General features: G+C 37.7%; 73 protein-coding genes, 1 tRNA gene and 2 rRNA genes. 44 read left to right on the top strand and 32 right to left on the bottom strand.

The window, feature by feature from the left end:
- The 4 genes from HC728_RS15800 to HC728_RS15785 all read left to right on the top strand — a co-directional run.
- Positions 1–108 (top strand): 23S ribosomal RNA (locus HC728_RS15800); the annotation flags it as partial.
- Between the two features lie 131 nt (positions 109–239).
- Positions 240–355: ribosomal RNA gene (gene rrf / locus HC728_RS15795) — 5S ribosomal RNA — on the top strand.
- Positions 356–418: 63 nt separating this feature from the next.
- Positions 419–495, top strand: a tRNA-Trp gene (locus tag HC728_RS15790).
- 556 nt (positions 496–1051) lie between these two features.
- Positions 1052–1972: a manganese-dependent inorganic pyrophosphatase gene (locus HC728_RS15785; protein WP_012534659.1), complete on the top strand. Its 921-nt coding sequence runs from the start codon at positions 1052–1054 to the stop codon at positions 1970–1972.
- 62 nt (positions 1973–2034) lie between these two features.
- Here HC728_RS15785 and HC728_RS15780 read toward each other — a convergent pair whose 3' ends face one another.
- Both HC728_RS15780 and HC728_RS15775 read right to left on the bottom strand, forming a co-directional pair.
- Complete coding sequence (locus tag HC728_RS15780; protein ID WP_005422523.1) at positions 2035–2187, bottom strand: hypothetical protein; 153 nt, start codon at positions 2185–2187, stop codon at positions 2035–2037.
- Positions 2188–2442: 255 nt separating this feature from the next.
- Positions 2443–2967: a DUF2062 domain-containing protein gene (locus HC728_RS15775; protein WP_005422525.1), complete on the bottom strand. Its 525-nt coding sequence runs from the start codon at positions 2965–2967 to the stop codon at positions 2443–2445.
- Positions 2968–2973: 6 nt separating this feature from the next.
- Here HC728_RS15775 and HC728_RS15770 point away from each other — a divergent pair, with 6 nt between their 5' ends.
- The 5 genes from HC728_RS15770 to kdsB are packed head-to-tail and all read left to right on the top strand — an operon-like array spanning position 2974 to position 8976.
- Positions 2974–5277, top strand: coding sequence for a DNA internalization-related competence protein ComEC/Rec2 (locus HC728_RS15770; protein ID WP_238933818.1), 2304 nt, complete (start codon positions 2974–2976; stop codon positions 5275–5277).
- A 34-nt stretch (positions 5278–5311) separates the two neighbouring features.
- Positions 5312–7060, top strand: a complete 1749-nt coding sequence (gene msbA, locus HC728_RS15765; protein ID WP_005422535.1) for a lipid A ABC transporter ATP-binding protein/permease MsbA — start codon at positions 5312–5314, stop codon at positions 7058–7060.
- Positions 7060–8046, top strand: a complete 987-nt coding sequence (gene lpxK, locus HC728_RS15760; protein ID WP_065604567.1) for a tetraacyldisaccharide 4'-kinase — start codon at positions 7060–7062, stop codon at positions 8044–8046. The genes msbA and lpxK overlap by 1 nt, the downstream gene beginning before the upstream one ends.
- Position 8047: 1 nt before the next feature.
- Positions 8048–8245 carry a Trm112 family protein gene (locus HC728_RS15755; RefSeq protein ID WP_005422539.1) on the top strand — a complete coding sequence of 66 codons (198 nt, stop codon included), beginning with the start codon at positions 8048–8050 and terminating at the stop codon, positions 8243–8245.
- Entirely contained in the window at positions 8227–8976 is a 750-nt protein-coding gene (gene kdsB, locus HC728_RS15750; RefSeq protein WP_065604568.1) for a 3-deoxy-manno-octulosonate cytidylyltransferase, read from the top strand. Before HC728_RS15755 ends, kdsB begins: the two co-directional genes overlap by 19 nt.
- Positions 8977–9044: 68 nt before the next feature.
- On the opposite strand, the gene elyC is transcribed toward kdsB, so the two are convergent.
- Positions 9045–9908 carry an envelope biogenesis factor ElyC gene (elyC, locus tag HC728_RS15745; RefSeq protein ID WP_017018700.1) on the bottom strand — a complete coding sequence of 288 codons (864 nt, stop codon included), beginning with the start codon at positions 9906–9908 and terminating at the stop codon, positions 9045–9047.
- A gap of 135 nt (positions 9909–10043) precedes the next feature.
- Here elyC and cmoM point away from each other — a divergent pair, with 135 nt between their 5' ends.
- From cmoM to HC728_RS15720, 5 genes are all read left to right on the top strand, one after another.
- Complete coding sequence (gene cmoM, locus HC728_RS15740; protein ID WP_026029261.1) at positions 10044–10823, top strand: tRNA uridine 5-oxyacetic acid(34) methyltransferase CmoM; 780 nt, start codon at positions 10044–10046, stop codon at positions 10821–10823.
- A 25-nt stretch (positions 10824–10848) separates the two neighbouring features.
- Positions 10849–12186 (top strand): chromosome partition protein MukF, encoded by a 1338-nt coding sequence (gene mukF / locus HC728_RS15735; protein WP_005422547.1) that lies wholly within the window; start codon positions 10849–10851, stop codon positions 12184–12186.
- Positions 12167–12904 carry a chromosome partition protein MukE gene (mukE, locus tag HC728_RS15730; RefSeq protein ID WP_005422550.1) on the top strand — a complete coding sequence of 246 codons (738 nt, stop codon included), beginning with the start codon at positions 12167–12169 and terminating at the stop codon, positions 12902–12904. Before mukF ends, mukE begins: the two co-directional genes overlap by 20 nt.
- A complete protein-coding gene (gene mukB, locus HC728_RS15725) occupies positions 12901–17373 on the top strand; it encodes a chromosome partition protein MukB (protein ID WP_065621650.1) in 4473 nt (1490 codons plus the stop codon). Before mukE ends, mukB begins: the two co-directional genes overlap by 4 nt.
- Positions 17374–17484: 111 nt before the next feature.
- On the top strand, positions 17485–18102 hold the full coding sequence (locus HC728_RS15720; protein WP_017018697.1) for a DNA-J related domain-containing protein: 618 nt from the start codon (positions 17485–17487) through the stop codon (positions 18100–18102).
- Positions 18103–18106: 4 nt separating this feature from the next.
- Here the strand turns inward: HC728_RS15720 and HC728_RS15715 are convergent, their stop codons facing one another.
- The gene (locus HC728_RS15715) at positions 18107–19456 is read right to left on the bottom strand and encodes a HAMP domain-containing sensor histidine kinase (protein WP_017018696.1); all 1350 of its coding nucleotides are present in this window, start codon (positions 19454–19456) and stop codon (positions 18107–18109) included.
- Positions 19437–20114 carry a response regulator transcription factor gene (locus HC728_RS15710; protein ID WP_065597548.1) on the bottom strand — a complete coding sequence of 226 codons (678 nt, stop codon included), beginning with the start codon at positions 20112–20114 and terminating at the stop codon, positions 19437–19439. Before HC728_RS15710 ends, HC728_RS15715 begins: the two co-directional genes overlap by 20 nt.
- 245 nt (positions 20115–20359) lie before the next feature.
- On the opposite strand from HC728_RS15710, the gene HC728_RS15705 reads away from it, so the two are divergent.
- Complete coding sequence (locus HC728_RS15705) at positions 20360–20761, top strand: hypothetical protein (protein WP_065597547.1); 402 nt, start codon at positions 20360–20362, stop codon at positions 20759–20761.
- Between the two features lie 74 nt (positions 20762–20835).
- Here HC728_RS15705 and nagE read toward each other — a convergent pair whose 3' ends face one another.
- The gene (nagE, locus tag HC728_RS15700; RefSeq protein ID WP_190395735.1) at positions 20836–22293 is read right to left on the bottom strand and encodes an N-acetylglucosamine-specific PTS transporter subunit IIBC; all 1458 of its coding nucleotides are present in this window, start codon (positions 22291–22293) and stop codon (positions 20836–20838) included.
- A 155-nt stretch (positions 22294–22448) separates the two neighbouring features.
- Entirely contained in the window at positions 22449–23633 is a 1185-nt protein-coding gene (locus HC728_RS15695; protein ID WP_065597546.1) for an NnrS family protein, read from the bottom strand.
- 210 nt (positions 23634–23843) lie between these two features.
- Here HC728_RS15695 and HC728_RS15690 point away from each other — a divergent pair, with 210 nt between their 5' ends.
- Complete coding sequence (locus HC728_RS15690; RefSeq protein ID WP_190395734.1) at positions 23844–24689, top strand: alpha/beta hydrolase; 846 nt, start codon at positions 23844–23846, stop codon at positions 24687–24689.
- Between the two features lie 56 nt (positions 24690–24745).
- Here the strand turns inward: HC728_RS15690 and HC728_RS15685 are convergent, their stop codons facing one another.
- Positions 24746–25771, bottom strand: coding sequence for an acyltransferase (locus HC728_RS15685; protein WP_190395733.1), 1026 nt, complete (start codon positions 25769–25771; stop codon positions 24746–24748).
- A gap of 223 nt (positions 25772–25994) precedes the next feature.
- Here HC728_RS15685 and HC728_RS15680 point away from each other — a divergent pair, with 223 nt between their 5' ends.
- The 5 genes from HC728_RS15680 to HC728_RS15660 all read left to right on the top strand — a co-directional run bounded on the left by HC728_RS15680 (position 25995) and on the right by HC728_RS15660 (position 33031).
- Positions 25995–26384, top strand: a complete 390-nt coding sequence (locus HC728_RS15680) for a hypothetical protein (protein ID WP_017018689.1) — start codon at positions 25995–25997, stop codon at positions 26382–26384.
- Between the two features lie 112 nt (positions 26385–26496).
- Positions 26497–27831 (top strand): TolC family protein, encoded by a 1335-nt coding sequence (locus HC728_RS15675; protein WP_190395732.1) that lies wholly within the window; start codon positions 26497–26499, stop codon positions 27829–27831.
- A gap of 10 nt (positions 27832–27841) precedes the next feature.
- Positions 27842–29311: an efflux RND transporter periplasmic adaptor subunit gene (locus HC728_RS15670; protein ID WP_065604571.1), complete on the top strand. Its 1470-nt coding sequence runs from the start codon at positions 27842–27844 to the stop codon at positions 29309–29311.
- On the top strand, positions 29308–32427 hold the full coding sequence (locus HC728_RS15665) for an efflux RND transporter permease subunit (RefSeq protein WP_065604572.1): 3120 nt from the start codon (positions 29308–29310) through the stop codon (positions 32425–32427). The genes HC728_RS15670 and HC728_RS15665 overlap by 4 nt, the downstream gene beginning before the upstream one ends.
- A gap of 97 nt (positions 32428–32524) precedes the next feature.
- Positions 32525–33031 (top strand): cupredoxin family protein, encoded by a 507-nt coding sequence (locus HC728_RS15660; protein ID WP_190395731.1) that lies wholly within the window; start codon positions 32525–32527, stop codon positions 33029–33031.
- Between the two features lie 78 nt (positions 33032–33109).
- Here the strand turns inward: HC728_RS15660 and HC728_RS15655 are convergent, their stop codons facing one another.
- The 8 genes from HC728_RS15655 to hutC all read right to left on the bottom strand — a co-directional run bounded on the left by HC728_RS15655 (position 33110) and on the right by hutC (position 43543).
- Positions 33110–34738: a methyl-accepting chemotaxis protein gene (locus HC728_RS15655; protein ID WP_190395730.1), complete on the bottom strand. Its 1629-nt coding sequence runs from the start codon at positions 34736–34738 to the stop codon at positions 33110–33112.
- Positions 34739–34956: 218 nt separating this feature from the next.
- Complete coding sequence (locus HC728_RS15650) at positions 34957–36585, bottom strand: methyl-accepting chemotaxis protein (RefSeq protein WP_065604575.1); 1629 nt, start codon at positions 36583–36585, stop codon at positions 34957–34959.
- A 182-nt stretch (positions 36586–36767) separates the two neighbouring features.
- On the bottom strand, positions 36768–37013 hold the full coding sequence (locus HC728_RS15645) for a DUF2164 domain-containing protein (RefSeq protein WP_017018681.1): 246 nt from the start codon (positions 37011–37013) through the stop codon (positions 36768–36770).
- Between the two features lie 110 nt (positions 37014–37123).
- Positions 37124–38656, bottom strand: a complete 1533-nt coding sequence (gene hutH, locus HC728_RS15640) for a histidine ammonia-lyase (protein ID WP_017018680.1) — start codon at positions 38654–38656, stop codon at positions 37124–37126.
- A gap of 35 nt (positions 38657–38691) precedes the next feature.
- Complete coding sequence (gene hutU / locus HC728_RS15635; RefSeq protein ID WP_155680316.1) at positions 38692–40386, bottom strand: urocanate hydratase; 1695 nt, start codon at positions 40384–40386, stop codon at positions 38692–38694.
- Positions 40387–40404: 18 nt separating this feature from the next.
- Positions 40405–41442 carry a formimidoylglutamase gene (hutG, locus tag HC728_RS15630; protein ID WP_065604577.1) on the bottom strand — a complete coding sequence of 346 codons (1038 nt, stop codon included), beginning with the start codon at positions 41440–41442 and terminating at the stop codon, positions 40405–40407.
- On the bottom strand, positions 41432–42658 hold the full coding sequence (hutI, locus tag HC728_RS15625) for an imidazolonepropionase (protein WP_190395729.1): 1227 nt from the start codon (positions 42656–42658) through the stop codon (positions 41432–41434). The genes hutG and hutI overlap by 11 nt, the downstream gene beginning before the upstream one ends.
- A gap of 183 nt (positions 42659–42841) precedes the next feature.
- Complete coding sequence (hutC, locus tag HC728_RS15620) at positions 42842–43543, bottom strand: histidine utilization repressor (RefSeq protein ID WP_012535523.1); 702 nt, start codon at positions 43541–43543, stop codon at positions 42842–42844.
- Positions 43544–43703: 160 nt separating this feature from the next.
- Here hutC and HC728_RS15615 point away from each other — a divergent pair, with 160 nt between their 5' ends.
- The gene (locus tag HC728_RS15615) at positions 43704–44324 is read left to right on the top strand and encodes a class I SAM-dependent methyltransferase (RefSeq protein ID WP_017018676.1); all 621 of its coding nucleotides are present in this window, start codon (positions 43704–43706) and stop codon (positions 44322–44324) included.
- Positions 44325–44391: 67 nt separating this feature from the next.
- On the opposite strand, the gene HC728_RS15610 is transcribed toward HC728_RS15615, so the two are convergent.
- From HC728_RS15610 to HC728_RS15590, 5 genes are all read right to left on the bottom strand, one after another.
- On the bottom strand, positions 44392–44865 hold the full coding sequence (locus HC728_RS15610; RefSeq protein ID WP_012535474.1) for an FKBP-type peptidyl-prolyl cis-trans isomerase: 474 nt from the start codon (positions 44863–44865) through the stop codon (positions 44392–44394).
- Positions 44866–44889: 24 nt separating this feature from the next.
- A complete protein-coding gene (locus tag HC728_RS15605) occupies positions 44890–45513 on the bottom strand; it encodes a thiol:disulfide interchange protein DsbA/DsbL (protein ID WP_065641215.1) in 624 nt (207 codons plus the stop codon).
- A gap of 118 nt (positions 45514–45631) precedes the next feature.
- Positions 45632–46522: a peptidoglycan binding protein CsiV gene (locus tag HC728_RS15600; RefSeq protein ID WP_190395728.1), complete on the bottom strand. Its 891-nt coding sequence runs from the start codon at positions 46520–46522 to the stop codon at positions 45632–45634.
- Between the two features lie 89 nt (positions 46523–46611).
- Positions 46612–50067, bottom strand: a complete 3456-nt coding sequence (mfd, locus tag HC728_RS15595; protein WP_190395727.1) for a transcription-repair coupling factor — start codon at positions 50065–50067, stop codon at positions 46612–46614.
- A 15-nt stretch (positions 50068–50082) separates the two neighbouring features.
- Positions 50083–50652, bottom strand: a complete 570-nt coding sequence (locus tag HC728_RS15590; protein WP_012535462.1) for a hypothetical protein — start codon at positions 50650–50652, stop codon at positions 50083–50085.
- Positions 50653–50819: 167 nt separating this feature from the next.
- On the opposite strand from HC728_RS15590, the gene lolC reads away from it, so the two are divergent.
- The 9 genes from lolC (at position 50820) to gnd (ending at position 61705) form a co-directional block, all read left to right on the top strand.
- Positions 50820–52028: a lipoprotein-releasing ABC transporter permease subunit LolC gene (lolC, locus tag HC728_RS15585; RefSeq protein ID WP_012534995.1), complete on the top strand. Its 1209-nt coding sequence runs from the start codon at positions 50820–50822 to the stop codon at positions 52026–52028.
- Complete coding sequence (gene lolD / locus HC728_RS15580; RefSeq protein WP_190395726.1) at positions 52021–52737, top strand: lipoprotein-releasing ABC transporter ATP-binding protein LolD; 717 nt, start codon at positions 52021–52023, stop codon at positions 52735–52737. The genes lolC and lolD overlap by 8 nt, the downstream gene beginning before the upstream one ends.
- The gene (gene lolE / locus HC728_RS15575) at positions 52737–53981 is read left to right on the top strand and encodes a lipoprotein-releasing ABC transporter permease subunit LolE (RefSeq protein WP_065604583.1); all 1245 of its coding nucleotides are present in this window, start codon (positions 52737–52739) and stop codon (positions 53979–53981) included. The genes lolD and lolE overlap by 1 nt, the downstream gene beginning before the upstream one ends.
- A 165-nt stretch (positions 53982–54146) precedes the next feature.
- Positions 54147–55496, top strand: a complete 1350-nt coding sequence (locus HC728_RS15570; RefSeq protein ID WP_065604584.1) for a hypothetical protein — start codon at positions 54147–54149, stop codon at positions 55494–55496.
- Positions 55496–56809, top strand: a complete 1314-nt coding sequence (locus tag HC728_RS15565) for a glycosyltransferase (RefSeq protein WP_190395725.1) — start codon at positions 55496–55498, stop codon at positions 56807–56809. Before HC728_RS15570 ends, HC728_RS15565 begins: the two co-directional genes overlap by 1 nt.
- 5 nt (positions 56810–56814) lie before the next feature.
- Positions 56815–57861 (top strand): HlyD family secretion protein, encoded by a 1047-nt coding sequence (locus HC728_RS15560; protein WP_190395724.1) that lies wholly within the window; start codon positions 56815–56817, stop codon positions 57859–57861.
- Between the two features lie 137 nt (positions 57862–57998).
- The gene (gene zwf, locus HC728_RS15555) at positions 57999–59501 is read left to right on the top strand and encodes a glucose-6-phosphate dehydrogenase (RefSeq protein ID WP_065604587.1); all 1503 of its coding nucleotides are present in this window, start codon (positions 57999–58001) and stop codon (positions 59499–59501) included.
- The gene (gene pgl, locus HC728_RS15550; protein WP_005422610.1) at positions 59498–60220 is read left to right on the top strand and encodes a 6-phosphogluconolactonase; all 723 of its coding nucleotides are present in this window, start codon (positions 59498–59500) and stop codon (positions 60218–60220) included. Before zwf ends, pgl begins: the two co-directional genes overlap by 4 nt.
- A 36-nt stretch (positions 60221–60256) precedes the next feature.
- On the top strand, positions 60257–61705 hold the full coding sequence (gene gnd / locus HC728_RS15545) for a decarboxylating NADP(+)-dependent phosphogluconate dehydrogenase (RefSeq protein ID WP_065597529.1): 1449 nt from the start codon (positions 60257–60259) through the stop codon (positions 61703–61705).
- A gap of 73 nt (positions 61706–61778) precedes the next feature.
- Here the strand turns inward: gnd and HC728_RS15540 are convergent, their stop codons facing one another.
- Positions 61779–62444, bottom strand: a complete 666-nt coding sequence (locus tag HC728_RS15540) for a DedA family protein (protein ID WP_011263333.1) — start codon at positions 62442–62444, stop codon at positions 61779–61781.
- Positions 62445–63067: 623 nt separating this feature from the next.
- On the opposite strand from HC728_RS15540, the gene HC728_RS15535 reads away from it, so the two are divergent.
- From HC728_RS15535 to HC728_RS15490, 10 genes are all read left to right on the top strand, one after another.
- The gene (locus HC728_RS15535; protein ID WP_005422614.1) at positions 63068–63691 is read left to right on the top strand and encodes an outer membrane protein; all 624 of its coding nucleotides are present in this window, start codon (positions 63068–63070) and stop codon (positions 63689–63691) included.
- A gap of 311 nt (positions 63692–64002) precedes the next feature.
- Positions 64003–64614 carry a toxin-coregulated pilus transcriptional regulator TcpP gene (gene tcpP, locus HC728_RS15530; RefSeq protein ID WP_155654987.1) on the top strand — a complete coding sequence of 204 codons (612 nt, stop codon included), beginning with the start codon at positions 64003–64005 and terminating at the stop codon, positions 64612–64614.
- Positions 64611–65000 (top strand): toxin-coregulated pilus protein TcpH, encoded by a 390-nt coding sequence (tcpH, locus tag HC728_RS15525; RefSeq protein WP_012535119.1) that lies wholly within the window; start codon positions 64611–64613, stop codon positions 64998–65000. Before tcpP ends, tcpH begins: the two co-directional genes overlap by 4 nt.
- Positions 65001–65051: 51 nt before the next feature.
- Positions 65052–66743, top strand: coding sequence for a GGDEF domain-containing protein (locus HC728_RS15520; RefSeq protein ID WP_065639845.1), 1692 nt, complete (start codon positions 65052–65054; stop codon positions 66741–66743).
- Positions 66744–66793: 50 nt separating this feature from the next.
- Positions 66794–68086 (top strand): sensor domain-containing diguanylate cyclase, encoded by a 1293-nt coding sequence (locus tag HC728_RS15515; RefSeq protein WP_065639849.1) that lies wholly within the window; start codon positions 66794–66796, stop codon positions 68084–68086.
- Between the two features lie 120 nt (positions 68087–68206).
- Positions 68207–69559 carry a diguanylate cyclase gene (locus HC728_RS15510; RefSeq protein WP_190395723.1) on the top strand — a complete coding sequence of 451 codons (1353 nt, stop codon included), beginning with the start codon at positions 68207–68209 and terminating at the stop codon, positions 69557–69559.
- Entirely contained in the window at positions 69559–70872 is a 1314-nt protein-coding gene (locus HC728_RS15505) for a glycosyltransferase (RefSeq protein ID WP_017018663.1), read from the top strand. The genes HC728_RS15510 and HC728_RS15505 overlap by 1 nt, the downstream gene beginning before the upstream one ends.
- A gap of 5 nt (positions 70873–70877) precedes the next feature.
- Positions 70878–71921, top strand: coding sequence for an HlyD family secretion protein (locus HC728_RS15500; RefSeq protein WP_190395722.1), 1044 nt, complete (start codon positions 70878–70880; stop codon positions 71919–71921).
- A 23-nt stretch (positions 71922–71944) separates the two neighbouring features.
- On the top strand, positions 71945–72184 hold the full coding sequence (locus HC728_RS15495; RefSeq protein ID WP_012535537.1) for a hypothetical protein: 240 nt from the start codon (positions 71945–71947) through the stop codon (positions 72182–72184).
- Between the two features lie 75 nt (positions 72185–72259).
- Positions 72260–73888 (top strand): methyl-accepting chemotaxis protein, encoded by a 1629-nt coding sequence (locus HC728_RS15490; RefSeq protein WP_190395721.1) that lies wholly within the window; start codon positions 72260–72262, stop codon positions 73886–73888.
- Between the two features lie 58 nt (positions 73889–73946).
- Here HC728_RS15490 and gltS read toward each other — a convergent pair whose 3' ends face one another.
- The 8 genes from gltS to HC728_RS15450 all read right to left on the bottom strand — a co-directional run bounded on the left by gltS (position 73947) and on the right by HC728_RS15450 (position 83642).
- Positions 73947–75170 (bottom strand): sodium/glutamate symporter, encoded by a 1224-nt coding sequence (gltS, locus tag HC728_RS15485; protein ID WP_005422625.1) that lies wholly within the window; start codon positions 75168–75170, stop codon positions 73947–73949.
- 157 nt (positions 75171–75327) lie between these two features.
- Positions 75328–76425: a rod shape-determining protein RodA gene (rodA, locus tag HC728_RS15480; RefSeq protein WP_065604593.1), complete on the bottom strand. Its 1098-nt coding sequence runs from the start codon at positions 76423–76425 to the stop codon at positions 75328–75330.
- 186 nt (positions 76426–76611) lie between these two features.
- Positions 76612–78318 carry an RluA family pseudouridine synthase gene (locus HC728_RS15475; protein ID WP_190395736.1) on the bottom strand — a complete coding sequence of 569 codons (1707 nt, stop codon included), beginning with the start codon at positions 78316–78318 and terminating at the stop codon, positions 76612–76614.
- A gap of 4 nt (positions 78319–78322) precedes the next feature.
- Positions 78323–80023 (bottom strand): RluA family pseudouridine synthase, encoded by a 1701-nt coding sequence (locus tag HC728_RS15470; protein ID WP_190395720.1) that lies wholly within the window; start codon positions 80021–80023, stop codon positions 78323–78325.
- 135 nt (positions 80024–80158) lie between these two features.
- A complete protein-coding gene (locus HC728_RS15465; protein ID WP_005422642.1) occupies positions 80159–80395 on the bottom strand; it encodes an RNA-binding protein in 237 nt (78 codons plus the stop codon).
- Positions 80396–80540: 145 nt separating this feature from the next.
- Positions 80541–81464 carry a porin gene (locus tag HC728_RS15460; protein ID WP_190395719.1) on the bottom strand — a complete coding sequence of 308 codons (924 nt, stop codon included), beginning with the start codon at positions 81462–81464 and terminating at the stop codon, positions 80541–80543.
- Between the two features lie 173 nt (positions 81465–81637).
- Positions 81638–82504, bottom strand: a complete 867-nt coding sequence (locus tag HC728_RS15455; protein ID WP_065604596.1) for a (2Fe-2S)-binding protein — start codon at positions 82502–82504, stop codon at positions 81638–81640.
- A gap of 34 nt (positions 82505–82538) precedes the next feature.
- Positions 82539–83642 (bottom strand): anhydro-N-acetylmuramic acid kinase, encoded by a 1104-nt coding sequence (locus HC728_RS15450; protein WP_017018655.1) that lies wholly within the window; start codon positions 83640–83642, stop codon positions 82539–82541.
- Positions 83643–83814: 172 nt separating this feature from the next.
- Between HC728_RS15450 and nagZ the strand changes: the two genes are divergently transcribed.
- Positions 83815–84810 carry a beta-N-acetylhexosaminidase gene (nagZ, locus tag HC728_RS15445; RefSeq protein ID WP_065597524.1) on the top strand — a complete coding sequence of 332 codons (996 nt, stop codon included), beginning with the start codon at positions 83815–83817 and terminating at the stop codon, positions 84808–84810.
- 79 nt (positions 84811–84889) lie between these two features.
- Here the strand turns inward: nagZ and pyk are convergent, their stop codons facing one another.
- Together pyk and queE are read right to left on the bottom strand one after the other, a co-directional pair.
- The gene (gene pyk, locus HC728_RS15440; RefSeq protein WP_005422658.1) at positions 84890–86335 is read right to left on the bottom strand and encodes a pyruvate kinase; all 1446 of its coding nucleotides are present in this window, start codon (positions 86333–86335) and stop codon (positions 84890–84892) included.
- Between the two features lie 101 nt (positions 86336–86436).
- Positions 86437–87117, bottom strand: coding sequence for a 7-carboxy-7-deazaguanine synthase QueE (gene queE / locus HC728_RS15435; RefSeq protein ID WP_054775749.1), 681 nt, complete (start codon positions 87115–87117; stop codon positions 86437–86439).
- A 183-nt stretch (positions 87118–87300) separates the two neighbouring features.
- Between queE and HC728_RS15430 the strand changes: the two genes are divergently transcribed.
- The gene (locus tag HC728_RS15430; protein WP_011263354.1) at positions 87301–88515 is read left to right on the top strand and encodes an ROK family protein; all 1215 of its coding nucleotides are present in this window, start codon (positions 87301–87303) and stop codon (positions 88513–88515) included.
- A 137-nt stretch (positions 88516–88652) separates the two neighbouring features.
- On the top strand, positions 88653–88863 hold a 211-nt coding region (locus tag HC728_RS15425), incomplete at its 3' end, for a transposase domain-containing protein (protein WP_190395718.1).

Raw genomic sequence — 88863 nt, 5'->3', positions numbered from 1 at the left:
TTAAGTATCCTAAAGGGTTGTTGGAGACTACGACGTAGATAGGTCAGGTGTGTAAGTGCTGCGAGGCATTGAGCTAACTGATACTAATTGCCCGTGAGGCTTAACCATACAACACCCAAGGGGTTTTAACGGATTCGTTAACCAAGACACAATATTGAATGTGATTAAGAATTAGTTTTAAATTAGAACAGTTTTCCAGATTATTATTAATCATTACCATGATTAATAAACAAATTTTGCTTGGCGACCATAGCGTTATGGACCCACCTGATCCCATGCCGAACTCAGAAGTGAAACGTAATAGCGCCGATGGTAGTGTGGGGTTTCCCCATGTGAGAGTAGGACATCGCCAGGCTTTAATTCTTCTTATTTTTAATTAAATAAGAGTTAGACAAAGTTAAGTCTTTAAAAAAACTACAGGGGTGTAGCTCCAATTGGCAGAGCAGCGGATTCCAAATCCGCGTGTTGGGAGTTCGAATCTCTCCACCCCTGCCATATTTAGAAAAGGCTTATATCGAAAGATATGAGCCTTTTTGCTATCTGAGATTTAAGAAAAGAGCCGCGGATTCCCCCACCATAAGAACGCGCGTGTAGGGAGTTCGAATCTCTCCACCCCTGCCATATTTAGAAAAGGCTTATATCGAAAGGTATAAGCCTTTTTGCTATCTGCGATTTAAGAAAAGAGCCACGGATTCCCCCACCATAAGAACGCGCGTGTAGGAAGTTCGGATCTCTCCACCCCTGCCATATTTAGAAAAGGCTTATATCGAAAGGTATAAGCCTTTTTGCTATCTGCGATTTAAGAAAAGAGCCACGGATTCCTCCCACCATAAGAACGCGCGTGTTGGGAGTTCGGATCTCTCCATCCCTGCCATATTTAGGAAAGGCTTATATCGAAAGGTACAAGCCTTTTTGTTTTCTATCACCTAAGAAAAGGGGAGTGAGTTTGCTTGAATAGGAAAGCAGATGTACATCGAAAGTTATTAGCTTTTTCTTTTAAAATGCCTCCAATTTGTTAGAATATCGCGCATATTTAAAGGAGAGTAATACAATGTCAATGTATGTAGTGGGCCATAAGGTTCCAGATTCAGATTCAATTTGTGGTGCGATTGCACTAGCTTACTTAAAAAATCAGATTGGTGAAGCAGCGATTCCTACTCGTTTAGGTGAAGTATCTCCTGAGACTGCATTTATCCTAGAAAAATTTGGCCTTGAAACGCCAGAATTAAAAACAAGTTACGCTGGTGAAGAAGTGTACATTGTTGACCATTCAGAGCTAACTCAAGCACCTGACGATATTGCTGAAGCAACTATCGTAGGTATTGTTGATCACCATAAACTAGGTGATTTAACAACTTCAACTCCTCTTGAGTGCTGGATTCGTCCTGTTGGCTGTAGTAACACAGTTATTAAGATGATGTATGATTTTTACAATGTAGAAATTCCACAAAACATTGCTGGTATCATGTTATGCGCAATTTTAAGTGACACTGTAATTTTCAAATCACCAACATGTACAACGGCTGATATCAAGTGTGTTGAAGCACTAGCTGAAATTGCTGGCGTTGAAGATTTTAAAGCACTAGGCATGGAAATGTTTAAAGTTAAATCAGCAGTGGAAGGCACACCTGTACGTGACCTTGTTATGCGTGACTTTAAAGACTTTAACATGAATGGCGAGCTTGTTGGTATTGGTCAATTAGAAGTGATTGATCTTTCTGTATTTGATGAAATCAAAGAAGAATTAGAAGCTGATATCGCAGCAATGAAAGCTGAAGGTAACCGCCACACTATGATTCTTCTATTAACAGATATCATGAAAGAAGGCTCAGAAATGTTAGTTATCAGTGATAATGAAGAACTAACAGAAAAAGCATATGGTAAAGCGTCTGTAAATGGCCGTGTATGGCTTGATGGCGTTCTAAGCCGTAAGAAACAAGTTGTTCCTCAACTACAAGAAGTATTTGCTTAATCTTTAAATATTAAGTAATAGATAAAAGCCCATGCAGTGATGTATGGGCTTTTTTATTGTCTTTAAACCGCTTCTTCTAATTCTAGTTTTCGTTTATCTAGAAAGATCCCATCTTTCTTTATCACACCGCATTCAGAACAGATAATTGTCTTTTGGTTATCAGAAATAAGTAGTTCATCTGATAGACATACTGGGCATTCTTGTACTTCATTCATAAATGTTCCCCTTAGCAAGTGTTGTTGTTGAGCATTAATAGATCTTATTTAGTTTGTATAGTTAGTTTCTCTTAATGGAAGATGAGATTAAATACCAAAAATGAGATTGTTCGATTATTGAGATGCGAATCAATGAAATCATTATAAATTAAAGATGGCTAAGTATTGATTTTATGAAAAGGAATTTTTGTGAACTGACAGCAAAGATTTACTGTCAGTATATGGAGATATTAAAAAAGGGTATTAATTAAATGCCTATCGAGATAGTTTGATTCGTAGAGTTCGCTTTTGCCAACTTCTTACTACTGAGTAGCGCCAAAGCCCACGAATACCAAAATAACCAATAAGAGCAGACGAAATACCACAAATAGCACATCCTAATAAGAATGGAGGACCAATTGTCGACATTTGTGAACCAATAAATTCCCACGAAAGCTCAAAATGAAAATGCTGAGCAGGAGTAGATAAAACCCACGCACCAATTTTATATGCACCATAAAAAAGCACTGGCATAGTTACAGGATTACTAACCCAAACTAGGGCAATAGAGAGGGGAAGGTTAACACTACATAAAATAGCTAAACCAGCAGCCATGATCATTTGACTAGGAAGAGGAACGAAAGCCATAAATAACCCGACAGCAAACGCGCCTGCTGCTGAGCGACGATTTAAGCACCATAAGTTTGGATTGTATAAAACATTACCAAATATTTTTAAGGCTTTTTGGCGCTTAATGGTTTCGTGGTTTGGTAAAAAACGTTTAATGAGTTTTCTTGGCATTAGTTTATGCTTCTGTTAAATGACATACGTATAAAGATCGTTGTCGTAATTCTTATTCTTTTTTCATCGACTTTTTGGCCGACAAACCTGCCGTCGTCTGTATTTTTTTTGTGTATTATTAGCTATTTAGCAGCTTTAAAATATTCCCAATTAAAAGTGATACAAGGTATCTTTTTGGGATTAATCATCACATCCTTACACATAACTTACTATCAAAACTTAAATAAAAGTCTTTATAGTCAAGGACATGATATTACCATCAAAGGTGAAATTCAAAGTCTAATTGCATTTAAAGAAACGACATCTTCAATTTTAGTACAAGTTACTGAGTTTAATAGTAATAAGTTTTTACCTAATTTTTCCCCTCTAGTAAGACTGTCGATTCGAGATTTTAAAAAGCAATTGACTGATGATACATCTATTCTTTTTAAGCAAGGTGAGGTATGGCAGTTTGATGTTTCGTTGAGACCACCGATAGGACGCCATAATGAAGTTGGATATAAACTGGAAGGGTATGCATTATCAAAAGGCATACATGCCTATGGGAAAATAAAGGCAGCAACACGCTTAATGCCTTCAACATCTTATCGAAGTAATTTGTTTATAGAGTCTTATAACAAGACAATTAGTTATGATTATCAATCATTGTTATTGGCACTAACATTTGGATATAAAGGAGATATTGCTGCGAGTGAGTGGCAAATCTTACGTAACTCAGGGTTAGCTCATCTTATTGCGATATCCGGTTTACATATTGGTTTTGTTTACGGAATCGGATGGTTTGTAGGAAGAGGTTTTAGATCATTAAATCCTAAGTATTATCATGTTTGGCTGCCTGTTATATTTGGAGGTATTTTTGCGACAGCTTATGCGTGGTTAGCTGATTTTTCATTACCTACCATTCGAGCATTAATTGCTTGTTTTTTAGTTTCAATATTATTGATATTACGTATTAAATGGCCAAAGCATCTCTTTTTCCTATGGTGTTTACTACTTTGCTTAGTTATAAACCCATTTTCATCATTATCGATGAGTTTTTGGCTTTCTTTTTGTGCGGTCAGTGTTGTTCTATTTTCTTTGTATATCTATCAAAAAATAGGAACAGATAATTTAAATGGAAGAGCAAAAAAAGTAACCCAAGTTGTTTTTATTCAATTTGGTTTATTTACGTTGTTGATTCCAATTCAAGGGTATTTTTTCTCTGGAATAAGTTATCTATCTCCATTCATCAACTTGATAGCCGTTCCGTGGGTGAGTTTATTTACGGTTCCTCTTAGTCTTGTGGGTGTTGCATCTGATATGCTGAGTTTACCTATTAGCTCGTGGTTCTGGAACGGGGCTAATGGTTCATTAAAACCGATTTGGTGGTTAGCTAAACAAGCAGAAGATTCTTGGCTTTTGCTTCCTACCGTATTTAATCAAGTCATTATTTTTATTCTTATAGTGTTAATGCTTAAACTTTTTATGCCACTTAAAGCATTAGTTAATCCATTATTTATACTGCTCATCTGTGCGGCTTTTATAAGGCCAGATAAGAAATGGCAAGTTGATTTTTTAGATGTTGGTCATGGCTTGGCTGTGCTCATTGAAGCTAGCGATAAAACGATAATTTACGATACTGGGATGAAGTGGAGTAACGGGAGTATTGCTGAGAGTGTTATAGAGCCAATTTTGCACCGTCGAGGGATACAATCGATCACTGGTTTAATTTTAAGTCACCTAGATAATGATCATGCTGGTGGTAAGGATTATTTAATAGAGCGATTTACGCCTGATTGGGTTCGTACTAGTGAGATAAGCGACATAACAATGCCTTGCATTCAAGGTGAAAAATGGCGAGAAGGGATTATAGAATTTGAGGTTTTATGGCCACCAAAATTGGTGAAGAGAGCTTATAATCCACATTCTTGTGTGATTAAACTTGAGATTGATAAATGGACATTCTTATTTACTGGGGACATTGATGCTATTTCAGAAATGTTGATATTAAATCAAAATGATTTTAGCTCTGTGGATGTTCTCTTAGTTCCACACCATGGTTCCACAACATCATCAACAGATCGCTGGGTTAATGAAATGAAGAATAAAACAGCAATTGTATCAACAGGGCGGTTTAGTCCATGGAATTTACCTAACAAACAAATAAAACAAAAATACAACGAAAATAATATAACTTGGTTAGATACTGCTCAATCTGGTCAAGTAAGCCTTTATTCAATTAATGATAAATTACATATTAATAGGTATTCAGAAGTGAATCAGAACGTTTGGTACAGAAAGCTATTTGGCGATAACTTAAATTCAGAGTAGAATACAGGTAATTGTATATGAAGAATAAGTACTTATGACTATTGAAAAAGACGAATCTACATGGGCAACATTTAAACGTTTATGGCCGCATATTTCTCTGTATAAAGCGGGATTAGGCGTTGCTGTTGTCGCTCTTGTGATTAATGCCTTAAGTGATACCTACATGATCTCTTTACTAAAACCACTTTTAGATGAAGGTTTTGGTAGTGCAGATTCTGACTTCTTGAAGAAAATGCCATTTATTATTTTAGCTATGATGTTTATTCGTGGTCTAAGTGGTTTTGTTTCTGGTTATTGTATGAGTTGGGTTGCGAGTAACGTTGTTATGCGTATTCGTCGCCAGATTTTTAACCATTTTATGCATATGCCTGTCAGTTATTTTGATCAAGAATCAACAGGACGTTTGTTGTCTCGAATTACCTATGATTCAGAACAAGTAGCAGCGGCAACGAGTAAAGCGTTAGTTAATATTGTACGTGAATCTGCGAGCATTATTGGTTTATTAGGTCTGATGTTTTGGAACAGTTGGCAGCTTTCATTGGTATTAGTGGTTATTGCTCCGGTTGTTGCGTTCGCCATTAGCAATGTTTCTAAACGCTTTAGAAAGATCAGTAAAAACATGCAAACGGCGATGGGCTCTTTAACAGCAACGTCTGAGCAAATGCTAAAGGGACACAAAGTAGTACTTAGCTACGGTGGTCAAAAAGTTGAATCTGAACGTTTTGATAACATCAGTAACCACATGCGTCAGCAAAATATGAAAATGGTGGTTGCTCAAGGTTTAGCTAACCCGATTATTCAAATGATTGCTTCGTTTGCTTTAGTTACCGTGCTTTATTTAGCAAGTGTTGATTCAATTAAAGAGACATTGACTCCAGGTACTTTCACTGTTGTTTTCTCTGCAATGTTTGGTTTATTGCGTCCATTAAAAGGATTAACTAGTGTTACTTCTGATTTCCAACGTGGTATGGCAGCATGTCAGACTTTGTTTGAATTGATGGATATGGATAAAGAAAAAGACGACGGTACGATTGAAAGAGATACGGTAAAAGGTGACATCAAAGTTGATAATGTGACTTTTACTTACCCAACAGCAGACGGCCCAGCATTACGTAATGTTAGCTTTGATTTACCTGCGGGTAAGACAATTGCTTTAGTTGGTCGCTCTGGTTCAGGTAAAAGTACTATCGCGAACTTATTTACTCGTTTCTATGATGTTGATTCTGGTGAGATAAGTCTTGATGGCGATAAGATTGAAGATTACCGCTTACCAAACTTACGTAAGCACTTTGCTTTAGTATCTCAAAATGTTCATTTATTTAATGATACGGTTGCAAATAATATTGCTTATGCATCTGAAGGTAAGTTTACCCGTTTAGAAATAGAGAAAGCAGCAGAGCTTGCTTACGCTTCTGACTTTATTAATAAGATGGATGACGGTTTTGACACCATGATTGGTGAAAATGGCGCAAGTTTATCTGGTGGCCAACGTCAGCGTATTGCGATTGCTCGAGCATTATTACAAAACGCACCAGTATTAATTCTTGATGAGGCGACATCTGCACTTGATACCGAATCTGAAAAAGCGATTCAATCAGCATTAGATGAGCTTCAAAAAGACAAAACAGTATTGGTTATTGCTCACCGTTTATCAACCATTGAAGATGCTGATCAGATCTTAGTTGTTGATGAGGGTGAAGTGGTTGAACGTGGTAATCATGCTGAACTTATTGCCCATGATGGAGCTTATGCTCAATTACATCGTATTCAGTTTGGTGATTAATGATTGAAAAAATTTGGTTTGATAACCATTTTTTAGGAAAACTCTTGTGGCCATTATTGTGGCTACTTAGTTGCCTATTCAAATGGATAGCCACAAAACGAAAATCAGATTACCAAAATGGTAAAAAACAAAGTTACCGTTCTTCGGTTCCTGTTGTCGTTGTTGGTAATATTACCGCTGGTGGTAATGGTAAAACGCCGGTTGTTGTATGGCTTGTTGAGCAGCTGCAATCGAAAGGATACAAAGTGGGTGTTGCCTCTCGTGGTTACGGTGGTAAAGCCCCGCATTATCCTTATTTATTAACAGAAACGACAACGCCAGATATTTCAGGTGATGAACCCGTTTTAATTAAACAACGTACTAAAGCAGAAGTTGCTGTTGCTCCAGTTCGCAGTGAAGCAGTTAAAGTGCTTGAACAGCAAGGCGTTGATTTTATTATTACTGATGATGGCCTACAGCACTATGCACTTCAACGAGACATAGAGTTTATTGTTATTGATGGAAAGCGTCGTTTTGGTAATCAGCATTATATTCCTCTAGGCCCACTAAGAGAGGGAGTAGAGCGTTTATCTAGTGTTGATTTCTTAATTTGTAATGGTGGCGAGCCTCAAGAAAATGAGGTATCAATGCGACTTCAACCAAGTGAAGCGATTAATTTAGTTACCGGTGAAAAACGCAGTGTTGCATCCTTATCAAATTTAGTTGCTTTTGCTGGAATAGGGCATCCTCCACGATTTTTTGAGACTCTTAATCAGCTGAAAGCGAATGTGGTTCATACCCAAGGTTTTGAAGATCATAAAGCGTTTGAACCAACAGAAATTGAACAACTAATGCAGTATGGCGAGCAGTTAATCATGACAGAAAAAGATGCAGTTAAATGCCAGTCTTTTGCTCAATCGTCATGGTGGTACTTGCCTGTTGATGCGACCTTCCCAGAAGAAAAAGCACAACAAATATTAAATAAAATTATTGAGGTAAAAGAATAATATGGATTATCGTCTTCTTGAAATCGTAGCTTGCCCGGTATGTAAAGGAAAACTGAACTACGATAAAGATAAGCAAGAGCTTATTTGTAAAATTGATCGTCTTGCTTACCCAATTAAAGATGGCATTCCTGTAATGCTTGAGCCTGAAGCTCGTCGTATGACAATGGAAGAGGTTGAATCATGTCGTTCACAGTCATAATTCCTGCACGTTACCAATCAACTCGTTTACCAGGTAAACCGTTAGCTGATATTTGTGGTAAACCAATGATTCAATGGGTTTACGAACAAGCATCAAAGGCTGGGGCAGACCGTGTGATCATCGCAACGGATGACAGCCGTATTGAAGCGGTAGTGAAAGGTTTTGGTGGTGATGTATGCATGACGTCACCAAATCACGAATCAGGTACAGAACGTCTTGCTGAAGTGATCGAAAAATGTGGGATTTCAGCAGATGAGATCGTTGTAAATGTGCAAGGTGACGAGCCGTTAATTCCACCTAGTATCATTCAGCAAGTAGCCCAAAACTTGTCAGATTCAGTAGCACCAATGGCAACATTGGCTGTAACTATTGATGAAGAAGAGGATGTGTTTAATCCTAATGCGGTTAAAGTCGTTACGGATGCTGAAGGTTATGCGTTGTATTTTAGTCGCGCTTCTATCCCATGGGATCGCGATGCTTTCGCTCAAGGTGAGACGCTTACTGCTAACCCTTTACTTCGTCATATCGGTATTTATGCGTATCGTGCTGGCTTTATTAATACGTACATTAATTGGCAGCCAAGTGTTCTTGAAAAAATTGAATGCTTAGAGCAACTTCGTGTTCTTTGGTATGGTGAAAAAATTCACGTTGCAGTAGCAAAAGAAGCGCCTGCGGCAGGAGTTGATACACCAGAAGATTTAGAAAAAGTGCGCGCGATTCTATCTAAGTAATATCAATTTTATATAAAAAAAGCACATACCGTTTTAAACAGTATGTGCTTTTTTATTTGTATACGTTTTTATTTTTCGTCAGATAAAGGTAGGGAATCTTTTAATTCGTCTACTTTTTCCATGACATCTTCAATTTCAAGTTTAGGTGTCTCTTGAGCTTGTTGCTCTTTCTTCATCACTAAATCTTTTAACTGCATAAACCAACGACCCATTTGCTCATACCAGAAACGTTCACTTTGTTCTAAATATTTTGCTTTAGGTGCGTACTTATCCCAAGGTTGTTTAACCTCTGAATGGGCAAGATAGTTGGTGGGTGCAGGAACTGGATCCATTCCTAACTGATGGAACTCAGACATTGCTCTTGGCATATGACTCGCCGAAGTAACAAGAACCAGTGTACTTTTGCCCACCGAATTAAAAGTTTGAACGGCTTCTTCATGAGTGTCTCTAGCGCTTTCTAACAATAAGATATCCGATTTATGGACACCTAAGGACAGAGCAACACGAGCCATCATACGCGCGTGACTTACCGTTGTTCCACCGTTATAGCCTGAAAGAATCATTTTAGAACCAGGATACATACGATATATACGGATCCCTTCGGTTAATCTCATTACTGCTGCTCTTGAGAGCTCTGAAATAGGAGATATTTCGTCATCAACAACGTGACCATTACCAAGAACAAGTACGTATTCAACTGGCGTCTCGGGTGCAATAAACGATGGATAGATCCGTTCAGTTGATTTTAATAATGGTGTTGTGATTGGTTGAAAAGAGAGCAGAAAAATACCCAAAAGAGATAAAGTTAATAAAAAAGAGGCAAATCCTTTCCTTTTTGAAAACCATAAAATCAATAATCCAATGAACCCAATTAGGAGAAAACCTGGTAGGGGCATTAACATGGATGATAAAAACTTCTTTAACTCAAACATATTTTTTAACTATTACCGCTGATATAGAATGAAAAATCACCACTTGAGAACAAAAAACAGCGTCATGCTGTTACTTCCTTGAGCTCTTATGCGACAATGCATGTTTCCAATAGATAATATCATAACTTAACCACTGTGAATAAAGACCGTAATTTCGACGACATCGCCCACAAATTTGCGAAGAACATCTATGGTTCCGACAAGGGCGGGATCCGTCAAACAATTGTATGGCAAGATATGGAAACTATCTTAGCTGAAAATAATGCAAAATCTGAGCCACTTACAGTGTTAGATGCCGGTGGTGGGATTGGACAAGTTTCTCAGCAAATTGCAAAACGTGGTCATTCAGTAACGTTATGTGATATTTCTTCAGAAATGCTGAAATTAGCGAAAGAAGCAGTCGAAGACAACGGTTTATTACCGCAATATCAATTTATTCATACTGCTGTACAACAAATTGAACAGTATAATGTCGGGGAGGTTGATATTCTTCTATTCCATGCGGTTATGGAATGGTTAGATAATCCAAAAGAAGCATTAGACATTCTTTTAAGACAAGTGAAACCGGGTGGGTATGCGTCCATCATGTTTTATAACCATCACGGCCTTGTGCTCAAAAATGTGATTTGTGGCAATATTCCTCATGTTTTAGATGGTATGCCCCATCGAAAAAGGTTTAAGTTACAACCTCAAAAAGGTCTAATGCCTAATGACGTGTATCAGTGGATTGAAGATGCAGGTTATGAAATTAAAGGAAAATCAGGCATTCGTTCATTTCATGATTACATTGGTAATATGGAATACATGGGCGATTATCAAATAGAAGACGTATTAAAGCTCGAAGAGCAATTATGCCGTCAAGAACCTTATCTCTCTCTTGGCCGTTATATTCACGTATGGGCGAAGAGAAAATAATAATGATGTACACAAAGGATACACAATGAGTGAGTTTTCTAATGCTGTTACAGACCAAACTGTTGATGAACTGGTTGGTTGGGTAAAACAGCACGATTTCTCATTGAATTTGCCAACTGAGCGTTTGGCATTTTTGTTGGCCATTGCTGTTCTCAGTAATGAAAGATTTGATGATGAGCTAGGTGAAGGCGAACTTCACGATGCGTTTGGAATCATCAGTGGGTTATTTGGACAATCCAGTGACACCATTGCTTTTCGTGCGAACAATGCAATCAATGAATTAGTAAAACAACGTTTAATTAGCCGCTTTAGTGGTGAAAGTACTGATGGAATGAATATCTATCGTCTTACACCATTAGCTATCGGGATCACTGATTATTATGTGCGTCACCGTCAATTCTCTAAATTGAAGCTTTCTATTCAATTGGCGATGGTTGCAGAAGAGATTCAAAAAGCATCAGAAGCGGCTGAAAAGGGCGGTGAAGCAAAACACTGGCGTAAAAACGTGTATGGTGTTCTGAAATACTCTGTTGGTGAGATCTTCGATCGTATCGATTTAAACCAACGTGTGATGGATGAACAACAACAATCAGTAAAAGAAGAAATTGCGGAGCTGTTAAACCAAAATTGGCGTGAAGCGATTTCTAGCTGTGAAAAATTACTTGATGAAACATCTGGTAATTTACGTGAGTTGCAAGATTCATTGCAGGCTGCGGGTGATCAGCTGCAAACAGAGTTGTTGAATATTCAAGAAATTGTTTACGGTAATGAAGAGCTCGAGTTTATTGACGCTCTGTTGTATTCATTACAAATGAAGCTAGACCGTATTGTAAGTTGGGGTCAGCAAGCCATTGATCTTTGGATCGGTTATGACCGACATGTTCATAAGTTTATCCGTACCGCAATTGATATGGATAAGAACCGAGCATTTAGTCAACGCTTACGTGATTCTGTTAAAGGTTACTTTGATGCACCTTGGTTATTGACTTACGCCGATGCTGCTCGTCTTCGTGACATGCGTGATGAAGCATTGATACTGCGTGATGATGAAGTAACCGGTATTGTTCCAGATGAAATGGAATACGAAGAATTGAGTGTGATCACTGATATTCTTGCAGAGCGTGTAGCAGAGATGCTTCAACATCACAAAGATACGGGTGAAGCGATTGAATTAGGTACGATCCTTAAGAATTACCTATCAACATACCCACATTCTCAGCACTTTGATCTTGCCCGTTTAGTGGTGGATCAAGCGGTGCGCCTCGGTTATTCAGAAGCCGATTTCCAAGCCGTTCAACCTGATTGGCAGTCTATTAACGAATTCGGTGCGAAGGTACAAGCAAATGTCATTGACAAATATTGAAGAATTTATGCCTGAGAAGTTAGCAAAAGCCATTGCTAATCCATTATTCCCAGAGCTAGACAGTTTATTACGTTCTGGTCGTCATGTTGCCAGCGAAGATTTAGATAATCACGCATTGTTATGTGAGTTTGAACATGAGTTAGGTCTGTTTTACCAACGTTATAACGCTGAATTGGTAAAAGCACCTGAAGGCTTTTTCTACTTACGTCCACGTTCAACGTCTTTCATTGCACGTAGCGTTTTAGCTGAAATTGATATGCTTGTTGGTAAAGTATTGTGTTTCTTATACCTAAGTCCTGAGCGTTTGGCTCACGAAGGTATCTTTACTAATCAAGAATTATTCGATGAGTTATTGGTATTAGCTGATGAACAAAAGCTAATGAAGCTAGTAACAAACCGTGCTTCTGGCTCTGATTTAGATAAAGAAAAGCTGTTTGATAAAGTAAGAACGTCGCTTCGTCGTTTAAAGCGTCTAGGAATGATTATCCCTGTTGGTGAACAAGGTAAATTCCGTATCAGCGAAGCGGTTTTCCGTTTCGGTGCAGATGTACGCACAAGCGATGATATGAAAGAAGCACAATTACGTTTAATCCGTGATGGTGAAGCGGTGGTTGTTCATCAAGAAGAAGCGAGTCAATCTAGCTTAGATCTTGATGCAGATAGCAATGAAAAACCGGCTGAAGAGCAACATGAATTAGAATTGGAAGGTGATCTATGAGTATGATTGAACGTGGTAAATATCAATCACTCACCATGGTTAACTGGAACGGCTTTTTTGCCCGTACTTTTGACATTGATAATCTAGTAACCACACTTTCTGGTGGTAACGGTGCAGGTAAGTCGACCACAATGGCGGCGTTTATTACCACGCTTATTCCTGACCAGTCACTACTGCATTTCCGTAACACAACAGAAGCGGGCAGCTCTCAAGCTTCTCGTGACAAAGGTCTACACGGTAAATTAAAACCGGGTGCATGTTATGCTGCGCTAGATATTGTTAACTCTCGTAAGCAACGTGTACTTTTTGCGGTTAAATTGCAGCAAGTAGCTGGTCGTGATAAGAAAGTTGATATCAAACCATTCATCGTTGTTGGTTTACCAAGTCATGTAAAACCAACCGATTTAATGATTGAATCGGTTTCTGAAAATCAAGCTCGTGTTCGTCAAATCAATGACGTAAAAGAGATGGTTTCACAGTACGAAGGTGTTCAATTTAAAGCGTTTAATTCTGTAACGGATTATCACGCTCAAATGTTTGATTACGGTGTATTACCGAAGAAACTTCGTAACACAAGCGATCGTTCTAAGTTCTATCGTTTAATTGAAGCCTCTTTATACGGTGGTATCTCAAGTGCGATCACGCGTTCACTACGTGATTACTTATTGCCACAAAATGGTGGTGTTAAGAAAGCCTTCCAAGATATGGAAGCAGCACTACGTGAAAACCGTATGACATTAGAAGCGATTAAGACGACTCAGTCTGATCGTGATCTATTCAAACATTTAATCACAGAATCAACGAATTACGTTGCTTCAGATTACATGCGTCATGCGAATGACCGTCGTAAAAAAGTTGAGCAAACATTAACGCATCGTGTTGAGTTAATGAATGCACAACGTAGCTTAGTGGATCTATCATCTGTATTAAATAATATGCAGAGTGAATTAGAACTTCTTACTGAATCAGAATCAGGCCTTGAGCAAGATTATCAAGCGGCATCAGATCATCTTCAATTAGTACAAACTGCGGTTCGTCAACAAGAAAAGATTGAACGTTACTCTGAAGATCTAGAAGAGCTAACAGAGCGTCTAGAAGAGCAAGTGATGGTGGTGGAAGAAGCCGCAGAACAACTTGCTATGGCTGAAGAGCAAGCGTTATTAACAGAAGAAGAAGTTGATAGTCTTAAAACACAGCTTGCTGATTACCAACAAGCGTTGGATATGCAGCAAACTCGTGCGCTTCAATACCAACAAGCGGTTAAAGCACTTGAAAAAGCGCAGCAATTAACAGCAAATGAGTCGTTAACTCAAGATAATGCAATTGATCTTCAAAGCGAACTAAAAGCAAAAGAAGAACTTCAAACTACCGCATTACTTGCGATTAAACATAAATTGGATCTTTCTTCTGCGGCAGTTCAACAGTTTGAACGCGGCTTAGCATTAGTAACTTCAATTGCAGGTCATGTTGAGCGTAATGAAGCATCAGATAAGGCAAAAGCTTTAATTGAACAAGCTCGCCAGTTCAACAATATTGCAGAGCGTGCAGAGCAACTTAAAGCACAATACAAAGATCTTGAGCGTGCAGTTCGACTACAACGTCAAGCTCAAGAACTGGCTGAAGAATACGCAAAACGTTTTAATATCACGATTGATTCTGAAATGGTTCTTGAAGAAGAGCAAGCACGTCATGAAGAGATGCTTGAAACGGTTCAAGAACAGCAAGAAAATATCGTTGATAAACGTTCAGAGCTAAAACGCCAAGAACAACAACATCGTTCAGAAGCACACCGTTTAGAGTCTATTGCACCTAAATGGATTGCTGCGAATGACGCACTGCACAAACTGAATGATCAATGTGGTGTTGAACTGGAAGATAGCCAAATGGTTATCAACCAAATGCAAGAAACGCTAGAGAATGAGCGTGTATTGTCGACAAACAAAGATCGTCTAGCTGCTCGTAAAGAAGAGTTAGAATCTGAAATTGAGCGTCTAGCAGCCCCTGGTGGTAGTGGTGATGCACGTCTTAAAGGTCTTGCTGATACACTAGGTGGTGTACTGCTTTCTGAGATTTACGATGACATTACATTAAGTGATGCGCCGTATTTCAGCTCATTATACGGTCCAGCTCGTCACGCTATCGTTGTTTCTGATTTATCAGGCATTAAAGATAAACTGGTTGATCTTGAAGATTGTCCAGATGATCTTTATATCATCGAAGGTGATATTGACGCATTTGATGACAGTGTATTTGATGCTGAAGAGATGGAAAATGCAGTTTGCGTTCACTTAAATGATCGTCAAATGCGTTACTCTCGCTTCCCTGAATTGCCATTGTTTGGTCGTGCAGCACGTGAACAGCGCTTAGAAACACTACGTGAAGAGCGTGAAATTGCCGTTGAAGAACACGCAAAAGCAGCGTTTGATTCACAAAAATTACAGCGTCTGTACCAAAGCTTCAATGGCTTTGTATCAACACACCTTGCTGTGGCGTTTGATGCAGATCCAGAAGTAGAATTGAAACAAGCTCGTGAACAACTAGCACAAGTTAGCCGTCAGTTAACAGAATTAGTGGCGACAGAACAGCAGCATAAATCACAAATTTCAGCATCTAAAGAAGCATTATCTCAACTTGCTAAGATCGCACCTCACATCAATGTGCTTGAAGATGAAACCATCATAGAGCGTTTTGAAGAGATCAGTGCTCAAGTTGAACAAGTATCAGAAGCAGAAAGTTTCTTACGTCAAAATGGTAAAGCGATTGCAGAACTAGAAACGCTGCAACGAGCGTTAGAAGTAGACCCTGAACAATTTGATGCCTTAAAAGCAGAGCATGAGCAAATTGATGCGCAGCTACAAAGCCTGAAAGCACAGTTGTTTGCTATTTCTGATTTGGTTGAGCGTCGCCATCATTTTGGCTACGAAGATGCAGTGGCACTACTTGATAAGAGTAGTGAACTAAACGAGCAGCTTAAAGCTAAATTAGTACAAGCAGAACAAGCACGTACTAAGGCGAAAGAGCAGCAGAAACAAGCTCAATCTCAAGCAAACCAATACAATCAAGTAATGGCGTCGCTTAAGAGTTCGCATCAAGCAAAACAAGAAACGGTTCAAGAGTTTAAACGTGAACTTCAAGAACTGGGTGTTCATGCAGATCATAGTGCACTAGAGCGTGCCGAAGTTCGTAAGAGTGAGCTAAATGAGCGTCTACACAGCTCTCGTGGTCGTAAGAGTGAGCTAGAAAAAGGCATCACGTCAAATGAACTTGAGATTAAAGGCCTAGTTAAGCAATCACGTAAAGTTGAAAAACTGTACAAAGACTTACGTACTTTTGTTGTTAATGCCAAAGCGGGCTGGTGTTCAGTTCTACGCTTAGCTCGTGAGAACGATGTAGAACGTCGTCTACATAAACGTGAACTTGCGTACTTAAGTGCTGAAGAATTACGTTCAATGTCGGATAAATCGTTAGGTGCGCTTCGTCTTGCAGTTGCCGATAACGAAGACCTACGTGATTCGTTGCGTGCTTCTGAAGACACAAGTAAACCAGAGCGTAAGGTTCTATTCTACATTGCTGTATACCAACACCTTCGTGAGCGTATTCGCCAAGATATCATCCATACTGATGATCCAGTTGAAGCAATTGAAGAGATGGAAACTGAGCTTGGTCGTTTGACTGAAGAGCTGACATCTCGTGAAAACCGTTTAGCACTAAGCTCTGAAAGTGTTGCGAACATTATTCGTAAGACCATTCAGCGTGAGCAAAACCGTATTCGTATGTTGAACCAAGGTTTATCACAAATTGGTTTTGGTCAAGTAACGGGCGTTCGTCTAAACGTAGGTATTCGTGAAACTCACGCAACGCTACTAGCCGGTCTGTCTGAGCATCAAGCGCAACATCAAGATTTATTTGGTAATGCACGTTTAACTTTCTCTGAAGCGATTGCGAAATTGTTCCAACGCATTAACCCGCATATCGATGTTGGTCAACGTTCACCACAAACATTAGGTGAAGAGTTACTGGATTACCGTAACTACCTTGAACTAAACATTGAAGTAAACCGTGGTGCAGATGGTTGGTTACAAGCAGAATCGGGCGCTCTATCAACAGGTGAAGCGATTGGTACAGGTCAAGCGATCCTACTAATGGTTATTCAAAGTTGGGAAGAAGAGTCTCGTCGTCTTCGTAGTAAAGATATCATGCCTTGTCGTCTATTATTCTTGGATGAAGCGGCACGTCTGGATGGTAAATCTATCGCTACGTTATTTGAACTGTGTGACCGTTTGGACATGCAACTTCTTATCGCGGCACCAGAAAACATCAGTCCAGAGAAGGGGACAACCTACAAATTGGTTCGTAAGATCTTTAAGGATCGCGAGCACGTTCATGTGGTCGGCCTTAAAGGTTTTGGACAAGAGTCGGCAGCAAGTCGTACTCAACAAACGCTAGAAGAAGCAGAGATAGCGGAATAAGCGTTAAATAACGTTGATAAGTGAATGGCAGTCAGAAATGGCTGCCATTTTTTTTGGAAAGATAATTGCATAGCTTCTACAGTTAAATTTAAATAATAAAAGGATGAAAAATTGACAGAAAACACAAACATAGATAATGCTAATGGTGAATTTGAAAACCCATTAGTGTGGTCATTATTTGAGGTGTTGCAAGAGTCAAAACAAGTATGGAAAGTGCATACGTTATCAACTCATCTGATGGAGAAGGGATTACTTAATCATTTAGATGAAAATCCTGAGAAAGACTTATTTAAACGCAATTTTTTGATCATGAATGCACTTTATCAATTGCAAAGCGAGCTGTATCCAGAGCAATGGTTACAAGTAGAATCCATGAATATTTTGTTGTTTCCAGTGTCAAAAACAACAGAAGCGGAATGCGTTATAGATAAAACACATCCTTTGCGTGAATACTATTTAGATTGGTCAAATTACCAAGCGAATGAAGATGAAGTAAAACGATTATTAAATGAGTTTTGGACTAGTTATCGACGTTATCTTGGTGGAAATAGTATTAAAACAATGGATCGTATCCAAGCGTTAAAGTTATTTGGTTTATCAGAAAGCGCAACGGCAAAAGAGATCCGTAGACAGTGGCGAAAATTGGGAATGAAGCACCACCCAGACAGAGAAACGGGTGATGCTAATACTTTCAGAATAATGTGTGAGGCGTGGAATATATTAAAGTAACGGGTTATAGCTCAGAAGCTAATTTCTCTTGAAACAACAATCGTGCTCTTAGTCCTGGATAATTATCACTTAAGCTGATCTGCCCATCATGTAGCTTCATTACCGTATTAACTAAGGCAAGCCCTAAACCAAAACCGTGTTGAGTGCGACTCGGGTCTAATCTAACTAGTTGACCTAATGCGCGCTCCCTATCTTCTGGTTTAATACCTCTACCGTTATCAGCAACAACCACACCAAAACAATCGACAATCACTTCGATAACGCCACCTTCATGAGTGTACTTAATGGCATTATCAATAATATTGAATACGGCACGGAAAATAAGGCTAGGGTTAGCGTAAAGTAAACAGGGCATCTCTTCTGTGAAATGAAGTGTTTGTTTTTTATCTGCTACTGTAGGTTCGGCAAATTCAATGGCATCACGTACAATTTTACTTAAATCGCACATCTCTTTATTGATAGGAGTGCCTCCATTCTCAAGATGATATAGCTCCATCATGCCATTAAAGGTTTCAAGTAATAAAGAAAAGTCAGACTGTATATTATCTAGTTGTTCGGTGTGTTGTTGAGAAAGAGATTCGTCATAGAGCAAATCTTCTATTCTTAATTTAATTCGCCCCATAGGCGTTCTGAGGTCATGAGCAATATCGACAGTTAGTGATTTTAATTTAGACTCACTTTGCTCCATCTGTTCAAGCATAGAATTCAAATGAAGGGCTAACAAATCGAATTCGTTCATGTCTGGGCCGACTTTTAATCGTACATTACGTTCACCAAGCATGACTCGATTCATCGTCGCATTAACAAGATTAAGACGCTTTAGAATGTAGAGAGCAATGAGAATTGCGATCAAACACAATGCAATGAAAGGAAAAAATGTCCCCCAAATCACCGATGAATCCAATTGTTTTTTAAAGCTCTGATAGCGATTTTGATCAATCCCTACCATCAGTTCAGAACCATCTGGAAGGGTTATTTTAGTGGCTCGCATATCAGGTAACCCAGTGTTATTTGAAGATTGTTTTATTTGTGCAATAACTGGGTAGGCTGTGGTTGCAGTATTGGTTGGTGTCGGTGATGCATGATGAACAAGTTGATAAATATATCGGTTATCACCTTGGGTACTATTGATGTTTTGTTGAATACCATCAACGCCTTCCGTATCTACAATCGCTTGTAGTTGCGCGGTTTCAGCTCTAAGCCATTCATCCAAATTGTGGTTATATAATTGAACAGAAGTTGAATAGAGTTGGTAAATAATCAACCCCATCACTAAGAATAATCCGATAGCAAACCATATTAATAATTTTAAAATGGAGGAACGATAAAGCTCATCACGTTGTTCTAAGAACATAACCAGCTCCACGTACCGTTTCTATTAGGTTTACTGCTCCTGAATTATCCAATTTTTTGCGTAATTTAGCAATATGAACATCAATAACATTGGTTTTTGGATCAAAATGATAATCCCATGCGGCCTCAAATAATCGCATTCGAGAAACCACTTCATCCGCATTTTCAGCAAGATAACGTAATAAAATAAACTCTTTATTTTGTAATGGAACAATAGTGTCGTTGATGGTCACTTTTTGTGAACGTAAATTAATGTTTAGATTCTTAATTTTTAACTCGTTTGATGCACTTTCGACGGGTCTATTTCGACGTAATATAATATTAATACGAGCTAATAATTCAGCTAAAGCGAAAGGTTTAGTTAAGTAATCGTCACTGCCGGCGGTAAGGCCTTCAACTCTCTGATCTACGCTATCTAAAGCACTTAGAATAAGTACAGGTGTATTGTTACCAGTGGCACGAATTGCCGATAAGATTTTTAATCCATCAAGATTCGGGAGCATACGGTCAAGAATAATCAGCTGGTATTCGCAGCTAATTGCCATCATTAAGCCTTCTTTTCCATCTTCGGTGCTATCAGTAATAAACCCTTCTTGCTCTAGTGCTTTTGTTACAAAATCTCGGGTTGTTTGGTCGTCTTCAATAACCAATATTTTCATACATAACTCTCTCATTAAGAAATTTTATTATAACAAGAAAAAGTCATTGAATCATGAATATGGGGGGATCTATGGAATAACTCTCAATTCTTTTTGATGAATAAAAATATCAATCTTTATTTTTGCGTAAATTTAAGCAAAATTGAAGATTTAACTCTGGTGCAATAATAATCGATTGTTTATAAATTCTACGGCTATTGAGTAAGTTGAAAATAAAAATCTTATAATAGTGGTGGAGAAGTAATATGAGTAATTATTTTGACGATTTTCCTGAAGAGAATCCGAGAAATGGGGTTGGAAAGCAATTTAATTTTGAATTAGCTCAATATTTTCGTGAGCAACAAGAATCTAGTGATGAAGTGGTAACAGAAATAGTCACGCTAGAAGAAGCGAGTCAGGCATTAATCGAACAAGAAGAACGAGAGCAAAGAGAATTGAAGCTTGAGTTTTTATCGAGAATAGAAGTATGCCCACACTGTAATGAGACAGAATTAAATATCTACCATTTTACGAGTGAACTATTTAGATACGAATGTCAAAACTGTGGAATTTACGGTAATGGAGTAAATGAAGCTGAAGCCTATCAAGCCATGTTACTTGCTATTGAAGAGGGCTTTGACTGGCGGAAACATCAGATTGCATTGTAAAGATAAAGAGCCTTAACGGGGGAACATTAAGGCTCTGAGTTTACAACATAATATCTGGTACGAATATTATGAAGTTAAGCGTTCAAAATTGATTTCATTTCTGCAGCAACTTTGTCTACTTTTCCTAAGCCAATAATGACTTGTAAACCACCTTTACCCATTGGTACAACACCAGCTGCGCCAAGAGCTTTTAATTTTGCACTATCAGCAAGAGCTGAATCTTTAACTGTTAAGCGTAAGCGAGTAATACAGTTATCTACTTCAACGATGTTATCTGCACCACCAATCGCTTCGATATACGCTTTTGTTACTTCAGTGATGTTTTCTTCTTGCTCATCTTTGTTCATGTCTTCGCCACGACCCGGAGTTAGGAAGTTAAACTTCTTAATCGCAAATCTAAAGATAGTGTAGTAAAGAACAAAGAATACAAGACCTTGTGGGATCAACATGTACCATTTCACAGCTAGTGGGTTTTGACTTGAAAGAACAAAGTCAACAAGACCAGCAGAGAAACCAAAGCCTGCCATCCATTCCATGCTTGCTGCAATGAATAGAGAGATACCTGTTAAAATAGCATGAATTAAGTATAACCATGGAGCAAGGAACATGAAGCTGAATTCTAGTGGTTCAGTGATACCAGTAAAGAATGAAGCCATTGCAGCTGCAAGCATAATAGAGAATACAGCGGCTTTGTTACGTTTCTCTGCACAGTGATAAATAGCAAGTGCAGCGCCTGGAAGACCAAACATCATGATAGGGAAGAAGCCTGCTTGGTACATACCTGTTTGACCAGGAATACCAGTGCCATTAGCAATAGACTGTGCGCCACCTAAGAAGTTTGGAATATCGTTAATACCAACAACATCAAACCAGAATACAGGGTAAAGTGCATGGTGCATACCAACCGTTAGCATTAAACGGTTAAAGAAACCAAATAGACCAGCGCCAACAGCTCCCATAGATTGAAGTTGTGTACCAAAAGCAATTAATGCATCAAAAATAGCAGGCCATACGTACAAAAGAATGAATGAAAGAGCCATACCTGCAATTGAAGTAAGGATCGGAACCAGACGTTTACCACTGAAGAAAGCTAATGCTTTAGGTAATTCAACCGTTGAGTATTTATTGTAAATTTCAGCGGAAATAATACCAACGATAATACCAACGAATTGGTTATTGATTTTACCAAATGCAGCAGGGACTTGATCTAATGGAATGTTTTCAAGTTGAGCTACTACAGCAGGAGATAGAAGGGTTGTTACTACGGTGAAACAAATGAAACCAGCTAATGCTGCAGAACCGTTTTTATCTTTACTTAAACCAAATGCTACACCAATAGCAAAAAGCATTGGCATTACATCAATAATGGCACCACCTGATTTGATTAAGAAAGCAGCAAAAACACTGTTTGCACCCCAACCAGTTGGATCCATCCAGTAACCAACACCCATTAATATTGCAGCAGCAGGAAGCGTAGCGACGGGAACCATCAACGCTTTACCGACTTTTTGCATGTAACCTAATACACTCATATCGTATTCCTCAAAAATTAATCTGTTATTTTTTAAATTAAGAGAAGAATACAAAAGGGTGGATTAACAAAAGATTGTGCCAACATTAACTATAGTTAATGTTGGCACTTTAAGAACCAAATTGTGAGTGAGATCTAATTAATTCGAGATGGAAATTAACCTGGATGACCATCTACACGTTTTGACCATAGCATAGGTGCAAAATGCCAAATGAATAAACCAAATGCAATCGTCCAAAGCACAGCAGTAACATTGATCATATCCAGCATAAATTCAGGAAATAAAATGACCCCAAATGAACGGATAAATGCCGCTAGGATAATGGCACTATATGCGATCCACATTGATGGGCCTTTGTAGATCTCACGACCCGTGTGCCCCATAGTAACTCGAGCAATCATAGCAAGAATGACACCACCTAGTGCGCCGATAGCAAATAAGTGTATTCCTGTATGAGAAATAAAGTAATCAGTACTTAAACCGCGTAACAATAAACTTAATGGGATACATAAATAACCGGCATGAAGAGACCAAACTAACGGTTCACTTAGCGTTTTATATCCTTTCCAACGGAACATTCTGATTAACTGAGCAACGCCAGTAATAACCATCAAATATGGGCTTACTTGTTCTGAGGTTAGAGGGAAAAAGCTCAAAATAAACAGCATAGCTAATGGGATATTACATAACGCATCTAACCAAATAATTGGTTGTGCCTTTTCAAACTGAAAGCGACGAGCTGTAAAAAAAGGAATGACACGAGCACCCATCACGGAAAGTAATAGAGTAAACCACCAAAGCATAGATTCCCAAACTGCAGCAGAGGTAAAAGGAGGCATCCCTTTAATCGTTGCGTAGCTTGCGAAATTGGCAGCGATAGCAACTAAAAATAATGGAATAAAAAAGAAGTTTCTCACTCCCTTAGTTTTGATTACGCGAAAACCTACTTCATAAGCAATAGCGAGTATAAATAGTGCCTCTATGCTTGATGTTAGCCAGAGTGGAGTGGGTGTCCAAAATAAAATTCTTGGCAATAACCATAATAAAACAATGAATCCAAGACGTTTATCTGATGTACCTTTAACTCCTGTCCAGTTTTGAACCGCACTTAAAACAAAGCCAGCAACGATAGCCATTGAAAACCCAAACAGCATTTCGTGAACATGCCACCATAGTGCAGGAACTTGTAGGTAAGCCGGTTGACCCGTTTGGAAAGCCCAAACCCAAATTACAACGGCGATAATGGCATAAATGCTACCGAGCAAAAAGAAAGGACGAAAGCCTAAGCGTAAGATTGGTGGGATCTTCTCTTCAACGGCTTTATCAGTAATATTTATCATAATTTTTTCTCAATTTTTAGTGACAAAACAAGTATAACGCAAAGGTAAAATAATAACATGTATTTTTTATGCATGTTTAAGGTTGAGGTAGATGCGTCTATTGAGTGCTTTTATGATTGTTGTTTTATTGTTAATAAATTAGAACAATAACTCGACATTAATGAGTCATAAGTTAAGATGAATTCATAAAAACGGTAAATGGATTAATGTATGAGCCAAAAGATTTATTTTGATACAGAGAACAAGTTTAGCTTCAAGCGTAGTACTTTAAATGCAGTAACGCGTTTGCATCATTTATTGATCCCAAGTCACGCGAAGAAAATGGGTCGTAAATTACTATTAACCCCAGTAAGAACCAAACCAAAAAACTCAGAGCCTAAAGGGTTAATAAAGAGTAAGTTGAGTTCATCCGAAGGTGAGCTTAGTCTTTATCAATTTGGTTCTGGTTCTACTTGGGTATTGGCCCACGGTTGGTCGGGAAATTCGAGTCAATTCTATCCATTAATGGAACACATCGCTTCTCAAGGTTTTACCGCCGTTGCTTTTGATCATCCAGCACATGGTGAGAGTGAGGGAAAGCATGCTCACTTACCTGCATTCATTGAAGGTTTAAATACTGTTTTGGATTTTTGTGATGAGGTTGTTGGTGTGGTGGCTCATAGTATGGGAACGGCAGCAGTGCTAGAGTGTCACCATCATAAATTAGACAAAACGCCTTTGCTTTTGATTGCCCCCGTTTTGAACTATACAGAGAATTTGTTTAATAGCATTGAGCGTTCAGGTTACTCAATGAAATTGTTTACAGCCATTGTTGGAGATATTGAGGCTCAATATCAGAGAACCATCGATAGTTTTAACCCATATCAACGGTTACAACAAAGAAAAACTCAGACGATAATCGTACATGATAAAGAAGACCGCTTTACCAGCTTTGAGCTTTCAAAAGCGGCATCGGATCAAATTGAACAAGTCACTTTATATCCAACAACAGGTTTGGGTCATGGGCGTGTAATGGCAAGTGATGAGGCTAAAAAAGCCTTTGATGCGTTAAGGTGATAATAAAGAGATGTGAAGCCGATGCATAGAATTAAAGTTATGCATCGGCTTTTTTATTATCTGAATAAAACTCGTTTAAACGGTGTTTTATCCATGATTAAAACAAATAATGTAGATACGGTTGCTGTACCAAATACAATAACAAAATCTCGCATTGCCAATGTTATTCCCATCATTGCGGTAATATTTAAGAACACAACCACAAATAGCAAATGGCAGACGTAAATGCCAAGAACATGTTTACTTAACGTGAAAGTGATAGGGTGATGGCCAAGTCGTGGTTTAGATAACAAAAGAAAAAACACGCCAATTCCCATTAATGGAGTGCCAATTAAAAAGTCATGCAAGTTAAAAGGTACATCAAACTGAGTTAACCAATACGCCTCACTAAAATGAATAGCAAAACCAACCAATAATAAAATCAAAGCGTTAGTTGATGAAAGCGTAATCTCTCTTCTTCGTAATTCAAATCCGATGACCACCATTAAGGTACTAAAGAAAGGGCCATTTCGAGTAAAAAATGGAGTCCAAACTTCAGTGAGTGTTTGATAGCTACCGCCTGCGAGGCCGTATACATATAAGATCACAGCGACAGGAACAAGCCATGTCGTTTTTTTAAAGTGAATTAATAATCCAATAATTGAAACGGCGATAATGAGTGCAGGGATAAACCATAAATGCACCATGCCACCTTCAAATAAAGCGTTTAATGGGTTCTGTGTTAACCAATTCCAGTACCCCGTGCGCTCTGCTAGATACCCATTTTCAGCGACTTTTCTCCAATGAAAAGGCAAAGCTAAACTTAACACGCTCCATACTATCCATATTTTAAATAAAGGAGCACAGTAAGATTGGATCGTTTTTAAAGGAGTATGCGTTAATTTAGGTTGAATAAAATAACCAGATAAAATGAAAAAGAAAGGAACCGCAAAACGGGTTAGCTGGTTAAATATATTGCCGAAAACTGGGAAATCATCCATTAGCAGATAAGTCATGAAAGCTTGTGAGTGTAAAGCGATGATCGCGAACATAGCAAGAAGGCGTCCTAACTCTAAGCTAGCGATTTTATTTGTATTTTCCATTATGAATACCATTAAATTTTTCGACAATCTACCAATCTGTTTTTTAATAAAATATGAGATAGATTAATTTTGTAGAGGTTGAGCGGAAGATGTTTACGAAATTGAGATTGCTTTCACATATAACCTTTACTTTTAAAAATGAATTTATTTGATAAACGCATTGACCTTGCCCTAAGTGGAAGCTTTAGTATTAACTTAAATCTGTAATATTGAGTGTTTATTTGTGATTACTTCTTTTTCTAAATGGTTAGTGACGAGCGTTACGCTGATGGCATTAGTGCTATCAAGTGTTGCTTATAGCTACCCGATGAAAATGGAAGTGATGAAGATGAATATGGCACAACATCAAGAGATGATGGCGTCAGATTGTCATTCAACACAAAGTGACACTACAGAGTGTAATATGAACACGATGACAATGAATTCTGATCATCATTGTTCAGATAAAGGGGAAACTTGTTGTAAGACGGTTTGTATTGCTTCCGTTTTCGCTTTACCTTCAAATTTATATGCTTATATAAACTCAACATCATCAGCAGTTCACTATCCTCAATACAATGAGCAACCTCGTTCATTTATTTCTTCTTCTTTATTTCGACCTCCAATTCTTTAATTCCAGTAAAAACTTATTAAATCAATTAGCTAAATAGTTTTTTATCTCTATTTATCGGTTTAATTATGGCGATGATCTGTTTATTAGATCGCGTCATTATTGGAATAAACTCATGAAAAAATTACGACTTATACGTTTTAAAAAAGCGTGGTTGGTTTCTGCTATTTCAGTGGTGTTATCTCATCAAGTGATGGCGGAAAACCAGTTAACACAACTAATTGAGCAAGCGTTATCCTCTGATGCGAGAAGAGAGCAAATATATGAACAATCTCAAGCGATGCGAGCGACAGGTATTGCGAGCTCAACATTGGCTGATCCAACATTAAAAGTAGGATTTGGCGGTTTACCTGTTGATAGCTTTAAGTTTGATGAAGATCCAATGACGAATATATCTGTAGGATTAATGCAGAAATTTGGTCGTGGCTCGAGTTTGGATTTACAGCAAAAACAAATGGGGCAACAAGCGGATGTATTAGCGATGCAAGTGCAAGTTCGTGAACTAGAAGTTGCCAATGCGATTAGTCAGTTATGGATTGAACTTAGTTTTTTACAAAAAGCAGAAGTGATCTTGCATGAAAATCGTCGTTTGCTGAGTGAGATGGAATCTTATATTAGTACCAATTACTCCATTGGTAAAAGTGAGAGCCAAGATTTATTGCAAGCGCAATTGCAACTCACTCGCTTAGATGAAAAAGTGCAAACCAACAAGCAATCTCAAGAGCGAATTTATGCACAGTTAACGGAATGGTTACCGAATTTATCACAACAACAGTTAGATAAAATTAAACCACTTAAATGGGATTATTTAGAGCAAATTCTAGCGACAAATACACATAATGCTACTGATTTTTATGAATTATTAAAAATCAATCCAACCATAAAAATGAGCGAATTGGCCATTGTTGCAACGAAAACTAAAGTGGATATTGCTGATGAATCTTATTCGCCTCAGTTCGGTGTAGAAGTGATGTATGCCTATCGTCAAGCTAATGGTATGGGAGGTCAACCTGCATCAGATTTAGTTAGCGCTTATGTCACCATGGACATTCCCTTATTTACAGACAAACGACAAGATCAAAATTATGCAGCTGCTCAGTATCAAGTGGGATCTGCGAAATCACAGCGTGATGTGTTATTGCGTCAAATGAATGCGAAAGTGAATGCATTATTAGTGGATAAAAGCAATCTAGAGCAGCGTCTTACTCGCTATGACGAAACGTTACTGCCTCAATCAAAGGAGAGAACAAAAGCGGTTGAGCGTGGCTATGAAAATAATACCGCACAATTTAACGATGTCATTTTAGCCTCTAATGATGAGCTGAGCTTAGAGTTAGAAAAACAACGGTTAATGAGTGATTTAGATAAAACAAAAAGTAAGTTAGCTTTTTATCTAAACGGTTTTAATTATCACGTATCTGCCCCGCAATTGTCGCCGTCTAAGTATTAAGGAATAAAACATGAAGTCATTAAAAATTGCCGTACTATCAGTGGTTATTGGCGGTGCTATTGGTGCTGGAAGTATGAACTTATATTCAGCACATTCAATGAATATGGTATCGATGAATGCTGATAGTGCCTCAGTCAGTTCGAATAACGAACCTTTATATTGGGTTGCTCCAATGGATGCAAACTATCGTCGTGATCAACCGGGTAAATCACCAATGGGCATGGATTTAGTTCCAGTGTATGCGGATGATACTCAAGGTGAGAAAGCAGCGGTAGGGGCCGTTACGATTGACCCAAGCGTAGTTAATAATCTCGGAGTGAAAAGCGCATTCGTAGAAAAAACTATTCTTTCACCAAATATCGATACCGTTGGTTACATTGCTTTCGATGAAAGTAAATTATGGCAAGTCAACGTACGAGCGGCGGGTTGGGTTGAGAAACTGAATATCAACGCGATTGGCGAGCGGGTAAATAAAGGTGATGTACTATTTACACTTTATTCACCGGAGTTAGTTAAAGCACAAGAAGAGTTGTTGAATGCCTATCGAACAGGTCGTAAAGGTTTGGTAAAAGGTGCGCGAGAACGTTTGTATTCATTAGGTGTTGATAAAGTCCAAATTAACTCTATTGTTAGAACAGGTAAAGCCAATAAAAACATAGAGATAAAAGCAACTTCAAATGGTGTAATCGCGAGTCTTAATATTCGTGAAGGAGGGTATCTATCACCTTCACAAATCGTAATAACCGCTGGCCCATTAGAGGACGTATGGGTTGATGCCGAAGTATTTGAACGTCAAGCTCATTGGTTATCTTCAGGTAATAAAGCAGTAATGACACTGGATGCGGTTCCTGGAAAAACATGGGAAGGTGAAGTGGACTATGTTTATCCCATTCTAGATCCAAAAACTCGTACTATGCGTATGCGCTTGAAGTTTGATAATCAAAATGGTGCATTAAAGCCAAATATGTTCGCTAATATAACTATACAGCCTAAAACCAAAGAGGAAGTGTTAACTATTCCACGTCAGTCTGTTATTCGTGCGGGTGGTATGACACGCGTTGTATTAGATGAGGGAAATGGTAAATATCGCTCTGCTCGAATCGTGGTCGGGCGAGAAGCTGGCAGTAAGACAGAAGTCGTTAAAGGTTTGAAAGAAAACGATAAAGTAGTTACATCAGCTCAATTTTTATTGGATTCTGAGTCAAGCAAAACCGCCGAATTAAGCCGTATTAATGGCCCTGAAAACAGTATTTGGATATCGGGTGATATCACTATGTTAATGGCTGATTTTGGAATGGTGACTTTTGAACATAAAGCCGTTTCACAATGGGATTGGAAAGCTGGGGAAATGAATTTTTCGGTTGATAAGGAGATTGATTTAACTTCTTTTCGTGAAGGTGAAGCGGTTCAGTTTCTAGTTCAAAAGATAAATGATGAATATCAACTACTTGAGATAGAAAAAGAAGGGGAAGCATTATGATCCCCGCAATTATACGTTGGTCTATTAAAAATCGATTTTTAGTTTTAGTTGCTACTTTTGCTCTTGTTGTTGCAGGAATTTACAGTGTAAAGAATACGCCTGTTGATGCTTTGCCGGATCTTTCAGATGTTCAAGTGATCATCAAAACAAGTTACCCAGGACAAGCACCACAAGTGGTGGAAGATCAGGTTACTTATCCTTTAACGACTGCCATGTTAGCCGTCCCAGGAGCTGAGACCGTTCGAGGTTATTCATTCTTTGGCGATTCTTATGTATATATCATTTTTAATGATGATACTGATATGTACTGGGCACGTTCGCGTGTTTTAGAGTATTTAAGTCAAGTTGCGCCTAAGTTACCAGCAGAAGCAAAACCCACATTAGGTCCAGATGCAACCGGTGTTGGTTGGGTGTACAGCTATGTATTACAAGACAAAACCGGTCAGCATGATCTTGCTGAACTGCGCAGTTTGCAAGATTGGTTTTTAAAATATGAATTGCAAACGGTTGATGGTGTATCGGAAGTCGCTACGGTAGGCGGAATGGTAAAGCAATATCAGGTTGAAATTGATCCTGATAAGTTGAGAGCCTATAACTTAACCTTACAGCAGGTTAATAAAGCCATCAAAGAGGGAAATCAAGAAGCTGGCGCGTCTGTTGTTGAGATTGCAGAAGCTGAACATATGGTACGTACATCAGGTTACTTAAGCAGTATTGAAGATATTCAATCCTTACCACTAAAAGTAACAGATAAAGGTACGCCACTGTTATTAGGTGATATTGCTGATATTAATTTGGGCCCACAAATGCGCCGAGGGATCTCTGAGTTTAATGGAGAGGGGGAAGCCGTTGGTGGTGTGATTGTGATGCGATTTGGTGAGAACGCCAGCGAAGTTATTGCTAACGTGAAAGAAAAGTTAACTCAACTTCAAAAGGGTTTACCAGATGGCGTTGAAATAAAAGCCACTTATGATCGCTCAACATTAATCGATCACGCCGTGAAGAACCTGTGGGAGAAATTAGCTGAAGAGTTCATTGTTGTTGCTATTGTTTGTGCTCTGTTTCTATTTCATATACGTTCTTCATTGGTCATCGCATTAAGTTTACCCGTTGGAATCTTGAGTGCTTTTATCGTAATGCATTGGCAAGGTATTAACGCCAATATCATGTCTTTAGGTGGTATTGCGATAGCCATAGGCGCAATGGTGGACGGCGCGATCGTAATGATCGAAAACGTTCATAAGCATATAGAGAAAACCCCATTAACGGATAAAAACCGTTGGCAAGTGATTGGTAAAGCGGCAGAAGAAGTCGGGCCTCCATTATTTTTCTCATTACTTATCATAACGTTAAGCTTTGTACCTGTATTTGCTCTTGAAGGGCAAGAAGGGAAAATGTTTTCTCCGTTAGCCTTTACTAAAACCTTTGCGATGGCGGCATCTGCTGGCTTAGCTATTACGTTGGTACCCGTATTAATGGGTTATTTTGTACGAGGAAAGATCTTACCTGAGCATAAGAACCCAATTAATAAAACATTGGTTTCATTATATCGACCGTTACTTAATGTGAGCTTGCGTTTCCCTAAAACGATGTTACTTGTTGCTATGGTATTGATGGGCTCCGCTTATTACCCAATAACTAAGATGGGAAGTGAATTTATTCCTCCGTTAGATGAAGGGGATTTAATGTATATGCCAACGACGTATCCTGGCATCTCTATTGGTAAAGCGCGTGAATTATTACAGCAAACCAATAAGTTAATTAAAACTGTACCAGAGGTAGACACGGTCTGGGGAAAAATAGGTCGAGCAGAGACGGCAACGGATCCAGCACCTTTAACGATGATTGAAACGGTGATTCAGTTCAAACCTAAAAATGAATGGCGTGACGGCGTCACAACTGAATCAATTAAAAACGAGCTAGACCAACTGATTCAATTTCCCGGAATTACAAACGCATGGGTAATGCCGATTAAAACTCGTATCGATATGTTGGCGACAGGGATTAAAACACCAATTGGAATAAAAGTAGCAGGACCAGATCTTAACGTTATTGAAAAGATAGGTGCTGAGTTAGAACCGATTTTAAACAATATCCAAGGAACGACTTCTGTTTATGCTGAACGGGTTGCTGGTGGTCGCTATGTCACGATTGATATTAAACGCCGTCAAGCTGCCCGATATGGACTAAATATTAAGGATATTCAGCAGGTTATATCAACAGCCGTTGGTGGAATGAATGTTGGTGAAACCATTGAGGGTCTAGAGCGTTATCCAATTAACGTTCGGTACCCGCAATCGTATCGAGACTCAGTCGTTAAATTACAAAACTTGCCTCTTATCACATCGAGTGGTGCTCGAATTGCTCTGGGTGATGTAGCGGAGATCCGTTATGAAGATGGGCCACCTATGATCAAAACTGAAAATGCACGTCCAAATGGCTGGGTATTTGTTGATATTGATGGAAGGGATCTTGGTTCATATGTTCATGAAGCACAGCAAGCAGTACATGACCAACTGAATCTTCCTGCTGGTTATTCGTTGGGGTGGTCAGGGCAATATGAGTATATGGAACGTGCTAAAGACCGTCTAACCACAGTTGTCCCAATTACGATTGGTATCATTATGTTGCTTTTATATTTGAGCTTTAGACGATTTGGTGAAGTGTTAATTATCATGGGGACATTACCGTTAGCTATGGTTGGTGGTCTCTGGTTAATGCACTTACTTAATTTTAACTTTTCGATAGCAGTGGGTGTTGGCTTTATTGCATTAGCGGGTGTTGCTGTCGAAATAGGTGTGATCATGTTGGTTTATTTGAATCAGGCATGGCATGAAAAACAGCTTACAGCACAAGAGCAAAACAATGTATTAACTCAACAAGATTTAACTCATGCGATTGAAGATGGCGCTGGTTTACGTGTTCGTCCTGTGATGATGACGGTACTAACCGTGATTATAGGTTTAATCCCAATTATGTATGGCTCAGGCACAGGTTCTGAAGTGATGCAACGAATAGCCGCTCCTATGATTGGTGGAATGGCGTCAGCTTTATTATTAACGCTACTTGTATTGCCCGCGGTATTTAAATTATGGAAACAATCGCAGTGTAAATAAGGTTTATACCATTTTTATTGGTGTTCAAACCCATTATTAATGGCTTACGAAATAGGTAGTAAGCCATATATCAATTAAGAAATGAAAGGAAAATCAAATGAAAAAAACAGTATTAGCAATAGCATTAACACTTGTTGCAAGTTCAGCAATGGCAGAGATGGACCACAGTAAAATGGATCATGGTTCAATGGATATGAGTAAGATGGACGGTATGTCGATGAAAGATATGAACGCGGTAGGTATGCCAGCAACAGGTATGAAACCAGATAAAGTCGTGCATGTGATTTTGTCTGATGATATGAAAATTACCTTTAAGAAAGAAGTGAATATTGAACCAAATGATATTGTACAATTTGTGATTATGAATACAGGTAAAATTGATCATGAATTTGCTATTGGTAATGAAGCTGAACAATTAGAACATCGTGAGATGATGAAGAAGATGGCTTCAGGTCATGCGCATGATAGCGGCAGTGCAGTAACTGTAAAACCGGGTAAAGCAAAACAAATTATTTGGCATTTTCATGGTGATAAGAATGTGGAGTTTGCCTGTAATATTCCGGGACACGCAGAAGCGGGCATGGTAAAGAAAATTACATTGTAATACCAACGTAACTAATTAGATGATATGAAAAAGCGGTAAGGAGGGTGGCCTTACCGCTTTCTTTCATTAAGAGCGCAACTATAACTTAAAGAACGACAGTTGTTGTTTCTGCTCTTCAGCTAGTCGAGACAGTTCTGAACTTGCAATGGCGCTTTGGCTGATACCTGTAACGTTTTGGTTCACTAATTCTGACATATTAACGACGTTACGGTTAATGTCTTGAGTTACTTGCGATTGCTCTTCAGCAGCTGTAGCAACTTGAGTGTTCATGTCGTTAATGGCATTGATTGATTCAGTGATACCAATTAACGCATCGCCAGCTTTTGCCGTTAGCTCTTTATTTAACTCAAGCATATCAAGGCTGGTTTGCATACTTTCATTAGCTAAACCAGATTGCTCTTGAAGGGCTTCAATAATGGTTTGGATCTCTTGAGTTGAAGATTGCGTACGTGCAGCAAGTAAACGAACTTCATCCGCTACCACAGCAAAACCACGACCAGATTCACCAGCACGTGCCGCTTCGATGGCTGCGTTTAGAGCAAGTAGGTTAGTTTGCTCTGAGACGCTACGGATCACTTCAATAACGTTATTAATTTGTTCAGATTGCTCTTTTAGACGATTAACAACTACCGCAGCATCCGTTAATGCAACGGCCATTTTTTCACTTGCATCCGTACTTTGAGTAAATACATCTAAACCAGCTTTAGCTAAATCACTGGTGTTTTGAGCAGTTTTATCTGCAGCTAATGCATTATCACTTACGTTGTTAGCGGTACTAGATAGCTCGTTTACCGCAGAAGCAACTTGTTCAATTTCACACAACTCTTTTTGAGAGTTAAGCTCAGCTTCATTCATTACGGCTGCAAGTTCAGTCGATGCTGAAGCCACGCTTTGGTTGATGTTGTGAAGCTCTTCAATGGTTGCTTGAAGTTGAATAGCGGTGGTGTTGATGTCTTGGCTTAATTGAGCAATTTCGTTTTCGCCATCAATATCAGTACGAACCGTTAAGTTACCTTCTGCTAATTTACGGATAACCAATTGAAGTTTTTGGATAGGGTGAACGATCAACCCTGATAACCACCAAGATGTTACTAATGAAATAACAAAAACAATAAGAACAGTGATAATTGCATTATGTTGAACTTGCGTGTTTCTTTCTGTGCTTTTGTTTATTTCATTGGTAGAGGTATCATTAATTTTTGCAGATAGCGTATTAATTGATTCCGCCATAATATTCCCTAACTTGCTGTATTGAGCAATTAGTGAACGGTAATCTTCGCCAGTTGTTATTCCTTGCTCTTTTTGTTCTTGAAAGTTAAGAATCTTTTTAGAGAAATCTAAATAGTCATGAACCGTTTTTTTAACTATTTCAGCATCAGAGTTGAATGTTTTATGGGCAGAAATTTCAACAAGAAGTTCATTTAGGATCTTCTCATTTTGGCTTAAATTCTTTAAGAAATCGATTCTACGTTCATGATCATAGATAGCATAGACTGCGCTGATACGCATTGGGTACATATGATCATCAATTTTTGCCAATTGATCTTTGTAGAAAATAAATGAAGTCGTATTACTATTTAGAATATCTTGCTCTTTATCAAGGCTTACTGACGTATACCAAAGAGAAAAGAACAAAGCCAATGCTGTAAATAATACTGGCAGTAAAACTTGAACGCGAATAGACGTATTTTTAAGTGAAAATTGCATTTTCAGCCTCTGTAATTCGAAAAAATATCGTTAGATATGTCTCATTGTTAGAATTTTCTCGAAATATAGACCTTTGTCACATTCTTGTCGATTGAAATTGTAACTAAATGTGTATTTTTAATTGATCTAGATTAATTGAACGTAAATTCATTTTTTATAGATACAAAAAAGCAGCAAGAGATTAACCTTGCTGCTTTAATTCGCTATGGATACTTACATTACAACTTAAAGAATGATAACTGTTCTTTTTGTTGTTCAGCCAGCTTTGATAGTTCATTACTTGCACTTGCGCTTTGGCTGATGCCCGTAACATTTTGATTGACTAATTCAGACATGTTTACCACGTTGCGGTTAATATCTTGAGTTACTTGAGATTGCTCTTCAGCAGCCGTTGCCACTTGCGTATTCATATCATTGATCGATGCTATCGAATTGGTAATTTGAAGTAGGGCATCACTAGCTTTTGCTGTCAGCTCTTTATTTAATTCTAGCTTGTCTAAGCTCGATTCCATGCTTGCATTCGCAAGGGTAGATTGCTCTTGAAGTGATTCAATAATCGTTTGAATCTCTTGAGTTGAATCTTGCGTGCGAGCTGCAAGCATACGAACTTCATCAGCAACAACCGCAAAACCACGACCAGATTCACCTGCACGTGCAGCTTCAATTGCCGCATTCAAAGCGAGTAGGTTCGTTTGATCAGATACGCCACGAATAACTTCAACGACATTGTTGATCTGCTCAGATTGTTCTTTTAATCGATTAACAACCACTGCCGCGTCTGTTAGTGCTGAACCCATTTCTTCACTTGCTTTGTTACTTTGAGTAAAGATATCTAATCCATTATGAGCTAATTCATTTGTATCACGTGCTGTTTTATCTGCCGCTAATGCATTGTCACTCACGTTATTTGCTGTGCTTGATAGCTCATTAACAGCAGAAGCGACTTGTTCGATTTCACTTAGCTCTTTCTGTGAGTTGTTTTCCGCTTCAGTCATCACAGCCGCTAGTTCTGTTGATGCTGCCGCAACGTCTTCACTGATGCGTGATAATGCTTCTACTGTGGTTTGCAATTGAGATGCTGTGGTATTGATGTCTTTGCTTAATGTTGCAATCTCATTATCACCATCGGCATTAGCTCGTACCGTTAAATCACCTTCAGCTAAGCGACGGATAATTAATTGAATTTGTTGAATTGGGTTAACAATTAAGCCTGAAAGCCACCATGCAGTGATCATCGAAATAATAAACACAGCTAAAATAGTTAGACCTGCTGTGGTTTTCACTTGAGTGTTTTTCTCATAGCTTTCTTTCATTGCGATATCAGAAAACTCATTTACACGTTGAGAAAGGGCATTGATAGACGAAACCATGCTATTACCAATATTACGGTATTGCGAGATAAGCGCATCGTAATTTTGAGAAACGGCCTGCCCACTTTCTTTTTTATTTAGGTATTCAATAACCTTATGAGAAAACTGAACGTAGTTATTGATATTTGTGCGAACGAGGTTAACTTCTTTAGCGAATGTTTTTCTTGCTTCTAGTTCATCCAGTAATACATTGATGTCATCTACTTTATTTCGTAATTCAGCCGTGAAGTTTGCACGACGATCCGTATCGTAAATGGCATAAACGGCACTGATACGTAGCGGATAAACTTCATCGTCAACTTTTGCAAGTTGGTCTTTATAGAAGACGAAAGAATCAGTATTGCTAGCAATAATATCTTGTTCTTCCTCAAGTGTAGAGGCGGTGAAACCTAAAGAAATGAACAGAGCTAGTGCGGTGAGTACAACGGGTAGTAAAACTTGAATACGTATAGACGTATTTTTTAATGAAAATTGCATTAAGGCCTCTTAAATTTGAGAAAATGATTGTAAATTTATATTTATTTTGCATTTTCTCGAATTTTAGACTTTTGTCACACTTTTGTCGATGGGAGATGTAACAAAAAATGGCAATTTTAAATTTTTATTAGATAATCTTGGTTAAATTGCTGTTTAAATCATCATTCTTTATTTATGTTTATTTAGTTTTCTGACATTTCAATTTCGTAAATCTCATCAGCAATATCTTGAGTTTTACGTTCAATAATGGCTTGAGCATCAGCTAATCCCTGATTATAAAAGACAGGCCCTGTTTGCTTAATGATGAAATCTAATAAGAACTCTCCATCAAATTGCCCCAACTCATGGTCCAACTCTTGTTCGAAATAACGTTGAAATTGTTGGATTAATTCGTCACGTTTGTTCTTTGGAATATTAATCGTTGGCATTGTACTTCCTTGATTTATTGAAGATATTGTTATTGTACTGATAAAAAATGAAGACTCAAATTGGGAAAGAACACCCTTAGAGATGGAATTTTCTCCAAGGGTATGAGTTTTTAGAGACTAGGAAGTAAGGTTTCGGGCATTAAATGATTATAGGTGGCTTCTTCTAATAATGAGTTGGCTTTTGCAATGTCTGGTGCAAAGTAACGATCCTTATCATAAAAATCGACACGTTCACGTAATAGTGATTTTGCTATTTCTATTCTATCTGAGCTTTTATTTGGCGCTCTAAAATCGAGCCCTTGAGCTGCCGCTAATAGTTCAACAGCCAAAATACCACGTGTGTTTTCTGCCATATCACCTAACCGACGTCCTGCAAACGTCGCCATAGAGACATGATCTTCTTGGTTTGCTGAAGTTGGTAAACTGTCAACTGAAGCGGGATGCGCTAGTGTTTTATTTTCGCTAGCTAATGCGGCAGCGGTTACTTGAGCTATCATAAAACCTGAATTTACACCGCCATTGTCGACTAGAAATGGAGGTAACTTGCTTAATCCACTGTCAATTAAAAGCGCCATTCGACGTTCCGATAAGCTACCAATTTCTGAAATGGCTAAAGCAAGGTTGTCTGCTGCCATTGCGACGGGCTCTGCATGGAAGTTACCACCAGAAATAATGTCACCATCATCTGCAAAAACAAGCGGATTATCAGAGACTGAATTGGCTTCAATCTCTAAAATATCAGCGGAGTTTCGAATTTGCTGTAAACAAGCACCCATCACCTGTGGTTGACACCGAAGTGAATAGGGATCTTGTACTCGCTCACAGCATTGATGAGAAAGACCGATTTCACTGCTTTGAGCTAAAAGGTGTCGATAAGCAAGTGCGGCATCCATTTGGCTGCGATGACCACGTACACGATGAATTCGCGGGTCAAATGGTTTACGACTACCAAGAGCAGCTTCCACAGACATGGCACCACAAACAGTGGCTGAAGCGTAAAGATCTTCAGCCGCAAATAAACCTTCAAGTGCAAATGCTGTAGAGGCTTGAGTACCATTAAGTAGGGCTAGTCCCTCTTTGGGTGCCAGCGTTATTGGAGTTAATCCTGCTATGTCTAATGCTTCTTTACCTGAAATTATTTTATCTTGATAGCGAGCTTCACCTTCTCCTAATAGGACTGTACTCATGTGAGCTAATGGAGCAAGATCCCCAGAAGCGCCAACAGACCCTTTTTTAGGAATACACGGATAGACTTCTGAATTGACTAATTGTATTAAAGCGTCAATAACTAAAGGGCGAATTCCTGAGTAACCTCTAGAAAGACTATTTATTTTGAGAACAATCATCAATCGAACGGTCGCATCATCCATAAATTCACCAATACCAGCGGCATGGGAAAGAACGATACTGCGCTGTAGTGTTTCTAAATCTTTTTCAGCAATACGTGTATTAGCGAGTAAACCAAACCCTGTATTAATACCGTAAACGGTTTTATCTTCTTTAATTACTTGAGCAACAACATCTGCACTGATGAGCATATCTGGCAGAGCGTTAGGATCTAACGATAATTTTGTAGGGTGACGGCTAACTTCACGTAACTGTTTCAGGGATAACTTACCTGGAGTAATGTCTAATGAATACATAATTTTCTTCTCATTATAATTTTATTAGTATTAATTTATTTGTTAGGTACAGATAACATAGGTAGATCTAGATTTTGCTCTTTTGCACAATTGATCGCTATATCATAACCTGCATCAGCATGTCGCATTACACCCGTTGCCGGGTCATTATGTAATACTCGACTGACACGTTCAGTTGCCTTATCAGTGCCATCACATACGATGACCATACCTGAATGTTGTGAGAAACCCATGCCTACGCCTCCACCATGGTGTAAGGATACCCACGTTGCTCCAGAGGCAGTATTGAGCAGGGCGTTTAATAGCGGCCAGTCAGACACGGCATCTGAACCATCCATCATGTCTTCGGTTTCACGGTTTGGACTGGCGACAGAGCCGGAGTCAAGATGATCACGACCAATGACGATAGGGGCTTTTAACTCTCCATTTTTTACCATCTCATTGAATGCTTTACCGAGACGAGCACGATCTTTTAGTCCAACCCAGCAGATACGTGCAGGTAACCCTTGAAATTGAATGCGTTCACGTGCCATGTCTAACCAATTGTGAAGGTGTGGATTATCAGGGATCAGTTCTTTTACTTTTTGGTCGGTTTTGTAAATATCTTCAGGATCACCAGATAGAGCAGCCCAACGAAATGGTCCTATACCTTCACAAAATAGAGGACGAATATAAGCAGGGACGAATCCAGGGAAATCAAAGGCATTAGTGATGCCTTCTTCAAAAGCCATTTGTCGAATATTGTTGCCATAATCTACCGTTGCTGAGCCTGATTTTTGAAGAGATAGCATTGCTTCTACTTGAACTGCCATTGATTTTTTGGCTGCATTCACAACATTGATTTCATCTTTTAAGCGCATTTTTGCTGCGTGATCCATTGACCACCCTTGAGGTAAATAGCCATTAAGAGGGTCATGAGCAGATGTTTGGTCAGTGGTAATGTCAGGAACAATTCCACGCTTTACAATTTCAGCATAGATATCAGCAGCATTACCTAATAAACCAACAGAAATAGGAGAGCCCGAGTGTTTTGCTTCTTCAATGATAGAGAGAGCTTCACTTAGTGTTGTCGCTTTACGGTCTACATAGCCAGTACGGAGACGGTAATCGATACGAGATTCATCACACTCAACCGCTAGCATTGAGAAGCCAGCCATGGTTGCAGCAAGAGGTTGAGCGCCTCCCATACCGCCAAGCCCACCAGTTAGGATCCAGCGACCTTGTGTATCACCATTAAAATGCTGCTTTGCCATTGCAACAAAGGTTTCGTAAGTTCCTTGAACAATACCTTGTGAACCAATGTAGATCCAACTGCCAGCCGTCATTTGACCGTACATCATTAAACCTTGTTTATCGAGTTCATTAAAATGCGCCCAGTTAGCCCAATGTGGAACTAAATTTGAGTTCGCAATTAATACTCGTGGTGCATTAGCATGAGTTTTAAAAACTCCGACGGGTTTTCCTGATTGCACCATTAAGGTTTCATCATCTTCTAGACGAGTTAATACTTCGATGATTTTATCGTAGCATTGCCAGTTTCGTGCAGCACGGCCAATCCCCCCATATACCACCAAAGCGTGGGGGTGCTCTGCAACGTCAGGGTGTAAATTATTCATTAGCATTCGAAGTGGGGCTTCTGTTAACCATGATTTAGCCGTTAACTCGACTCCTGTCGGTGCAATGATAGTACGAGATTCATCCAGTCTAGGGTTAGATGATGTTTGTGTCATTATTGCTTCTCCTTGCTATTACATATTTGATTTCATGCCGTGAGCGATGGTCCAAACGAGCCGAGCAACTAAACGTGCCGTTTGATTATCAATATCAAAGGTAGGATTAAACTCAGCGAGATCCGCCAGTAGTAATTTGGATTCGCCGTGTTGGTTTTTAGCTTTTAAAATATCAGGTAACAGTGATTCTATAATCTCTAATGAAACACCACGCACTGCAGGAGCGCTAACCCCCGGTGCGCATGACGCTGGAAATACGTCGATATCGATAGTGAGATAAAGAAAATCGTTTTGTTCAATGAATTCGGAAAGAGCTTGTTTAATTTGAGGTAAATTTAATAGGTTCATTTCAATATCATCAAAATGAAGCACACCTAACTGTTTTGCTTTGTGATAAAGAGCTTGAGTATTACTGCCTTTATTTAGACCTAAACATGCATAGTTGAAAGGCCAATGTTGAACATGACAAAATTCTGATATTTGGTGGAATGGCGTTCCAGAGTTGCCGTATTGTTTACTTGATTGAGAGGTGGAACTTGATGGTAATTGAGGTAAGTTCCTCAAATCAAAATGCGCATCGAAATTAATGATTCCAATACGTGGTGGAGCTGTAGGTGATGTTAAAAGAGCTTTGTTTTGTAAATAACGAGCAATGCCTTGAAATGATCCCCATGCCACTTCATGACCACCGCCGAAAACAATAAGTTGATGCCTATTGGCTAAGGCTGATTTTATTTTGATCGCGAGTTGCTTTTGAGCTAATTCAAGGTCGCCATCATTACACTGGATATCACCTCCATCGTAAACATCGCTTTGATGGTGCCAAGCTAAATTAGCTAATGCACGGCGAATAACCTGAGGAGCGGCATAAGCTCCCTTGCGTCCTTTATTACGAATAACGCCTTCATCGCAGGCAAAGCCTAATAGCATTATGCCATCTTGATTTGTACTTTTTGCCTCTTTTACTTTTTGATGCCATCGTAAACCAAGTTCCCCATCTTCATGATCCACTCTTCCGATCCAGTTTGTCATGTTGCTCGATGTATTATTTTTCATGAAAAATCTCTCCATCGACAACTCTAGCTATTAGGTCAGGTACCCCTAATCGATAGGAAAGTTCAGCCGGTGACTCCAACTGCCAAATGGCAAAATCCGCCTCCATACCAACCGCTATTTTTCCTCTGAAATGTTGCAACCCAAGCGCTTGTGCTGCATGACAAGTGACGCCACGTAGTGACTCTTCTGGCGTTAATTTAAATAAGGTACAGGCCATGTTCATTATTGTTCGCAATGAAGCAATAGGAGAGGTTCCGGGGTTAAAATCTGTCGCAATAGCCATTGGTACCTTATATTGCCTTAATAAAGGAATTGGCGGGAGTTTGGTTTCTTTTAGATAATAGAAGGCTCCGGGAAGTAGAGTTGCTACGGTATTATTTTTTGCTAATGCTTTAACACCATTTTCATCAAGGTATTCGATATGATCGACAGAGTCTGCTCCCATGGCGGCGGCTAAAGCACTCCCTCCAAGGTTGGAGAGTTGTTCTGTATGCCCCTTAATTCTTAATCCATGCTTGAGTGCCGTACGAAAAACGCGTTCACATTGTTTGGTTGAAAATCCAATACCTTCGCAAAATACATCGACATGATTAGCAAGATTCAATTTAACCACTTGAGGAATGATCGTATCGCAAATTAAATCAATATATTCATCGGAGCGGTTTTTGTATTCAGGAGGGACTGCATGTGCAGCAAGAAGTGTAGAGGATACTTTCATGTCAGGTAGTTCAGATATACGTTTCACTACCTTAAGCATTTTGATTTCATCATCAAGAGTTAGACCATAGCCAGATTTAATCTCAATTGTAGTTACGCCGTCACGTTTGAGACCTTCTAAGCGATGAACCGCTAGGTGATAAAGTTTGTCTTCACTTGCTTCACGTGTTGCTTGTACGGTAGATAAAATGCCGCCACCTTGTTTTGCTATCTCTTCATAAGGTATGCCTTGCAAACGTTGTTCGAATTCGTTTGCACGATTTCCTGCAAAAATAAGATGTGTATGGCAGTCAATAAAACCGGGAGTGACTAATGCGTGCGCACAATCAATAATATCAGGATGGCCATGTAAAATAGAGGGACAGGGCTCACCAACGTATTCAACTTTCCCGTTTCTTACTCCAATCATGACATCTTTCACCACTTGGTAGCCATCAGAACCCGTCTGCTGTTTATTCACCATAGAAACAAGATGTAAATTAATAAAAACTCTGTCCATACGTCATGTCCATTTTTATCTGGTTATCGTGATAAAAAACTATATGTATATACAAATAAATAGTCTGTTTTTGATGAAAAGACAAGATGGGATGTAACGAAGTTGTGATCAAAAGTACAATTATTAATCATTGCACTTTTATAATTGTGAAGAGGGGAAGCGATGAAGTACGAGCTGGGAAAATTAAACTTTACTGCGAGACGTTAACTTATATCTATCACCGGGATGATACAAAAGTGCAATGCTAACTAATTTGTCTTCACTCCAAGTTCGACGGTTCAGTAATAAGCAGGGCGTTTTATTATCCATATGCAAAAGTTCGGAGACGTGTTCATTTGGAATGATTGCTTCCACAGAATGTTCTATATCACTTAAAGGGCAAATCTGAACCAAATATTCATTCGGTGTTTGCAATGTAAAATCTTGTTTTAGATAATCTTTTACAAATGAAGGATTAACCCATCGGTCTTCTAACTGAATGGGAATATCATTTTCGTAATGAACAATTTGAGTAAAATAAATCGAAGTATCATTACGAACCCCAATCTTTAAAGCAATATCATCTTTAGCTATTACTTCTTCTTTTTTAATTACTTTGCTACTGTAATGGTGGCCACGTTGGTGTACTTCTGTTGCTATATTACGAATTTCCATCAGAGGTGATTCAGCTTTTTTATGACAAACAAAGGTGCCTAAGCGTGGTGTTCGCTCTAATAAGCCTTCATTTACAAGCTCTTTAATGGCTTTGTTTGCTGTCATACGACTGACAGAAAATTCATTAGCAAGATCTATCTCCGTTGGTATTTTATAGCCAATAGGCCAAGTTCTTGTTTGAATTTTTTCATTAAGATATTGCTTTATCAGTAAGTAACGAGGTTGGCTCATAGTGTTCTACTTTTAAATTGACTATACAAATAAAAGCAATTTTTTGAATAACTTTCAAGTTAAATTGTTATTTATTAGATCAGAGTAAGTTAGATGAAATCATTTCATACTCAGAGTAAACTGTGCCTGAAACCAATTCAAAATGATTAGAGCATTATCAATGCATTTATTAGATAGATTAACCATTCGTCTTTTTCATGATGAAAGACAGAAGCAGTTTTCAGGTGATCATGCGAGAAGTTTGGGATGGAGCTCTACTGAATCTCAATTTTTGCGTTTTAAAACGATGACGCAAGCAATCAACTTTGAGCAAAAAACGGTGTTGGATTTGGGCTGTGGTTACGGTGATTTTAAAACATTTTTAGATATGAGTTGTTGTATTAAGAGCTATACCGGTGTTGATCAACAGAGCAGTTTTATCAAGCAGGCGAAATCACTATTTAAACACCATACAAATTGTGAGTTTATTAAAGCCGATTTTTCTGCAACGACATTACCAAAAGCCGATATCGTTATTGCAAGTGGGTCTTTAAATTATCGAGCTAGAAATAAAACCTATCATGCAAAAGTGATTAAAGACATGTATGAGAGAGCGGAAGAGGCCGTTATTTTTAACTTATTGAATAGTGAACATTTTACATCGTCGAGTCTATTAGAAGCGCATGACCCACAGCAGGTGTTGAAATACTGTTTAAGCTTTTGTCCAGACAGTGAATTAATAACTGGTTATGCAGATGAAGATTTCACAATCGTAATGCGTCATACCAATAGCAGTAAATAACCAATACAAAAATGGCTAATCGAAGTGATTAGCCATTTTATTTTTATCTTATTGAGATGAGTTTGGATTATTTAAAATCAAGTAACTCAACATCGAAAATAAGTACTGAACCCGGTTGGATAGAGCCAGCTGAACGGTTACCGTAAGCTAAGTCGCTAGGGATAAAGAAACGCATCTTTTGGCCTACAACCATTAATTGAACACCTTCAGTCCAACCTTTGATCACTTGATTTAAACCGAATTCAATTGGCTCGCCACGCTCAACAGAGCTATCAAACACTTTTCCGTTGATGGTTGTACCATGGTAATGCACTTTCACTTTGCTTTTTGCTGTAGGGTGCTCAGTACCTGTCCCTTCTTCAAGAACAAGATATTGAAGGCCAGAAGCCGTAGTTTGAACACCTTCTTTTGTTGCGTTTTCAGCAAGAAAAGCATTACCAAGCTCAATATTTGCTTTCGCTGCTTTTGGATTATTCACAAAGTGTTGAAATAGCATATAACCCAATACGATTACTGCTAGTGTGATAATGATTTTAGACACATTATTTCCTTATATTTAAATCAATTATTTTTCTAATAGGTAACGGATTGTATCAGCGATTTTCTTAGGATCATCATGACCACCGATTAATACGTTGTATTTTCCGTTAACAACAAACGTTGGTACAGAGCTGATGCCTGATTTTTCAGATAACATTTTCGCGTTATCTACTTTTTTGATCAGAATATCGCGTTGCTCTTCATTGAAATCGTATGGACTTACTAAGCCACGTGAAGTGAAGGCTTTAGAGTAAGCTTCTTGTTGTTCTGTTAATGTTGTACCTTCGCCCATTTGGGTTGCTGCGAATAAATCTTCCATGAATGCGTGATCTGGTGCGCCATCTACTTGCATTTCAGCAGCATAGTAAAACATTGATGCGATGTGTGCTGATTGGTTAAAAGTAATGTGCATTTTACCAATGTCGGTTCCAGCTTCTTGGCTGATTACTGGTAAAAAGTTTTCCATATTACGGCAATGACCACAAGAAAGGGCGAATACTTCAGTAACCGGAGCTATGCCATCATTTTCTAATGATGTTGATAAAACTTCGTATTGTACGCCTTCTTTTGGATCGTTATTGTCGCTACACGCTGTTAAGAAAAGAGCAGAAGAAAGGATCAGTAACAGTGGTTTGATAAAGGATTTCATAAGAATTCTCATAGTTTATGATTTCGAATGAAAATAGCATGAAATGAAGAAAGTAGAAATGAAATAGGACAACAAATGTTGTCCTATTTTGGTAAATATGTGTAAAGATTTTATATAATTAGACTTTACGCACTTGGATAATCATGCCCATGAGAGGGTGGTCGATATAGTGAGTTTCTCCACTACGCATCTGACGCTTCTCTTTCATACGGTAAGATTTAAGAAATTCTTTAATCTCTGTATCTGGGGTTACATCTTCAAGATGACCAAGTTGAATGTTCTCATTCATTGGTTGAGCTGGTTCTAATTCTGCTGCAGTAACTTCAACGGCTTCTTCGTTGTTTTCTTCATTTGCAACAACATCAGTCGATTCTTCAACTAGTGCTTCTTTTTCTTCAGGCGTATTTACAATAAATTCATGCTTACCTGGAACTTTAAGATCTAGCTCTGTTTTTACGTATAAATAATGTTGTACGTAAACTTGCATTGTTCCATCAAGCTCTAGAATTGGACCAGATTGAACTGTTGGTGTTTCTGGTGCTAGATTTTCATCACCCTCAACAAGCGCTGGTGTCGGTGCAGGAGCATCTAAAGGAACTAAAGATAAGTCTGCTTTAGCATCAGCAATGGTTCGGCCATCCGCAACAAAACGATCTGAGAAATCTTGACCTGCTTGAATATGGAAAATAGGAGAATGAGAAGAGCCTGAATCGCCTTGACGCCAAGCTACATGCACTAATGGTTTGAAGCCAGCATGGTTCTGAAGTTTTTGATAAACGTCATTTAGCTTGTATTGCGAAATTAAAAAAGCACCATTTTTGCTCATCATGGCTTTGTCGCGATATGAGAAAGCACGATCCAAATTAATTGGATCCAAAACATCAGGCCAAGCCTCTTGATAAGATGATGGTTCTACGTTGCGTTTAAAAATAATAACTTCAATATCAAATTGGCGAGCAAAAGAAGGCCAACTTGCTAGTAAAATCAACGCGTAAATTATTTTTTTCATTCATACTCCGGTGAAAAAGGGCTCTAAAGCTTCAATCATCCATAAGTGAAGCTATAAATTTGGTTTTTCTTATAATTTAAACCTAATAACTAGATTCTATTTTCGTTGAACAGTTTGAGCAAGTCCATTACGTATTTAATTCGTGTTTGTCTCTCTGTTAAGTCTTTTATAAATTTGACTTTGGTTGGGCCATCTAGAGCAAAACCCGTAGGATCTTTCTGTAATAATGACACAAGGAACATAGGGTTTATGTCAGCAGTAGGTTCAAATTCAATGTAACCACCGTTACCATGTGCTTCTAATTTCTTCACTTTTAATGAAGCGGCTAACATTTTCACTTCTGAGCTGATCAACAATGTTTGCGTTGCTTCTGGTAGAGTGCCGAATCGGTCAATGATTTCTACTTTCAGTTCATCTAATTCACCGTTGCTTGATACACTTGCAATACGTTTATATAAAGATAGGCGAGTATTAACATCTGGTATGTAATCTTCTGGAATTAACGATGGTAAACGCAGTTCAACTTCGGTTTGTTCGCGCAGTAAATCATCTAAAGAGGGTTCTTTACCTTCTTTTAATGCTTCAACGGCTTGCTCTAACATTTCCATATAAAGCGTAAAGCCAACAGATTGAATTTGACCACTTTGACCGTCACCCAACAATTCACCTGCACCACGAATTTCTAAATCGTGTGTTGCTAAGGTAAAGCCTGCACCTAGATCTTCAAGTGAGGCAATCGCGTCTAAGCGCTTTCTTGCATCTTTGCTTAACGCTTTAGGATGCGGTGTTAATAAATACGCATACGCTTGGTGATGCGAACGCCCAACACGGCCTCGTAATTGGTGTAGTTGTGCTAAACCTAGCTTGTCAGCTCTATCCATAATAATGGTGTTGGCTGTTGGTACATCAATACCGGTTTCAATAATGGTGGTACAAACAAGCACATTAAAGCGTTGGTGGTAAAAATCCCCCATGATTTTTTCTAGCTCGCGCTCTCGCATTTGACCATGAGCCAAAGTAACACGAGCTTCAGGGATTAGTTTTTCAATCTCTTCTGCTGCATTTTGAATCGTATCAACGTTGTTGTGCAGTACATAAACTTGGCCACCACGCTTAATTTCACGCAGGATGGCTTCTTTAATCACATCATCTGCTTTTTCACGAACAAAAGTCTTGATAGCTAAGCGTCGAGCTGGTGGTGTAGCAATGATAGAGAGATCACGCATACCACTCATTGCCATATTCAATGTACGTGGGATAGGTGTTGCTGTTAGCGTTAAAATATCAACGTCGGCACGCATGGCTTTTACTTTCTCTTTTTGACGCACACCAAAGCGGTGTTCTTCATCAACAATAAGTAAGCCTAAATCATCAAATTTGATGCTATCTTGCAGTAATTTGTGTGTGCCGATCAGAATATCTACTTTACCTTCAGCGGTTGCTGCTAGGATTTCTTTTTGCTCTTTGGCCGATTTAAAGCGAGAAAGTACTTCAACACGAATAGGGAAGTTTGCAAAACGGTCTCGGAAGTTTTCAAAGTGTTGTTGAGCAAGTAAGGTTGTAGGAACCAATACCGCCACTTGTTTTTCATTGTGTGTAGCTAAGAAAGCAGCACGCATGGCAACTTCTGTTTTACCAAAACCAACATCACCACATACAAGGCGATCCATGGCTTTGGCTTGGCACATATCAGATAACACCGCATTAATAGCCATGTCTTGATCGTGCGTCTCTTCAAATGGGAAACTCGCTTTAAAATCAGCATAGGCTTCGCGATCTTGTTTGAAGGCAAAACCGGGTTTAATGGCGCGTTTTGCGTATACATCTAACAGCTCAGCAGCGACATCACGCACTTTTTCTGCGGCTTTACGACGCGCTTTAGTCCACGCTTCACCACCTAATTTATGAATAGGAGCGGTTTCATCAGCACCGGCTGAATAGCGACTGATGAGGTTTAACGAAGACACAGGAACGTACAATTTGGCTTGATCTTGGTACTCAAGCATCATGTATTCTGCTGGCATATCACCAACATCTAAGGTTTGAAGCCCCATGTATCGACCAATACCGTGGTCTAAGTGAACAACAGGTTGCCCAATTTTTAGCTCAGCTAGGTTGCGAATAATTGTATCACTACTTGCTGACTGCTTATCACCACGACGGCGACGCTGTATGACACGCTCACCCAATAAATCACTTTCACAGATGAAAGCAACGCACGGGTCTTGAAGAATAAAACCACGTTCGGCAGAGCCGATAACCAAGGTCGCTTTGTTTTTATGCGACATGGCTTCTTTCATGGTTTCACAAATAGCGGGTTTGAGCTTAATGCGAGCTAAAAGTTCCAATAACGCTTCACGGCGACCTTCTGATTCAACAGAGAAGATAACCTGTCCACTGAATTTCTCGTAAAATTGACGAAATTGAGCAAAAGGTTCTTTGTTTTGATGCTGAATTGCAATTTCAGGTAACTCAAGCAGATCAGGATTAAAACGACCTGCTTTTTCTTTTTCTGGTTCTTTAGAGAGTTTTACACGCGGATACTGCTTAAATAAAGCAAACATATCGGCGGTATTTAGCCAAAGTTCATTAACAGGAAGAAGAGGGCGAAGCGGGTCAACTCGACGTTGATCATATCGATATTCAGCATCGGCTAAGAATTCATCTGCCGCCTTCTCAATATCACCAATAGTAACCAATAATGTGTTGTTTGGTAGGTAATCAAACAAGGTCTCTGTTTCATCAAAAAACAGTGGTTGCCAATATTCGACACCAGCAGGCCATGTACCTTTACTGATCTGTTGATATACAGATTCTGGTTCACGTCGAGCATCAAAGCGTTGACGCCAACGAATACGGAAATCTTCTATTGCCTCATCATCGGTTGGAAATTCATGAGCGGGCAATAGGTTGATTGATTTAACTTCTTCAATCGTACGTTGATTTTCAGGATCAAATTGACGAATTGAATCAATTTCATCATCAAAAAAATCGATTCTAAATGGGTGACCATTGCCCATAGGGAAAAGATCAATAATGGAACCACGGCTTGCATATTCACCATGACTCATAACTTGATCGACATGTAAGTACCCAGATTTTTCTAATTGCAGCTTTAATTTGTCAAACGACAGTCGATCGCCAACGTTAACCACTAATGCGTGTTTATGAAGAAACGATTGAGGAGACTGACGTTGTAATAATGTACTTACTGGAACGATCAGAGTCCCATTCTTCTGTTGTGGAAGATGGTACAGGCGCGATAGACGATCTGAAATGATATCCTGATGCGGTGAAAAACTGTCATAAGGTAAGGTTTCCCAATCAGGAAAAACATCTACTGCATTTTGAGAAAACTGTTTAATTTCATTTTGTAGACGAAATGCCAATTGAGGCTCAGTAACAGCAACGATGATAGGTCCTTGGTGCTGCTGCTCTATCTCAGCAATCGCGAGAGCAAGAGAAGAACCAGTAAGATTACCAACAGAGCGAGTATCATTCGCTTTAGTTGGTAACGAGAGAGACAGTAAATTTTTAATAGGCATCAGGATATTCAATTATTAAGTTAAGTTTCTTTCTTGTGCGCGAAGTTTTAATATTTTTTGTTGCTGGAAAAGAGCCGCTTTGATCAATAAGTCTTGATCGATATCACGGAGCAATTCATAAGCCATTTCGATGTTAAAACCGTTGTCAGTTTCAGTGCACTGCGTCACCGTAGCGTAACAATAAATAGCTGAAGGCGGATGTTCTAAAAACAACTTAACTTTGGCTTTTTGACCAATAGTTAATGCAGAGTCTGTTTGGTAAGTAAACTTACTTGCGCCAAAGCTTAACGTTTTATGACGATAATCTGCGTCATCTTGTTGAATTAACAAGTAAGAAAGAAGTAGGTTAAGTTTTTGATTTTGATTGTTTAAATAGTTAGCTAGACGCTTTCCATCATCTTGTTTTAAAAAAGATAATTCGCTTTCAGACACATCGTCTAAGGCGCTGCACTCTTGAGCAACACGAAATGGAGCGGGGATTTCTCGCTCAAACGTTTCCATGTTTGGTAGTGAAGTATCAACAGCAAGTGGCTCTACATTGATAGTTAAATCATAGTGAACCGAAAAATATTCATCGTGCGACATAAGCGTCCCTCTATTTATTATTCATTAATTATGGCGAAGTCACTGAGTATCAGCAAGTGTTTAATCTTTTTGAATGAGAGGAAGAAGTGTAAAAAAGGAATAAATACCAGTATTTTACGTGATAGACTATAGGATTATAGCTTGTATATGCGCGATTGAGAGAATTTATGTTTCATCCAGTATCAGTATTTATAGGATTACGATATTTAAGAGGTCGTTCTGGCGATAGATTTAGTCGCTTTATCTCTTATATGTCCACAGCCGGTATCACCATAGGCGTGCTTTCTTTGGTGACAGTATTGTCTGTGATGAATGGCTTTGAAGGTCAATTAAAAGACCGTATTTTGGGGGTGTTACCTCAAGCGGTTATCTCTAGTACCGATAATCAAATTACACCATTAGATGATGAGCGTGAGTATGTAGCAAGTTTGCCTCATGTGACCCAAGTTACGCCTGTTGTACGTGGTGAAGCCATCATTCAAAGTGCTCGTGGGTTAAGCGCGGGAATGCTGGTTGGTATTGATCCGAATGAATACGATCCTATTGCTTATGAATTAATTTCAGGAAATGTTCGTCAACTTGCAGCCGGTGAATACGGTATTTTCTTAGGGTCGAAATTAGCACGAGAATTAAGCGTTCGATATGGTGATACGGTTCGTATTATGGTGACCAATGCGAGTCAATATACACCGTTAGGGCGTATTCCTAGCCAACGCAATTTTAAAGTTGTTGGGGTATTTAATACTGGTTCTGATGTTGATGGTCAGTTAATGGTTGCTAATATTCAAGATACCGCTCGTTTAATGAAGCTGAAAAAAGGCAACATAACGGGTTGGCGTTTGTTTTTTGAAGACCCATTTCAAGTGACCGAATTAGCGAAAATACCATTAGAGCACGATATGACATGGAGTGATTGGCGTGATCAACGTGGTGAGTTATTCCAAGCGGTAAAAATGGAAAAAAACATGATGGGATTGATGCTAGGGTTAATCGTCGCTATCGCGGCCTTTAATATTATCTCAGCACTGATTATGGTCGTGATGGAGAAACAAGCGGAAGTCGCTATTTTAAAAACTCAAGGCATGACGAGTAATCAGGTGTTGGCTATCTTTATGGTGCAAGGCGCAAGCAGTGGTGTTATTGGAGCGATTGTTGGCGGTACCTTAGGGGCTCTTTTTGCCAGCAATATTAACGTGATTCTCTCTACTTTAGGTTTGTCATTATTTACCGTAGGTGGCTCATTACCAGCAGAGGTTGAACCATTACAGGTCTGTGTAGTCATTATCCTAGCAATTTTATTAAGTTTATTAGCGACCGTATTCCCATCTTATCGAGCAGCAGTCGTACAACCAGCAGAGGCATTAAGATATGAGTAATCCATTATTAGTTTGTCAGGGTATCCGTAAGATTTACCAAGAAGGCGCGATGGAAACTGAAGTGCTTAAAGGCGTGGACTTCCAAATTAATGAAAGTGAGTTAGTGGCGATTGTTGGGTCATCAGGCTCGGGTAAAAGTACACTGCTTCATATCTTAGGCGCGTTGGATGAACCAACGGCAGGTACGGTGCATTTCCAAGAGAATGAATTGACGAAGTTGAGTGCCAATAAACAAGCTAAAATTCGTAATCAGCATATTGGTTTTGTTTATCAATTTCACCATCTGCTTGCTGATTTTAGTGCACTAGAAAACGTAGCGATGCCATTACTTATTGGTGGAGTAAATAAGAAAGAAGCTGCGAAACGAGCCACTGAATTACTGGAAAAAGTAGGGTTAGCCCACCGTATTGAACACCGCCCGTCGGAACTTTCAGGTGGTGAGCGTCAGCGTGTTGCGATTGCTAGAGCCTTGGTGAATAAACCGGCTTTAGTATTAGCGGATGAACCAACTGGTAACCTAGATCATAAAACGGCATTAGATATTTATAATTTAATGCGCGAGCTTAACCAAGAATCAGGCACGGCGTTTTTAGTTGTCACTCACGATAATGAATTAGCCGCAAAATTGGATAAGCAACTAAGTATGCAAGATGGTCGCTTTATCACAGAAACCGTGCGTTCAAGTTTAGCTCAAGAGATGGAGGCGTAATGTTTTCACCGCTTTCTCTTTTTATCGGTAGTCGTTTTGCACGGGCGAAGCAACGAAACAAAATGGTGTCGTTCATTTCTATCTCGTCTACTTTAGGTATTGCGATTGGCGTAGCCGTCATTATCATTGGTTTATCTGCCATGAATGGCTTTGAGCGTGAGTTGCAAAATCGTGTCTTGTCAGTTATTCCACACGCAGAGCTTGAGGGCGTAAAAAAACCGGTGACTGATTGGCAATCTATGATGATCCAAGCTAAAAAACACCCAAAAGTCACAGGCGCGGCACCTTATGTTCGTTTTACCGCTTTATTAGAAAGAGGCAGTAAATTAAAAGCGGTGGAAGTTAGAGGTGTTGAACCTTTACTTGAAAATTCTGTATCTAAATTACCTGAGTATATTGATAAAGCCGCTTGGAATGCGTTTGAGGCCAATAAACAAAGCGTGATTTTAGGTAAAGGCGTGGCGGATACACTTAATGTGAAAGTTGGGGATTGGATAACAGCGATGATCCCTGATGAGAATGCAGATAGGAAATTGCGTTCTCCAAAACGCCAGCGTTTACAGGTGGTGGGTTTACTTTCTCTTGGTGGACAAGTTGATCATGGCTTAGCTATTGTTCCTCTTAAGGATGCACAGCAATACATTAATTTAGGTGACAGTGTCACTGGTGTGTCTTTACAAGTAAGCAGTGTACTTAATGCTCAAGATATTGTACGCGAAGTAGGTGGTACATTAAGTGAATACGTGTATTTACGCAGTTGGATTCAAAAATACGGTTATCTGTATCGTGATATTCAATTAGTACGCTCCATTATGTATTTAGTCATGGTGCTCGTTATTGGGGTGGCGTGTTTTAATATTGTATCCACTCTCATGATGGCGGTAAAAGATCGCGCTGGAGATATTGCGATTCTTCGTACCATGGGGGCTAACGATGGCCTGATTAAACGGATATTTGTTTGCCAAGGGATTTTCTCTGGCGTAACAGGGAGTATCGCAGGTTCTGTTTTAGGATCGGTAGTGGCATTGAATTTGACTCCAATGATTAAAGCGCTTGAATCTCTTATTGGTCATCAGTTTTTATCTGGGGATATTTATTTTGTAGATTTTCTGCCGTCGCAATTGGTGTGGAGTGACGTGGCGATTGTCACATGTACTGCGATCTTATTAAGCAGCATTGCCACTTGGTATCCTGCTCGTAGAGCGAGTCGATTGCAACCCGCTGCAGTATTAAGCTCAAAATAAAATATAAGTTTTTAGTAAGACCAAAGCCCTTAGATATATTCTGAGGGCTTTTTTTATGTGATTTAAAAATTCCTAACTATACTTATAGGATATTTAAACTAGGTATATAAGCAATAGGGAAAGGCATTATAGAATTTAATTAATTCATATTGATAGAGGTTAGATATGGATATACATGATAATAATCGTATTTCAATGTATGTTATTGGAAATGATATTCCAATTAATTGTCAGGACCTTGATTTTATATATGTTAATAATTTAGATGAATTAACATTAGATTCTCCTTCAGTAATAATTTTAGCTTTAGAACCTAAAAAACAGAATCAAGCATTACTCTCTTTACATCAAGATTTCCCACTCTGGAATAGCCAAATCTATGTTTTGCAAGAGAGTACATTAACTGAATACCTCTCTGATGGCATTTTTGATCCCTTCAAGATTAAAGATCAATGGAAACAGCATCAAAGTAAATTATCTTTTATTGAAGAAGAACCAACAGATAAATTACTGGCGTGGTTATGGCTTGGGTTGGATCGGCGTTTATTGCCTTTATGCCAAAGTGAGAAAAGAGAACTCTATTATTATCCTTTATTACATTGTTATTTTGGTGAGGATTATGAGCCTTATCATTATTTTCAATTAGAGGAAAAAAGAGGGTATTTAGAAAAGCTTAATACCGTAGATAAAATAAGATTATGTTCATCTTGTCATAGCGGACATTTAAATTACATTGAGACTTGCCCCGACTGTAAGAGTACAAACATCGAAGAGATATTATCACTGCATTGTTTCACTTGTGGTCATGTGGGTAAAGAGCAACGTTTTGTTAAACAAGACAAACTTCAGTGCCCAAATTGTTTTACTAAGTTACGTCATATTGGTGTTGATTATGATAGACCGTTGGAGCGCTATCAATGTCGAGATTGTCAGTTATCATTTTCAGAATCGGTAGTGAGAGTTCGATGTCTTTCTTGTTTCCATATGAATGAAACCAGTGAGTTAATAGCAAGACCAATTAATCAATTTAAAGTGGGTGAGCAGGTTAAAGGTCTTATGATGTATGGTTGTCGACCGATAGAGCAAGCACTCTCACTTAACGGGTTAATTGACCAAAATTCATTTCATAATTTGTTGGTATGGATAAATAAGCTAGCAATAAGACATGAACAGCACCATTTATTATTAGGGGTTCAATTATCCGGAATTGATAGCTACTCAAAAGAGTTTGGTGAGATAAAGCGGATACAGTTAATCGATGAAATATCATCTCATTTTAATGGGTTGCTGAGAGATACAGACATTTGCTGTCAATACAATTCAGAACTGATGTTACTTCTTATGCCAATGACACCAAGAAGCTCACATAAAATTATTGAAGATAAAATCGCCAATATTGCCAGTGATATTGAGTCTGAATTGGTGACTCTTCATTTGTACATTTGGGAATTGCCTGCCCCTTCATTGAGTAATAGTGCTTCAGTATGGTTAGCTGATTTGCTTAAGGATATATGATGGCTGAATTTCAATATATTCTTTATTTAATAACAGGTACGTTGACGACATATTGGGAGTTAATGCTAACCTTTTTGCCTATATTATTACTCGTTGAAGTCCCGCTTTTATTGCTCATTTTTATTGGTATTTTGCATTGGTCATGGGGAGCGAATGAAGTAAGAAAACATGCACACCCATCAATCAGTTTTATTGTTACTTGTTATGCAGAAGGTAAAGAGATAGAAAAAACCATTGCTACTTTGGTTGAGCAAATCTACCCAAACTACATTGAAATCTTAGTTGTGATTGATGGTGCAAAGGAGAATAAAGAGACGTATAGAACAGCCATTTCTTTGATTAAAAAATACAAAAACATACCGAATAAAACCATTAAAATTCTTCCTAAATGGCAGCGTGGTGGACGTGTATCAACCCTTAATGCTGGGCTATCAGAAGCAAAACATGAATTGGTTATCAATGTGGATGGAGATACCTCTTTTGATAACAACATGGCTCTTAAAATGGCGCGAACATTTGCAAACCCTAATGTTATTGCTTGTGGAGGTGCGTTAAGGGTAAGAAATCGAGAGAGCAGTTTTTGGACAAAAATGCAGTCACTCGAATATATGATGTCGATGCAGAGCAGTAAAACAGGAATGGCAACATGGGGCTTATTGAATAATATTTCTGGGGCATTTGGTGGTTTTAGACGTTCAGTATTGAAACAGGTCGGTGGCTGGAATACACATACAGCAGAAGATCTTGATTTAACGATTCGTTTAAAACAATACAAAAAACGATACCCAGGAACTCGGCTTAACTTTTCTCCTAGAGCGATTGGACATACTGATGTACCAGATACATTTAAAGGTTTAATGAGCCAAAGATTACGTTGGGATGGCGATCTTCTGTTTGTGTATTTACGAAAACATAAACATGGGTTACGCCCAAAATTGTATGGATGGGGAAGTTTTGGTTACACCTTAGTTTATGGTGTTTTACAAGCGGTATTATTACCGGTATTAATGACACTGTTTAATTTTTATATATTTATATTTTATCCAACAACAGTGGTTCTCGCAGTCCTAAGCTGTTTATACGTCATTTATTTGGTATTCATTGCCATGACCTTTCTTATCTATCTCAGCTTGATTTCCGAACGGATCCAAGAAGACCGTGAAATGCTTTTATGGTTATTGATATATCCATTCTATGCTTTGTTTATGCGGTTTGTTACTGCATTTGCCATGATAAATGAAATTGTTAGACGAAGTCATGAGGAGTCAAGTATGGCTCCATGGTGGGTACTCAAACGTGGTAAGAGGTTTTAACGATTATGGATGTTAAATTTCATTTAGAAAAAAAGAATAAACCGACCTCAGACAACGGTATGAAAGTGCTGTATGGAATGGAAAAACGTGGAGCGTATCGTTTTAGATGGTATTTGATACTCGCAATTATTCTTAGTCCTATATTTTTTATGATTTATACCTTTGCAAAACAACATTTATTTACTGTAGCTCCTGGAATAATCACTACAGGACCAGTGAACATCACAGCATCTCAAAATGGCTCAGTAAAGTTAATTGATGTGAAAGACAGTGAGTTTGTTCTTGAAGGCCAATTGCTAATGGAGTTGGATGCGCCCATTTTAGAGCAAGAAATTGAATTTATAGAAAATGAATTAGAGCAATTATACCAAGAGCAAACGCAAAAAATTACAGAAGATTTTGGTCCGTATATTAGTGCTATTGGGGCAGCAAAGCTGAATTTAAAAAAGATAACGAAAATCAAAGTCAATTATGATCAATACGCAAAAGAGGGAAAAGTATCACAAGTGGATTATGCCGCAATTGTTGGTATTTATAACACCGCGCAAAATAACCTTACTAATGCTTATATCGCATTGAATCAAGCTGAAATCGCACAAAAACAACGCTTACTAGCTGGAGGTGTTGCTCAGGTTACTCGCGAATTAAATCAAGCATTAACAACGAAAAAAAATCAACTTGATGCATTGTCAATTAGAGCACCATATATGGGGTTGGTGATTGATATTAATGCCTTGAAAGGACAACAGATCAGCATTGGTGACCCTTTAGTTACAGTATCACCAGATGTTGCTCCTTATGTTATTAGTTATTTAGACCCTAAGCACATTGAAAAAGCAAAATTAGGTGCATTAGTAACGGTTAAACTTCCTAATGGTAAAAAAGTAGAAGCGAGAGTGTCATCTGCTATTGGTTTAACTTCAAAACTTCCTATTCAGTTAGCAAAACCTTTTGAAGGAGCTAAAGCTTTACTCAAAGTTAAAATTACGTTTTTAGGTGGTTTATTAGAAAAAGAGTGGGTAGAAGGTATGCCTGTAGAGGTGTATTTTTAGTATTTTTATCAAGTTAGTATAATTAATGAACAACGTTAGTTTTTACCTATCAATACAATAACTAAAACTGATTAGTAATAAAGAGAAGTTGCTCTTATTATACAAAGATACTTTGCTGTGTATCGGATAGAAAAATAATGACAATTTCGGACAACAATACCATCGTAATTTTTGGCGCTTCGGGCGATCTTACTTATCGAAAGTTGATCCCGGCTTTATATCATTTGTATGCCAGTAATCAACTTCCTTCTACGTTTTCCATTTTAGGCGTAAGCCGAACTCAATATGATGACGAGTCATATAGAGAAAAAATGAAACAATCATTAAGAGAGTTAGAGAAAACGGAACCTGAAATTTTAGATGCGTTTTGCCATCATTTGCATTACCAAGCACTGAACACATCAGACGTTGATGAATATTCAAAATTGGCGTGTAAATTAGACCAACTTGCTGATAAATACCAATTAGAACAACAAAATACACTTTTTTACTTAGCAACACCCCCAAGTCTTTATGGCGTGATCCCATCGTGTTTAGCTGCTCATGGATTAAATGATGAATCTAATGGCTGGAAACGCTTAATCATCGAAAAACCATTTGGTTACGATTTGGCGTCAGCACTAGAACTTGGTAAACAAATTCATCAATATTTTGAAGAGCATCAGATATATCGTATTGACCATTATCTTGGTAAAGAAACGGTTCAAAACTTATTAGTACTGCGTTTTTCAAATGTGATGTTTGAACCTCTGTGGAACCGTAATTTTATTGATTATGTCGAGATCACAGGCTCTGAGTTTCTTGGAGTAGAAGAGCGTGGTGGTTACTATGATGGTTCTGGTGCAATGCGTGATATGTTCCAAAATCATTTGCTACAAGTATTAGCAATGGTTGGAATGGAATCGCCTTCAGCAATTAATGCGGATTCGATGCGTGATGAGATTGCTAAAGTACTACAAAGTCTTCAACCACTGACAGAACAAGATCTACGTAATAACCTTGTATTAGGTCAATATACTGAATCTGAAGTAAGAGGAAAGTTCTTACCAAGTTACCGTGATGAACAGGGTGTTGCTGATGATTCTCGTACTGAAACCTATGTTGGCTTAAAAATGTTTATCAATAACTGGCGATGGAATGGGGTACCATTTTATGTTCGTACTGGTAAACGCCTTCCAACCCGTGTAACAGAAGTTGTTGTTCATTTTAAAAAGACGCCACATCCAGCGTTTGCAGAAAATGCTCCTGAAAATAAATTAGTGATCCGCATTCAACCTGACGAAGGTATTCAAATGCGTTTCGGCTTGAAAGAGCCAGGTTCAGGCTTTAATGTGAAAGATGTATCAATGGACTTCCATTATCAATCACTGGCAGAGACACAAATGCTGACAGCCTATGAACGTTTGCTATTAGATGCGTTAAATGGTGATGCTACGTTATTTGCACGAAGTGATGCGGTAAATGCATGTTGGAAATTTGTTCAACCGATACTCGATTTTAAACAAGATCCACAAGCTTTATTTGGCTATGCGTGTGGCACTTGGGGACCAAAAGAAGCCGATCAATTATTGGAACGTGATAATAGAAAGTGGCGTTTTCCTTGTAAGAACTTAACAGATACGGATTACTGTGAATTATGATTAACCATAAAATATTTGAAACACCACAAGATGTAGTGACAACGCTAGCCGATGAGCTAAAGCAATTAGGTGAACAAGGAAAGCCTATTCACATTTCATTATCGGGTGGTAGCACACCAAAGATGCTTTTTTCACTTTTAGCATCAGAGACTTATGCTAAAAATATTCAATGGAATAATCTTCATTTTTGGTGGGGGGATGAGCGTTGTGTTACTCCTACTGATCCAGAGAGTAATTATGGAGAAGCAAATGAATTATTGTTTTCTCGTATCGATATTCCACTAGAAAATATTCATCGTATTGAAGGCGAGAATGAACCTCTAGAAGAAGTGAATCGCTTTTCTAATGAGATGAGAGAATTGATTCCGTTAGAAAATGGGACCCCAGTTTTTGATTGGATTTTATTAGGCGTAGGAGCAGATGGTCATACGGCATCATTATTTCCTAATAAGACAGATTATAACGATACAAACTTAGCCGTTATTGCGACTCACCCAGAGTCAGGACAACAAAGAGTATCGAAGACAGCAAGAGTATTAGAAGCAGCTAAACGTATTAGCTATCTAGTGTTAGGTAGTGGTAAAGCTGAAATTGTTCAAGAAATTCATACTAAACCGGCAAATGAGTTGCCATACCCGGCAGCAAAAATTCACTCAGCGTTGGGTGAAACTGAATGGTTTTTAGATATAGATGCAGCGGCTCGCATTATTAATAAATAGAAGTTCGAGCATAACGCAAATTTTTGGAGTAAAGATATGAAAGGCGATATTGGCGTAATTGGTCTTGCAGTAATGGGCCAGAACCTAATTCTAAATATGAACGATCACGGTTATAAAGTGGTAGCGCATAACCGAACTGCTGAAAAAGTAGATGAGTTCTTACAAGGTCCTGCAAAAGGGACAAATATTGTTGGTGCATATTCCCTTCAAGAGTTAGTCGATAAATTAGAATCACCACGCAAAATTATGCTAATGGTACGAGCTGGTGATGTTGTTGATTCATTTATCGATAAGTTGGTTCCTTTATTAGATAAAGGCGACATCATCATTGATGGTGGTAATACAAATTTCCCAGATACTAACCGTCGTGTTGCTGCACTGAAAGAGAAAGGAATTCACTTTATTGGTTCTGGTGTCTCAGGTGGTGAAGAAGGTGCTCGTTTTGGTCCTTCAATTATGCCAGGAGGTTCACCTGAAGCATGGCCATTTGTTAAACCAATCTTCCAAGCTATTTCAGCGAAAACTGAAAATAATGAGCCTTGTTGTGATTGGGTTGGTAACGATGGAGCTGGTCACTTTGTAAAAATGGTTCATAACGGCATTGAATATGGTGATATGCAGCTTATCACAGAAGCATACCAGTTCATGAAAGATGGCCTTGGTATGACGCACGATGAAATGCAGTCTGTTTTTATTGAGTGGAACAAAACCGAGCTAAATAGCTACTTAGTAGAAATCACTTCAGACATCTTAGGTTATAAAGATACAGACGGTGAACCATTAGTGGAGAAAATCCTTGATACTGCGGGCCAAAAAGGCACAGGTAAGTGGACAGGAATAAATGCATTAGATATGGGTATTCCATTAACGCTAATTACAGAATCTGTATTTGCACGCTGCTTATCATCATTAAAAGATCAACGTGTAGAAGCTGAAGAGTTATTTGGTAAGAAAAAATCAATTGTTGAAGGTGATAAACAAGTCTGGATAGAAGCATTACGCCAAGCACTTTTAGCATCAAAAATCATCTCATACGCACAAGGCTTTATGTTGATGCGTGAAGCGTCAAACGAGAATGGTTGGGATCTAAATTACGGTAACGTGGCATTGATGTGGCGTGGTGGCTGTATTATCCGTTCTGCATTCTTAAGTAATATTCGTGATGCGTACGATATTGATCCTGAACTTTCTTTTTTAGGTTCAGATAGCTATTTCAAAGGTATTCTAGAAAATAGTATGTCTGCATGGAGAAAAGTAGCGGCAAAATCGATGGAAGTAGGGATCCCAATGCCATCAATGACATCAGCATTGACTTTCCTTGATGGTTATACAACAGCTCGTCTTCCTGCAAACTTGCTGCAAGCGCAACGTGATTATTTTGGTGCTCATACTTACGAGCGTGTAGATAAACCAAAAGGTGAGTTTTTCCATACGAATTGGACAGGTAAAGGCGGTGATGTATCGTCGACAACGTATAATTCGTAGCTGTTATCTTTCATCAATAAAATAAAAAAGCCCCTAACTTGTATGAGTTAGGGGCTTTTTATATTGAATTAATTTAACAGATTTTTTTACGACGGTATTTTTTTAAACAGTAACCACTGATAAAGCTACATACTGCAATCGCCAGTGTGATGACTGGTGCTGCCATTAGTGCCATGGTGATATATTTCGACAGTTTTTCCGGTAAAAATGATAATGAATAACCGAAACCAGTTAGTAATAAAATCCAAATAATAGCGCTCATCCAAGCAAAATAATGGAAGCGAGCAGCTTGTTGCATTCGTAGTCCCATCATTAACGGTAGAAGAGGGCGAACAACAGGAATAAAACGAGCTACAAAAAGAGCAATTAGCCCATGTTTAGTCAACAAAGAGTCAACTGTCTGTAATCTGTGTGGTGGAACTGCATTAATCCATTTCTGAATTGTTGGAAACTTATGCAACCAACGACCTTGTATAAAAGCTAATTGACTACCAATTGCCGCGGCCATGATAAGACCAGCAACAATTACAGGGTAGCTAATTACATTAGCAGCAGCTAGAGAACCTGCAAGAATAACAACACTATCACAAGGTAGTGGTGCAGCTGGAATAAAAGCACTTTCTAACCAAATAAATAGAATCAAACAAAAGTAGATCATCGTCATACTTGCTGGGTTTTGTAGAATTGTGAAATCTTGTTGCCATAAAGCCGTTAGAATCGAAATAAATGAATCAAACATCGTCATTCTCCAGACGAAAATTAAGCCGAAACTTGTTGTGACAGATAGGTCGAGAGTAAGGTAAGTGATAGATAAAGTCACTAAGAATTTTCACTGTCATAAAAAGTTCACATAAGGTAGATAAACTAGATGATTCAACAAGTTGGGTCAACATTTCCTTACAAATGTGCGTAAATTGTTACCAATAGATAGTAGGTTTACATTTTTGGTGAAGCGATAGAGGCACTTATCGAAAATTAACTGTTTTTATATCTTCGTTTTTAGAAATAAAATTAATGATAATTATTATATGCAATGCAATGTTGCATATAATATCAAAAAATATATTTTTATATAAATATCGAGTGTGAGCTAAGTGTTTGTATTTGATAGTTTTTGTTGTGTAGGTAATTATTCTTCAACTGTTTTCCCTAATTCTAGCAATATAATTAACTAAGTAATTACGTATAATTTGATTGATTATTCGTATGGAGTATATTTCTCTCACCTAACTAAACCAATTAATCAAATCAATAATAATAGATTTATTGGTAGTTAGATTTTGTTTCATATAACCATGTTTACTTCAAATTAATGAAGAGAGCATTAAGTAGTGTTAATCATTAACTACCGGAAATAAAAAGATGAAAAAAATATATTTAGCTGCGTTTGTATTTGGTGTTTTTTCTGTATCGTCTTCAGCTGAAATGATGCCTTATATCGGGGGAAATATAGGTATTGGTGGTATTACTTCACCAGATGCTGATATTGACAACATGAACTATTCTCAAGAATCAGGGAAGTTGGCTTGGAGCCTGAATACTGGTCTATTATTTAACTCTGAAATGAATAATAAATTTCAATACGGTGCAGAAGTGAGCTATTCGACTTATGCAACAAATGAAAATCGTTTTGAAAATTTGAAGTTTGACTATGATGGCTACAACATTGCTGCATTAGGTGTAGCAAAGTATAACTTCAATAAGAAATGGAGTATTTTTGGTAAAGCGGGTGCAGCTTATACAGTTCAAGAGCTAACAAGTAATGTAAACGTTTTTAATAAAAAAGAATCAAAAGTATTGCCAAAAATCGGTTTAGGTGCGTCGTATAACATTACAGATAACTTTGCGATTAATGCTAGCTTCGAGCATATCTTTGGTGATGACTTAGCAGAGTTTACGAATAAACCAAATAACCATCAATTGTCGGACTACACAAATGTAGGATCGGTGAGTACTATGTATATTGGTATGGGTTATTCATTCTAATTATTTATAGTCTTATTTTTTTTAGTTTAGATTATACCTTGTAAATAAGACGTAAACTAATTAACAATGAAGTAGGGTATTGCCTATTTCAGTTATGAAATAGGCTACCCTATATTTGCTCAAAAATTAAGTATAAACAGCATTTCTGTATTATGTTTGTTCTCTTTGTGTTTATACTTTGTTTTTTATTGGTTTTGGTTTTGAACAAAGTTAACGAATATAGATAAGTTGGTCTCAATATATTGACAATAAAGATGAATAGGTTTATTTATGGCTTGTATTTAATTCGATAACTGTTAAGTCAGGATGATATGGTTTTTAAACTCAATGAAATCTATTGGGATCCAGCAACAAAAAAATTGTACGATACGCTAGAAGATGCAGTTAATGGTAATAATGAATATGGTTCAACAACGCCTTTAGTTTCTGCAATTCTGACTTTGTTAATTAAAGAACATCCTTCTATTTGTAAAAATGAACATATTAAAGATGTACTTTGGGGGACTCAGTGGATATCAAATGAAAGCATTCCTCAGTTAATTAAAAGAACAAGAGTATCAATAAAAGACACGAATAGACATGTTATCGAAAATGTAAAAGGTAATGGTTACAAAATAAACAATGTAGAAGAGATTAGAATAAGTTCAAATAGCATACAATGTACAGAGAAAAAAACGTCGTATTCTAAACTAAAAGAAACATCTATTTTTGTATTTTCGATCATCATTTTCATTTTATCTAGTTCAGCATTAATATTCTGTATAGAAAAACATGTGTTTTACGATCTGATTCCTTTGCAAGAGATAAAAAAGATCAAAGACTTTGATTTAATTAAAATCTCTGAAGATAAATTTTTAATTAAAACTAAAGACCAAGAGTGCGAATTGAATCTTAAAAATAAAATTGCTCGATGTAAAATATGAAAAGTCAAATATCGAAAACACTAATTGTTTTTTCTGTAATTAATTTACTCATAATAATAATATGGCATAAATTTTATCGAGTAGATTTAGTTGGAACAATAACAATAAATGAAAAACAAGTTAACTATGTAAAATATGAAAAGTATTTAGATTCTGTCAATGTAGTTAATACTAAGTACAGTGATGATATAGCTGTTCCTGCAACAAGTACCGCAACAAAGTATTTTGTTGATTATAATTTATCTCAAGGTAAATTATATGCATATGATGGAACGAATTATTATATTTTAAATATATATTCATTAGGTGATTCTTGTTTTGTAACACTTCCAGCAGGAAGTGGTAGTCTCAAAAAAATTGGTTTTTCTTGCAAATACAATAATTAATTATTATCAATAATTTGATTGTTATTTATAGAGTGTGTTTAGGGTACATAATTGAATTCAACAATTTCTTTCTTATATCAACCAAAAGTACAGAATGGAAGTATTATCGGTGTTGAAGCTTTACTAAGAGTTCCTGGTGTTACAAATATTGAGAGCTACGTTTCAATGGTAACAAATAAACCTTTGTTTGATTATACAATAATAAGGAAAGTATTATCAGATAGAAGGGAATATCATGAAAACATTGGTTGCTCTTTTCCGGTATCTATAAACATTTCGATACAGAGTTTAGAATCAGATTATTTTATTGATAAAACAGCTAAGTTACTGAAAAATGAACCTAATGTAACATTGGAGATAACTGAAAATGACAGTTATTTATCTTTAGAACGCGTTAAAGAATCGATGGAAATACTTAAATCATTAGGTGTTAAGTTTTCTTTAGATGATTTTGGTAAAGGCTTTTCAGATATTGAGCAAGTATTGTCATTAGATCTTGATGAAATAAAAGTTGATGGTTCTTTAGTTAATGATATTGAAAACAATTTTTATAAGTTTAGGCATTTAAAATATACGTTAGATGAATTAGAAGACATCAGTAATTTCAATATTGTTATTGAGCGAGTTGAGAATAAAAAACAAGTTAATTTAATTGAATCACTGGGTAAAAAAATATCATATCAAGGATACTATTTTTATAAACCAATGAATTTGTTTGACTTACCAATAGCGACACCGGAACCTCATAAAGAAGAAAAACATGAACCTAAGTTATTGTTAGAAAAATTAATTTATGAATTGATCAAAACCGATAACGATAATGAGTGCGCACAGTTAATTAATGATATTCACTCTGTAGATACATTTAATAATCTTGGTTCTAAGGTTTATGATAGTTTAACAATAACAGAAGTAAAAAAAAGCATACTAAAGAAATACAATAAGATAGCGCTTAACCCGAATAGTCCCGAAAATTTGTTTTTCAAATCATATCTTAATTGTATGAGTCGCTTAGTCATAATCCGAGATTCTGAAGGTAATGCTTTATTCAATAATCAAGCTCATATTAATTTTATGAATGTGGACTTGGTAGGGATGCCTTTAGAAAGCATTTATGAAAAATTTGAACAATACGAAGGTTGTATTGCAATAGATAAGGAGTTGATTGAATCAAAATCCAACTTCTTAGCGGTAAGAGAAGTTGTCGATTTTGATGGGCAAACTAAATCGTATTATACGTTTAGGCAGAAAATTAACCACTATGGAAAAACACTAATAATTACAATCGTTTATGATGAAGACGATAGGGATTCGTTTCCTAGGGATGCATTAACAGATTGTTTTGATAGAACCATTCTGAACAGCTACTACATGAACCAATTTAACATGGTTGCTTTCATTGATATGGATGGGTTTAAAAAGGTTAATGATAACTTCAGTCATAAGTTAGGTGACGATTGTTTAAGTAAATTTGTTATGTATTTAAAACATGAATTAAGAAAGGAAGATCTTATCATTAGATACGGTGGTGATGAATTCTTGATTTTTACTCAATGGGATGATCGACATACATTTGAAAGTCGCTTAAATCTGATAAGGAATAAAGTCGAAAAGCTGTTTAAATCAAACAATATAGACTTGTCATTTTCATACGGTATTGAAGATTTATCAAAAGGTATGGAAATTGCGATTAACTGTGCGGATGAAAAAATGTATGCCGACAAAAGCAGAAAATTACAGTGAGTTCTACTAGGTATAAAGCATTAAGACTAAAAAGAATCGGCATTGTAGTGATGCTGTCATTTATTTATATGAGTGTCGGATATTTTATTTTTGATTTAAGTAATAACCTTACTGAAGAAAGAAATAAGACGAATATGCGACACTTATTAAAAAAATATGAAAGTGAAATTTTAATAAAAGTAAATGAATACTTAACCTTATCAAAAGTTTATAAGTATATGCTTTTTAAGAATGATTCTTTCATATCAAAAAACGACTTCACTTCAATATCTAAGAACTTAATCGAAAAAAACAAAGTAATTAAGAGTTTACAATTAGCGCCTAATGGCACAGTGAAATATGCATATCCAGAGAAAGGAAATGAAAATGTGTATATCGATTTGTTTACAGATAAAAAAAGAAGGGGAGATGCTATCTATGCTAGAGATAATAGAGTCAGTATTATGTCTGAACCACTTGAATTATTCCAAGGTGGGATTGGACTAATAATTAGAACACCTATTTTTGTTGGCAAGGATTTTAATACGTTTTGGGGTTTTAGTATCATTATACTTAAGGTAAATGATTTCTTAAATACTTTATCATTATCTGAGTTATGTGATGGCGGATACAACTATAAACTGAGTGTGATACAAAAAAATAGTAATAACAAAATAGTTATTAGTGAATCATCACCTGATGACTTAGTAAATGCTGTTGAACATGAATTTAGTGTTTTAAACCAACATTGGTTGATATCCGTGGGTTCTCCAGGTAAATGGATTAATGAATTGGAATATACCTACAAAACCTATATTTTAGTTTTCTTTGTTTTTGCTTTATCACTTATAACTTACATGTTTTATCGCTTGTTGATAAAAAAAGAAAAAATGTATGAACTGTCTTATGTTGATTCATTGACTGGTATTTATAATCGAAGAGCATTTGATAAAGATGCTAAGAAGAATTTTAAGAGTTCCATCTTATTTTTCTGTGATTTAAATGGTTTTAAAAAGATCAATGATATTTATGGTCATGAAATCGGAGATCAACTACTCATTGAAGTATCTAAAAGGATGACTTCTTTTATCGATAATAAAGGTACGGTATATAGATTAGGCGGTGATGAGTTTTCAATACTCTTAAATAAAAATGAAAGTGTTGACGTTGATGTATTTATTAATAATTTATTTGAAATAATATCTGAGTCTTTATCACTTAGTGATGTTGTAATAAATATAGGCATTAGTACAGGTTACAGTGTTTATCCAGTTGATGGCTTAATTCTAGAGGATTTAATCCGCATAGCTGATAAAAGAATGTATCAAGCAAAGTTTCAATATAAAAATAGAAATAAAGTATAAATCTAAAGTTCTGTTTCTTATTTATCTTATATAGATAGTCATTTCCCTTTTTGGGGATGACTATTTTTTATCAAACGTTAATACCAATTATTTTTGGTTTGCTGCACAAATGGTTATTTTATGAAGATGGAAAGTTCAGTGTCTATTCCTGTTTATGTTATCGGTGAATCTAAATCAGTGTATGGAAGTGACATTAATATAATTCATGTAAAGAGTGCTGATGCTCTTTTATTACACGGGCCAGCTATTTGTATTGTGTCATTACCACCTGAAGAACAAGATAGAACATTAGAATATCTGCATTCTAAATTACAGCTATGGAATTGGCATATATATGTATTAAAAGCGAGCAAGTTAAGCTCTCATCTTTCCGATGGAGTATGGACACCGACTAATGTGGCTGAACAGTGGATGCTACATAAAGCGAAGTTAGCTTTGATAAAAGATGAACCTCTGGATAAATTGCTTGCTTGGCTTTGGTTAGGCACTGAAAGGTGTTTAAAACCATTGTGTGACAGCAGTAAAAAAGAACTTTATCACTATCCACTGATAACTGCGTACATTGGATATAAAAATGCATCCAATAATTATCTTCAATTAGAAACTAAAAGAGGGTTTCTAAAGAAAGAGTATACAGTGGATCGAATTCGATTATGTCCATCGTGCAATAGCGGTCATCAAAACTATATTGAAACATGTCCATCATGTAAGAGTGTCGACATAGAAGAGATGGTTTCATTACATTGTTTTACTTGTGGGCATGTAGGCAAACAAGATCACTTTATGCAACGTGGGAAATTAGAATGTCCTACTTGTTTAACTCAATTGCGTCATATTGGGGTAGATTACGACAGACCGCTTGAAAGCTATAAATGTTTGGATTGTGATTATAGTTTTTCAGAATCGGTTGCTCGTGTTCGTTGTTTGTCTTGTACCGACAGTAATGAGATTGATGATTTAATCACCCGTCATATAAGTACCTATAAAGCGGGTGATCAGGTTAAAAATTTAATGATGTATGGGCATCAATCTTTTCATCAAGAGTTAACACTAAAAGGGCTTATTGATGAGGATTCATTTGATAATTTGCTTGTATGGATAAATAAATTGGCAATTCGTCACCAGCATTCACATATCTTATTAGGGATAAAGCTCGCGGGCATTGAAGAATATTCTGCCCAATTTGGTGAAACGAAATTGATGAAGTTGATTGATCAAATATCGAATGACCTTAACTCAATACTACGTGATACCGATATTTGCTGCCAATATCGCTCAGATATGATCCTATTATTAATGCCGATGACTCCAATTGATTCATTACCAGTTTTGCAAAAGAAGATTGAACTCATTGCTGAAAAAATTGAGTCAGAGTTGGTGCTTCTGAATGTTCATATATGGTCTTTGCCTAATGTATCCCTTCAGGATGATGCGGCAAAGTGGTTAGTTGATGAACTTGGTACTATTGAGTAATGAGTGAATTTGAATACATCTTTTACTCAATAGTGGGGATGATAAGTGAAGATACAGAATTAATATTTATATTATTTCCAATCATGATCTTAATCGAAATGCCCCTATTTATTTTAGTTGCGAGTGGTGTTTTGCGTTGGTCTGTTAATTTATCAGAACTAGAAGCAACATCGTGCCCTTCAATTAGCTTTATTATTACTTGTTATGGAGAAGGGGAAGCCATTAGTGAAACGATCGATACACTGGTTGAGCAGATTTATCCTAATAAGATAGAAATTTTAGTTGTAGTGGATGGTGCCAAACAAAATGCGGAGACTTATCAAGCAGCCTTATACGGTGCTAACAAGCATCAGCATAAGCAAATGCGTACCGTTAAAGTCATCGCTAAATGGCAAAGAGGTGGCCGTGTATCTACCTTAAATGCTGGTTTATCGGAAGCAAAAAATGATTTAGTCATTAATGTTGATGGAGATACTTCATTTGACAACAACATGGCATGGGAAATGGCTAAGCAGTTTTCAGATCCAAATGTTTTAGCCTCTGGAGGCGCACTTCGTGTCCGAAATTGGGATGCTAATTTATTAACCAGAATGCAATCTCTTGAATATATGATGTCCATGCAGACGGGTAAAACCGGAATGAGTAATTGGGGAGTCTTAAACAATATCTCTGGTGCTTTTGGTGCATTTCGGATTGAAGTGATTAAGCGAGTTGGTGGTTGGGATACTCATACGGCTGAAGATCTCGATTTAACCATGCGACTAAAACAATATAAAGGACGACATCCAAATAGCCGTTTAGCATTTACTCCTCATTCGGTTGGGCATACTGATGCTCCAGATACGTTAAAAATATTGTTAATGCAGCGGTTAAGATGGGATGGCGATTTACTTTTTCTCTTTTTAAGAAAACATAAACAGGGATTAAGCCCGAGTTTGTTAGGTTGGGGCAACTTTGTTTATACGTTAGTTTACGGTGTAATTCAAAACGTGGTTCTACCATTATTAATGGCATTGTTTAGTTTATATGTTTGTTTAAGTTATCCAATTACATTTGTACTCTCAATGCTTTTGTTTATTTATCTAATATACATAACATTTATTGTTTTAACTTTTTCAATTTACATTGGTCTTGTTTCAGAAAGACCGAAAGAAGATATTAAATTATCAATATGGTTACCTCTTTATCCTATATATGCATTTTTTATGAGGTTAATAACTGCATTTTCAATGGTAAATGAAATAACTAGAAGAAGTCATGAGGAGTCAAGCATGGCACCTTGGTGGGTACTTAAACGTGGAAAAAGATTTTAAATATTATGAAAGTAAAATTTCACTTAGAAAAAGATAAGCAACCAACATCTGATAATGGAATGAAAATTATATACGGAAGTGCTAAGAGAGGCGGATATCGATTTCGTTGGTATTGTATTTTAGCATTAGTGTTAAGTCCTATATTAATAATAGCATACGTTTTTTTTCAACAATATATACTTACTTTAGCACCAGGGATTATTACAACAAGTCCAGTTGTGATAACCGCTCCTCAAGACAGTATGGTTACAGCTATAAATGTCAAAGAGGGGAATGAGATATTTTATGGTCGGAATGTTTTAGAGTTAAATGATCCCGTATTAGATTCAGATATTCAGTTTATTAAAACAGAGTTAGCTAATTTAAATAAAAGAAAGTCTAAAGTACAACATGATCTAAAGTCTTATTTGTTAGCTATTAGAAATGCGAAAGATAATTTAGACAGCATAAAGAAAATAAAACTGAATTATGACAAATTCATTAAAGAAGGGAAAGTATCACAAGTTGATTATGCCAATATTATCGGTATGTATAATAGTGCGCAAAATACGCTAACTAGTGCGGACATAGGATACCAAAAAGCAGTAATAGATAGTATTCAAGTTGAATTAGCTGGTGGTATTGCTCAAGTACTTCGTTCATTAAATCAAGAGTTAGTTACTAAGCTAAGTCAGAAAAAGCTACTAAGTATTGATTCGCCATATGACGGAAATATCGTAGAAATTAATACAGTAATAGGGCAAAGAATAAAAAAGGGTGATGTATTAGCGACTATCGCATCTAAGGCTGAGCCATTTGTCATAGCGTACTTAGAACCTAAATTTATTGAGAAAGCGAAAGAAGGCAGTGCTGTTACCGTCATACTTCCAAACCGTGAAAGATTAAAGGGCAACGTATCTTTAGCTATCGAAACCACAACTAAGTTACCAGCTCAGTTGGCTAAACCGTTTGAGGGGCCAAAATCATTGTTAAAAGTTAAAGTGACATTAAAGAAAAAAATAACGAAAGAGCAATGGGTTGAAGGGATGCCTGTACAAGTTTCTTTTTAAAATTATTATAATGGAGGTTGTAAATGAAAGTCGATTATATTTATTTAACAAACAAAATTTTAGACTCGTGTGAAATTTTAAGATTTGCTATAGAGAAAGATAATGAATTATATAAAAATAACAAAGAGACAATAATAAAATTAATAAGCCTTAATGACTGGCTTATTAGTGAATTATCAAATTCTACTCTTAAATATGAACAGCGTGAGTTAATGCTGAAAAATTGTTTAACTCTTAGTGAAATACTAAAGAAGTTAGATTAGTTCTATAAAACAAAAACCATTTATTATTATAAATTAGGATCTTAATGTTATATTAGGATTATGGACGTGTGTAATATGAAAAACATTTCATTAAGAAATAAAATTCTATTCCTAGTGGCATTTAATGCAACAGGTTTATTTGTAGCCCTTAATATTATTTATATGAATTATGTAGATAATGATAAGACTGAACAGTTTTTATTTAGACAAGTAATTCAATCAACAGAAATTTTTGATAATTTCGAAAAGAAATTAATATCGCTAAGACGAACAGATTTAGCTTTAATATCTATTCGATTTGAAGATGAAGAAGAGGTAACTGCAAGAGATAAGTTAATTTATGACATTAATTCATTATTAAATTCATATAGTGAGTTTGATTTAGATGTGATAAAAAAAGAGAAAACACAATTAGCAACGCTAAACAACGAAATTAACGCATATGTTAATTACATCAATGATATTAGAGATCGTCGATTAGCAGAGCCAAGAGCGAAACTAGTTGGTGATAGTCTTGGATTATATGAAGAAATTAATAATAATATTAGCTACTTATCTAATAAGATAAATGTTTTCCTTGAAGAATACAGACAGACATCTAAACAAGACCGATTGAACACACTGTATTTTGCAATATTTGTTATTGTATCGATAACACTGATATCAATCTTAAGTGGTTTATACATCTCAAAAGATTTAAATCGACGTATCGCATTAATTAACTCATCATTAGATCAGTTTATTTCGTTAGATTTAAGAAGTGGGAAAGTGTGTAGCTTCATTGATAGTAACGATTTCATTAATGACGAAATCGGTAGCATTATGATGTCTATTCGTTCTTTCAGATTAAAAATTGTGACAGTGATTAATGCAGTTAAAGAGAGTATTGATGTTAGTAATGATGCATTTAGTTTGATGAATGAGCAATCTAAAGAAAACGAGAAGGCCATTGTTCAACAGCTTAACTCTGTTGATATGCTTGCAACAGCGATCAATGAAATGCAATGCGCTTCAAGTGAGATTACAAATAATATCAATAACTCTGCGAACTTCACTTCTGATGCATCTAAAGAGTGTAACCAAACTAAGCAAATGGTTTCTAATACTTCTGAAGTTATCAATCTAGCTTCAAGTGAGATCGATGAATGTAATGCTTTGATTGCGGAATTACGTAACGACAGTAACAAGATCTCAAGTGTTTTAGATATGATCAGTAACATAGCAGATCAAACAAACTTATTAGCACTAAACGCTGCAATTGAAGCGGCAAGGGCTGGGGAACAAGGAAGAGGCTTTGCTGTGGTTGCTGATGAAGTTCGAGTGTTAGCACAGAAAACACAACACTCTACGATTGAGATTAATAACATTATTTCAAACTTACAGGCTAAAACTCATGATGTAAGTGAAAAAATGGAGCTGAGTCAGACAACGATTAAAGAGTGTGTAGAACAATCGACAATATCTCGAAATAATATTGAAATTGTCGATAACAACTTAAACTCAATTTCAGATATGAGCCATCAAATATCAACAGCAAGTGAAGAGCAGAGCTGTGTTATTGAAGAAATTAACGGAAATGCGATTAATGTGAGAGACATGTCTCAAGTGTGTATGGATGTATCGAGTGTGATTTTTGAACAAGTTAAGAACATGAATAAGAGCATTTCTAATTTGTCGAAAAACGTAGAGCAGTTTAAATTGTAGTGATGAAGATAAAGCTATAAGGCGTGGTGCCTTATAGCTTTTTTATTTACCGATTTATTTATCCAATAAAGCTAATATAAGCTTGTAAGATAATTAAGTTCGTAATATCAATAAAGAATGCTCCTACAATAGGAACCACCATGAAAGCTTGAGGTGAAGGCCCAAAGCGAGATACTAAAGAACCCATGTTCATAACTGCTGTTGGCGTAGCGCCAAGTCCAAATCCACAATGCCCGCCAACCATGACAGCAGCATCATAATTTGAACCCATGACTCTAAAAGTAATGAAATAAGAGAATAGGGCTAAAACAATCGTTTGAATCGTTAAGATAATTAAAAATGGAATCGCAAGATCAAAGATGTTCCACAGTTTTAAACTCATTAACGCCATTGCTAAAAACAGCGACAGTGAAACGGTTCCAAGGATATCAACGGTTTCATTATCTATCTTTTTAACTTTCGTTACTTCACAAATATTAGTAATGAAAACACCAATAAATAACGCATAAACAAAATCAGGAATTTTAAGCCAAGCAATATCGAAACTGTTTACAAAATTACTTAAATGCTTAGAGCCGGTAACACAGATAAGTAAGATGAATAAGATTTCAATAACCTTTTTAGCTGTCACTTTGTCTTCTTCACGTTCGTTATAAGTAATTAGCTCAGGAAAACGGTCGTGCGTATTTGTACCTGCGCCATATTCAGATTCTAACTTATGCTTTTGAATAAGTCGCTGCGCGATAGGGCTACCAATTAAACCACCCATAATTAGACCAAACGTTGCCGATGCCATCGCAAGTTCAAGTGTGTTTAATTGATAAGCGTCAGCAAAGGTTTGTGACCAAGCTGCACCCGTACCGTGTCCGCCAGATAAGGTAATAGAACCTGCGATTAAACCTAGCAATGGATCTAACCCCATTGCTGAGGCAAGGCCAACACCAACGGCATTTTGTATGATGATATAAAACGAAGCGACAGCTAAAAATAGGAAAACTTTAGTGCCACCTTTAAGCAATTGAGTGTAATTTGCTGCAAGACCAACGGTACTAAAAAACATTAGCATGAAGGTATTTTGAAGAGGCAGAGAAAACTCAAGGCTAATTCCTTGAAAATGCAAAGCCGTAATTGCAAAGGCGACAATTAATCCCCCAACGATAGGTTCAGGGATATTATATTTTTTGAAAAGGTCAATTTTTGAGTTGATGAAATGACCCAGAAAAAGCACAGCGATTGCTATTAGAAATGATTCTAATGCGCCGATTGATAGTGAGTTTGTCATAATAGCTCGAAATAAATATATCAAACCAAGAGGTGTGACGGGAAAGATCGAGATTATGCCAAGTTATTGATAATGTCACTATAAATATTCACTGTCATAAAAAGTTCATAATTCAAGTGGATGAATAATGAACGATTTATGACAAAGAAAAGTAGCCTTAGATTCTATCTGGGCGGTTTGGTTTGTATGGTTTGTATAAACACAATGACATGACAATACCAAAGCAAATACCTTGGGTTATCATTGCTGTACCACCATAACTGAAAAATGGAAGTGGACTACCCATTACAGGAAGTAAACCACTTACCATGCCCATATTAATGAAGGCATACAAGAAGAAGCTTAATGCAAAGGTACTACTCACCAAACGAGTAAAGGTACTTTCGCTTTGATAAGCTAACCAAATTACGCGTCCAGTGATGAATAAATACAGTGATAACAGTAGAGCACAGCCGAAAAATCCCCATTCTTCTGCATAAGTAGAAAAAATGAAGTCAGTGTGACTTTCAGGAATAAACCCCAGATGTCCTTGTGTCGCATTCATCCAACCTTTACCACGTAGTCCGCCAGAGCCAATAGCAATTAAAGATTGAATAATTTGGTAGCCTGCACCAAGCGGATCCGACTCAGGGTCAAGAAACTGAGTAACACGCTTTTTCTGATACGCTTCCATAACGAATATCCATAAAAGCGGGACGGCAGTCGCTACAGTTGCAAGAAAAGAGCCGATGATTTTCCAACTCATACCAGCAAAATACAGAACAAATAGGGCATATATAACAGTAAAAATTGCACCATCAAGATCGGGTTGAATAAAAATTAAACCAGCAGGCACTGCAGTAACAAGCAAACAAATCCCTATTTTTTTTAAATCAGGGCGTGTTGCTTCTGCTGCTAGTATCCAGGCAACCATGAGAGGAATTGCAACTTTAACTAATTCGGAAGGTTGAAATCGAATTGGTCCTATTACCAACCAACGTTGTGAGCCGTTAGTGCTATCACCGGCAATAATTACCCCAATGAGAAGAACAACAGCTAGTCCATATAGAAAAGGAGCTGAGCGTTGATAATGCATAGGGGATATGCCTGACATTACGACAATACAACCAATGGCGATCATTGCTCGTACTAAGTGACGCTCTAACATAGGCTCACTAAAACCACTTGCGCTCCAAACGGTTAAAGAGCCAAGCACAATTAATACTAAAATTGCAGCAAGTAAAGCGTAGTCTATTCGTGGTTTGTAGTCATACATAATGTTAATTCATCAGACAAAGTGAAAAGGCACTGTGTTTGCGGTGTTGATAAGGAGACCTAAATTAACCTCTTTATAAATAAATGCAATATATTAATGATGTAATGAAAGGGATAACCCAACATTTCTCTTAATGACGGGTTATTTTATGCAGTTAGAAGACAAAAATAGGTAAAGCATTATCGGTTAGAAATCTTCAGGGCACGAGAATTCAACCGTTTCATTGGTTATCGGGTGTTTGAATTTTAAATACCCAGCGTGTAAATGCAGTCTGTTTGCTTTAAAACCATAAAGATCATCACCAACAATAGGGGTGTTTAATCCCGCTTGATGGGCACAATGAACACGCAATTGATGGGTGCGACCCGTGTGTGGGTAAAGGTGTACTTTGGTTCTTTTACCTTCTTGAGCGATGACTTGGTAGTGTGTTTCTGCTTTGCGGCCACTTTTATGACAAACCATTTGGCGTGGGCGATCTTCCATATCACCGGTTAACGGTAAATTAATCGTCCCATTATCGGTTTCAATATTACCTTCAAGTAATGCGGTATAACGTTTTTCAACCGTACGTTCGATAAATTGTTTTTGAACCTGTTTATTCGATTCAGCTGTTAATGTAAGAACCAATAAACCAGAAGTCGACATATCTAAACGATGAACAATCAGTGGTCCTGTTGCGTTAGGGTAACGAGCTTGAATACGTGCATGAACAGAATCTGAAATGTATTTCCCTGATACGGATAAAAATTCGGCGGGCTTATTGACGACAACAAGCACATCGTCTTCATATACGATCTCTAATTCTTTACCATAAGATGGAGTTTGCTCTAATGGGCTGTCGTTTGTGCTTATTCCTTCAAGCATGTGCTCTAGAATTTCAAAGCATTTACTCTGACAAACAGGGTATAAGTTTTTATGCTGACGAATTTGGTCATAAGGCGACACTCCCCACCAAAATTCCCCTAACGCTAAAGGTGTATAACCCAATATAAATGCAGTTTGTAAAAGTTTAGGGCAGTTCTGCTCACTTGAATTGGCGATAGGTTCTTGTTTCAGTTGGTCTGAATCACTGTATTTAAATAATTCGAATAGACTTTTGGTCACGCCATTAGAATTAAGAAATTGCGTTGCTTTTAGTGCATCAATATGAAGTCGTTGTACTAAATTATCATACGCTAATTTCGCTTGTGAAATGCGATACTCATTTTCGTTGTATTGAGTAGAGAGCGTCAAAAGCGTGTTTTGCCAATCTTGCTTTAATTGTTTAAATGCTCTTTTTTCTCGGCTACTTTGATTACCTAGCTCAGAAATAAGAGTGCGTAAATCATCAGGAGCCAGAGGAGATAAGGTATTTGACTCTGCCTCTGCACGTTGTCGCTTACGTTGCTTTTTAGCGTCAGCCATAGCCTGTTGAAACTGGGTGATTTCATGTTCAGCTTGCTGTTGATTAACGGACAGTTTTTCTTTTAGCTCAATAAACTCAGGGTCATTTTCTAATTGATGAATATGACTTTTTAGATGTTGCAGCTCTGATCTTTGTTGGGCGCAAAGAGAATCGTGATTCGTTTTATCAAAAATAGCATCAACAAAAAAATCAGGCGTGTGACTTAATTCAGGTTGTTTATCTGCATCTTGAGCGGCAAAAGATGCAAGATAACCAATTTCGTCTTGTTGGTTTTTAACTACCAATACGCCAAACATTTTTCCGTTAACGCTACAGCTGTGTTGCCACTCATTTTGAGTATCTAAATAGTGTTGCAGATCATCCATTGCTAATTTTGCTAATGGGTGAGGTGCATAATAATACGGGAACGTAAAATGTTGAGGCAGATCAATACCATCAATATTATCGGATAAACGAATAAATTTGTGGGCTAATGTATTGTTACACATGACATTAAAATTCCGCTTCGACATTAAATTCCATCGATTCTTTAGTGATAGGATGAATTAACGATAAATAACCAGCATGTAGATGTAAGCGATTTGCTTTTTTTCCATATAAACCATCACCTGTAATTGGCATATTTAAACCAAGATAATGAGCACAATGCACTCTAAGTTGATGCGTTCGACCTGTTTTAGGGTAAAGGTAGACTTTGGTTTTATTCTCTTTACGCTCAATCACTTGGTAGGTGGTTTCTGCAGATTTCCCATGCTCAAAACACACTAATTGGCGAGGGCGATCATATAAATCACCACGCATAGGCAAAGTAATCAGCCCTTCATCTTGTTCTAAAACGCCATCAAGTAGAGCTGTGTAGCGCTTTTCTACCGTTCGATTAATAAATTGTTGTTGTAAGCGTTTGTGTGCTTTTGGCGTAAGGCCTAAAACAAGTAATCCTGATGTTGCCATGTCCAAGCGATGAATGATTAACCCGCCAGTCGCATCGGGGTAACGTTGTTGTATGCGTGCATAAACTGAATCTTGGATGTTTTTACCTGGAACAGATAAAAAATCAGCTGGTTTATTTACTACAACCATAAATTCATCTTCATAGACGATTTCAAGATCTTTCCCTTCTGCTGGGTTAATAAGCAGTGGGTTATCATCCATTTCAATTCCATCAAGCATATGACCTAAAATTGGCTGGCATTTACTCTGACATGACGCATAGAATTTTTTATGTTGGCGGATTTCAGATTTTGGAGCAATGCCCCACCAAAACTCCGCCAGTGCAAGTGGTGTGAAACTATGTGCAAAGGCATATTGAAGTAATTTAGGTGCAGCACATTCGCCAGAACCGGCTGGTGGGATCTGGTTTGGTGTATCTTTGAAAATATCGTTAAGATCTTTCTCAATACCATGGGTATTTAAAAACTTGTATTGCTGAAACAGTTTCTTTTGTAATCCGTTAGATAGATTTTTTCGCTTGGTTTTTAATTCATTAAGTGCATCTTCTAATTCATTAAGTTGGCATTGAAGCGCGCTTATTTTTTCATCCCACATGAATTTAATATCGCGTAAGGTATTTTTTTCTTTAACGCTTTCTTTGCCAAGTACCACTTTGAGTTGTTCTAATTCATCTGCGCTTTTTTGCGTACCATCTTGAGCTGTGATTTCAGCCGCAGCTCGTTGTGCTTTACGAGATTTTCGCCCTTCAATCATTACTTGGCGTTGAATTTCTATCTGTTGTAGTGACGCATTAATTTCGGATTGGATAGAGGTCGTTAAGTGAGATAATTGTGGATTAGCTTCGAGCTGTTTAATTGTTGCATTGATCTCTGTGATTTCTGCAAGTTCAGTTTTGAAAAAACCGTCTTCTTCCAGCATATCAAATACAGGTGGTACAAAATGAGGGAGATGATTACTGTCAGCAACTTTGCCTGAGAATGCGGATAAATAGCCAATTTCACCCGTTGGTGCTTTCACTAATAATACGCCAAACATTTTACCAATCGCATTGCTTTTATCACCAGATAGGCCGAAATTATGATGCCATTCTTGTTGTGTCTCTAAGTGACGTTGTAACTCTTCTGCTGCAAGTTCACATAAAGGATGTGGTTCATAACAAAAAGGGAAAGTGAATTTTTCAGGAAGTGTATAACCGTCGATAGACTGAGTAAATGAAGTAAAACAAGGATTGGAGATAGGCATAATAGTTTTATATTTGAAAGCAAATGAATAGGGGGTAAAGAAGAGTGCGTGGTTCGATATTATATCAAACCACAGCAATACCAATGACCATTAATGGATGAATAGCGATTGATGGTCATTGACAAAAGCAAATGATTATTCAGCTGCTTTTACGCGGATTTTAAGTTTACCAAACTTTTTGCCATCTTCAGCGGCGATTGCTGCTAATGCTTCTTCTTCGTCAAGCATTTCAACAAAACCAAATCCTTTTGATTCACCTGTAATTTCGTCTAATACTATTTTGCAGTATTTAAATTCTCCGTGTTTTTTAAACATTTCACGTAGTTCAAATTCAGACATAGTACGAGGAAGATTGCGAACAAGTAATTTCATGATTAACCATATAATAGTGATTTAAGAGTACGTTATAGCAGAAATTCGGTTCTGGGTATATGCAAAATAGAAAATCCGAAACAGCGATTAAGCCATTTCGGATTTGGTTTTAGCCCTCCACCCAGAGTGCTAAAATTCATAAAACTTAGAAATCGTAGCGTAGACCAAATTGAATTTGATCATCTAAATCATCAATTTGTTCAAATTTGTATCCTGCATATGTGCGGAAACTTTTGTTTAGTTTGTAGATAGCTTCAATAGCAACGTTGTTTTCAGTGTCTTTGCTATCAACTTCTTGGTAGTTATAAACGCCTTGGAACACCCATTTATCCATTTTATAAGCGGCGGCGAGTTCGTAACCGGTAGCATCGATCTTGTCGATTTCACCTGTTGTGAATAAACCTGAAACCATGAACGCATCAAGTGTGTAGCGAAGGGCAAGGTTAATTTGGTCGGCATCTAGCCCTGCTTGTTCACCAGAGGTATAACCTAACCCCAAATCTAAGCCAATTGGTAGGGCATACATGCCAGATAGGCCAAAGCTATCACTTTTCTTGGTATTACTCGCAATGTAGTTTGCTTGCACGGTTAAAGCATCAAATTCACCAGAGTATACAAAGTTATTTTCACGTTTATCTTTGTTACCATCCGTTAAGTCTGCAGCATCACCACCAAATGTAGCTAAAATATCGGTGTAATCAGTAAGCATTACTTGTGCAGAATCTTGCTGTCCGTATGAGAAATTGCCAAAGGTAGTACTTAGACCAGCAAATAGATAACGGGTATTCACTAGATTGTTTTTCCCATCAGCAATTTCGACTTCATAAGTACCAAACGCACCTAAATCTTCATTGATCTTGGTTTTACCTTTTAAATTGATGCGTGCACGGCTCTTATCTTGAAACGAGCTCTCGGTTGCTGATTCATTATTATCAGAAATATTTGCACGTGCTTCGGCTCTGCCACCAACTTTTAATTGAGTGTCATCTTGATCGTAAACCGTTGCTGCTAAAAGAGGAGTTGATACAAAAGATGAAACGATAGCCGTTGATAGTAGTAATTTTTTCATTAGATTCCATACCTTTAAATTAACCAAAACACCCCGTTTTGGCCTAGTTATTTGCTTGGGATCTAAGATAGAAAACTCATATTAAGGATTGATGTAAGTTTTATTTAACATTTATAAAACTAATGTGTCATCTGTGTGACAGAGTTGAGATGACACATTGGTAGGAGAAAGGATTATGAAGGGATACGTTTACTGTTTTTCTTGATTCGTTCTTCATCAGATAACAGGTGACAGGTCGCGCATTTTTTCTTGCCGTCGATTTTATATTTTAAACAACAAGTTTCACGCTGAATGTACAAAATGGCTCGTTCTTTTTTTTCTGCTACATGAATATGCGCAAGATCTTTCCCTATATCAGGCATGATATTAGATAACCATTGCTGTGCGTTAGGGAGTATTTGTTTAGCAAGATCCGCAGAAAGTCCTTTTTCGGTTAAACGCATGAAGAAGACACTGACAGCTAGTGAAATACTTCCCCAAAATGGGCGGTGTTTTAATCGTTCTTTTTCAAATAATACACTTAAACCACCTCCAATTTGCTGGATGAGGTGAGTAAAAGCGTCATCCAGTTGTTCATGGCTTGCTACTACCGTTGATTGTGAACTTGTTGCTAACGGATCATCATCTAAGCAAACAAAATGACAATTATTATTGATTTGTAAGGACTTTATTTTTTCTCCGTTAGGAGTGGAAATGAAAATATCATTAAATTGAATAACAGGAACTCGATTAAACTTTAAACGAAGCGCCACCAAACTGGTGAAGAATTGGTTGTTAAACGATTTTAGCCACATAGAGGCCGCAACATTATGATTAACTTCTGTTTTCTTTGAAAATAACTCAATAGCCTGAGTTAAGTTAGCGGATAACCAAGTATTAAGAGGCTGGTGCTTATCATCCAGTTTGTCTTGATTTATTGCTTTAAGTTTAAAGTTATCGTCAGCATCATGCAGCCACGCCAATTGGTCTTTTAAAGAATGGCATGATTCTGATGATTTTTTGCTGCGCCAAAGTGGCTGTAGTTGAGCTGAAATATGCATAATATAAGCAAGTTCTTAATTGTTTTTATTGGTTTTAATTAGCCGGGTAGATTACACCTAAACTCGCATAACGAGAAGCACCTGTCACATCAGGTTCATTACTTGGCAAGCCATGAATTCTTTGATGAGCAAGCCATGCAAAGGCCATTGCTTCCATATTGTCACTATCTACATTGTAGTCGTTAGTGGTGGAAACTGCCCAATTAGGTAAATGATGTTGCAGACGCTCCATTAAAAACTGGTTATGAGCTCCGCCACCACAGACTAATAGCTTAGTGTCATTGCCAACTTGGAATCGGATCACTTGATCAACAATAGTTGTCACGGTGAATTCTAATAGTGTTGCTTGAACATCTTGTGGTTGATACGGTTTATTTTCGATGTATTGTGCAAACCAATCTAAATTAAATAGCTCTCGTCCAGTGCTTTTCGGGTATGGGCGTGCGAAATAATCGTGTGTTTTTAGTTGGTTGAGCAGTTCATCAATAATTTGACCAGAACGAGCCCATGCGCCATCTTTATCGTAACTTTCCCCTTTATGTTCAGTAATCCATGAATCCATCAACATATTGCCAGGGCCTGTGTCATAACCAATAACAGGAGAGTCTTTTTGTAAAATAGAGATATTAGAGATACCGCCAATATTTAGAATTACATTGGTGCTGTCTGGCTTTCCAAATAAGGTGTTATGAAAAGCAGGAACTAAAGGAGCACCTTGGCCTCCTAATGCCATGTCTTTTCTACGAAAATCGGCAACCGTATCAATACCTGTTTTTGCTGCAATAATATTGCTATCACCAAGTTGCATAGTAAAAGGGAATTCTGCATCAGGTGAGTGAAACACCGTTTGACCATGGCTGCCAATCGCTGTGATGTCAGAGGGGGCAATATGTAAAGTACTCAGTAAATGAAGAGTTGCATCGGCAAAAAGATGACCAAGACGATGATCTATTTCACCAACCACTTTTAAATTGGTTTGTTGTCCCGTGCATACAGCAAGTAAATCCGCTTTTAGTTGTGGATCCATAGGATAATCAGCATGACCAAGTAGATTGATTGTTGTACCGTTAGTCTCAACGATGACGGCATCCACACCATCCAAACTGGTTCCAGACATTAAGCCAATGTATTTTTCCATGTATATACTCCATAACTACGGATTTATTAACGGTTTTATTGTGCCATAAAGTCATAAGATTATATCTATATTACTCACACTATTGACATAAAATTGCCATATATGAGATTTCAAAATGATAACGAGCATGATACTTTAAGCCTATAAAAATTAAGATGATTTGGAGAATGCTATGGGCCCATTATGGCTAGATGTTGAAGGATATGAGATTGATGCAGAAGAGCGTGAGTTACTTCAGCACCCAACCGTTGGGGGATTGATTTTATTTGCTCGAAATTATCATGATCCAAAACAGTTAGCGGCATTGACTGCATCCATCCGTAAAGCAGCAGGTCGACCAATTCTTATCGGTGTCGATCAAGAAGGTGGACGTGTTCAGCGCTTTAGAGATGAGTTTACGCTTATTCCACCAGCACAAGCCTATGCTGAAATGGATAACGGACTTGAACTGGCTAAAACGGCGGGTTGGTTATTATGTGCAGAGCTAGTCGCTCATGATATTGACCTTACTTTTGCCCCAGTTTTAGATAATGGATTTGATTGTAAAGCCATTGGTAATCGTGCTTTTGGCGATGACATTAATACGATTGTTAAGTACAGCACAGCATTCATGCAAGGTATGAAATCGGCAGGAACCTCAACGACGGGTAAACATTTCCCTGGTCATGGTGGTGTTATTGCTGATTCGCATCTAGAAACGCCTTATGATAACCGTAACAATATTTTTGAATTTGATATGGCAATCTTTAAAGCTCAAATTGAAGCGGGTATTTTAGATGCAATGATGCCTGCTCATGTTATTTATCCTGAATATGATTCATCACCAGCAAGTGGCTCATCTTATTGGTTAAAAGAAGTGCTTCGTAAGCAACTTAACTTCAATGGTTTAGTCTTTTCAGATGATCTAAGCATGGAAGGGGCAACCATTATGGGTGGTCCAGCAGAGCGCTCTCAACAAGCGTTAGATGCCGGCTGTGATATGCTCTTGATGTGTAATAACCGTAAATCAGCGGTAGAAGTATTGGATAATCTTACTATTCAGTCAGTAGCTAAAGCGGATGCATTATTAAAAACACAGCATTTTGATAGAAAAACATTGCTAGGTACAAGAGAGTGGAAAGAAGCGAGTGAGCTTATCACTCGTGCTTATGATGGTTGGAAATCATAGCTAAATATCGTTTTTGGATTAAATAAAAAAGCCCCGATGTTGATTTAACAGCGGGGCTTTTATTTTATGCGATGTTTAATTACTCAACAGTAATAATACGCATACAGTTTGTCGAACCAACGATATCCATAACGTCACCTTGAGTGATGATTACTTGGTCGCCAGTTGATAGTAAACCTTTAGATTTTAGTGTGTTGATTGCAGCATAAGTTGATGGAAGACCTGAATCTGCTTTCTCATCAAAGAATACTGGAGTCACACCACGGTAAAGCGCTGCACGGTTTAGCGTACCTTCGTTGCGAGATAGAGCAAAGATAGGTAGACCAGAGCTTAGACGAGACATCATAAGTGGAGTACGACCAGACTCAGTAAGTGTGATCATCGCTGTGATGCCTTCCATGTGGTTTGCTGCATACATAGTAGACATTGCGATTGTTTCTTCTGGTGTCGTGAAGCGACGGTCTAAACGGTGGTTAGATACGTTAACTGTTGGTACTTTTTCAGCACCCATACAAACGCCAGCCATTGATGTTACAGTCTCAACAGGGAAGTCACCAGCCGCTGTTTCAGCAGAAAGCATTACCGCATCTGTACCATCAAGAACGGCGTTAGCAACGTCCATTACTTCAGCACGAGTAGGCATTGGGCTAGAAATCATTGATTCCATCATTTGTGTTGCAGTAATAACCGTACGGTTAAGGCTACGAGCACGACGGATCAGTTGTTTCTGAACACCAACTAGCTCCGGGTCGCCAATTTCAACACCTAGGTCACCACGTGCAACCATAACAACATCAGATGCAAGGATGATGTCATCCAGTGCTTCTTCAGACGCTACCGTTTCAGCACGTTCAACTTTAGCAACTAATTGCGCTTCAAGACCTGCATCACGAGCTAGACGACGAGCGTAGTTCATGTCTTCGCCGTTACGTGGGAAAGAAACCGCTAGGTAATCAACTTTCATTGCAGCAGCTGTAATGATGTCAGCTTTGTCTTTTTCAGTTAGAGCGTCAGCAGAAAGACCACCACCTTGTTTGTTGATGCCTTTATTGTTTGATAGGGGACCAGCAACCGTTACTTCTGTGTGTACTTTGTTGCCTTCAACAGCAGTTACACGCAGTTGTACACGGCCATCATCAAGAAGAAGAACGTCGCCAGTAGTTACATCTTGAGGCAGTTCTTTGTAATCAAGGCCAACAGAGTCTTGGTTACCTTCACCTTTAGGTAAATCGCTATCTAGTGTGAATTTATCACCAATAGCTAATTGGATTTTACCTTCTTTAAACGTAGAAACACGGATCTTAGGGCCTTGTAAGTCACCTAGAATAGCAACGTGAGTACCAAGTTTTGCTGCGATTTCACGAACTTTTCGTGTACGCTCAATGTGATCTTCTGGGCTACCGTGAGAGAAGTTCATACGAACAACGTTTGCGCCAGCGGCAATGATTTTTTCTAGGTTATTATCACGATCTGTTGCAGGGCCAAGAGTGGTAACGATTTTTGTTCTACGTAGTCTGTTAGACATATAATCTCCAAAGTGGATGTTGTTTTATTTTTCCTATGCTTAAACATATATCGGCAATAGTGACAATACCATGACTCAAACAGGGTAAATGTAAAAAATTCTCACGCAATCGCTAAATATTTGTGCGTTTGAATAGAAAGTCGCCAATTTCTTTTGATACACGTTTCAATACAAAGTTCGGTAGCTCTTGGTTTTTGGCTAATTGGCTGAAGTGCGATAGTGACATTATCGAGTAACTCAACACCTTCTAATAATGCATCAAGTTGTTCAATATCTTTTGTTGTACCAACTGGATGTTTAATCTCATTTGCACGAGATAGGGCGACTGGCAGAACTGGTAATTTGCCTTTCATGTTGATTTTTGGTGACACTGTCACCCAAGTATTCTCTGAAGCAAGAATAGGGTAAGTACCACTGGTTTCTATTTGGCAGCGATAACCGTGCAGCTCTAGTTCTTGAGTTAATGAAGTAAGATCATACATACATGGTTCACCACCAGTAATCACCATGTGCTTTGCGGTATAACCTTGATTTTCCAACATTTCAATTATTTGAGTGCTCGACAGTTCTGTCCAACTAGGGGTATCTTCCGTTTTTGCTAAAATGGTTTGTAAATCCGTTTGATCACTTAATTCAACATCCCAAGTTTGCTTTGTATCACACCAAGAACAACCAACAGGGCAACCTTGTAAGCGTAAAAATATAGATGGAACACCGGTAAATGTTCCTTCGCCTTGAATGGTCTCGAATAACTCGTTAATTTTAAATAATGGTGCTGACATAATTATTTTACTCAAATAAAAAACTATAAAATTTGGCGTTAAAATTCGTTGTGAAGTCGCATTTTTCGTAAATATTTCATAATCTTCGTGATAGATATCACGTAGGTAAATACTTAAGCTTCACAATTTGTTCGCAAAGTAAAAAAATTCAATTAATTGATATATTTTTTACTGGAGATACGTATGTACGTGGCCCAACCCGGACACATTGATCATTTAAAACAAGTAAATGCGGGCCGGGTGTATAAGTTAATTGACCAACTTGGCCCTATCTCGCGCATCGATCTTTCTAAAGAGAGTAATCTAGCGCCGGCTAGTATTACCAAAATCACACGCGAACTTCTTGACGCACACCTTATCAAAGAAACTCAAGTACAAGAAGCAAATAGTCGTGGTAGACCGGCAATTGGCCTTGAAGTGGACAATGAAGGCTGGCAATTCTTATCTCTTAGATTAGGTCGTGGCTACTTAACTATCGCTTTGCACAGTCTTGGTGGAGAGCAACTGATAGAAGAAAGACAGTTAATTAAAGAGATTGAGCAAGATGAGTTACTTGCTAAGTTATTAAATGAAATTAACGTGTTCTTTCAAAAGCATTCTAAGATTTTAGGACGAATTACTAGCATTGCGGTGTCATTACCGGGATTAGTTATTTCTTCACAAGGTCTGATCATTCAAATGCCTCACTATAATGTGAAAAATTTACCATTGGGCCCTAAGATCTACGAATCTACAGGCTTACCAGTATTCATAGGGAACGATACAAGAAGTTGGGCATTAGCAGAAAAGCTGTTTGGTAATTCAAAAAATATCGATAATTCTATTTTAGTGTCGATTCATCATGGTGTTGGTGCTGGGATCATTATGAATGGGGAAGTGCTGCAAGGTAGAACAGGTAATATCGGTGAAATGGGACACATCAAGATCAATAAATTGGGTGCTCGTTGTCATTGTGGTAATACAGGTTGCTTAGAAACCGTAGCAAGTGCAAAGGCGATTCGTGATCAAGTAAAAAACTTGATTAATAATGGTCATCAAACCGTCTTGAAAGATCAGACGATTACGATTGAAAACATTTGTCTTGCCGCAAACCAAGGTGATGTATTAGCAAAACAAGTCATAACTGAACTTGGACATAATTTGGGTGAAGCCATAGCTATTATGGTAAATCTATTTAACCCAGAAATGATATTGATAGGTGGGGAAATTAACCTTTCGAAAGACATTTTGTACCCAATCATCATGGATTCTATTCAAAACCAAGTATTGCCACTATATGCAAAAGATACGCAATTGGTTGAGAGTCGTTTTTATACTCAAGCAACCATGCCAGGAGCTGCACTGGTTAAGCAAGCAATGTGTGATGGTTCATTGCTAATGAAGGTGATAGAAGGTTAATATCTCACTGTAAAGTATTAAAAAAGAGCAGCGAATTTGGCTGTAATGCCGATCAGTTAAGAAATTTTTGAGATCATTTGACCGATCCTCAAAATGCTTCAAAATCCGATATTAGGAAACTAATATCGGATTTTTTTATGTCTTTAGAAAGCCAACTTGCGAATACTTTTCAATCATGTAATACCTTTCATCACTTTGATAGATATTCTGATATTCTTAGTCCTGAATTGATTCAGCAAGGCTTCGAACAAGCCGGTGTAGCAACGGTTAGAAGGAGGCGATTACCTTTAGAAGCTGTACTTTGGTCCGTTGTAGGAATGAGCCTTTTTCGACAGCAATCTATTTGGG

Source organism: Aliivibrio sp. S10_S31 (assembly GCF_014694495.1).
GTDB lineage: Bacteria > Pseudomonadota > Gammaproteobacteria > Enterobacterales > Vibrionaceae > Aliivibrio > Aliivibrio fischeri.
Note: the sequence above shows the minus strand (reverse complement) of the source record. Positions and strands in the feature narration are given on the sequence as shown.

Excerpts from the sequence above, each read along its gene's own strand:
- msbA (WP_005422535.1), top strand. The coding sequence starts at position 5,312 with ATGACTATTGAAAAAGACGAATCTACATGGGCAACATTTAAACGTTTA.
- HC728_RS15660 (WP_190395731.1), top strand. The coding sequence starts at position 32,525 with ATGAAAAAAACAGTATTAGCAATAGCATTAACACTTGTTGCAAGTTCA.
- HC728_RS15710 (WP_065597548.1), bottom strand. The coding sequence starts at position 20,114 with ATGAAAATATTGGTTATTGAAGACGACCAAACAACCCGAGATTTTGTA.
- mukE (WP_005422550.1), top strand. The coding sequence starts at position 12,167 with ATGTCATTGACAAATATTGAAGAATTTATGCCTGAGAAGTTAGCAAAA.
- HC728_RS15590 (WP_012535462.1), bottom strand. The coding sequence starts at position 50,652 with ATGTCGCACGATGAATATTTTTCGGTTCACTATGATTTAACTATCAAT.
- HC728_RS15670 (WP_065604571.1), top strand. The coding sequence starts at position 27,842 with ATGAAGTCATTAAAAATTGCCGTACTATCAGTGGTTATTGGCGGTGCT.
- HC728_RS15470 (WP_190395720.1), bottom strand. The coding sequence starts at position 80,023 with ATGCCTATCTCCAATCCTTGTTTTACTTCATTTACTCAGTCTATCGAC.
- rodA (WP_065604593.1), bottom strand. The coding sequence starts at position 76,425 with ATGTATGACTACAAACCACGAATAGACTACGCTTTACTTGCTGCAATT.
- HC728_RS15540 (WP_011263333.1), bottom strand. The coding sequence starts at position 62,444 with ATGTTTGATTCATTTATTTCGATTCTAACGGCTTTATGGCAACAAGAT.
- hutG (WP_065604577.1), bottom strand. The coding sequence starts at position 41,442 with ATGAAAAATAATACATCGAGCAACATGACAAACTGGATCGGAAGAGTG.
- hutU (WP_155680316.1), bottom strand. The coding sequence starts at position 40,386 with ATGACACAAACATCATCTAACCCTAGACTGGATGAATCTCGTACTATC.
- mukB (WP_065621650.1), top strand. The coding sequence starts at position 12,901 with ATGAGTATGATTGAACGTGGTAAATATCAATCACTCACCATGGTTAAC.
- elyC (WP_017018700.1), bottom strand. The coding sequence starts at position 9,908 with ATGTTTGAGTTAAAGAAGTTTTTATCATCCATGTTAATGCCCCTACCA.
- HC728_RS15500 (WP_190395722.1), top strand. The coding sequence starts at position 70,878 with ATGAAAGTAAAATTTCACTTAGAAAAAGATAAGCAACCAACATCTGAT.
- nagZ (WP_065597524.1), top strand. The coding sequence starts at position 83,815 with ATGGGCCCATTATGGCTAGATGTTGAAGGATATGAGATTGATGCAGAA.
- HC728_RS15780 (WP_005422523.1), bottom strand. The coding sequence starts at position 2,187 with ATGAATGAAGTACAAGAATGCCCAGTATGTCTATCAGATGAACTACTT.
- HC728_RS15465 (WP_005422642.1), bottom strand. The coding sequence starts at position 80,395 with ATGAAATTACTTGTTCGCAATCTTCCTCGTACTATGTCTGAATTTGAA.
- kdsB (WP_065604568.1), top strand. The coding sequence starts at position 8,227 with ATGTCGTTCACAGTCATAATTCCTGCACGTTACCAATCAACTCGTTTA.
- lolE (WP_065604583.1), top strand. The coding sequence starts at position 52,737 with ATGTTTTCACCGCTTTCTCTTTTTATCGGTAGTCGTTTTGCACGGGCG.
- HC728_RS15675 (WP_190395732.1), top strand. The coding sequence starts at position 26,497 with ATGAAAAAATTACGACTTATACGTTTTAAAAAAGCGTGGTTGGTTTCT.
- gltS (WP_005422625.1), bottom strand. The coding sequence starts at position 75,170 with ATGACAAACTCACTATCAATCGGCGCATTAGAATCATTTCTAATAGCA.
- HC728_RS15535 (WP_005422614.1), top strand. The coding sequence starts at position 63,068 with ATGAAAAAAATATATTTAGCTGCGTTTGTATTTGGTGTTTTTTCTGTA.
- queE (WP_054775749.1), bottom strand. The coding sequence starts at position 87,117 with ATGTCAGCACCATTATTTAAAATTAACGAGTTATTCGAGACCATTCAA.
- HC728_RS15495 (WP_012535537.1), top strand. The coding sequence starts at position 71,945 with ATGAAAGTCGATTATATTTATTTAACAAACAAAATTTTAGACTCGTGT.
- nagE (WP_190395735.1), bottom strand. The coding sequence starts at position 22,293 with ATGAGTGTATTAGGTTACATGCAAAAAGTCGGTAAAGCGTTGATGGTT.
- HC728_RS15665 (WP_065604572.1), top strand. The coding sequence starts at position 29,308 with ATGATCCCCGCAATTATACGTTGGTCTATTAAAAATCGATTTTTAGTT.
- hutC (WP_012535523.1), bottom strand. The coding sequence starts at position 43,543 with ATGAGCCAACCTCGTTACTTACTGATAAAGCAATATCTTAATGAAAAA.
- HC728_RS15645 (WP_017018681.1), bottom strand. The coding sequence starts at position 37,013 with ATGCCAACGATTAATATTCCAAAGAACAAACGTGACGAATTAATCCAA.
- HC728_RS15475 (WP_190395736.1), bottom strand. The coding sequence starts at position 78,318 with ATGTGTAACAATACATTAGCCCACAAATTTATTCGTTTATCCGATAAT.
- HC728_RS15655 (WP_190395730.1), bottom strand. The coding sequence starts at position 34,738 with ATGCAATTTTCACTTAAAAATACGTCTATTCGCGTTCAAGTTTTACTG.
- lolC (WP_012534995.1), top strand. The coding sequence starts at position 50,820 with ATGTTTCATCCAGTATCAGTATTTATAGGATTACGATATTTAAGAGGT.
- pyk (WP_005422658.1), bottom strand. The coding sequence starts at position 86,335 with ATGTCTAACAGACTACGTAGAACAAAAATCGTTACCACTCTTGGCCCT.
- HC728_RS15450 (WP_017018655.1), bottom strand. The coding sequence starts at position 83,642 with ATGGAAAAATACATTGGCTTAATGTCTGGAACCAGTTTGGATGGTGTG.
- tcpH (WP_012535119.1), top strand. The coding sequence starts at position 64,611 with ATGAAAAGTCAAATATCGAAAACACTAATTGTTTTTTCTGTAATTAAT.
- lolD (WP_190395726.1), top strand. The coding sequence starts at position 52,021 with ATGAGTAATCCATTATTAGTTTGTCAGGGTATCCGTAAGATTTACCAA.
- HC728_RS15460 (WP_190395719.1), bottom strand. The coding sequence starts at position 81,464 with ATGAAAAAATTACTACTATCAACGGCTATCGTTTCATCTTTTGTATCA.
- HC728_RS15690 (WP_190395734.1), top strand. The coding sequence starts at position 23,844 with ATGAGCCAAAAGATTTATTTTGATACAGAGAACAAGTTTAGCTTCAAG.
- HC728_RS15430 (WP_011263354.1), top strand. The coding sequence starts at position 87,301 with ATGTACGTGGCCCAACCCGGACACATTGATCATTTAAAACAAGTAAAT.
- HC728_RS15605 (WP_065641215.1), bottom strand. The coding sequence starts at position 45,513 with ATGAAATCCTTTATCAAACCACTGTTACTGATCCTTTCTTCTGCTCTT.
- HC728_RS15770 (WP_238933818.1), top strand. The coding sequence starts at position 2,974 with ATGCTTCTGTTAAATGACATACGTATAAAGATCGTTGTCGTAATTCTT.
- HC728_RS15615 (WP_017018676.1), top strand. The coding sequence starts at position 43,704 with ATGCATTTATTAGATAGATTAACCATTCGTCTTTTTCATGATGAAAGA.
- HC728_RS15685 (WP_190395733.1), bottom strand. The coding sequence starts at position 25,771 with ATGGAAAATACAAATAAAATCGCTAGCTTAGAGTTAGGACGCCTTCTT.
- HC728_RS15505 (WP_017018663.1), top strand. The coding sequence starts at position 69,559 with ATGAGTGAATTTGAATACATCTTTTACTCAATAGTGGGGATGATAAGT.
- HC728_RS15455 (WP_065604596.1), bottom strand. The coding sequence starts at position 82,504 with ATGCATATTTCAGCTCAACTACAGCCACTTTGGCGCAGCAAAAAATCA.
- HC728_RS15515 (WP_065639849.1), top strand. The coding sequence starts at position 66,794 with ATGCTGTCATTTATTTATATGAGTGTCGGATATTTTATTTTTGATTTA.
- HC728_RS15600 (WP_190395728.1), bottom strand. The coding sequence starts at position 46,522 with ATGAAAAAAATAATTTACGCGTTGATTTTACTAGCAAGTTGGCCTTCT.
- HC728_RS15560 (WP_190395724.1), top strand. The coding sequence starts at position 56,815 with ATGGATGTTAAATTTCATTTAGAAAAAAAGAATAAACCGACCTCAGAC.
- HC728_RS15775 (WP_005422525.1), bottom strand. The coding sequence starts at position 2,967 with ATGCCAAGAAAACTCATTAAACGTTTTTTACCAAACCACGAAACCATT.
- HC728_RS15785 (WP_012534659.1), top strand. The coding sequence starts at position 1,052 with ATGTCAATGTATGTAGTGGGCCATAAGGTTCCAGATTCAGATTCAATT.
- lpxK (WP_065604567.1), top strand. The coding sequence starts at position 7,060 with ATGATTGAAAAAATTTGGTTTGATAACCATTTTTTAGGAAAACTCTTG.
- hutH (WP_017018680.1), bottom strand. The coding sequence starts at position 38,656 with ATGTATTCATTAGACATTACTCCAGGTAAGTTATCCCTGAAACAGTTA.
- zwf (WP_065604587.1), top strand. The coding sequence starts at position 57,999 with ATGACAATTTCGGACAACAATACCATCGTAATTTTTGGCGCTTCGGGC.
- mukF (WP_005422547.1), top strand. The coding sequence starts at position 10,849 with ATGAGTGAGTTTTCTAATGCTGTTACAGACCAAACTGTTGATGAACTG.
- HC728_RS15705 (WP_065597547.1), top strand. The coding sequence starts at position 20,360 with ATGAGTAATTATTTTGACGATTTTCCTGAAGAGAATCCGAGAAATGGG.
- gnd (WP_065597529.1), top strand. The coding sequence starts at position 60,257 with ATGAAAGGCGATATTGGCGTAATTGGTCTTGCAGTAATGGGCCAGAAC.
- pgl (WP_005422610.1), top strand. The coding sequence starts at position 59,498 with ATGATTAACCATAAAATATTTGAAACACCACAAGATGTAGTGACAACG.
- HC728_RS15755 (WP_005422539.1), top strand. The coding sequence starts at position 8,048 with ATGGATTATCGTCTTCTTGAAATCGTAGCTTGCCCGGTATGTAAAGGA.
- HC728_RS15490 (WP_190395721.1), top strand. The coding sequence starts at position 72,260 with ATGAAAAACATTTCATTAAGAAATAAAATTCTATTCCTAGTGGCATTT.
- HC728_RS15650 (WP_065604575.1), bottom strand. The coding sequence starts at position 36,585 with ATGCAATTTTCATTAAAAAATACGTCTATACGTATTCAAGTTTTACTA.
- HC728_RS15715 (WP_017018696.1), bottom strand. The coding sequence starts at position 19,456 with ATGTTCTTAGAACAACGTGATGAGCTTTATCGTTCCTCCATTTTAAAA.
- mfd (WP_190395727.1), bottom strand. The coding sequence starts at position 50,067 with ATGCCTATTAAAAATTTACTGTCTCTCTCGTTACCAACTAAAGCGAAT.
- hutI (WP_190395729.1), bottom strand. The coding sequence starts at position 42,658 with ATGGACAGAGTTTTTATTAATTTACATCTTGTTTCTATGGTGAATAAA.
- HC728_RS15565 (WP_190395725.1), top strand. The coding sequence starts at position 55,496 with ATGGCTGAATTTCAATATATTCTTTATTTAATAACAGGTACGTTGACG.
- HC728_RS15570 (WP_065604584.1), top strand. The coding sequence starts at position 54,147 with ATGGATATACATGATAATAATCGTATTTCAATGTATGTTATTGGAAAT.
- tcpP (WP_155654987.1), top strand. The coding sequence starts at position 64,003 with ATGGTTTTTAAACTCAATGAAATCTATTGGGATCCAGCAACAAAAAAA.
- HC728_RS15510 (WP_190395723.1), top strand. The coding sequence starts at position 68,207 with ATGAAGATGGAAAGTTCAGTGTCTATTCCTGTTTATGTTATCGGTGAA.
- HC728_RS15695 (WP_065597546.1), bottom strand. The coding sequence starts at position 23,633 with ATGATAAATATTACTGATAAAGCCGTTGAAGAGAAGATCCCACCAATC.